90 protein-coding genes, 4 pseudogenes and 1 riboswitch (2 of these 95 cut by a window edge) are annotated in these 115,343 nt (G+C 38.6%); of the genes and pseudogenes, 33 read left to right on the top strand and 61 right to left on the bottom strand.

Annotation, left to right across the window (positions count from 1 at the left end):
• Together J7I96_RS00755 and J7I96_RS00760 are read right to left on the bottom strand one after the other, a co-directional pair.
• A protein-coding gene (locus tag J7I96_RS00755; RefSeq protein ID WP_214923275.1) for a DUF1700 domain-containing protein crosses the window boundary here: on the bottom strand, positions 1 to 429 show its 5' portion. 126 nt of this gene lie to the left of the window's left edge; 429 of the gene's 555 nt are visible here — the first part of the coding sequence; it begins with the start codon at positions 427 to 429; its stop codon lies beyond the left edge, outside the window.
• The gene (locus J7I96_RS00760; RefSeq protein ID WP_095392907.1) at positions 426 to 746 is read right to left on the bottom strand and encodes a PadR family transcriptional regulator; all 321 of its coding nucleotides are present in this window, start codon (positions 744 to 746) and stop codon (positions 426 to 428) included. Before J7I96_RS00760 ends, J7I96_RS00755 begins: the two co-directional genes overlap by 4 nt.
• 232 nt (positions 747 to 978) lie before the next feature.
• Here J7I96_RS00760 and J7I96_RS00765 point away from each other — a divergent pair, with 232 nt between their 5' ends.
• Both J7I96_RS00765 and J7I96_RS00770 read left to right on the top strand, forming a co-directional pair.
• Positions 979 to 2,037, top strand: coding sequence for a DUF2157 domain-containing protein (locus J7I96_RS00765; protein WP_214923273.1), 1,059 nt, complete (start codon positions 979 to 981; stop codon positions 2,035 to 2,037).
• Entirely contained in the window at positions 2,030 to 2,566 is a 537-nt protein-coding gene (locus J7I96_RS00770) for a GDYXXLXY domain-containing protein (protein WP_214923270.1), read from the top strand. Before J7I96_RS00765 ends, J7I96_RS00770 begins: the two co-directional genes overlap by 8 nt.
• Positions 2,567 to 2,654: 88 nt before the next feature.
• On the opposite strand, the gene J7I96_RS00775 is transcribed toward J7I96_RS00770, so the two are convergent.
• The 4 genes from J7I96_RS00775 to J7I96_RS00790 form a co-directional block, all read right to left on the bottom strand.
• Positions 2,655 to 3,134, bottom strand: coding sequence for a C40 family peptidase (locus tag J7I96_RS00775; RefSeq protein WP_214923267.1), 480 nt, complete (start codon positions 3,132 to 3,134; stop codon positions 2,655 to 2,657).
• A gap of 183 nt (positions 3,135 to 3,317) precedes the next feature.
• Positions 3,318 to 3,590, bottom strand: a complete 273-nt coding sequence (locus tag J7I96_RS00780; RefSeq protein WP_053533767.1) for a phage holin — start codon at positions 3,588 to 3,590, stop codon at positions 3,318 to 3,320.
• Positions 3,591 to 3,947: 357 nt separating this feature from the next.
• Positions 3,948 to 5,141: an LL-diaminopimelate aminotransferase gene (locus J7I96_RS00785; RefSeq protein WP_214923263.1), complete on the bottom strand. Its 1,194-nt coding sequence runs from the start codon at positions 5,139 to 5,141 to the stop codon at positions 3,948 to 3,950.
• Positions 5,142 to 5,203: 62 nt separating this feature from the next.
• Complete coding sequence (locus J7I96_RS00790; RefSeq protein ID WP_214923260.1) at positions 5,204 to 6,094, bottom strand: TIGR01777 family oxidoreductase; 891 nt, start codon at positions 6,092 to 6,094, stop codon at positions 5,204 to 5,206.
• A gap of 210 nt (positions 6,095 to 6,304) precedes the next feature.
• Between J7I96_RS00790 and J7I96_RS00795 the strand changes: the two genes are divergently transcribed.
• From J7I96_RS00795 to J7I96_RS00830, 8 genes are all read left to right on the top strand, one after another.
• On the top strand, positions 6,305 to 6,490 hold the full coding sequence (locus tag J7I96_RS00795; protein ID WP_127777322.1) for a hypothetical protein: 186 nt from the start codon (positions 6,305 to 6,307) through the stop codon (positions 6,488 to 6,490).
• 123 nt (positions 6,491 to 6,613) lie between these two features.
• Complete coding sequence (locus J7I96_RS00800; RefSeq protein ID WP_215048039.1) at positions 6,614 to 7,030, top strand: GNAT family N-acetyltransferase; 417 nt, start codon at positions 6,614 to 6,616, stop codon at positions 7,028 to 7,030.
• A gap of 540 nt (positions 7,031 to 7,570) precedes the next feature.
• Entirely contained in the window at positions 7,571 to 8,041 is a 471-nt protein-coding gene (locus tag J7I96_RS00805; protein WP_214923255.1) for a DinB family protein, read from the top strand.
• A 341-nt stretch (positions 8,042 to 8,382) separates the two neighbouring features.
• Complete coding sequence (locus J7I96_RS00810; RefSeq protein ID WP_214923253.1) at positions 8,383 to 8,967, top strand: YjgB family protein; 585 nt, start codon at positions 8,383 to 8,385, stop codon at positions 8,965 to 8,967.
• Positions 8,968 to 9,217: 250 nt separating this feature from the next.
• Positions 9,218 to 10,792 carry an S-layer protein gene (locus tag J7I96_RS00815; RefSeq protein ID WP_251029065.1) on the top strand — a complete coding sequence of 525 codons (1,575 nt, stop codon included), beginning with the start codon at positions 9,218 to 9,220 and terminating at the stop codon, positions 10,790 to 10,792.
• Positions 10,793 to 11,073: 281 nt separating this feature from the next.
• On the top strand, positions 11,074 to 11,898 hold the full coding sequence (locus tag J7I96_RS00820) for an amino acid ABC transporter substrate-binding protein (protein ID WP_214773603.1): 825 nt from the start codon (positions 11,074 to 11,076) through the stop codon (positions 11,896 to 11,898).
• Positions 11,882 to 12,586: an amino acid ABC transporter permease gene (locus tag J7I96_RS00825; protein WP_214773799.1), complete on the top strand. Its 705-nt coding sequence runs from the start codon at positions 11,882 to 11,884 to the stop codon at positions 12,584 to 12,586. The genes J7I96_RS00820 and J7I96_RS00825 overlap by 17 nt, the downstream gene beginning before the upstream one ends.
• A 29-nt stretch (positions 12,587 to 12,615) precedes the next feature.
• A complete protein-coding gene (locus tag J7I96_RS00830) occupies positions 12,616 to 13,353 on the top strand; it encodes an amino acid ABC transporter ATP-binding protein (RefSeq protein ID WP_063595123.1) in 738 nt (245 codons plus the stop codon).
• Between the two features lie 75 nt (positions 13,354 to 13,428).
• On the opposite strand, the gene J7I96_RS00835 is transcribed toward J7I96_RS00830, so the two are convergent.
• Positions 13,429 to 14,604, bottom strand: a complete 1,176-nt coding sequence (locus J7I96_RS00835) for an MFS transporter (protein ID WP_096338978.1) — start codon at positions 14,602 to 14,604, stop codon at positions 13,429 to 13,431.
• A gap of 337 nt (positions 14,605 to 14,941) precedes the next feature.
• Here J7I96_RS00835 and J7I96_RS00840 point away from each other — a divergent pair, with 337 nt between their 5' ends.
• Positions 14,942 to 15,652 carry a response regulator transcription factor gene (locus J7I96_RS00840; RefSeq protein ID WP_214923250.1) on the top strand — a complete coding sequence of 237 codons (711 nt, stop codon included), beginning with the start codon at positions 14,942 to 14,944 and terminating at the stop codon, positions 15,650 to 15,652.
• Complete coding sequence (locus J7I96_RS00845) at positions 15,649 to 17,037, top strand: sensor histidine kinase (protein ID WP_214773606.1); 1,389 nt, start codon at positions 15,649 to 15,651, stop codon at positions 17,035 to 17,037. The genes J7I96_RS00840 and J7I96_RS00845 overlap by 4 nt, the downstream gene beginning before the upstream one ends.
• A gap of 56 nt (positions 17,038 to 17,093) precedes the next feature.
• Here the strand turns inward: J7I96_RS00845 and J7I96_RS00850 are convergent, their stop codons facing one another.
• The 8 genes from J7I96_RS00850 to J7I96_RS00885 all read right to left on the bottom strand — a co-directional run bounded on the left by J7I96_RS00850 (position 17,094) and on the right by J7I96_RS00885 (position 27,036).
• Positions 17,094 to 17,450 carry a YxeA family protein gene (locus J7I96_RS00850; protein WP_251029066.1) on the bottom strand — a complete coding sequence of 119 codons (357 nt, stop codon included), beginning with the start codon at positions 17,448 to 17,450 and terminating at the stop codon, positions 17,094 to 17,096.
• Positions 17,451 to 17,452: 2 nt separating this feature from the next.
• The gene (locus tag J7I96_RS00855) at positions 17,453 to 19,372 is read right to left on the bottom strand and encodes an ABC transporter permease (protein WP_214923248.1); all 1,920 of its coding nucleotides are present in this window, start codon (positions 19,370 to 19,372) and stop codon (positions 17,453 to 17,455) included.
• Complete coding sequence (locus tag J7I96_RS00860) at positions 19,359 to 20,126, bottom strand: ABC transporter ATP-binding protein (protein ID WP_214923246.1); 768 nt, start codon at positions 20,124 to 20,126, stop codon at positions 19,359 to 19,361. Before J7I96_RS00860 ends, J7I96_RS00855 begins: the two co-directional genes overlap by 14 nt.
• 139 nt (positions 20,127 to 20,265) lie before the next feature.
• Positions 20,266 to 20,556: a DUF3817 domain-containing protein gene (locus tag J7I96_RS00865; protein ID WP_214923245.1), complete on the bottom strand. Its 291-nt coding sequence runs from the start codon at positions 20,554 to 20,556 to the stop codon at positions 20,266 to 20,268.
• A 205-nt stretch (positions 20,557 to 20,761) separates the two neighbouring features.
• Entirely contained in the window at positions 20,762 to 21,826 is a 1,065-nt protein-coding gene (locus J7I96_RS00870; protein ID WP_214773610.1) for a C45 family autoproteolytic acyltransferase/hydrolase, read from the bottom strand.
• A 455-nt stretch (positions 21,827 to 22,281) separates the two neighbouring features.
• Entirely contained in the window at positions 22,282 to 23,139 is an 858-nt protein-coding gene (locus tag J7I96_RS00875) for an MBL fold metallo-hydrolase (RefSeq protein WP_214923243.1), read from the bottom strand.
• A gap of 598 nt (positions 23,140 to 23,737) precedes the next feature.
• On the bottom strand, positions 23,738 to 26,428 hold the full coding sequence (locus J7I96_RS00880) for a DUF4084 domain-containing protein (protein WP_214923240.1): 2,691 nt from the start codon (positions 26,426 to 26,428) through the stop codon (positions 23,738 to 23,740).
• 422 nt (positions 26,429 to 26,850) lie between these two features.
• Entirely contained in the window at positions 26,851 to 27,036 is a 186-nt protein-coding gene (locus tag J7I96_RS00885; RefSeq protein WP_214773613.1) for a hypothetical protein, read from the bottom strand.
• Positions 27,037 to 28,056: 1,020 nt separating this feature from the next.
• On the opposite strand from J7I96_RS00885, the gene J7I96_RS27810 reads away from it, so the two are divergent.
• The 4 genes from J7I96_RS27810 (at position 28,057) to J7I96_RS00905 (ending at position 34,326) form a co-directional block, all read left to right on the top strand.
• Positions 28,057 to 28,200 carry a hypothetical protein gene (locus J7I96_RS27810; RefSeq protein WP_311380698.1) on the top strand — a complete coding sequence of 48 codons (144 nt, stop codon included), beginning with the start codon at positions 28,057 to 28,059 and terminating at the stop codon, positions 28,198 to 28,200.
• Positions 28,201 to 29,015: 815 nt separating this feature from the next.
• Positions 29,016 to 29,147 carry an anti-repressor SinI family protein gene (locus J7I96_RS00895; protein WP_214773614.1) on the top strand — a complete coding sequence of 44 codons (132 nt, stop codon included), beginning with the start codon at positions 29,016 to 29,018 and terminating at the stop codon, positions 29,145 to 29,147.
• Positions 29,148 to 30,034: 887 nt separating this feature from the next.
• Entirely contained in the window at positions 30,035 to 33,121 is a 3,087-nt protein-coding gene (locus tag J7I96_RS00900; protein WP_214923237.1) for an ATP-binding protein, read from the top strand.
• A gap of 89 nt (positions 33,122 to 33,210) precedes the next feature.
• Positions 33,211 to 34,326, top strand: a complete 1,116-nt coding sequence (locus J7I96_RS00905; RefSeq protein ID WP_214923234.1) for a response regulator — start codon at positions 33,211 to 33,213, stop codon at positions 34,324 to 34,326.
• 17 nt (positions 34,327 to 34,343) lie between these two features.
• Here J7I96_RS00905 and J7I96_RS00910 read toward each other — a convergent pair whose 3' ends face one another.
• On the bottom strand, positions 34,344 to 34,475 hold the full coding sequence (locus J7I96_RS00910; RefSeq protein ID WP_214773617.1) for an anti-repressor SinI family protein: 132 nt from the start codon (positions 34,473 to 34,475) through the stop codon (positions 34,344 to 34,346).
• Positions 34,476 to 35,817: 1,342 nt separating this feature from the next.
• Positions 35,818 to 36,066: pseudogene (locus tag J7I96_RS27815) on the bottom strand (AAA family ATPase); the annotation flags it as partial.
• A 238-nt stretch (positions 36,067 to 36,304) separates the two neighbouring features.
• On the opposite strand from J7I96_RS27815, the gene J7I96_RS27820 reads away from it, so the two are divergent.
• On the top strand, positions 36,305 to 36,430 hold the full coding sequence (locus J7I96_RS27820; RefSeq protein ID WP_311380699.1) for an aspartyl-phosphate phosphatase Spo0E family protein: 126 nt from the start codon (positions 36,305 to 36,307) through the stop codon (positions 36,428 to 36,430).
• A 55-nt stretch (positions 36,431 to 36,485) separates the two neighbouring features.
• Here J7I96_RS27820 and J7I96_RS28700 read toward each other — a convergent pair.
• Positions 36,486 to 36,698, bottom strand: a pseudogene (locus J7I96_RS28700) (host-nuclease inhibitor Gam family protein); the annotation flags it as partial.
• 105 nt (positions 36,699 to 36,803) lie between these two features.
• Here J7I96_RS28700 and J7I96_RS00920 point away from each other — a divergent pair.
• A pseudogene (locus J7I96_RS00920) lies at positions 36,804 to 37,049 on the top strand (transposase); the annotation flags it as partial.
• 128 nt (positions 37,050 to 37,177) lie between these two features.
• Here the strand turns inward: J7I96_RS00920 and J7I96_RS00925 are convergent.
• From J7I96_RS00925 to J7I96_RS00990, 14 genes are all read right to left on the bottom strand, one after another.
• Positions 37,178 to 37,909 (bottom strand): thioesterase II family protein, encoded by a 732-nt coding sequence (locus tag J7I96_RS00925; RefSeq protein ID WP_214923232.1) that lies wholly within the window; start codon positions 37,907 to 37,909, stop codon positions 37,178 to 37,180.
• A 20-nt stretch (positions 37,910 to 37,929) separates the two neighbouring features.
• Positions 37,930 to 40,833 (bottom strand): non-ribosomal peptide synthetase, encoded by a 2,904-nt coding sequence (locus J7I96_RS00930; RefSeq protein WP_214923230.1) that lies wholly within the window; start codon positions 40,831 to 40,833, stop codon positions 37,930 to 37,932.
• Positions 40,830 to 48,515: a non-ribosomal peptide synthetase gene (locus J7I96_RS00935; RefSeq protein ID WP_214923228.1), complete on the bottom strand. Its 7,686-nt coding sequence runs from the start codon at positions 48,513 to 48,515 to the stop codon at positions 40,830 to 40,832. The genes J7I96_RS00930 and J7I96_RS00935 overlap by 4 nt, the downstream gene beginning before the upstream one ends.
• Before the next feature lie 79 nt (positions 48,516 to 48,594).
• Complete coding sequence (locus J7I96_RS00940; protein WP_214923226.1) at positions 48,595 to 53,313, bottom strand: non-ribosomal peptide synthetase; 4,719 nt, start codon at positions 53,311 to 53,313, stop codon at positions 48,595 to 48,597.
• Positions 53,314 to 53,339: 26 nt separating this feature from the next.
• A complete protein-coding gene (locus tag J7I96_RS00945) occupies positions 53,340 to 53,606 on the bottom strand; it encodes a phosphopantetheine-binding protein (protein ID WP_214773623.1) in 267 nt (88 codons plus the stop codon).
• Between the two features lie 10 nt (positions 53,607 to 53,616).
• On the bottom strand, positions 53,617 to 61,149 hold the full coding sequence (locus J7I96_RS00950) for a non-ribosomal peptide synthetase (RefSeq protein WP_214923224.1): 7,533 nt from the start codon (positions 61,147 to 61,149) through the stop codon (positions 53,617 to 53,619).
• 12 nt (positions 61,150 to 61,161) lie between these two features.
• Positions 61,162 to 61,821 (bottom strand): hypothetical protein, encoded by a 660-nt coding sequence (locus tag J7I96_RS00955; RefSeq protein WP_214923222.1) that lies wholly within the window; start codon positions 61,819 to 61,821, stop codon positions 61,162 to 61,164.
• Complete coding sequence (locus J7I96_RS00960; RefSeq protein WP_214923220.1) at positions 61,812 to 62,522, bottom strand: 4'-phosphopantetheinyl transferase family protein; 711 nt, start codon at positions 62,520 to 62,522, stop codon at positions 61,812 to 61,814. The genes J7I96_RS00955 and J7I96_RS00960 overlap by 10 nt, the downstream gene beginning before the upstream one ends.
• Positions 62,523 to 62,880: 358 nt before the next feature.
• Positions 62,881 to 63,168: a transposase gene (locus J7I96_RS00965; protein WP_053533732.1), complete on the bottom strand. Its 288-nt coding sequence runs from the start codon at positions 63,166 to 63,168 to the stop codon at positions 62,881 to 62,883.
• Positions 63,169 to 63,256: 88 nt separating this feature from the next.
• The gene (locus tag J7I96_RS00970) at positions 63,257 to 64,849 is read right to left on the bottom strand and encodes a hypothetical protein (protein ID WP_214923217.1); all 1,593 of its coding nucleotides are present in this window, start codon (positions 64,847 to 64,849) and stop codon (positions 63,257 to 63,259) included.
• A complete protein-coding gene (locus J7I96_RS00975) occupies positions 64,824 to 65,540 on the bottom strand; it encodes an ABC transporter ATP-binding protein (RefSeq protein ID WP_214773628.1) in 717 nt (238 codons plus the stop codon). Before J7I96_RS00975 ends, J7I96_RS00970 begins: the two co-directional genes overlap by 26 nt.
• A 49-nt stretch (positions 65,541 to 65,589) precedes the next feature.
• Positions 65,590 to 66,378: an ABC transporter permease gene (locus J7I96_RS00980; protein ID WP_214923215.1), complete on the bottom strand. Its 789-nt coding sequence runs from the start codon at positions 66,376 to 66,378 to the stop codon at positions 65,590 to 65,592.
• A complete protein-coding gene (locus J7I96_RS00985; protein ID WP_214773630.1) occupies positions 66,375 to 67,280 on the bottom strand; it encodes an ABC transporter ATP-binding protein in 906 nt (301 codons plus the stop codon). Before J7I96_RS00985 ends, J7I96_RS00980 begins: the two co-directional genes overlap by 4 nt.
• Entirely contained in the window at positions 67,277 to 67,516 is a 240-nt protein-coding gene (locus J7I96_RS00990; protein WP_034305547.1) for a PLD nuclease N-terminal domain-containing protein, read from the bottom strand. The genes J7I96_RS00985 and J7I96_RS00990 overlap by 4 nt, the downstream gene beginning before the upstream one ends.
• Positions 67,517 to 67,921: 405 nt before the next feature.
• Here J7I96_RS00990 and J7I96_RS00995 point away from each other — a divergent pair, with 405 nt between their 5' ends.
• Positions 67,922 to 68,467 carry a helix-turn-helix domain-containing protein gene (locus J7I96_RS00995; RefSeq protein WP_034305549.1) on the top strand — a complete coding sequence of 182 codons (546 nt, stop codon included), beginning with the start codon at positions 67,922 to 67,924 and terminating at the stop codon, positions 68,465 to 68,467.
• Between the two features lie 186 nt (positions 68,468 to 68,653).
• Here the strand turns inward: J7I96_RS00995 and J7I96_RS01000 are convergent, their stop codons facing one another.
• Entirely contained in the window at positions 68,654 to 69,214 is a 561-nt protein-coding gene (locus tag J7I96_RS01000; protein ID WP_063595196.1) for a thioredoxin family protein, read from the bottom strand.
• Positions 69,215 to 69,424: 210 nt separating this feature from the next.
• Here J7I96_RS01000 and J7I96_RS01005 point away from each other — a divergent pair, with 210 nt between their 5' ends.
• From J7I96_RS01005 to J7I96_RS01020, 4 genes are all read left to right on the top strand, one after another.
• Complete coding sequence (locus J7I96_RS01005) at positions 69,425 to 70,276, top strand: GRP family sugar transporter (protein WP_214773632.1); 852 nt, start codon at positions 69,425 to 69,427, stop codon at positions 70,274 to 70,276.
• A gap of 18 nt (positions 70,277 to 70,294) precedes the next feature.
• Positions 70,295 to 71,080: a glucose-1-dehydrogenase gene (locus J7I96_RS01010; protein WP_214773633.1), complete on the top strand. Its 786-nt coding sequence runs from the start codon at positions 70,295 to 70,297 to the stop codon at positions 71,078 to 71,080.
• A 177-nt stretch (positions 71,081 to 71,257) separates the two neighbouring features.
• Positions 71,258 to 71,404 (top strand): hypothetical protein, encoded by a 147-nt coding sequence (locus tag J7I96_RS01015; RefSeq protein WP_214923213.1) that lies wholly within the window; start codon positions 71,258 to 71,260, stop codon positions 71,402 to 71,404.
• A 78-nt stretch (positions 71,405 to 71,482) separates the two neighbouring features.
• Positions 71,483 to 71,695, top strand: coding sequence for a hypothetical protein (locus J7I96_RS01020; RefSeq protein ID WP_214773635.1), 213 nt, complete (start codon positions 71,483 to 71,485; stop codon positions 71,693 to 71,695).
• Positions 71,696 to 71,803: 108 nt separating this feature from the next.
• Here J7I96_RS01020 and J7I96_RS01025 read toward each other — a convergent pair whose 3' ends face one another.
• Positions 71,804 to 73,153, bottom strand: coding sequence for an FAD-binding oxidoreductase (locus J7I96_RS01025; RefSeq protein ID WP_214923211.1), 1,350 nt, complete (start codon positions 73,151 to 73,153; stop codon positions 71,804 to 71,806).
• Between the two features lie 288 nt (positions 73,154 to 73,441).
• Positions 73,442 to 74,830 carry an amino acid permease gene (locus J7I96_RS01030; protein ID WP_214773638.1) on the bottom strand — a complete coding sequence of 463 codons (1,389 nt, stop codon included), beginning with the start codon at positions 74,828 to 74,830 and terminating at the stop codon, positions 73,442 to 73,444.
• A 512-nt stretch (positions 74,831 to 75,342) separates the two neighbouring features.
• Positions 75,343 to 75,421, top strand: a riboswitch (glycine riboswitch).
• Between the two features lie 193 nt (positions 75,422 to 75,614).
• Here J7I96_RS01030 and J7I96_RS01035 point away from each other — a divergent pair.
• From J7I96_RS01035 to J7I96_RS01045, 3 genes are all read left to right on the top strand, one after another.
• Positions 75,615 to 76,955, top strand: a complete 1,341-nt coding sequence (locus J7I96_RS01035) for an amino acid permease (RefSeq protein WP_214773801.1) — start codon at positions 75,615 to 75,617, stop codon at positions 76,953 to 76,955.
• A 274-nt stretch (positions 76,956 to 77,229) separates the two neighbouring features.
• Positions 77,230 to 77,430, top strand: a complete 201-nt coding sequence (locus J7I96_RS01040) for a DUF3311 domain-containing protein (protein ID WP_048685209.1) — start codon at positions 77,230 to 77,232, stop codon at positions 77,428 to 77,430.
• Positions 77,427 to 78,905, top strand: coding sequence for a sodium:solute symporter family protein (locus J7I96_RS01045; RefSeq protein ID WP_214773639.1), 1,479 nt, complete (start codon positions 77,427 to 77,429; stop codon positions 78,903 to 78,905). Before J7I96_RS01040 ends, J7I96_RS01045 begins: the two co-directional genes overlap by 4 nt.
• A gap of 130 nt (positions 78,906 to 79,035) precedes the next feature.
• Here the strand turns inward: J7I96_RS01045 and J7I96_RS01050 are convergent, their stop codons facing one another.
• The 6 genes from J7I96_RS01050 to J7I96_RS01075 form a co-directional block, all read right to left on the bottom strand.
• Positions 79,036 to 79,242: a hypothetical protein gene (locus tag J7I96_RS01050; RefSeq protein WP_251029067.1), complete on the bottom strand. Its 207-nt coding sequence runs from the start codon at positions 79,240 to 79,242 to the stop codon at positions 79,036 to 79,038.
• Positions 79,243 to 79,507: 265 nt separating this feature from the next.
• A complete protein-coding gene (gene argH, locus J7I96_RS01055; RefSeq protein ID WP_214773641.1) occupies positions 79,508 to 80,992 on the bottom strand; it encodes an argininosuccinate lyase in 1,485 nt (494 codons plus the stop codon).
• 15 nt (positions 80,993 to 81,007) lie between these two features.
• A complete protein-coding gene (locus J7I96_RS01060; RefSeq protein WP_214773642.1) occupies positions 81,008 to 82,696 on the bottom strand; it encodes an ABC transporter permease in 1,689 nt (562 codons plus the stop codon).
• Complete coding sequence (locus J7I96_RS01065; RefSeq protein ID WP_214773643.1) at positions 82,693 to 83,805, bottom strand: ABC transporter ATP-binding protein; 1,113 nt, start codon at positions 83,803 to 83,805, stop codon at positions 82,693 to 82,695. The genes J7I96_RS01060 and J7I96_RS01065 overlap by 4 nt, the downstream gene beginning before the upstream one ends.
• A gap of 15 nt (positions 83,806 to 83,820) precedes the next feature.
• A complete protein-coding gene (locus tag J7I96_RS01070; RefSeq protein ID WP_214773644.1) occupies positions 83,821 to 84,900 on the bottom strand; it encodes an extracellular solute-binding protein in 1,080 nt (359 codons plus the stop codon).
• Entirely contained in the window at positions 84,900 to 86,126 is a 1,227-nt protein-coding gene (locus J7I96_RS01075) for an ROK family transcriptional regulator (RefSeq protein ID WP_096338930.1), read from the bottom strand. The genes J7I96_RS01070 and J7I96_RS01075 overlap by 1 nt, the downstream gene beginning before the upstream one ends.
• Before the next feature lie 246 nt (positions 86,127 to 86,372).
• Between J7I96_RS01075 and J7I96_RS01080 the strand changes: the two genes are divergently transcribed.
• A complete protein-coding gene (locus J7I96_RS01080) occupies positions 86,373 to 88,880 on the top strand; it encodes an NEW3 domain-containing protein (RefSeq protein WP_214773645.1) in 2,508 nt (835 codons plus the stop codon).
• Positions 88,881 to 89,096: 216 nt separating this feature from the next.
• Here the strand turns inward: J7I96_RS01080 and J7I96_RS01085 are convergent, their stop codons facing one another.
• The 9 genes from J7I96_RS01085 to J7I96_RS01125 all read right to left on the bottom strand — a co-directional run bounded on the left by J7I96_RS01085 (position 89,097) and on the right by J7I96_RS01125 (position 99,399).
• The gene (locus J7I96_RS01085; RefSeq protein WP_251025402.1) at positions 89,097 to 89,831 is read right to left on the bottom strand and encodes an amino acid ABC transporter ATP-binding protein; all 735 of its coding nucleotides are present in this window, start codon (positions 89,829 to 89,831) and stop codon (positions 89,097 to 89,099) included.
• Positions 89,828 to 90,472, bottom strand: coding sequence for an amino acid ABC transporter permease (locus tag J7I96_RS01090; protein WP_214773646.1), 645 nt, complete (start codon positions 90,470 to 90,472; stop codon positions 89,828 to 89,830). The genes J7I96_RS01085 and J7I96_RS01090 overlap by 4 nt, the downstream gene beginning before the upstream one ends.
• A gap of 73 nt (positions 90,473 to 90,545) precedes the next feature.
• Entirely contained in the window at positions 90,546 to 91,322 is a 777-nt protein-coding gene (locus J7I96_RS01095) for a transporter substrate-binding domain-containing protein (RefSeq protein ID WP_214773647.1), read from the bottom strand.
• 587 nt (positions 91,323 to 91,909) lie between these two features.
• A complete protein-coding gene (locus J7I96_RS01100) occupies positions 91,910 to 93,415 on the bottom strand; it encodes a malate:quinone oxidoreductase (RefSeq protein WP_214773648.1) in 1,506 nt (501 codons plus the stop codon).
• 595 nt (positions 93,416 to 94,010) lie between these two features.
• Complete coding sequence (coaA, locus tag J7I96_RS01105) at positions 94,011 to 94,931, bottom strand: type I pantothenate kinase (RefSeq protein ID WP_214923208.1); 921 nt, start codon at positions 94,929 to 94,931, stop codon at positions 94,011 to 94,013.
• Between the two features lie 95 nt (positions 94,932 to 95,026).
• Positions 95,027 to 95,320, bottom strand: a complete 294-nt coding sequence (locus tag J7I96_RS01110) for an RNA polymerase alpha subunit C-terminal domain-containing protein (protein WP_214773650.1) — start codon at positions 95,318 to 95,320, stop codon at positions 95,027 to 95,029.
• A 152-nt stretch (positions 95,321 to 95,472) separates the two neighbouring features.
• Positions 95,473 to 96,870, bottom strand: coding sequence for an amino acid permease (locus J7I96_RS01115; RefSeq protein WP_214773651.1), 1,398 nt, complete (start codon positions 96,868 to 96,870; stop codon positions 95,473 to 95,475).
• Positions 96,871 to 97,203: 333 nt separating this feature from the next.
• On the bottom strand, positions 97,204 to 98,163 hold the full coding sequence (locus tag J7I96_RS01120) for an L-threonine 3-dehydrogenase (protein WP_053533708.1): 960 nt from the start codon (positions 98,161 to 98,163) through the stop codon (positions 97,204 to 97,206).
• Between the two features lie 45 nt (positions 98,164 to 98,208).
• The gene (locus J7I96_RS01125) at positions 98,209 to 99,399 is read right to left on the bottom strand and encodes a glycine C-acetyltransferase (RefSeq protein WP_214773652.1); all 1,191 of its coding nucleotides are present in this window, start codon (positions 99,397 to 99,399) and stop codon (positions 98,209 to 98,211) included.
• Positions 99,400 to 99,773: 374 nt separating this feature from the next.
• Here J7I96_RS01125 and J7I96_RS28320 point away from each other — a divergent pair, with 374 nt between their 5' ends.
• Positions 99,774 to 99,905 carry a hypothetical protein gene (locus tag J7I96_RS28320; protein ID WP_311315197.1) on the top strand — a complete coding sequence of 44 codons (132 nt, stop codon included), beginning with the start codon at positions 99,774 to 99,776 and terminating at the stop codon, positions 99,903 to 99,905.
• A 563-nt stretch (positions 99,906 to 100,468) separates the two neighbouring features.
• Here J7I96_RS28320 and J7I96_RS28570 read toward each other — a convergent pair.
• Positions 100,469 to 100,813: a Rossmann-fold NAD(P)-binding domain-containing protein gene (locus tag J7I96_RS28570; RefSeq protein WP_214773654.1), complete on the bottom strand. Its 345-nt coding sequence runs from the start codon at positions 100,811 to 100,813 to the stop codon at positions 100,469 to 100,471.
• Between the two features lie 11 nt (positions 100,814 to 100,824).
• Here J7I96_RS28570 and J7I96_RS01135 point away from each other — a divergent pair.
• Positions 100,825 to 101,053, top strand: a pseudogene (locus tag J7I96_RS01135) (3-hydroxyacyl-CoA dehydrogenase family protein); the annotation flags it as partial.
• Positions 101,054 to 101,203: 150 nt separating this feature from the next.
• Here the strand turns inward: J7I96_RS01135 and J7I96_RS01140 are convergent.
• The 5 genes from J7I96_RS01140 to J7I96_RS01160 all read right to left on the bottom strand — a co-directional run bounded on the left by J7I96_RS01140 (position 101,204) and on the right by J7I96_RS01160 (position 105,342).
• On the bottom strand, positions 101,204 to 101,728 hold the full coding sequence (locus tag J7I96_RS01140; RefSeq protein WP_214773655.1) for a YehS family protein: 525 nt from the start codon (positions 101,726 to 101,728) through the stop codon (positions 101,204 to 101,206).
• Between the two features lie 117 nt (positions 101,729 to 101,845).
• A complete protein-coding gene (gene rlmD / locus J7I96_RS01145) occupies positions 101,846 to 103,231 on the bottom strand; it encodes a 23S rRNA (uracil(1939)-C(5))-methyltransferase RlmD (RefSeq protein WP_214773656.1) in 1,386 nt (461 codons plus the stop codon).
• Positions 103,228 to 104,112: a DNA-3-methyladenine glycosylase family protein gene (locus J7I96_RS01150; RefSeq protein WP_214773657.1), complete on the bottom strand. Its 885-nt coding sequence runs from the start codon at positions 104,110 to 104,112 to the stop codon at positions 103,228 to 103,230. The genes rlmD and J7I96_RS01150 overlap by 4 nt, the downstream gene beginning before the upstream one ends.
• A gap of 122 nt (positions 104,113 to 104,234) precedes the next feature.
• Positions 104,235 to 105,020 carry a delta-lactam-biosynthetic de-N-acetylase gene (pdaA, locus tag J7I96_RS01155; protein ID WP_396020033.1) on the bottom strand — a complete coding sequence of 262 codons (786 nt, stop codon included), beginning with the start codon at positions 105,018 to 105,020 and terminating at the stop codon, positions 104,235 to 104,237.
• 136 nt (positions 105,021 to 105,156) lie between these two features.
• The gene (locus J7I96_RS01160; RefSeq protein WP_034306471.1) at positions 105,157 to 105,342 is read right to left on the bottom strand and encodes a hypothetical protein; all 186 of its coding nucleotides are present in this window, start codon (positions 105,340 to 105,342) and stop codon (positions 105,157 to 105,159) included.
• A 111-nt stretch (positions 105,343 to 105,453) separates the two neighbouring features.
• Here J7I96_RS01160 and J7I96_RS01165 point away from each other — a divergent pair, with 111 nt between their 5' ends.
• Complete coding sequence (locus tag J7I96_RS01165; protein ID WP_164468808.1) at positions 105,454 to 105,591, top strand: hypothetical protein; 138 nt, start codon at positions 105,454 to 105,456, stop codon at positions 105,589 to 105,591.
• A 51-nt stretch (positions 105,592 to 105,642) separates the two neighbouring features.
• Here J7I96_RS01165 and J7I96_RS01170 read toward each other — a convergent pair whose 3' ends face one another.
• Positions 105,643 to 107,211, bottom strand: a complete 1,569-nt coding sequence (locus J7I96_RS01170) for a fumarate hydratase (RefSeq protein ID WP_034305659.1) — start codon at positions 107,209 to 107,211, stop codon at positions 105,643 to 105,645.
• A gap of 292 nt (positions 107,212 to 107,503) precedes the next feature.
• Entirely contained in the window at positions 107,504 to 107,689 is a 186-nt protein-coding gene (locus tag J7I96_RS01175; RefSeq protein WP_034305661.1) for an SE1561 family protein, read from the bottom strand.
• 150 nt (positions 107,690 to 107,839) lie between these two features.
• Between J7I96_RS01175 and yfkAB the strand changes: the two genes are divergently transcribed.
• Positions 107,840 to 108,967, top strand: a complete 1,128-nt coding sequence (gene yfkAB, locus J7I96_RS01180) for a radical SAM/CxCxxxxC motif protein YfkAB (protein WP_214923205.1) — start codon at positions 107,840 to 107,842, stop codon at positions 108,965 to 108,967.
• A gap of 33 nt (positions 108,968 to 109,000) precedes the next feature.
• On the opposite strand, the gene J7I96_RS01185 is transcribed toward yfkAB, so the two are convergent.
• Together J7I96_RS01185 and cax are read right to left on the bottom strand one after the other, a co-directional pair.
• A complete protein-coding gene (locus J7I96_RS01185) occupies positions 109,001 to 109,813 on the bottom strand; it encodes a YfkD famly protein (protein ID WP_034305665.1) in 813 nt (270 codons plus the stop codon).
• A 461-nt stretch (positions 109,814 to 110,274) separates the two neighbouring features.
• Complete coding sequence (gene cax / locus J7I96_RS01190; protein WP_214773660.1) at positions 110,275 to 111,330, bottom strand: calcium/proton exchanger; 1,056 nt, start codon at positions 111,328 to 111,330, stop codon at positions 110,275 to 110,277.
• Between the two features lie 190 nt (positions 111,331 to 111,520).
• On the opposite strand from cax, the gene J7I96_RS01195 reads away from it, so the two are divergent.
• Entirely contained in the window at positions 111,521 to 112,687 is a 1,167-nt protein-coding gene (locus J7I96_RS01195; protein ID WP_214773661.1) for an MFS transporter, read from the top strand.
• Between the two features lie 332 nt (positions 112,688 to 113,019).
• Complete coding sequence (locus J7I96_RS01200) at positions 113,020 to 114,939, top strand: heavy metal translocating P-type ATPase (RefSeq protein WP_214773662.1); 1,920 nt, start codon at positions 113,020 to 113,022, stop codon at positions 114,937 to 114,939.
• A 230-nt stretch (positions 114,940 to 115,169) separates the two neighbouring features.
• Here J7I96_RS01200 and J7I96_RS01205 read toward each other — a convergent pair whose 3' ends face one another.
• Positions 115,170 to 115,343, bottom strand: the end of a protein-coding gene (locus tag J7I96_RS01205; protein WP_214773663.1) for a YihY/virulence factor BrkB family protein. 666 nt of this gene lie beyond the right edge of the window; the window shows 174 of its 840 coding nt (coding positions 667-840); its start codon lies off the right edge, out of view — the gene reads right to left on this strand; it ends in the stop codon at positions 115,170 to 115,172.

Here is a 115,343-nt window from a genome sequence, read left to right on the forward strand (position 1 = left end):
TCCCAATGCGAAGAAAAGATCGAATAATTGAAAGTTACCAATCGCTAGGTTAAAAAGAACGCCAAACGGAGCAAGAATGAATGCCATCGCCGAAGCCCATCCTGCAATGACAACCCCGATCAAGGCTATAAATGGTCCCAAAACGATTACTAAATTAAAGAACCCTAAACCAATGACTGCCCAAACTGCCCGCATAACATTACTTGCAGAAGTCGTTTGTTCGACCTGACCAAGATGATAGGTTGCCATCAGTTCCTTGGAAATCTGTTTAGGATTCCCAAGGGATTTTGAGATTTCCTGCTCTGACTTCCCTTCTTCCATTCCAATTTCGAAATACTCTTCGTAATCTTGAAGGATATCTTCCCGTTCCTCTAAGGAAAGTCTGGTTAAAGAGGCATTCAATTGTTTTAAAAATTGTTCTTTATTCATTGGTTCACACCTTCCTTGATTAATTGATTGACCCCATTGGAAAATTCATTCCATTCCGTCAGCAGTTCTTGAAGGTATCTCCGTCCTTTTTCGGTTAATGTATAATACTTGCGCGGAGGCCCTTCTGTTGATTCTTGCAAATATGTCGTAAAATACTCTTCCTTCGTCAATCGTCTTAAAAGTGGATATACCGACCCTTCCGATATTTCAATTTGATCCGAAATCTTCTGTACAAGTTCATACCCATAGCGATCCTGCTTATCCAATAACACCAGAACACACAGTTCCAGGACACCTTTCTTAAATTGTACATTCATAGCAGCATCACTCCTTCCAAAATTTCTTCAGTATAGTTCAATAAACAGTACTGAACAACGAACAATACATCTTATGTAAATAATTTACCACACGGTACTGTTCATTGCAAGGTACTATAAATATTTTTATGTCTTACAAGCATTCCAATAAGGGTAGAAGAAAATTAGCATTATATTCAAAGCTGGAAGAGAATACGATGTATAATAGTAAAATGTGGAAGGAGGAGTTACTTTGGCCAACAAAGCAATAACAAAGAAGCAATTCGATTTTCTTGAGCATGAATTTAATTACCTTGAAAAGGAAGGAGTCATCTCCCGGCAAGATAAAGTGAGGATGTTAGGTTCCTATGATGTAAAAGGCAATTTGAACTTCATCACGATTCTATTATCCATTGGGGCACTTCTTTTAGGTCTAGGCATATTGACCTTCGTAGCCAGCAACTGGATCTATTTAAGTAAAGCGGTTAAATTCCTGCTTATCATTGCATGCCTCATCGGAGTGAACATTGCTGGCGTGAAGGTGCAGGCACGCTTTCCCAAAACGTCACGAAGTCTGCATTATGCAGGTATCCTGATTTTTGGTGCAGGGATATTTCTAGTCGAGCAGATGTTTAACATCAGCATCAATTTCAACAGCTCCTTTTTATTATGGGCGATAGGAACGGTATTCATTGGATACTATTTGAAGGATGTTTTCATCCTCCTTTTTACATCATTCCTGCTTTTCATTTATTTGAACGGAAGTATATTCGTTGATGAAACATCTTATCCGCTTGCCATTGTTTTATTTCTACCGGCTTTATACATTCTGTTAAAGAAATTCGATTACCCTAATTATCTGACCTTTTTCATTAACGCTTTAGCCATCAATACAATTGCCTTATTTCTTATGGAATTCGTGCCGAAACTAGGGTTTGAAAATTCGAATACGATTGTCCTTTCCATCTTGTTTGTACTGGGTATCGTGCTTGCCTATATTCCGGTAAGAGCCAAATTACAAAACATCACACACATACAAGGGCATATCTTACATGGTATAAGTGCACTCTTCCTTACCTTTGATTTTTCAATCTGGTTTCCTATAGCTTATTTCGTTTTTCTGCTTTATCTGATCCTAAAAGGCAGTTTGACCAGCATCGTGATAATATGTGCACTGATTTTCAGATATTACATCTACTCCTTTGACTTCCTGCCAAAATCGCTTACATTCATCATCGGTGGAATCATGCTCATCGGTTTTGGCTTCTTCTTTGAAAACCAACGAAAAAAAGGAGGGGAACTCAATGAGTAATCCATCATTCCGGCCATTCATCGTATTTTCCATTCCAGTCTTGATTTTGTTAATCTTGGCGTTTCCCTCGGTCTGGACAACAATGACAGGAGATGTAATCAAAATCAAAACAGCCCCGGTCGACCCGACTGATTTGTTTAGGGGAAGCTATGTGGCTTTGAAATACGAAATTGAAGCAGTAAAGCCGTCGCAAGTCGATGACTCGATTAAAACCGAGTTCAATACAAGGAATATGGGTGATTATAAAAAGGTATATGTACGTTTAAAACAAAACGCTGATGGACTATATGCTGTTGATTACGTAACGAAAGAAAAACCCGGCGAAGGCGTGTACCTAAAAGGGGAATTGGAAGTCCCTTATGACCTGCAAAATGCTAAAACCATTCAGATCAGATACGGTCTGGACAATTATTTCGCATCCGAAGAAAAGGCAAAGGAAATGGAGAAGGAAGCATTGGCCAATCCTTCAGTGGCCGTCGTAAAGGTTCGAAATGGCCATGTTGTTTTAACCGATATCATCATTGAATGAATGGCCCCCGTATATGACTAGCAAAAAGAGCATCGGTTTTCCGATGCTCTTTTGTTTTCTGGACTATTATCATGTAAAATTCAGATTGTTACTTTATGACCCGTTTTGCCCCTATATATTTTTCTTTCCAATAATTATCACTCATTTTGACAACCTTGACCCCTTTGGTGGTGGTCCCGACAAATGTGCCATTTCCATAGTAGATTCCTACAAAAGAGACCTGCCCTTTTTTACCTGTCTCATAGAAGACCAAATCGCCCGCTTTTAAATCTTTTTGCTTCACTGCCTTTCCGGTTTTATACTGGTCCGCACTCGTTCTTGGAATCTTCATTTCTGTGGCGGCATTTTTATATACATATTGGGTAAGACCGCTAGCATCAAACCCTTTAGGGGTCGTCCCCCCATATTTATATTTGCTTCCCACCTGTTTCTTTGCCAAAGCGGCAACTTCATCACCATAATTGATAGAGGCTGAAGCATTTGCCGGACTGAATATGAATGCCGTCAATAATGCCCCGACTAAAACTATGGCTGCAAACCATTTTGAAACTGGTAAACGATAACTCATCCTTTTTCCTCCCCAAACTGAAAATGAACCACAATTTTAAATGTATGTTGCATTTCGGTTTTTAGACCAAATCCTTTTCGGCCATCATCCCTGCAAAAAAAATAACCAGATAACGCCGTTGTCTAGCTAATACGGTGTTATCTGGTATACCCTACTTTTCAATAGCTGAAAGAATGGTTTCCATTACTTAGGTTCCTCGTATTGTCGTGCATTTTCACTGTCACTTAAACCTTTAGTTGTATGATCGACCACACCGCCGATCCCAAAGAATGTAAGCGCTATGAAGTTAATGATGCCTAAAGCGCCGTTCAATGCATCATCAGTAATGGTAAAGCCTATAGGAGTAATGAAATTGTTTATGAACGCGGCAACCATCTGCGCCAATATTAAAAGCCCAGGAAGGAGTACAGTGAAAATAAACGTAGGGTTCTTAAGACGCACTTTCCAGTTGATCATTGCTTTTCCCCCTCTCTATCCTATTAAGTCCGCTTCATTGAAGATTGTCGCGGACCTGCTATATTTTATGCGGCTTGTCCTTTTTACGTTCAAAAATTCCATTATCATCTATTACTCTAGTATCCCATAAACATAAAAAAGCCCATCAGAGGATGGACCTTCGAAGTAGTTTTAAAAAACACTAGAGAGCGCCTCACTTTAACAAGTAAGTAACAGCTTCCTCAAGCTCTATATACCCCTCGGAGTGCCAGTTTATTCCTGCCTAATGATAGTTGTGCATTTCACCTTATATAAAAGCAAGAAAATAAAAAAAGAACGTCCGATCCGTGGATCGAGCGTTCTTAAAACCTGAATATATTAAATGCTAGATTTTTCACACTCCATTTTTTCCTGCAAAAACATTCTGATCCGTTCAGCAGCTTCTTTCAATCTATCGGCCGGCTGGACCAAGGCCATCCGGACATACCCTTCACCCTGCTTCCCAAAAGCATCGCCTGGAACGACCGTTACCCCTGCTTTTTCAATCAATGCATAGGCAAAATCCCGTGATTTCCAGCCAGCAGGAATTTGGGCCCAAATAAACATCGTAGCTGATGTATTCGGTACATGCCATCCCCCTTCCGCAAGACCTGAAATTAAGGCATCACGTCGGGACTGGTATTCCTTAACCTGTTCGGATAGCAGCGAAAGATTGGAAGTTAGCGCCATCTCCGCAGCTTTTTGAATAGGATAAAAAACCCCATAATCGATATGTGATTTCAGCGTTCCCAGGATGTTCAGCGCCTCTCGATTGCCCACTGCATACCCAATGCGGCAGCCGGCCATATTAAAAGTTTTGGAAAGTGAGTTAAATTCAATCCCCACTTCCTTGGCACCAGGAATGGACATAAAACTAATTTGCGGATGATCATCAAAAATCAATTCCGAATAAGCAAAATCGTGAACCACCATGATCTCGTTCTTTTTCGCAAACGATATAACGTCCGAAAAGAAAGTCTCATCAGCAAGGGCCGTGACAGGATTTCCAGGATAACTGATGATCATCATTTTCGTCTTTTTCAGTATTTCATCCGGAATTTCGTTGAGTTGCGGCAGGAATCCATTTTCCGCAGTAAGCGACATCGGATGAATGATTCCGCCGGCAAGTTCTACACTCGCTTCATAAATTGGATAGCCCGGATCTGGCACCAGGACATAATCTCCCGGGTTTATCATCGCCGTTGCCAAGTGTGCCAGGCCATCCTGTGACCCCATCAGTTGGAGGACTTCCCTTTCTGCATCCAGCTCCACTCCATAGCGCATCCGATAAAAATATCGGACTGCCTCATGGAATTCAGGCGTACCTTTTAACGTATACCCGTAGGAATTGCGATCCTGCGCATACTTCACAAGCGTGTCCACTACAAAATCAGGCGGTGGTAGATCCGGGCTTCCAACACTCAAATCGATAACATCCAGCCCCCGTTTCATTGCATCCTGCTTGCGGACAGCCAACTCTGAAAATATCCCTGTTGTGAATCTTCCGACTTTTTCTGATGGAGTCATATTCATTCTGCCATTCCCCTCTGTTAATGATTTTCTATCTATCATTATAGCAATCTTTCTCGAGTAAATTAAGAATTCATCAGTATCTGTTCGAGAGCATCATCAAGATGATTGAATTTAAATGTATACCCCGCCTTTTCCAATCTCTCAGGTATGACCCACCGGCTTTTTAATATCAATTCCGTTTCGGTCCCCATAAAGAAAGCCCCCATTTCAAGCATGGGAGTTGGACAGGGAAGTCCTATCCGAATATTCATGAGCTTTCTCAAATGAGACATCAATTCACGATTTGTAACTGGATGCGGTGATGAACAATTGAACACCCCGCTCAGCTCCTGTTTCTTTCTCAGAAAAAGGACAATGTTAAATAAATCTTCTATATGTATCCAACTGAATTTCTGATCTCCTGATCCTTGATGGCCTCCCAGTCCGAATTTAACCAAATTCCTATATGGGGTCATCACTCCCCCATCCCCCAATACAATGGCGATCCGTAAAGCGATTTGCCTCGTCTTCGGTAATCGGAAATCAAAAAATGAGCGCTCCCACGCTTTCGCGACATCTACGGAAAAGCCTGAACCGATTACACCATCCTCCTCCGTCATTGGTTTATCCTCAGCATGCCTGTATATCGTTGCCGTACTTGAGTTTATCCATAGTGAAGGGGGATTTTCACATTGTTCAATTGCCTTACCTAGCACTTCAGTTGTATCGGTTCGTGAATCCAATATTTCTTTCTTATTCTTGGCATTGTAGCGGCAATTGACCGTTTTTCCTGCTAGGTTGATTAACATATCCGAATTATCGATCATTTCCCTTATTCCTTCTTTATCTCCCCAGCCAATATGCGGGAATTGTCTGGAAATGATCCTTACCTCATACCCTAAATTCCTGAAATGCTTTTCAAAGTATTGACCGACAAAACCAGTCCCGCCAGCTAAAACCACTTTCTTCAGCATATAACCAACCCACTTTCGTTTATGAGTTAAGAATGAATAATAACGAGTGCCTTCTATGTGAAAGAATTCACATAGATTATACCATGTTATTACATTAAATGGTAGCAACTCCTGCCGCTGTGCAATAATTGGTGAACTTGTCCAAGCAAAAGGGAAAATTACACATAAATTAGTAATGTGGAAATTTATAAAACAAAGGGGATGACTTCAGTGTCAAACAAAAAGCTAAGAAGAGCTGTTAATTCTGGAACGGGTAATTCCGGAACTGGCAATAGCAGCCTTAGGTCTGCCTTGAGAAGAGTCTTACAAAATTTATTAAACAATAATAGAGGTACTTCAATTAAGGAACCTACTTCCATCAAGCAACCCACTTCTGTCAAAGAATTTGAAAATTAGAAGGTTGCTTTTTTGATATTAACATGGAATCCCTTTGGACTAATCTAAAGGGGTTCCGTGTTATGACCAGCTATATATGTCTAGTGAATAACTGTTATACCTAATAGAGATAAAGGAGAAGTTATGATGTATTTTTTTCGAGACTGGAAACCTAAAAAGGATATAAAGAAATTAACGGAGATCACCGTAAAAAATTTTCGGGTTTCTTCCGATAAAGTGAATGAAATTCTGCAAAAGTCACACAAGGTACTTGTGATTTGTAATGATAAAGGTAAAGTAGTGGGATTCATTTGTTATAATCTTTATTTATATAAAGTGGCTCATATTAATTATGTAGTCATTGACAAAAAATATAGAGGAAAGGGAATTCTGCAAGCCCTTTTACCCAAATTAGTAGAATATGTAAGAAATAAAGGAATCCTTGTTGTGTCCGGTTTCGTTAATAAAAATAACCATGAAGCATTGCAAAAGTTTAGAGCCCTTGGTTTTAGACCTATTTTTATTTATCATGATGACATTCTAATTCAATCACTGATTTAAGAAGGGTCTCTATAAGTTTATAGCGTAAATAAAAAGAAAGATCGATCAAAATACATTCCGTTTCACCCTCCTCGGACTAGGATTATGTTCCAAATTTTAATGCTAATTAGTGAGATTAGGATTATCGGGATATATGTTCCTCCATGCAATGAACAACCAGGGAAGGAAAGCCTGTAAATTCCACACGGATTCATAGGCATTTTCCCTGTAGTCCCTTCAACCTTTCTTTAAATTTCACTCCTCTCTCCGATGCTTCTTATTCATGCTATTTTCCATGTATTCAAGGCAATTGTATTGAACAAACAGTGTGCCAAGTTTGTCATTCCTTGGCTTGATAGTAGAGTCCCCAGTAAAAAGGCCAACCAGTAAAAACTAGATAACCATATCAAACGTTTATCTTCCATGAATAAACAGGAGCGTTCCTATATATATTGGAAGGAATTGCAATGAAACAACACCCCAACCATGATATTTTTCTATATTTTCAAAATAAACCCATTACTGTATAGTGATTGTATACCTGCTAAAAGGGGAGATATGATGAAATCGATAGAGCTAATCATCTTAAATCTGGAAGAGGTTAGAAGAAGAAACATTAAACTATGGAATTCAATACCTAAAGGCACACTCCATTGGAAACCGGACGACAAGGCAATGAGCTGTTTAGAAATGGTTAGACATGTCCTTGATAGTGAGCATTACTATCATTTATCCATTAAAAATCAAGGCAGCTTACAAGTTTATGAATCACCATATGAAAAACAGCCACTTATCTCCGTGGAAACGGAATTAAACTTTGCTGAACCTTACAGGCGCGACTTTCTGGAAACAATCATATCCTTCAGCGAAGACGATTTAACCAATATTAGAATCGATCGCTCTGATGTAGGATATATCAGGGATCTAGGAGACATGTTGCTAAGAATCGCTTATCATGAGTCAGTACATACTGGTCAATTATTGGACTATTTAAGAACTGCTGGAGTCCCTAGAATAAGCGTTTGGGATTAATCAATTTTTTTTCAAAGGTGTTTCCTCATGCTGAAGCACCCAGACTGTAGGCAACTCGATGAAAATCGTGTTTGTCTGCAGTTCTTTTTTTGCTTGTACGATTTGGATGTCCGCTTCAGGCACTCTTTAGTGTTATAAATAGAAATATTTAAACTTGTGGTGATGAGGATGCTTGCTAAACATGTTTCTAGAGATCAACTTGATATGTTTACTTAAAATCAACTGGTGCCGCAGATGCAGCTGAAATTCCCTTAAGTCCATGCTAATCCAATTCATCTTCAAGAAAAAAATGTTTCATGCAAGAAAATTGTGGAAAAGTAATGATATAGGAGGGATAAGAAATGTTATCTAAAAAACCAACGGCAAGAATGGTTAGCGCCTTCATTCTGACCGGTTCTCTTTTAGGGGCAGGTCCATCATTTTCAACAGAACCGGTTGAGGCTGCATCTACAATGGATTCCGCTTCTGCCATTGCCAAGGAAGACGCTCTTACCACCTTACATGAAATCTATAACAAAGCTTTTTCAGGAGAAATGCCTTATACTGCCATGGGTTTGAAGATTAATGAAAACACCCAAAAAGAAGTATATGAGACATTTGGTTCTCCACCTGAACCAGGTAACACAGATGAAACTTTTGACTATTACCATGCAGAAATGGGGCAACCAGGATTTGCATTTGCCTATAACGATGATAAGACCATCTCACAAATCCGGTATTTTGGGACAAATGTAGAACGGGATCATAACCTAGGAAGCATCACACCTAAAGTATTAGGAAATCAACTCGGCAGTGCTGACGAAATACGCCACATTTCCAGTACGAATGAAATCAACTACATTTACAAGACAGGAAATTATGAACTGCAATGCATCGTTGGGAAAAATCAAACTGTAGATCAGATCAATCTACTCAAAGCTAAATAATATGTACGGCATAATGGCTGTCGAAGGTTGCAGAGAATGAAAATTATCTCTGCAACCTTTTTTTGTTTCAAGCCCCTCCCCTTCTTTCCCTTTCAACTTCAAAGCCTTGTCACTGCCAAAATCAGATAATGGAAGCAAAACGGTCATTTCATTTACATAAACCATACTCACCCCAAACGGATTCTTAATATTTTTACAATAAAATTAGCTTGTTCAATATTATTTCAATATATGGAGGGTGTCAGTAAAAATGATTAATAAGTTCAGGGCTTTCACAGTATCGGTTCTAAGCCTGGCCATCCTTTTTCAGGGTCTTCCGGCCGCGGTTTCAGCAAATGATGCAGAAGACAATCAGACAAATCCAGGAGGCAGATGGATGAAGGGGGAATATCACGCCCATACCACTCAGTCCGATGATGCCGATGGATCACAGAGCCTTGAAAGCTTGCTGAATAACGCATTTGATAATTATGGCATGGATTGGATGGGGATTTCCGATCACTTGAGGATGTCTTCGAGGGATGATGAAGGTAATTTGATTCCAGGAGGGCCGATACCGCTGTCTCAGGGAATCATTCAATATCAAGCCCCCAAAATAAAACAACTGCAAAAAGAGGGCAAATTTAAAAATAAAGTCATCTTTTCAGGCTTCGAATGGGACATGCCCACATACGAGCATGTCGGCATAGGCATTTTGGGAGATCAGCCGGACTCACCTAAAAGTCTGAAAGCTGGCAATCAGTTCGAATATCTGTTCACCAACCAGGATGAAAAGATGTTTGATCCTAAGGATGTAGCCATTTGGAAGTCACAGGATCAAAGAGCCAATAAAACATCCGAGGATGCCCGAACGGCATTGGCATGGCTCGAAAAAAATTATAAGAATACAAGTTATGCGATATTGAACCATCCATCAAGAAAGAGGGTGTACAGCATATCTGATTTTCGCGACTTCAACAATATCGCCCCTGATGTCATGTTCGGATTTGAAGGTATGCCAGGTAACCAGATGGAGCCGGACAGAGGCGGTTTAAATCTGACGACACCCGAAAACCGGACATATGGCGGTTCCGATTACATGCTCGCTAAGGTAGGAGGTGCATGGGATGCGCTACTTGGGGAAGGTCGTAAGTTCTGGAATTTTTCCAATTCGGACTCCCATTTTGAAATCAGTGAAAACCGCCTATACTCCAGCGGTTACTGGCCAGGAGAATATTCCAAGAATTATACATGGGTAAATGGCTCATCAATAAAATCTGTCCTTGATGGCATGCGATCCGGGAAATCCTTTTCCGTCTTTGGTGATTTGATCGATGCCCTTGAATTTCAAGCTAAAAGTGGAAACAACACGGTGGATATGGGCGGGGACATTATAGTGAAGGAAGGACAGACGGTCAAGATCACCGTCAGATTTAAGAGCCCCGAAAAGAACAATAACGGTGACCCCGTCAAGGTAGATCACGTGGATTTAATTTCCGGTGAAGTAACCGGGAAAGCAGTTCCTGGAACACCTGCTTATAATAAAGCCACCAATGATACGACAAAAGTGGTTAAACGCTTTACAATTAAAGACTGGAAAACCGATCGCGATGGTTTTCATGCCATCACTTACAAAGTCAAGGCCGATAAGGATCAATATTTCCGTTTGCGTGGCACGAACCTAGGGGAAAATGTCTCTGGAGAAACGATGGACGGTGAACCGCTGATCGATAAAAAGACTGAAATCGAGGATAACGAAACGCGTTTTTCAGAAATAAACAAACGTAACTATAAAGACCTTTGGTTCTATTCAAATCCTATATTCGTCAGCGTAGAGGATAAATAATCATGGTAAACACTAAGTTAAAAAGAATACTGCAATAGTTCTGGACGGCTTCAAAAAGCCCCTCTTCCAATTAGCGGAAGAGGGGCTTTTTGACCCCTTAGAATCTTAATGCACACTTCCCTTCCCTTTCGTTTTATTTCACTTCGTTGCATGAAAAACCGTATAATTCACCAAGTTTCATTAACACTAATGATATAAGTTATTTTCATTGACTTTTTTCCTTTTCTTGTATAGTATCACAGAGTATCAATCCCTATCAGATTACTAGGAGGTTTACCCAAATGAAAAAAATGGTTGCACTTTTATCGCTATTGTTAGCTTTCACGGTTGTACTTACCGCTTGTGGTACCGATACAAAAAATGAGGCAAACGATAACGGCAATAAATCTTCTTCACAAGAAAGTCTATATGATAAAGTCAAAAAAGATGGCGTATTAACTGTTGGAACAGAAGGTACATATCCTCCTTTCACATTCCACGATGATTCAGATAAACTTACGGGGTTTGATGTTGAAATTGCTAAAGAAGTGGCAAAACGCCTTGGAGTGAAAGCTGAATTCAAGGAAACACAATGGGACGGCATGTTTGCAGGCTTGGATGCAAAACGATTCGATATGATCGCAAACCAAGTGGGCATCGATGAAGACCGTCAAAAGAAATATGATTTCTCTGACCCATATATTCAATCAGGAGCCGTATTGCTTGTACACAAAGATAATTCGGATATTAAATCCTTCGATGATTTGAAAGGCAAGACCTCTGCACAATCTTTAACGAGTAACTACAATGATCTAGCCAAATCACATGGTGCTAAAGTTACAGGTATTGAAGGATTTTCACAATCCGTACAGCTTATTGGTTCTAAACGTGTAGATGCGACGATCAATGACAAATTATCTTACCTTGATTACAAAAAGCAACATCCGGATGCACCTATCAAAGTGGCTGATGAGGAAGAAACCGGAGTCGCAAGTGGTTTAATGTTCAGAAAAGACAGCGGCAAATTAGTGGAAGAAGTAAATAAAGCACTTAAAGCAATGAAAGACGACGGCACGTACGCGAAGATCTCGGATAAATGGTTTGGTGAAGATGTTTCTCCTAAGTAATATTTTCACTGACCCCGAGCGTCTGGACCAGCTTGTTTCCATCGCTCAAACCTCCCTCTATCCCATGATAGAGGGAGCTATTCAATATACGATTCCACTAACGCTAATTTCATTTGTTCTCGGCCTTATTCTCGCTGTACTCACAGCATTGGCTAGATTATCTTCCATTAGAATTCTTCAAATAATTGCGCGTGTATATGTGTCAATCATCCGCGGGACACCTTTACTTGTGCAATTATTTATCATTTTCTATGGACTTCCAAATTTAGGTGTCACCATAAGTCCTTTTATATCGGCTATAATCGGATTCTCACTAAGTGTTGGAGCATACGCCTCGGAAATTATACGAGCAGCCATTTTATCGATACCAAAAGGGCAATGGGAAGCAGGCTATTCGATCGGGATGACATATACCCAAGCGTTAAAGCGCATCATTTTACCGCAAGCAGCACGGGTATCCGTTCCCCCATTATCCAACACGTTCATTAGCCTTTTAAAAGATACATCGCTTGCATCACTCATTCTTGTAACGGAATTATTCCGTAAAGCTCAAGAGATCGCAGCAAAAAACTATGAATTTCTGCTGCTTTACATGGAAGCGGCTGCTTTATATTGGATTTTTTGTACGATTCTATCTTTCATTCAAGGAAGTTTAGAGGAGAGACTTAATCGTTATGTAGCAAAATAAGAACCGAAGTAGTTAAAGGAGATTTTAAAATGATCAACATTAAGAATCTTCATAAATCGTTTGGTGACCTTGAAGTATTAAAGGGCATCGATTTGGAAGTGGAGCAAGGCAAAGTCATAGTATTGATCGGTCCTTCCGGTTCAGGTAAAACAACCTTTCTTCGGTGTTTGAATCTCCTTGAGGTGCCCACGGACGGGACGATTGAGATCGATGAAACGGTAATGGACTTCAAAAAACCCGTTAGAAAAAATTCGATTACATCTTTTCGCAGTTTAACAGGGATGGTTTTCCAAAGCTATAACCTCTTCCCCCACAAAACAGCATTGGAAAATGTAATGGAAGGCCCCATCATTGTAAAAAACATAGCCAAACAACAAGCGAAAGAAACGGCAGCTGCCCTGCTTACAAAGGTGGGCTTAGGTGAAAAAATCGATTTTTATCCGTTTCAATTGTCCGGCGGTCAGCAGCAACGGGTCGGAATTGCAAGGGCACTGGCCATGGAGCCTAAGGTCATGCTATTCGATGAACCCACTTCCGCTTTGGATCCCGAACTAGTGGGAGACGTCCTGCAGGTCATGAAAGACCTGGCGAAAGATGAAGGCATGACAATGATCGTGGTAACCCATGAAATGCGTTTCGCCCGTGAAGTCGCCGATGAAGTCATTTTCATGGATGAAGGAAAAATAATGGAGCGGGGAACACCCGAGCAGATTTTCACAAACCCTAAAGAAGCGCGCACACGAAAATTCCTCAATATGATTCAATAAAAAAACGGTGCTATTCAAGCACCGCTCGCAATTCCCCCCCATTTTTAGAAATGGGGGGTTTTGCCCATCATTATATCAATGAGATGCCTGGACCTGTTTGGTCTGTGTCCGTGCATGGTATAGCTGAAAAAGAATCAAAGCAAAAACGGAAAGGATGGCACCCGATATAAATGGTAAATCAATCGAAATCGAAAATAACCAACCGCCGATCGGAGGACCGGCAATCCTGCCGAACGAGTCGAAGGAAGATAGCAATCCCGTGACACTGCCATGGCCCGACATGGAACTTTTGGTAAGCAGTGCCGAAATGGCAGGCCGGATGAACCCATTACCCACTCCGAAAATCGTCAGGAAGACCGCCGATGTCCAGAAACCGGAAGAAAACAGGATGAGAATGAAACCGACTGCCGAGACGATGATTCCCATTCGGATGACCGCGCCTTCCCCATACTTCTTTGTCATCCTGCCCACTAATCCACCTTGAACGATTGCACTCCCAAACCCCATGATCATAAAGATATAGCCTAATTGCACAAGACTTATATCAGCCTTTTTGGCTGCAAAGTAGGCGAAAGTCGTTTCTAGTCCTGCCATTGAAAGTGTGACGATCATTTGCAGAAAGAACATGGTTTTAAGAGGCCCTCTAAAGGCTTTCCACATGGACTCTTTATTTTTTGACTGTTGGGCCCTCTTCTCTACCGTATGTGATTCCTTCAGTATCGCAATCACTAAGAATAAAGTAATCAAAGAGGATATTCCAGCAATGTAAAACGGCAGGTTCAAACTTGATTTGGAGAATACCCCGCCAATCGCCGGTCCAAAGATGAATCCAAGCCCTGTGGCGGCCCCGATGATTCCCATCCCTTTTCCACGATCTTCCGGCGTCGTGATGTCAGCCACATACGCCATTGCGGTTGGCATGTTTGCCGATGACAAAATCCCGCCAATGATTCTGGCTGCAAATAATACCCATAGGGAATCTGCCGAAGCCTGGATGAAAAACGAAAGGGCCAGTCCAGCAATCCCGATAATCATGACAGGCTTACGCCCTATCCGGTCAGATATACGTCCCCATATCGGGGCAAAAAATAATTGCATCAGTGAATAAACAGCCATTAAAAGGCCAAGCTCTGTAGGACTGCCACCAACCTTTTCAGCAAGGAACGGAATGACGGGAATGATGATCCCAAATCCGACCATGACTAAAAACATCACTAAAAAAAGAACGGGTAACACCTTTTTTGTTTCCATTATATATTTCTCCTTTTATTCTTCCACATTCGCTACGTACGTTGGAACGAATTCCTAAAATCCCATTACTTAGCATAATCCACCTGACAATTCTTTAAACAGTTTATCATACAACCTTTACCAAATCAGTATGAAGCACGACCTTCTTTCGGAAACTCCCTTAAATAAATAAGAACCAGGCATCAGAATCCTGATCCAAAGTAATGGTACTTTCGTTTTTTCATTCTTTTTCGTGAAATCAATGGCAAGAGTTCGTTAAAAATCTTTTCCTCCCCTTATTTTTTCTTAAGGGGTACTCTATACTGTAGGGTATGATTGATGTTTGGGAGGTAGAAGAATGTCTAATGATCAGTGGATTTTAATTATTGACGATGAAGAAGATTTGGCACGTCTCATGGAGACAGTTTTACATAAAGAAGGTATCCCGAATATTATTACGGCGGGGACGATTGCGGATGGGTGGGCAAAGTTTCAGAAGTTCGATCCATCACTAGTCCTGCTGGATATCATGCTGCCAGATGGTGAAGGCTATGACTTATGCAAGCAAATTCGTGAAGTGTCGAATGTGCCCATTTTATTTTTGTCGGCAAAGGATGAGGAAATTGATAAGCTTTTAGGGTTGGCGATTGGCGGGGATGATTATATTACCAAACCATTCAGTCCGAAAGAAGTTGCCTATCGAGTAAAGGCGCAGCTTAGGCGGGCGGGCTATACAGAGGATAAAACCTCACCGAAAAAATTGCAAATTGGTCCATTTGAGCTTAGTTCAAATGGAAATGAAGTGAAAAAGGATGGCAAAACGCTTGAGCTCACAGCTAAAGAAATCGGTCTGATGAGCTGTTTCATGCATCATACGAATCAGATCTTGAGCAAGGAAACTTTGTTTGAACATGTGTGGGGCGATGATTTCTTTGGCTCTGATAATACAGTGATGGTCCATATTCGCCGTTTACGCAAAAAAATCGAAGTAGATCCTTCAAAGCCTTCTTTTCTAATAACCGTAAAAGGGCTTGGTTATAAATTACAGACCAAGGGTGAAACAAGATGAAGTGGAAATTGACACGGCGCTTTTTAGGATCCGTTGTGACAATTGTTGTAATCGTGGGGATCGTAAATACAATTTTACTTTTATGCTTACTCTTTGTTCATTTCGATACGGAAGAGGAATCTGCGGAGAACTTTAGCCGATCTTTTTCACAATATGTAGAACTAATAGATGACAAACCAATGGTAAATGAAGAAGGACTGGAAAAACTGCGGAATACAAACGCCTGGATACAATTTTTGAATGATAAGGGTGAACAAGTAGCAGCCTATTACACACCTCAAAAATTGCAAACCGTATATTCTCCTGTTGAAATCGTCCAAATGTATAAGTATAAAGAAATTGATGCAGAGACGACTGTTTTTGCCGGCGAAGCTCATGATTTCAGCTATTTTATAGGGGTTAAGGATCGAGGAATAGGCCGATATGTACTGTCCTATAATTATTTTCACATTTTAAAGTACTTCAACATCATACTTTTACTGTTTTTAACTGTGGATATTATTATTGCCCTAGTCATTGGCCTATTATTTGGTAAAAGATTAACGACACCACTTAACACTTTAATAGAAGGAATTCAGCAGCTTCGTGAAAGACGTTTTAAAAAGATGAGTATACCAAAAGGCGTTTATGAAGATGTATTTCACAATATGAATGAACTATCGGTAAAGTTAGATCAGTATGAAAAAGAACGTGATCAACTTGACCAAATGCGTGAGGAATGGATTAGCAATGTTTCTCATGACATGAAGACACCACTTGCTTCGATCCATGGTTATACAGAATTGATGAAAGACAATGCCACTGAATTAACACCACAAGAATTGTATGAGTTTACATCCGTTATTAATAGACAGTCCGTATATATGAAAGATTTGTTGGATGACCTCAATTTAACGATGCGTTTACGCAACCATCGACTTCCTTTGCAATTTGAAGATGTTGATATCGTTGGGTTTATAAGAGAAATGACGATCGAGCTCTTAAATGATTCACAATTTGGTGATCGACAGGTCGAATTTGAGGCAAATGTGGATAAAGCAACACATAAAGTCGATAAAAATTTACTGAAACGGGCGATTTTTAACTTTATCTACAATGCGCTCGTACATAATGATGAAAATGTCGTCGTGAAAATTCAAATTGATGATATTCATCTACAATCAGAACATCATACCCAAATTACCATTGCCGATAATGGCCGTGGTATTCCCTCGAAAGATATGGGACAGGTTTTTGAACGATACTATCGAGGTACAAATACTGCCAGTACACATGGGACCGGCTTAGGAATGGCCATTGCAAGGGACATTATCCTGGCTCATAAAGGTAAACTGGATTTGACTAGCATTGAAAATAAGGGAACGACCATCACGATACTTTTATAATTTTTTTCTTACAGAGAAAGGGCTGTCCTACCTTACAGATAGCCCTTCTTTCCTATTTATTTTGGTTGTGCCTTTTTGGGAATATCCTCAAATTTCACTTCATCATATGACGAAACTTCATCATCATTTTTCACGTACATCTTTAAGTAAGCATCTTTTCGAAGATTTTTTTGTGCCGTGAATTCAAGCGGTATCATTTCACCATCTGCATTTTTGGCGTCAAGTTTATAAGAATAGTAAGTCATCACCGAACCATCATCGAGCTTGGTTTCATGTTGCACCCCATCCTCTGTAATTTGCAAATAATAATTATCGGCATTCATGCGATTAAAGTCAATTTTAGTAAGCGCGAATACTCCTGCCGCTCCGAGTATAAACAAAATGCCAACTACCATAAGAATTTTTTTCATCATATTCATCCTTCTGTTTTATTATTTTGTGTGATAATACGATTATAGGAAGCTACCGTTAAGATATAATACAGACCGTAAATAACCGTATAAGCGATCATCCAGATCAACACAGGTTTTGCCAAGTCCATCATCAATAAGCCCGAGAAGGCTTTTAAAGCGACCGCACTGTGTAATAACCCCACTGTCAGCGGAACGAAAAAGATTACAAACACTTGTGATGCAATGGATTTCCGCATTTCTTTTGCGTTAACGCCCATTTTATGAAGCATATTGTATTGTGATTTATCTGCCTCAGCCTCCGTTAGAACTTTAAAGTAAATGATACTGCCTGTTGCCGCTAAAAAAACCAGTCCGAGAAAACTTCCGATAAAGAGCAATGAGCCTAGACTTTCGATGCTTGCTTGAAAATCTTGAGGGGCACTGGAAAATAGCGCTTCTTCAGGTATTTGTTTTGATATTTTTTCAGATAAATCCACGGTAGCATGGTCAACACCGATAACACGATAGTTCAGGGCTTCCCCTTCTTTTTGCAATGATTTAAATTGATCATTCGATACAACCACTGCAATGCCTGTTGTTTTGGCATTTAAAACCGTTTGTGTTTTAAAGCTTTGGAATGTGATTGCCGTGTTGTTTTCTGTCATAATCGTCTTGTCCTTGTATTCAGGTGAGAATCTTTTGTCATATCCAATATCTAAAATGACTGCTTTGCCATGATTCACATGCAATGCTTCCTTACCTTGTACATCTGCCAATTTGTTATATGTTCTTTCATCGATTACTGTGTAAATCCTTTTATCCGAGTTATCGAATGCTGATTCCTCGCTAAGTTCTTTCGTATTAAATGTGATAGATAGTGCTTCGACATTTTCATCATACTTTGTATCTGGCAAAACGGCGGTGACTTGATGATCGCTTTTTACATCCATTTGCTGATACATGAAGGTATTCGGATCAACGGTCATAACTTGGTCATTCGCGTTGTAATAAAGACCATAAACCGCACCTCCTGCCGTTACCGTTGTAGCACTTAACACCGCAATTACGGTCAAAGTCCGGGCATTCCCCCTAATGCGATAAAGCAATTGCGAGACCGTCATCAGATGCAGGCCTTTCCATAGCCATTTTTCATTTTTCTTAATCACGGCTAACACAAAGCCTGTCACGCTATGAAACAATAAAAATGTACCGGCAATAACAGTTGTCAAAATAATGAGTGCCGTCATCAAAAAGCCAATCTTTTCCCACACTTTAGAAGTAAAAAGATCTTGCATCGCCAACCAATATCCGATGACAATCAGGAAAATTCCCAGAAAGGCTACAATCATAGATGGCTTCGGAGCCGCTTCCCCCTTTTTCGATGCATGGAAAAGATCAATTAGTTTAAATTGATAAATCAACCGATAGCCCTGGAATGATGTCACCAAGAAAATAATAAGAAATACAATAGAGGTGTTCAAAGCTGCAGATCCCGAAAATGTAAAAGGAGCGATGACATCATAGCCCATTAAATAGATCAAGATCGTCATGAACCCTTTTGAACAAAGAAATCCAAGTAATATCCCCACAACTAATGAAACCAAGCCTAGCAATAGGTTTTCAAAGAAGAGCATGAAGCCAATCTGACGATTACGTACGCCAAGCAATGCATATAATGCCACTTCTTTTTTACGTTTTTTCATGAAAAATGAATTGGAATAGGCAATAAAAATGGCAACGAAAAAAATCAGGATGACGGCCGCACCACTCATTAATGAACCTAATTTCTGTGATGAAGCCGTCTGTTCTGCAACTGCATCACTATATTTCAATGTTACAAATGTGAAGTAGATGATAATGCTAAATACCATGGATGCGATATATAAAAAATATTGGGAAAGGTTCCGGGCAATATTTTTTCTCGCCAGACTAAATAACGTCATCTACCTCACCTCCAATTGTTGCAAGGACATCCATGATTTCTTGGAAGAAAGCTTTACGTGATTTGCCACGACGATAAATTTCTGTTGAAAGCGTACCATCCTTGATAAAAATGATCCGCCGGCAGAAGCTTGCGGCATATGCATCATGTGTCACCAACATGATGGTGGAATTATTTTTTTCATTTAGTTCACTTAAGCTTTCCAGCAGACCTGTTGCCGATTTTGAATCAAGTGCACCTGTTGGCTCATCTGCCAGGATCAATGCAGGCTCTGTCACAAGCGCTCTGGCTGCCGCTGTTCTTTGCTTTTGCCCGCCGGAGATTTGGTATGGATATTTAGCTAATAAATCCTCAATCCCAAATACTTTAGCAATACGATTCACCAATGCAGTAATTTCTTTCGCTGGAATTTTCGCAATCGCCAGTGGCAATAATATATTTTCCTTCACAGTCAATGAGTCTAGCAAATTGTAGTCCTGGAAGATGAAACCAAGATTTTTACGTCTGAAATCCGTTAAGTCCGCCCCTTTCATATCGTGAATGCTCGTATCATTCATATAAATTTTCCCCTCAGTCGGCGAGTCGATAGTTGCCAACATATTGAGCAATGTCGATTTCCCCGCTCCAGAAGGTCCCATGATTCCTACAAACTCCCCTGCATGAATGTCAAAAGATATATTTTCCAACGCTGTATAGGCAGCGCTTGATTTACCATACGTTTTTTTTATATTTTCCACTTTTAATAATGGCTCCATTTGTTTCACCTCTTCAGTATTGTTGATACATTTATCTTACATGCTCATTCTTACAGCATCTTTGTGCCAACCTTACAGGAAGCTTAAATCCATAAAAAAACACCTTCCATTTATATGGAAGACGTTAAAGTAAAAGTATTTAACTTTGCTTCAGAAGCCTGCGGTCGATAACAAAATTACCAAATGGAATGAATGAAACGATGAAAATCATCGCCATTTTTAAAAAGGACCATTTTGATATGATGCTCACATAAAGTAATAAAAGCCCAAACACGACAAACAAGAAACCATGGATGCTGCCTAAAATGAGTGTTGCTTCCCCAATATCCAATATGTACTTTACGGGCATACCAATGGCAAGCAATAGAACATATGAGATTCCCTCAATTATTGTAATAAACCGAAACCATCCAATAGCTGTCGAAAACATTCTCTCATCCCCTTATTCATTGTACAAGTACGGCACACAAATCCAGCTTCCTGTCCCCCATCCTAATTCTTTTACTCTATCCTATTATATTACGGTAACACCCACTAATAAATAGTACCAGGTTTTCCTAAAAGTAGAACAACAAAAGCCCAATCAAAGGATTGGGCCAGTTAATAACGTACCGTTGAAATTCACTTAAAAACGTTCAATTCCGAAACCAATTCGCTCCCTCATCCATGTGCACGAAGGGAATATCCGTATCAATTACACCGTTGATTCGTTCTAATTTAACATCTTCCCCTTCGAGCCACTTCGCAAAATCTAAGGAAGTCGGCTCCTGGTTCCCTCCCAATGCAATCCAAGCTTTCATCTCCTTAGGTAAATAAGCGGAGGTATGAATCGTTCCCGCCCAGCTGCTATATAAATCCGAAAAGACTCCTTGGTTTGTATCATTAAACAACCGATAAGCATCGTAGGCAGATGCAAGCTTCCCTTCATGATCTTGGATGATACCCAATCGGCGTTTCGAATCGATAAGATGGTTACGGTTTTCATTTTTCATGATTTCAAAGTGATTGGTACAGGCATTTGACGTGCGCACCTCTACATTTCTCGGAGAGGTTTCCACAATATAGGTACTTCCGCTTTTATCATAGACGACGTAAGTGAAAGAATGACGATGCGGGATTTCCTTCAACATCGCGACCGCTTCCTGTACGTCCGCACAAGATTCAACAATCAGCCTGCCAATCATGCAGCAAATGAAACCATCACCAGGGTTCTTGCGATTCATGAAGTTATAGCCTATCACCAACCCTTTTTCATTCATTCCATCCATCCGGCCAGTCCCTCGCTGACTCGGGCCGATGCTTGAATACCCTTGATCGGTTGGCTGGAATAAGACATAGCGTCCTTCATAAGTCTTCGGGTGGTAATCATAATTGCGAATGAGATAATCATCGCCTGTCATGATGGAGCATCCCGACCGGACATAATCCAATCGGTATCCACCGAACTCTTGCAGCACGCGGTCCATTGGCCATTTCAGTGCTTCTTGCAACCCCAGTAATTCTTCCCAAACTCCAGGGGCGAATCGTGTAATGGCTCTCTTGACCTCTTCTTCTTCAACCGTAAACCTCGGCTGCCTGATCTTCCACTGATCTTCACGGTTCTTTACCGTTAGTGATTCTTTTAATTCCTCCCCTTGCATGTATCCAAACTCATAATGTGTACCCCGAAATTGTATGACATCACTATATATTTGCTTCACGGCTTATCCCTCATTTACAGTAGTTGCTATTCAAATTAAGGATACTTGAAGTATTGTTGAAAATAAAGAAGATAAGCCTTAAATCATGTCATTAGTTGAGATTTCAAGGAAATATTTTCCTGAAATCTTACTATTTATGGAGACACGAATAAAGGCAGTGTAACGGATAAAAAGCATCTTCATAAATGTGCTATATTAGTTATAATTTTAATTTTTGAATTAAAGGAGGGTCTTACTTTGAAAATACTCATTGGATCAATAATTTTATCAATCAGCCTTTTATTTTGGTCTTTTTCCAAATTTGACTTGGTTCACTTCATTGTAAGTCTTCTTTTATGATCTTTGGAACGAAAGCACCAATTAGTTCACCAAGAAAGGCATCGTGTACAATTTTATAATATACCACCGTTAACTAAGATAGGAATCTTATAAGCCTCGAGGACTGATCTCTTAAGCTAACTATTTATTTCAAATCCGTTCACAAAGTATCCAATTGTTTCAAGCTCTTCTTCATTTAGCTCTCTATTTAGCTTGAGTTGATAAGATTTCTTTATATCTTCAATGCGTCCCTCATATTTATCTGTCAAGGTGGCTACAGTCCTTAATAGTATTGCTTCTTTCTGATATTCCTCCTTCGAAATTGGCTTCCAATGGGAGAGGACATAGACTTCAGCATCAAATTGATCGATTTTGTCTAATAATTCAATCGTAGTTTGAGTCGTATAATTCCTTTTTTTTGAATAGATATCTGCATAAATAGAATCGCCAAGGAATAGTATTTTTTCTTCTTTGATATAGACAATGATAGAGTCTGGGGAATGATTGCCACCTACATGCTGCAAAAGACAAGATACTCCTCCTAGATCAAGCTCCATTCTCTGTTCAAAAGCTAAATCTGGTAATGAAATGTTAATATTTCTTTCACTTCCAAATTCTTTTTTGATTGCATTGGCACAAAACTCAATTTCTAATCCCGATTTCACACGTTCTTCTAAAGCAGAATCTGTCCATTCGTACGAGACAAGTTTCTTAATTTTAGCTTTCGTTTGAATAGACGCAACAGACAGCATATTCAAAGCAGACAAACCAAAAATATGATCCCAGTGCCAATGTGTAAGTACAATGATGCTTGGAAGTGGAATACCTTGTTCTTTAAGCTCTTTAAGAAAACAATTCGCATGTGCTTCTGAATTTCCTGCATCAATCATTAATGACCTGTTATCTCCAACTACTACACCTAGAATAGGTCTATCCGTTTCTGAAACAGGTGTTTGATACCAACATCGATCGCTGATTTTTTCCAAGGTTTGCATATACTTTCCCCCTTACGATACTATGTTTTAATAATTCCATAAGTATCTTGATAAACCCTTTACAAAAGTACCCAGGCCTTTATGTGGATCTAGAGATTGGCCAGAAGATTCAATATAATGATTAAAACGATCTCCCCAATTCGAAAAAAAGCTTCAGTACAATTAATTACGATTTTCAACAACTACCGTGAATTCCTTGTTTTAGCACCCCTTCGAGGATGGTGGCTTCTTAACCTAGTTAAAATTTTCTAGACCTATTTATAAAAAAACTTAATTTGCATTAAAAAAGACAAAGTCTCTGAACTGGAAGAACAAAGACTTTGTATCGTTATTATTCATTGACATACGAATCATCATTTCAAGCCCTCGTTGATTGGAGTTACATTGGAGTGTTTTCAGATCATTACCTTCTATTTCGGAGCGAGGTATCTGTTAGATTTATAAGAAAGTTAATACTCTAATATGATTATAACCACCATTTTTCATTCTTCTAAAGAACTTAATATAAATGCCACTGAACTTTTATGCAATGTCCCCTTTAATAAGAGCCATTAGGATTTCACAGTAGAATTTATGTAGTGTTATAGTTGTAACCATTTTACCTATTAAGGATTGTGCTAGATGTATCTTTTTTTAGGTACGTCTTCTCTATTTCCTCAGGAGACGAAGGTCTACCGAACAAATACCCTTGTATTTCATTGCAATTGATCCCTTTTAAAAAATCTGCTTGATTTCTTGTCTCAACACCCTCTGCAATAACATTTAAATTTAATTTCTTAGCTAACTCAATAATTGATATCATTATCTCATGATTCATATCATCATTTCCGATTCGACTTGTAAATTCCCGTGCAATTTTTAAAGTATCAATTGGAAACCTCGTTAGGTACGATAGTGAGGAATAACCAGTTCCAAAATCATCAATTGAGATTTTCACACCCAGTTGTTTCAGAGCAGTTAGCTTAGGAATAATATTAATTATGTTATTCATGGTTGCTGCCTCTGTTACTTCAAGGTCAATATAATTTGGATTAATCTTCGTTTCATTTAAAATATCCTCAATTTTTTTTGTAATATTTTCTTGTTGTAATTGACGGGGTGAAAGATTTACCCCCACTTTTATATGGTAACCCATTTCGTCCCATATTTTCACTTGATTACAAACTTCCTTGAGTACCCATTCCCCAATTTGGAGAATGACTCCTGTTTCTTCAGCAATTGGAATAAACTCTCCTGGATAAATGACACCAAATTGGGGATGGTTCCATCTGAGTAGCGCTTCAACACCAGTCATTTTCCCTTCTTTAGCTTCTACTTGTGGTTGGTATTGTAGAAAGAGTTGATTTTTGAAGAGAGTATCATTAATATCTTTTTCCAATATTAATTTTTTAGAAAAATCTTTGTTAGTATCATCGAATAGTTTAAAATCGCCCCTACCATTTTCCTTTACGAAATACATAGCGATATCTGATTTTTTCATTAGTATTTTGGGATCTTCATCATCTAATGGATAAATTGCCATACCGATACTTGGGGTAGCTATGATTTCATGTCCATATACAATAAGTGGCTCCTTAAACGCTTGAATAATACTCTGTGCATTTAGTTCTGCTTCCGTTCTACTGGAAATTTCTTTAATTAGTATAGTAAATTCATCTCCACCTTGCCTTGCAACCGTATCCTTATCCCGAAGATTATCTCTTAATCGGTCTGCTACAGCAACAAGTAATTGGTCGCCAATTTCATGTCCTAGCGTATCATTGATTACTTTGAAACGATCAAGGTCCATATACACTAACGCAAACATTTCATTCTTTTCTTTGGCTTCTGTTACAGCTTTTGTTAATACATCCTCAAATAATGACCTATTTGGTAAACCTGTAAGAGAATCATGATAAGCCATAAACTTAATTCTTTCTTCATTTTTTTTATTTTCCGATATATCCTTAAATATACCAAAAAAACCAACTATCCTATTTTTCACCATAATTGGAATATTGGTTATGATCACGTAGTAGGGGTTACCATCTCTATTACGAATGGTGACCTCATAGGTTTGAGGTGTTCCTTCCTTTACTTTTGAAAGATGTTCGGCTGTAATTGTCTGATACTCTTTGCTTATAAATTTCTGGCATAAAACTCCGATTAAATCTAACTTTTCATAACCCAGTAATTTGGAGCAAGTTGCATTTACACTTTCAAATTTCCCTTTCAAGTCTAAGGCGAATACAGCATCTGGATGGTATTCAAAAAGAGATTTATAACGTTGCTCACTTATCTCTAACTCCTCTGTTTTTTTATAATACTGAATCAATAGATGTTGGTTTTCTAATATTACTAGAATTTGACGGATTATGACTAAAATAATGGATACACCTAAGCCGATGATAAAAGCATCGTTTCCATTTTCTTTTAACATAATGAATATTAATAGGATAAATATATTTAAATAAGGAATTAAAAGACGTGTTAACGTATATCTTTGGACATTTACTATTTCTATATTATTTGTATTGGTGGTCTCCCTATTCTTTTCTTTCGTAATAGTAGCAGACAATCCAACCAACATAAGTCCTATGATGAATAACGGATCTATTAAACATCCAGAAGTATAGCTATCAATGGAGATTAGATATAAATAATAGGAATCAGAAAAAAATTGAATCGATAAACCTAATAACAATACAAATATTTCTTCATTAGAAAAAGCTTTGCGTAGACCAAAAAAAATACTTAGACATCCAAAATAAAGGACTAAATCTCCAATTGGATATGCTAGAGAAATAAGTAAAGAGAATGTTGGAACATCTGGATTTAGTATCGGAATAATAATAAAATGCCAACTGAAGGTGGATGCAACTGTCAAAACAATGGCAACATCAAAAAGGAATTTAACAAGTTGATGCTTGCGCTTTTCTTTTGAAATTTTGTATATAAATGACGCAAGAAAAAAGAAGGTCTGTAAGGTATAGAATATGTCGGGAGACCCTGGAAAAGGTACCTCCTTTTTTATTACATTTTCATAAACAAACCATATACATTCAGCAATTAAATAGCTTAGCAACCCAAGTGACAGTAAAAACCAAAATGTTCTTTTCACACCCCCACTCACCTTAAAAGCCTTAACTAACCATAAATAGGATAAAAGGCAACCGAAGATAGATAAAAGATTCCCACCAAAAGTCAGGATTTCTGTTTCGTTTTTCCAAATTATTATCCAAGAATAATATAAACATATATATATAAATATGACAATTAAGCTATCATATGAGTTTTTTTGCCCGTTCATTTATTTTACTCCTTCGTTTATGTATATCTTATTATCAATATCATTTACTTAATTTGATAGTAAATTTTTTGTTGGACAAAATACTTTTGATGATGGATTCACCTGTAAAGAGTTAAAATAAATAATAAGCCAATGAAATATTCTTATTGAGTTCGTTGCACTTTCCGTTCCCAACAAAAAGCACCCCTTCTACCGAAGTTACAGGGTCATTTTATTTGTAGCAATGTACATAATGACCATAACTTTTATAGTATGACAAATAATAAGATAAATAGTTTCTAAAAATCGTTTATCGTTTTAAAACATACCCCAAAACCTAATCGCTTCAAGGCATTTTTCTTAGTTAAGCCTTGAAACGGGATATCATCCCTTGCAATTCCTCGGCCAATCTGCTCAAGGAACTCGTTGCATTCGAAACCTCCTCAATCGAGGCCACCTGCCAGGCGATATTGAATTCCAATTACATTCTTTTGAATTTCCATCTTATCCTGAAGTATTGAATTTCTTTCAGATGATGCATCTATCACATAAACAGCAAAACTCCCCAGTATTAGAATGGTTCCAATAAGAATGGATACTGTAGTTATTAACCTCGTTTTAATTTTCACTTCTTTACATCTCCTAAACCATAGATTCCCCTAACATTTTACTCACCAATCATTTATCGGAATCTCGGCTCATTTATGAAGTTGAAAGCTAATATTTCGATACCCTGAAAATAACCCTGAATTCAAGCTACCTTCATAGTCGTAGTTTATTGAGTTAATTCGGAATTTAGTTGAACTAATCTGCCTTCGAATTATAATGTCAACCAGATAATATTTCTGGCTGACCTTTTTATATCGATATATGATAACCGTAGCCGTGATAGAACGTCAGCACCATAACATCCCCTATGAAGTAGTCCTTTTGAAGGCTTCAAAATAGATAAGACATTAACTCGGAAATGCTAAATGCATTTTATCAAGGGAAAAGGAACTATCAATCAATTTTTTATAAAACCCCGCTTGATTCGGTATACAAATTGGCTCCATGCCCTTAAAACTTCCATTGTCTCACACAACTATTTAATTCTTTATTCATTGAGAATGAAAATGTTTTTAAAAACCAATTGCAACTCTGAATAACTGTGTATATAATCTTAAAGCACTAGTGCTTTTGAATGATATCTTTAATATAGGTGGTTGTCTTAGTATCTAAGACCTTGTTCTGTTGAAGATATTTAACTTTTAAAAGATGTGCTATGTTCAATCAGTTTACATTGAAGTCTATATAACACTACTATCTCGAAAACTTTTAACTTAGAAAGGTTCCTGAATATGAAGCCTATATTAAGACCAATTAATCCAGAATTAAAATCCGGAAGAAATAATCTGTACATTACGGTAAACGGTAAGTTTTGGATAAGTCACTGTTTTGCTCTTCTATGGTTGTGCTTTTCTATTTACCTTGCACTTCCTTGGTTAAAGGATTTAGCCAATATCGTATCTTTGCCTCTTGCTTTACTTATAATTGGAGGTATTTCATACATCCCTGGATATTTGAATTCTTTTTTAATAAGCAGCCTTATCTTAGATAGACAACCTCCCTTTAAAACTTAATCTCCCAATGAAGAGATCACAATCCTTATTGCCGCACATAATGAAGAAAGCAAAATCTCTCAAACTCTACAGTATATAGATAGGCAAGACTATCTAGGGAATATCAAGGTATTTGTAATAAATAATTGTTCCAATGATCAGACTGTTAGTGAAATTTATATAATAGAATAAAGTCGTCAAACCCTGAGTAGTTTTTGATGATTTCTAAACCAATTGAATGGCACGTCCTTTAAAAGATCCGTTTCGAAAATGGTTGAAAGAATTGAAGATAAAAAATGCCGAGATTTAATTAAAGATACTTCCATACCTTGCAAGCAGCATTATTCTAAGGTTTTCATACCCGAGTTCCAGGTTAATAATTTTAAAAATTATCAGGAAAAGTATATAACGCCTTATCCAACTTTCTTTGACCCAAAAAATAATGTCTAAAGTTATTGGTATTACTTAGCTTCTATTAAAAACAGAAAATAAGAAGGAGGAACAAGTCATCCAGTTGACTTGTTCCTCTTTTTTTGAATAATCACATATAGTATTCCGATGCCAGCAAGAGTTTGTGCTTATCATCATCTTTGTAGCTCCAATGTTATAAATCAACCTTCAGTAAAGATTCAATTGACTATTTCTTTAAAGCCTTGATGTTCTCTATGATGGATGATGAGATAGCTTTGAAACCATACTTATCGTTGAATCAATCTATAACAAAACCCTGTTCTAACAGTATGGAATAATGGTGAATAGTAGTTGTATACCTGTAAATTGAATGGCAGATGTATATTAAATAAAGATACCCTCAAAAGAATAAACTATTAAACGTAAAGTTTTAAGGGTGAGTGTGACAAAGCAAGGCGAATTGTTTAGCTATAATATACTTTAGCTATTGAAGAGATTGTTAAAAATTCCAACATGATACATTTGACATTGGTCAATTATTAGATAATACCTATAAACGGTAAAAAAAGCATACTCTAAAAAAAGGGGGGATAAGCATGACAAAAAAAGTAAATAAGGATCAAGATCTTTCTGAAGAATGGATTGAACTAGTAAAGGAAGCGATGAAATCAAATATATCTAAAGAGGAATTCAAGATATTTTTGAAAAAAAAGAAAAAATCAATTTAAATTAACGTTTCTTGCAGCATTCGAATAATATAAACCGTGTTTTCAGTGCCATAGTACTTGTAAAAAGGAATCTGAATCTTTGGGTAGCTCTGGTATGATCTCGTACAGAAAACAAATGTTCCACGCCCCGTCATTATTGTGGGTAATAAGAAATCCCATAATAAAATTGGTGCTACCAATAATAACTCCGAAGAGCTCTAAGTTAGTTTATTAGCATCATTCAATTTATTTCACGGAATCAATTTCCATGCTCCCGTACGTCCTCCCCTGGCTACTGGTATAATAGATTCTATTAAAAAAGGTGAGCCAACAATTTTAAATGACCCAATAAAGTTATAACAGGATATTTCATTAGGCGGCATGTTGGGCATGAGACCGGTATTGTACCGGGTTCATACCTTTTTATTTTGCCTTGATTCGTTTGTTCATTATATTTATATTTCTATTTCCTTAAGTGTTCCACAATTTTTAATCCTTTTAGGAGTTCCATTTTAAGATACCAAAGTTCTCGCAACAATTCCCTTGCGAGATATCCTTTGCGTAATGCCTTGATTTGGAATAAGGGAGTATCATCTTCTGTTATCCGTTCAATGCTTGGTCTAACTCGCTGATATAAGTGAGTAGGTAGTTTGGTCATAGCACCCAGCCTCAAAACTACTCAATAATGAAAATTTTAAAAGAGAGTACTTAACTTAACTAAACTGCCCCGTTCATAGGTCAACTACCCTATTGATAAAATTAAGGATTACAGCCCATTAACTAAAATATTTATTAATCCTGTATTATTATTGCGAATTTTTTCCTATTATGGCAACCTATATAAGGAAGAATTATATTTCATAACTAGTAATCAAATAATTTGGTTAAATATTCTAGGGAGAAAGCCTATGTCTGTTCGAAAAATACTACCAATCGTTTTTGTTTTTATACTACTTCTTACAAGCCTCAGAGTCATTTGGTTCATCAAACTATTACCACTCAATCAACCGTTTGTTGAGGAAGGCGTCTTTGACTTAGTCCATTATCCATTACCTGATAAATCCACCGTTGCCCTTGATGGCGAATGGTCATTTTATCCAAATGCATTTGCTGTTCCTAAAGAACTACCAACGCTGGACGAACAAAGCTTCATTCAAGTCCCGCGCGGGTGGAATGAGCTTTCCACTTTAACAAACGATACTAAGCAAGTTGGAACTTACGAATTGCGGATTCATGTACAAGATGACAAAAAAAAGTACGGTTTAAGATTACACCGAATTTCAGACTCATTTATTCTTTACTTAAATGGAGATAAGATAGAACAACGAACTGCTTCCATTGACCCAACGATTCAGTCCTCTTTGGTTCCGACCATTATTACGGTGACACCTGATGAAACGGGGTGGATTCATCTTGTAATTGCTGTTTCTTCTAGTGATGAAATCTTTGATGGCGGGTTATTAAAATCGATACGTTTCGGAACAGAAAGAGCTATTATCAGAGAACATTGGACATCAGTGGCAATGCAGCTGATGGTGGCTTCAATCATGCTGGTCCACGGAATATATGCCTGTATCCTTTATTTTATTCGTCCAAAAAAAATCGAGCTTTTGTACTTTATGGTGGCCATGTTACTATCCTCCCTATCCATTTTGGTTAGTGACGATCGCCTCATTCTTCAATGGGTACCATTAAATTATGAAATGTTTGTTAAGCTTGCATATCTGTCATACACAGGGCTCTCCCTTTTCTTCTTATTGTTTGTGAGGTACCTATTCACTAATTACAAAGGAAATCCAATGGTTCGATGGATTTCAGTTCTTTGCGGGGTGTATGGGCTTTTTATTATTATGGCCCCGACTACACTGATACGGGAATGGTCAATCTTACTACTATTTGTACTAGCAATGCCGTTTACTGCCATTATATTGCTTGTGTTTCAGGTAATAGTAAATAAAGTGAGGGATTCCCTCTTTTTACTGCTAGCCGCTATTAGCGTGGCTTCAAGCATCCTTTGGTCATCCTTTGTCGGAAGAGTACACTCGCTCAACTTAGGTATTATTAGTATGATTGATCCTCACTTTTATCCAGTTGATTTAACCCTTGCAATTTTGTTATTCTCCACATTTTGGTTCATACGATTCTTTCGTGCAAATGACAAAAATCATGAACTCGTGGATAAGCTACAAAAGGAGTATACTACAAAGGATCAATTTTTAACCAATACTTCCCAAGAGCTTCGTAATCCTTTGCATGGGATGATCAATATGGCTCAAAGTATTATTGACCAAGATAGGTCACGACTTACTCCTCAAAGCAAACAAAACCTTGAGCTTCTCATGGTCATCGGTCGGCGAATGTCCTATTTATTAAACGATTTAATTAACGTGACGAAAATTCAACAAAACAAAATCAACTTGAATAAACAAGCGTTTGCCCTTCTACCTGCCATCAGAACTGTTGTTAATGTTCAAAGCATTATGATGGACTCGAAAAATCTTCACTTTCAACTAGTCATTCCTAAAGATTTCCCACGGGTTTATGCAGATGAAGCCCACCTCAGACAAATCATTTTCAATTTACTGAATATTTCGGTGAAATATTCAGAGAATGGTGTAATTATTATTGAAGCCGAGGTGAAAAACAATGAGGCGGTTATCCAAATAAAGGATTTTGGAATCGGAATGGATGGTGAAAAACTGAAGCGTGCTTTCCTTTCGTATGAGCCAGGGCCAAAGGAGCGTTGCGATGACCTAAGTGGACTCGGGTTAGGGCTGAGTATTTGCCACAAATTAGTCTCTATGAATAACGGAACGCTAACCGTTAAATCCAACCTTTCAAAAGGATCTATATTCACATTTACCTTGCCGCTCACACAGGATGATGAGAGCAAACATGAAGAAACCGGTCTTGCTTCATCCACCAGCCAAGATGACATGTTTAATCAAGAGTTAGCAAGATCTGAAGCTCAAATATCTATAAGGAATAAGCAAGGTTATATCAAACCAAAAATTTTGGCTGTTGACGATGACCCAATTAATCTTCACGTTTTAAAAAACATTCTCTCAGGTGAAGAGTATTCAATTGAAATCGTAACAAGTGGTGAAGAAGTTTTAAATCGGTTGGACGAAGGTTGGGATCTCATTATTGCCGATGTTATGATGCCAAAAATGTCAGGCTACGAATTAACAAGAAAGATACGAAAGCACTTTTCTATTTCTGAACTTCCAGTTTTATTGCTAACAACTCAAAATAACCCTGAGGAAGTTTATACAGGGTTTCTAGTAGGAGCAAACGATTATCTAGTAAAACCAATAGATTCGCTAGAATTAAGGGTACGGATTGGCGTTGTTATCGACCTAAAGCATTCGATACAGGAGCGATTAAGATTGGAAGGTGCTTGGTTGCAATCACAAATTCAGCCACATTTTCTTTTTAATACACTAAATTCAATTGCTGCACTAGGAGTTACTGATTCCTCTAGAATGCTTACTTTACTCGATGAATTCAGTAATTATTTACGCTTAAGTTTTGATTTTAATAATGCTGAACCGCTTGTTCCGTTATCGCATGAACTTTCGCTGGTCCAATCTTATTTATATATTGAAAAGGTAAGGTTTAATGAGCGTCTTACAATTAATTGGGAGCTAAACTACAGCGGTGAATGGATGATTCCACCTCTAACGATTCAACCGCTTGTCGAAAATGCAGTTAACCATGGTATTTTATCGAAGCCAGGAGGGGGTACTATCTCGATAAAACTATCAAAAGAAGCCCATGATTTAAAAGTTGAAATTTGTGATGATGGTAAAGGTATAAGTCCAGATATACAAAAAAATCTGTTTACATATGTAAAGTCTGAACATAAAAAAGGAATAGGACTAATCAATGTCAATCGTCGTCTTGAGCAAATGTACAGGCACGGATTAACAATTCAAAGTAAATTAAATCAAGGAACAACGATTACGTTTTTCATCCGAAAAGATAAGGGATAGTCAATTTACTTATCTTTCGGTTTTTCCAAATTTCGTTTCTGATTATTTAAGCATTATGAAATAAATGACTAAAGGAGTTAGGATATAGAATGATTAAGGCTATATTAGTTGATGACGAGATTCTAGCACTAGATTATTTAACAAATTTACTTCGAGCATTTCCTATAATTCATATTATTAATACATATACAGATAAAACTAGTATCTTAGAGGATATTCTGAGCCAAACCGTTGACGTTGTATTTTTAGATATTGAAATGGCTGATGGAAACGGATTAGATTTTGCAGAAACTATTTATTCTTTATCTCCTTCTATTCAAATTGTTTTCGTAACTGCGTATGCTGAATATGCGATAAAAGCTTTTGAAATAAATTCAATCGATTATTTATTAAAACCTGTTATGCCCAATCGATTAGCTAAGACCATACAGCGATTATCAGACAAAATCAATGACAATAAAGTTGATCGAAAGTTGGAGAATCAGTCATTATATATTCAGTGCTTTTATGAATTCCAGGTGTTAAAGGATGGTGAACTACTCCATTTTAAAACTGCAAAGGTCAAGGAGTTATTTGCATATTTTGTAACTTTTATGAATACATACATTCCTCGTGACCGTATTATCGATAGCCTATGGCCAAATTATGATAGTAAAAAAGCAAAGGTTAATCTCCATACCACCCTATCCTATTTACGAAAATTTTTGAGTGCAATTGGATGTACAAATTGCATTAAATTTTCAAATCAGAGTTATATTTTATCAATGGATTCGATTCACTGCGATTTAACTATAATCAACGAGGCTGTTTTAAATATAGAAAAGGTTGACCAATCAAATATACTTCACATCGAGGAAGTACTGAAACTCTATTCCGGTTCATATATGGAATGGAACCGCTATGAATGGGCAAATGAAGTGGCACAAAAAATAGAAAATGACATTATTATTCTTTTGGAAAAAGTAATAGATTATTATAGTGACAATGACCCTTATAGAGCACTACATTATCTACATATTCAAAGAAGGTTATCACCATACTTGGATAGGAATATTGAGCAATCAATGCAACTTCTCATTCAAAAAGGAAATCATGTTGAAGCAATGAAAATATATAATGATTATGAACAATTGCTCTCGGAAGATCTAGGAATTGGTCCCGGAGAACGTCTAGCTAGACTTTATCAGTCCTTACTAATAGGATAACCGTTTCCATAGTTTTTTTATCTTTCCGCATTATTAAATGATTGTATAAATTCCCTAATTTCATCTATACTCACACCTAATTCCTTTGCTTCAATTATTAAAGAAATCCATTCTTCATCTAATTGATTTTTTTTACAGGTATCATTCATATTCTACATTCCCCCTAATTATGTTATTCATTTTATCGTTTACCTCTTAAAAATCTCTTAAATGAAGAAAGACAAATCCACAATGGAATGCTGTTAATCAATATAGTAATAGTTTTTAGCTAAGTTCATGCTCTCGATTCCCTTCAGTTAATTAATCTTAAGGGTTTTTGTTTTGTTATTGTATAATTCAACATTTTCTACCTTTATGGTTTAGATTCCCGCTAAATTGAAAAGCAATATTCATGGTATATAGATCTAACTTAGAATGATAAACAGGAATTATTTACTTATGTGACTTACATGCTTTTTAGTTTTTTATATCATATTCCATTAAACGGCCCTTGAACAAGTAGGGAAGAGGGCAGCGTATTTCCTATATTGTTAATGTACATTCCGAAAGAGTTTTAAAGGTATATAGCAAGAGATTAGTTAGGTCTACCTTTAGATGTTGGAGCCAATCCCCTCCAACTTTATGTCATATACCACTTGCTGACCATGTATCTATCCATTTAATATTTTTTTGTCAAATTCTCGGCAAATTACATTAAACACCAGACTCGCTACCTAGAGATATTCCTTTTGGTGAAATTTTAGTTATTCACTTGAATATGAATGTCTGATAAATGTAAGAATCGCACGTTTAAAAGGCCGCCATTTGGCGACCTTCTCATGGCGCTAAACCAGCTAATAGGATGACAAATGCCCCCCCCAAAACCCTTTTGGCCGAAGTTTTTTATCGTTTATAAACTGCTTAATTCTACAGGCAGTGGACTCCTATGGGCATTAGCTGTTTATGGAGAACAATTCTTATTTTTACGTTTGCTTTTTTTTGTCTTTAATTAGACTTCATAATTTATTCGAAATGGATTTAGGTAATGGATATATATTCCTGTTGTGGGTTAATCCGTTAAGATGTTAGAATTAGCCTTTATTCTTAACATTCAGAAGTGAGGTAATTATTTGCATTTTCCAACCATCCAAATAGAATCTAATGAGATCCATATTGTAAAAAATCAAAGTCAATCCGAATGTAATATTAAATATTATTCGTTTAATAATTTTTCAAGAAATACTTTAAGACAGATTAAATTTAGAGACTTGTCAAAAGTAACTTGCACTACTTGCAAATCCATTCTGTATTTTAAGGACAAGATCTAAATAAAATAAAGTAGAATTCGTAACTATTCTTGTTCAAGGATAGTTTTTTTTTGACTTATAACTGCTCATCAATTAATTCGACAATGCTCAGCTTCCTTCTTCCTTTGGCGCCGTATTATAACCGGTTGAACCCTCTTAACCATTAATTTCACCCTTCGCTTTTTCAGATTTGTATATACTCTCCAATTGTTCCCCATTTTTGAAATGAGTTACCGGACATTTGCCCATGAGTTTCGACTATGCCGCCCTCACCATCCAATTGTGTAAATGGAATCGACTATAACTACCTCAGCACCTGCTTTCTTAATTGTTTGAACAGCCATTTGATATCGTTTGTGAAGGGCGGGACTTACTGTCTTACCTGAACCCTGCAACCTATAAAGCCAACGACTGCTTTTTCTTTTTCACGTTCAGCTTCTATAACTTGGAACACGTAATCACCTTCTTCACACTATTTCTTATAGTTACCTCAGGGTTTGTTCAGATTAAAAATTCATAGTAAATAAGGACTGATAAAATACAATAAATGTCGATATATCACTTTTTTTGACAAAACTATTTCAAAAATCAATAATTCGTAATACTATAGACTTAGTTATTCATATAAGAATTCATAAGGAGCCACTACTATCTGTAATTTCAAATCCCAAACGGAATTATTAGATTTAAAAATAAAGTTTCTAAGAAAAAAACTTGTACAATGTGGTGTTAACAATGGTTTTACTCATTGGGAAACTCTAAAATATAGCCAAAGGCTAGACAAGTTAATTTTTAAGTCTTTATTGAAATCTAAATAACCTTTAACTATTGACACTCCCCTCTAGCCTTTGAAACTTTTAGTTTTCCACTGAGTCATACTTCTACAACATAAGAAGTTGACTCAGGATTAACAATAACTCCAGGTAAAATCTGTCCATTCTCATCCACCACAATCTTTTCACCATTAATTTCCACAAACTTTAATGACTTTTTTAAGTCGGCCCACAATCACACTGTTCTTGATGAATTCATCCATTCCGTTTTCAATTTGCCATAAGGTGTGCTGATAGTCTTTGCCTTTGGATCCCATTAGCTAACAGCAAAGCTATTGAAACTATCACTGCACACCTCGATGAAAAGAAATAACTGAAGATAAAATGAAAGACATCTTAAAATACATAGACTTTATATTTAAAAAAACATAACATTACACAAAGCATGTCCCGCAAAGGAAATTGTCTCGATAATGCGGTCATTGAAAACTTCTTTGGGTTATTAAAATCCGAATTACTCTACCTTCAAGAATTTGAAAGTATGGAGCAATTCAAACAAGAACTAGAGAAATATATCCATTACTATAATCACCAGCGAATCAAGGTAAAATTAAAAGGCATGAGCCCGGTAGATTACCGGGTTCATGCCCTCAAGGCTGCCTAAATAAATAAAGTGTCTAACTTTTTGGGTTCACTTCATTAATCAGTCCTTTTTTATGAAGATTGTGTTTCATCGGTATCCAAGCGGACGCTTACATTAGAGCAAGTTTTGGTGCAGGTCAGTCCGCTATCTTAAATCGGAACTCCACAACTACTTTTTAGTACATACTCTTGAATGATTTTTAAAACGATATCCTGGTTTTGCTTTATATAGAAATGATCACCCTGTAATATATGCAATCCTTCAATACGTTCAATGTATTCATTCCAGTTTTCGATACTTTCCTTCGTCACGGTATCATTCGAACCCAATAGCAAAACGGCTTTGTTCCCCACCTTTTTCTCGCGTTTTTTTTCATGGTGATAGTTGGCTAATACATTCAAGTCCGACTGGATTATCGGAAGGAATATATTCATGAAATCTTCCGTTTCCAGGAGTTCCTTGTTTGTTCCCCCGATTTTTTCAAGCGATTGTTTTAAATGTTTTGTATTAGAGCAATCGATATGATCTACTTTATATTTTGGGGACGACTTACTTGAAATGAATAGATGTTCAACTTTATTATCATCCCTCTCTTCTAATTTTGCCGCAATTTCATAGGCTACGATCGCACCCATGCTATGTCCAAACAAAGAGATGTTTTCCAGTGAATTCATTTGATGTTTCGTTTCCATTTCTTTCAATAATATATCCGTCAAATCCGCCATATGTTCACATAATGGTTCACTATATTTACTGCCATGTCCAGGGTATTCCAGCGGGACTACCTCCATCACATCATCATCAAATTTCCATTCTCTATAAAAAGATGCACTTCCCCCAGCATAAGGGAAACAAAAAAGTGTCTTCTTCAGCCCTTTCATCCCCCTTCTCTTACGATTAATTATTTCAACATGTACTTCATAAAGCTTTCAACGTACCTTGAATCGATTTCCGGCATTTTCATTGATAGCCTTTCCATTTCCTTCTTGGTTTTGGATTGCAGGATTTCCGACTCTTTTAATTTAGTTGATTCATCTATTAACTGGGACAAAGCACTTAATGAATGAATTTCGTTAGATTGGGTCTTTTCTTTTAAAGATTGTAACCATTCTTCCAACCCCATATTGGTGTAAGGTATTTCATTTTTTTCGAAGAAGGAGGTCACGAATTCACTTGAAACTCTCTGATCATTGAACATATGATAAACCCCGAGCTTCTGATTCTCTTTCAATCTTGATATTTTGTAAATAAACTCACTTACAAAATCGACTGGCATCAATTCAAAATGAATTTCCTCTTTAAATGGCAATATCCTTTGTTCAATAAATGATTCAAAAACCTTGTACAACATATCCTTTTCGTTCCAAACCCCGTTTAAATTAGATGAAATCCTGCCTAATCGGAAAATATCGATTGTCAGTCCGAGTTCCCTTGCTTGAAGAAGCAATTTCTCTGCAACCCATTTGGACTGGCTGTACCCGATCATTAAATCGGGGGAGTAAACCAATTCGTCTTCCTCGTCCCATTTCCTTTCTCCGGTCAAGACAGAAAGCGTTGATGCATAATAAATGCTTTTACGATTGCATGATGAAGCAAACTTAATGACTTCCACTACACCATCCACATTCGATATTTTTGATTTGCTATACGGCTCGAAGAAATTCGTTTCTGCACCGACATGATACACATGAGAAACATCATTGCTTAATTTCTCATATGTCACATCATCCAGACCGAATTGATGCTTACTAAGATCCCCTTCAATTACAACGATTCGACTTACGAATTCATCCTGCCAAAGACCATATTTCATTAAAGTATCTTTCAATCTATTTCTTGAAGGAAATCTAACCAAACAATAGATTTTGACATCTTCCAATTCCAGTAACAATTTGTTTAATAGGTGTGCTCCCAAAAAACCTGTTCCACCTGTAATCATCATATTTTTTTCAATTTGAACTGGTTTAGCGGATATTCCCCTTATTTTCTCCACCAACTCTCGATCGAGCATGGAATCCTTCACCATCATTGCTTCGATGCTGCCAGATGTATCGACTTCAAGTGTCTCAACAAATTTATTCACTGTATTATTTTCCAATAAAATTTGTAAGGTGGCTTCAGGAAGTACAGTTTCCTTCATTACATAGACCAGTTTGGTAGCTAAAATGGAATGGCCTCCATGTTCAAAGAAGTTGTCGTCCAATCCTAGGCTTTGATTTCCCAATACATTTCTCCAAATCTCCAATACTTCTTTTTTCTTACCAGTTCCTTGATGTGTTAAGGAATTTTTATTTTGCACGATATCCATTTCCATTAATTTCTCTTTATCCACTTTACCGTTGGCATTAAGCGGGAAATCATCCACTCTGACAAAAAAGTGGGGAATCATATATTTCGGCAATTCATTATTCAGATAATCTTTAATATCCTTTTCAGCGTTTTCCGCTTTTTCATCTTTATGTTTGTAATAAGCGATAACATAGTTTTCATCATTGATGTTTTTAACAGCAACTACTGAACTTTCAACCTTCATGTATTTATCAAGCTTGTCTTGAATTTCATTCAGTTCAATTCTAAAACCGCGAATTTTCACTTGACTATCTTTTCGACCTTTATACAGGATCTCACCATTTTGTAACCGGATGCCATGATCACCTGTTTTATACCACTTCGTATGATTCAAATCATCCATGATCAAAGCTTGTTCCGTTAATTGCGGCTGATTTAAATAGCCTCTCATGACCCCTTGACCGCCAATGTAGATTTCGCCTATTTCCCCATCTGCTACCTCGACTAGTCCTTCAGAAAGAATCCTGATTTCTACATTGCTCAATGGCTTTCCAATGGGAATGACATCTGCATCTTTGTCTTCGACCTCATGACAAATGGCAAAAGTCGTGCATTCAGTTGGTCCATACCCATTAATCAAGGAGAAGTGACCGATTGTTTGCTTCAACCTTCTCACATGGGAAACCGAGATTTTATCTCCGCCAACCACAATTTTCTTTAATCCTTCAAAAATTAATGGATCCTCATCTACCATTGCATTGAAAAGACCTGTCGTAAAAAATGCTACATCCACCTTTCCAATCGATATCGCTTCTTTCCAGTCATCAAAAGAAGTGAACTCATTCGGCATCAAGAATAAAGTTGCCCCATTCAATAAAGCCCCCCATATCTCAAAGGTTGCGGCGTCAAAGCAAGGGTTGGAAAATTGGGCCACTCTATTATTTTCGTTTATTTCAAGTATTTCAGAGTTCAGTACTAAATTGACTACACTTTTATGCTCTATCATTACACCTTTTGGCTGCCCGGTCGTACCTGATGTATAGATAACATATGCGAGACCATCCTCCGAGGAACGGTTCACGGGAATATGCCCGTCCCTGCTAAGTTCATTCATCTCAAATGGAATTGGTTCAATATCCAATTCTCTGAGCTTCCCTTCTTGACCATCAAACGATAAGAAAAACTTCATATCCGTATCTGCAAGCATATATTCCAATCTTTTTAATGGGTACTTTTCGTCGATTGGAACATAGCAACAGCCTGACTTTATTATGGCAAGCATCCCTATGATCAGTTCAAAGGACCTTTTGCTTGGAATACCGATCATTGTTTCTTCTTGGATCCCCAAATCAATGATCCTTTTGGCAAGCTTATCTGAAAGAATGTCTAATTCTTTATAAGTAATTTGACGTTCATTTTCGCAAAGTGCCGCTTTTGATTGATTATCTTCCGCGATTTTTTTAAAAGCTTCAGGTATTGACATCAATTTATTCGTTGTCATCGATTTACTTATCATCGGGCCCCAACTTTCAAGTGATTTATTAAATTTCCAATAAATGGAACTGTTTTATCTTCTGTTAGTTTTAAGAATATTTCCTGCATGGAATCCATAAAACGTAAAATTTCATTTTCGGAGTATTTACTGTCTTTATAAATGATTTTATAATGCAGCTTGGATTGCACTACAGCCGCAGAGAATGTAAGATCAAAATTGGTCGATTCACTTCCGACTGAATTTTCGATCATGATTTGCGAATCCTCTGCCAGTTCTGTGCTCGGATAATTTTCGAATACAAATATATGTTGGAACATTTCCTTATCCCATGGAATTTGAGCGTATCGCTTTATATCCGTAAGTGAACTAAACTCATACTCTCTCATTCGTAATTGCTTGTTTTGAATCGCAGTAAGATAGGATTGCAAATCATCTTCCCAATCGATTTTCAACGAGAATGGCAGAGTATTGATCAATAAGCCTACAGCTGTTTCAATATGCGGAATGCTGAGGTTCCTTCCTGAGCTTGTCACCCCATAGCATACTGAGTCGCTCTCACTGAGGCACGATAGAACGATGTTCCAAACTCCTTGAACAACGGTATTAATCGTCTTTCTATACCGCTTGGATAATTCTATTAATCTTTCGGTAAGCTCTTCAGGCAGGCTATATTCAAAAACTTTATCCGATATAAAAGCTTCCTTATCCGTTTTCTTACCTACTAGTGCTTTTACTTGTTCGAAATCCCTCAATTCTTCATTCCAAAAAGCTGCTTCATCCTGTTTATTAATATTCCTGACATGATTCATGACTTGCTTATAGGCAATCTTATGTTCATCACTGTCTTTTGCCATATTCGATGGGTTTCGATAATTATCCAAAAAATGATTAATGACGATTTGCAGGCTCCAGCCATCCATTAAAGCATGATGATGTGTCCATATGAATTTATAACGATGATCCGATAGCTGGATCAAGGTGATGTTCATGAGCGGACCATACTCTAAATCCATTTGCCTGTTTTTGCTATGCTCTAAAAGATTTTCTATCTTGGATGCTGATTCGTCTTCACTACACATCGTTAGATCCACATGATTAAACACATAATAAATGTCATTAAGGATTATTTGGTAACGGTCCCCCAATTGATTGCGCCTGAAAACCGATCTAAGAACGTCGTATTTTCTACAGGTTTCATTCCAGGCTTCTTCCAATTTGTCCAAGTCCAGATCACCTATTAAATCAATGGATAGCTGTGAAATATATTCAGGACTTTGAGTTACTTCACTATGGAATAGCATCCCTTCTTGAAGTGAGGTCACTGGGTAAATCTCTTCAATGTTATTAAACTTATTAATGAAATGGGTGATCGTACTTCCATCTACTATTTTCTCAGCTTGAAAATCCGTTTCGACAATTGAGTCATTCAAATCTGCGCTTCCACTTAAAATTTTGTATAAGTGCACTTCAACTTCTTTACATACCCTTTGGTAGTTTTCATTGTTGCTATCGCCAATAATATTCAGCATGAGTCTATTGTTTACGATGCTGGCGACAAAATTGAGCTTATATGGAAATGTATAGTTCGAATCGATATTGCTGCTATGGGTTTGTTCCATATCACCAGTGTTATTAAATTGACCTAGATAGTTGTAACTCACAAGACTATCTGGATAGTTATGATTCCGAGTGGAAATATACTTTAGGATTCCAAAGTCAAACCCTTTGTTTGGCACATTTCTTAATCTGTTTTTTGTATTTCTCAAGGTTGAGCCCAAAGACGGCATTCCTTTAATCCTTACTGGATAAATGGAGGTGAACCATCCTACTGTCCTTGATAAATCAATATCATCTTCAATATCCTCTCTGCCATGACCTTCTAAATCGAGCCAAAATTCATCAGTTCCCATTATATTGGAAACTGAATGGGCAATGACGGATAATAAAACCTCATCAATCGTCGTTTTATGTTTTCTTAAAGTGTTTTTAATGAGGTTTTGTGTTTGGTCCTCATCGACTTGTATTTTGTACATGTTTTCATAATCACATGTTTCTCCCAAGCTATCCGTCAGCGGAGAAACTGGAACTGGGATATTCATTTCCTTTTCCCAATATTGAACGGCATCTTCCGGTAGGTCAGTGTTCTTGTATTCATTCAGCTTCTCGGACCATTGTTTATAAGAAGTCGTTTTTAAAGGCAGTGATGGTTCTTGTCCATTCTTAATCTGTTGATAGCATCTTTCGAAATGATCTAAAAGTATCCTCCACGACACACCATCAACCACAAGGTGATGAATCACCCAAAAAATCCTTACGTCCCTTTGATCCCTGAATAGAAGGAACTTCATCATCGGACCATTGTGTATGTTTAAACTTTGTTGGGCGTTTTCTTCCAGTTCCTTTATTACTTTCAGACTATTTTTATCTGTAAAATTCGGGACATGATACTCATGAAAACCGCATGCCGTATCAGCATTGGAAATATTGCCAATATATGAATCACCATGTTTTTCAAATAATGTCCTTAATACGTCGTGCTGATCAATTATTTTCATGATGATTTGTTTATATTGTTCAGTCGTCAATGCATGATCTTTCATCAAAACGACTGACTGATTCCAATGATGGATATTGTCATGATTTTCATAAAAAAACCAAGATTGAATAGGCGTCAACGGTACATAACCTGATATTTTTTCTTGGTCCACTTGTTTTTGTTCCAGTTCATTTACAATATTCCCTAGCTCACGGACCGTTTGGTATTCAAATAAATCTTTAGGCGTAATAAATATATTTTTTTCTTTTGCGGCAGAGCATATTTGAATGCTGATGATTGAATCACCGCCACATTCAAAGAAGTTATCTTCCGGTCCTATAGCGGGATCGTTTAAAACATCTCTCCATATTGTCAGAAGTTCTGTTTCAGTTTTGGACAGTTCTTGCACATCCGGCACTTTTTCTTTCCTCTCATCCAACTGTTCCGTCCATTTCGGCAGGGTTTTCCAATCAACTTTTCCATTCGGCGTCAAAGGGAATTTATCCAGTTGCATAAAATGAGCAGGTATCATGAAAGCAGGCAGTGTTTCTTTCAGTCTCCTTCTGATTGAATCTACCGAAACCTCATCATTCACCGTATAATAAGCAATTAACCTTTTATTCTCAAATCCATCTTCCATTACCGTTACATAGCTATCTTTGATTTCTGCTAGTTTTCGTAATGAAACATTAACCTCCGATAGTTCAACACGGTATCCTCTTATTTTCACTTGGTCGTCCGCTCTGCCTATATAAACTAATTCCCCAGCTTTGTCATGCTTAACTAAATCCCCCGTTCTGTATACTTTTTCATTAGGGTTGAATGGATTGGATATGAATCTTTCATTTGTCAGGCTCTCATTATTCAGATATCCCCTCGCTAACCCAATTCCTCCGACATAAAGTTCACCAACCGCTCCAGCCGGCACTAGTTTCCGGTTTTCATCCAACACAAGTGCAACCGTGTTAGTCAGTGGCTTCCCAATTGAAACAACGAATTCATCCGTAGCATCCTCATTCGGGGGAAACATTTTAAAACTTGTACACACCGAATATTCAGTAGGGCCGTAGCCATTGAAAAACGATATATGCTTAAACTTTGAAACGAGCTCGACTGGACATTCAGAACCTGCAGATCCCAACACTTTAATCGTGCTCAATTCTTCGATTGGCAGTTCCTTTAACACAGCAGGCGGTAAAATGATATGAGAAATTTCCTCACGCTTAATTTGTTCAACAAGTTTACTCATGTCAAATAGATTTTCTTTATCTACGCTTATATGCAGCTCGGCACCGAACAATAGTGTGCTGAAAATCTCTATGACGGATGAATCAAAATTAAACGTAGCGAATTGCAGCACTTTAGCTGATGTATCTAAACACATCATTTCATTTTGGTTATAAACTAAGTTAATGATTCCTCTATGTTCCAACATGACTCCTTTTGGCCTGCCTGTCGTTCCCGAGGTATAAATGACATATGCTAAGTCCCGCTGATCCGGAATATGAAGATTCGCTTCCATTGACACATCCGATTCTTTTTCAATATCTTCAAAATATATTATTTTGGATGAGTCTATCAAACCATTCTTTCCGAGTTCTTTGTGACTCAAGCAATAGGAAATGGATGAATCTTCTACCATGTAGCTTAATCGTTCATTAGGATAATGAGGATCCAATGGAACGTACGCAGCACCTGCTTTAATTACTGCCAACATCCCCATCACCATATCAATTGATCGATTCACATAAATTCCGATTCTTTCCTCTTTAGAAATCCCTTTGCTTAGTAAATAGTGTGAAATTCGATTGCTCTTTTCATTCAATTCGCGATATGTAATGGTTCTGGGACCATCTACAATGGCTATCTTTTCAGGAAATCGCTCAACAATTTTATGGAAGGCTTCCGGGATTGTGTCATTGATACCCTCAAAGGCAATGGTTTCTCCCTGCCATTCTTCCAATAATACTTTCTCCTGCTTCTTACTGACGACGGATACCTTGTCGATGGATTGTCCAGGCTGATTGGCAATTTCCCTGATCCACTCCAGGAAATTCTCAGCCAAAGATTGAATGGTTTGTTCATTGAAGATCCCTGAATTATACTCAAAGGCGAATAATAGCTTATCTTCAAATTCTTCTGCAGCTAAACTCAAATCGAATTTTGCTGCCTTTGATTTTATTACTTCAGGCGTTATCTTTATGTATTCACTTTCCAATGCAGCTTTGGCATTATTTTGTAAAATGAAGACGGTTTGAAATAAAGAAGTGCTTGCTAAATTTCTTTCTGGGTTAATGACTTCAACGATTTTCTCCAAAGTCATTTGCTGATGATCATAGATGTCGATGATATGGCCTGTATTTCTTTGAAGTATCTCTTCAAATGTTTCCTTATGTCCCAGCTTTAATCTAAAGGGCAGTGTGTTGACAAAATAACCTATCGATTTTTCTGTACCTTCAATCATTCTATTCGCCAAAGGACTTCCAACGATGATATCGTTTTGACCTGTATATTTTGCTAGGAAAGACTGGTACATCGTAAGCAGTGTCATGAATAATGTCGAGTTTTTTTCCAGGGACATCCGCTTTACACCCTGCAGCTCTTCCCTTGATAGTTCCACTATAAAACTGCTGCCATCGTTGCGATTTTCTTTTGTACGAACCGTATCTAAAGGAAGATCCAATTTAGGTAATTCCCCGGATAAGTTTGTTTCCCAAAATTGCGATTCTTCTTTCATGTTATTTTCCAACCAGTTTTTCTGCTCTAGTGCAAAATCCTTATATTGTTTAAAGTCATTTCCAAGGATAAGTTCCTTTTCATTCACTTCACTGTCATAAAACGATAACCATTCATCTAAAAATATACTCACTGACCATCCGTCAAAAACGAAATGGTGGAGATTCACAAATAAAACAAAATCCTTTTCACTCAATTTAACAAGTTTCACTATCAGGAGAGGACCTTTTTCAATTTCAAAGATTTCCGATTGGACATCGTCTTCAATTTGCAGCATACGACTCGTTTGCTGTTCGGGCTTTAACGCAGAGAGATCGATTTCATCTATTTTAATGTATAAATCCTCCCTGATTTCCTGATAGCCTTTACCAGCGTTTTCACGGACGGTGGTCCTCAAAATCTCATGTCTATTAACGACATGATTTAAGGCTTTTTCCAGCATTGAAGTATCCACTCTTCCAGTAATTTTATATTTCTGAGGGATATTATAATTGGCTGTCTTACCTTTGAGTTTTTCGTTGAACCATAAAGCCTCTTGGTTACTGGATAAAACATGATTTTCTTGTTGCGCTTCCATGTGCTCCATGTCATGATCTGAAATTTCATTAATGATGAAGTCGGTCAACGAATCGATTGTTGAATTTTGAAAAATATTTTTCAATGTTAGTATTTGATTGTATTCTTTGTTTAATTTGTTCAATAACTTCATGGCTAAAATCGAGTGTCCGCCCATTTCAAAAAAATCGGCATCTTTATCGATTTGATTTGTTGATAGGACTTCCAAAAATGTCTTTTCCACAAAAGATGAAACGACCTGTGCTTCATCTTTCGGAGGTATACTCATTTCCGGAAAGATCTTATGATTTAGCAATTTCAATGTAGGATTTTCAAACAAATCAGCTAATTTCATATTCACATCAAGTCTTTTATTTATTTTAGATACCAATTTCATGGCTGTTATCGAATGACCGCCCAATTGAAAGAAATCGGAATCCGCATTAATATCGCTGTTCAAGAAAAACTCTTGCCATATTTCTTTAAGTTCATGATTAACCGATGGGGAGGAAATAGCATGGTCATTTGTTGCTTGATAGTTCTTGCTCACATCATTTTTTAGTTTTGAAAAATCAACATCGACATATATTCCGTCAATTTGCTGAGCTTTTGTAATTTGATCGGTAATCTGCATGAAGGCAGTTTGAATATCATTTACTAGAGAACGCTGTAAGAAGCAGGTATTAAAATACAATTTGCATGTAATCGTTTCTTTATTATCCTGGGCCTGTAATGATAACGGAAAGCTATGTGATTCTTTTCCGCCTTCAACTTCCCAGTTAATGCTTAGTCCTTCATCTTTCGCTTCCGGATAATTTTCATAAACAAATAAAGTTTCGAAAATCGGATCTTCCTTCTTTAATTTCGTATGCCTTTTGATATCCACTAAAGAAATTTGGGAATAATCCAGCATATTGTTCAATGTTTCCTGGAATCGTTTCAGTAAATCGGTAACGCTGTCTGTATCGTTTATTTCAGCTATCATCGGAATTGTATTAATGAGCATCCCAACGATTTCTTCCGATTTGAATAAGTTGTTCGACCTGCCAGAGCTAACGATTCCAAAGACGATTCGATTTTGATTGGACATTTCCTTTAGGACGATTGACCAAATTAACTGCAGTAATACATTAAGCGTTACATGGTTTTTAGCGGCAAATTCTCTTAAAAGCTTACTTTGTGTTTTATCCAGCTCCCAGAAGAGATCATTGTCTTGGTGGTTTTCATGCTTCATGACGGGAAATGTGATTGTCGGCTGGTCAATATCCTTTGCAAGCTCTTTCCAAAAACGATTTAAATCTTCCGCATCTGTTTTATTCATATACCTAATAAAATCTCCAAATTGCTTTGGCTTTTCAATAAGCCCTTTGGAGTCTTTTCCTACAATTTGGCTGTAAATAACAAAGAGTTCATCGATGACTATGCTGGTACTCCAACCATCCAAAATTATATGGTGATGAGTCCAAATCAAGATAAACTGATTTTCTTCAATTTTCACTAACTGGAGTTTCATCAAATTGGAGTTATTGACATCCATCTCCTGGGATTCGGAAGTCACTCTCTGAATTCCCTTTAATTGTTCATGTTCACTCAACTCTGTCATATCGATCATTTCCGGCTGATAATCCATTGTATTGAATACAACCTGAACATTATTTTCAATATTTTTAGAGATGACCTTCATTCTTAATGCTTCATGTCGTTCTACAACCTGACTCCACGCCTCGAATAATGCCTTCACTTCAAGAGCGCCCGTTATCCTGATTCGCATTTGAGAAATGTAAAGGTTCTCTATGGTATTGTTCATTTCCAGTTCATAAAGGATTCCTTCTTGAAGCGGAGTTAATGAGTAGATATTCTGAATAGATTTCTCCAATTTTGCGCCTCCCGATTCCATTATCTTCGTGTCATCCATACCCGCTGGCTACAATCATTCCATTAAACCAGTAATCACCTTATTTATTAGAATTCAATATATGAAACAAATCTTCCTCAGTGAGCATCGCATCCGGGAAATCACTTTCTATTAAAGAACCTTGGTCAAACTCAGTTCCCTTGATTTCCTTGACGACTTCACCAATAGCTTCTATTATTAAGTTCATTTTTTCTTCAGCTAATTTTGAAATGATTTTTATGATTAGTTTTCCATCCTGGATAAATGACAGGAAATGCAGTTTTGGTTTATTTTCAAACTCACCAAAGTCCCTGCTATTGGATGATTCAAATTGAGAATCCAATCTTCCTAAGTAATTAAAAGTCACGTGGATATCCGGATCCTGAATGACCCCTGGTCGTAAATACTTGATGACGCCATAATCAAAACCTTTATTTGGGATTTCCCTTATAGCATTCTTTGTGTTTTTTAAAGTGTCGTCAAACGTCTCATCTGAATGCAGCAATATTGGATACATCGCAGTAAACCAGCCAACGGTCCTAGTAACATCGATTGTCTCGTCAACCATTTCCCTGCCATGCCCTTCTACTTCCATCCAGAAGTTCTTTACATCAAAAGATTGGTTCAAGCCCTTTGCGATTAATGACAACAATATTTCTTCTACAGTCGCTTTTGATTCCCTTGATAATTCCTGGATCAAGAATTCAGTTTCTTCCTCACTGAATGATTTCTCCATCGTTCTTTCTTCTTTAGCTATAAAATCTTCCGCTATCTTAAAATCCGTTATTTCACTTTTTATTTTTTGTTCCCAATAGCGTAGGGTTTCAGGGTCCAGCAACGATTCATTGTATTTCTTCAAGAAGTTTGACCAGTCTTTAAATGATGACGTTTTATGAGCAAGCCTTCCTGTTTGATTGTTTAATGCCTGATCATGGAGAGTATTGAAATCCTCAAGTAAAATCCTCCAGGAAACGGCATCAATCAATAAATGATGGATTACCCAAAAGAAGCGATACTTGTTCGGTTGTTCTTTTAAAACAAGCATTTTCATGATCGGCCCATTACTTATATCCAATGAACCTTGAGCCTTACTGTCCCATTCATCTCTCACCCTTATTCGCGTTTCCTCATCCAAATGATGTATATCCTTATAGACTAACTCCCATGTTTTGTGTTCGGAGTCTATATTCCCGATATATTTATTGTCACGTTTTTCAAATAGGGTTAACAATCCATCATGATGTTCCACGAGTTGTGATAGAATTTTTTCAATGTCCTCCATTTGAGCACAGGAATCTTTACTAAAAACAATGGACTGGTTCCAATGATTGATGGAAGCAGTGTGCTCCGCAAAGAACCACTCTTGGATGGGGGTCAGTTCCACATTCCCTCTAGTGGCTATAGGTTGAATCATGACCTTATTTTCGGTTTTCGCGATCGCTGCCAGCTCTGCTACCGTTTGATTTTCAAAAATTGATTTAGGACTGATGATTATACTTTCCTGCCTTGCTAGTGAACATATTTGAATGCTCTGAATGGAATCGCCGCCAAGTTCAAAAAAGTTATCCCGGATACTGATATCATCCAACCCTAAGACACTTTTAAAAATTCGAAGAAGCACTTTCTCATTGAACGTTTCAGGTTTTTCCAATGTATTGCTTCTGGTTACTGGTATCGGAAGAAGTGCTGAATCAATTTTCCCATTTGCATTTAATGGGAATTTATCTACTTGCATAAAGAATGAAGGAATCATGTAACTTGGTAATCTCTCTTTTAAAAATGCTTTTAAGTGATCGTAATCAACTTGTTGGCTGGATGTGAAATAAGCGATTATTTGTTTATTTAGGTTTGGCTGATCCTGAACCTTAATGAATGAGTCACTTACTTGCGGATACGTATTGAGGTTGACCGAAATCTCATCCACTTCCACACGGAAACCTCTGATTTTCACTTGATTATCTTTACGCCCCAGAAAAATCAACTCACCATCGCTCGTGAATTTTGCAAGGTCACCGCTGCGATACAAACGCTTTCCAGCTTTAAAAGGATGTTCAATGAACTTTTCTTTTGTTAAATCATCATTATTCACATATCCAACAGCTAACCCTTCACCACCAATATATATTTCCCCTGCAGCACCGATTGGTACGAGTCTTTGCTCAGGACTTAATAAATAGACGTCAGTATTCAGGATGGGTTTGCCTATCGGGACTTTATTATTGGTAGTCCCATTGTTTTCATACGCTTTAAACATCTCGATCGTGGTCCATACTGAATATTCCGTTGGACCGTAGGCATTATAAAAATTTATATTTTGATAGAGATCCAGCAAGGTTAATGGACATTCAGACCCGGCTGAACCGACGAATTTCACATGGGAGCCCTCTATATTGAGCTCTTGTAATACTGCAGGCGGCAATACTAGATGCGTTAACTTTTCGCTTTTGATTTGATTTTCCAATGCGAATAAATCAAACATTTTCTCCTTATTATTCCCGATATGCAGCTCTGCACCATTTAATAAGCTTCCAAAAATCTCATATATAGAAGCGTCAAAATTAAAAGTGGCAAATTGTAATACCTTTGAGGTCTCATCAAGTTGTAAGTACTTGTTTTGACTTATTATTAAATTCACTACGCCTCTATGGGATAACATGACACCTTTTGGTTTTCCTGTCGTTCCAGAAGTATAGATTATGTAAGCCAGATCGGAAGGTGCAATAGATTCGTTACAGCACTTGGTAGCCACGTAATGTACGGATTCAAGATCAATCACCTTAGCTATTTTTTTAATGGCAGGAGCCACAACTTGATTCGTAATGCATATATCCATTTTCGAATCATTGACGATATATTCCAATCTTTCAGCTGGCAGCATGGGGTCAAGCGGAACGTATGCACACCCGGCTTTAATGATTCCCAGCATGCCGATTACCATATCAATCGATCTGTTTACATGCAGGCCTACCTTATTAGAACCGTTTTCGGTATGATTTCTGACCAGTTTCGCAATCACATTCGACCTTTGATCCAATTCCGCATAAGTAATGGCCTGACCATTATCAGCAACGGCTAATTTGTTTGAATGCTTCTTGACGATTCTTTTGAATATGGAGGTGATCGTCTCATTTTGATGTGCATCCGAAACCTCACCTTGCCACTCAAATAACAATTGATTCATTTGTTTGTCATCTAAATACTCCAAATGACAGATAGGCATATCCGCATTTCTGCAAATTTGGAATAACCATTTTTCGAAACTCAGCATGAGTCTTTCAATTGTTTCCCGTCTGAAAAGTTCGTCGGAATACTCGAATTCCAGGATTAACTCATGAGAACCCTTCACCTTTATAGTCAGGTCATAATTTGAATAAGGAATATCGAATTTGTCTTGTTCAAGAGTGAAGAATGCATTGCTAAAGTTCCCATCAAAGCTTTCTTCCATTGCCAAAGCTGTTTGGAACAATGGGGAATGACTGAGATCCCTGTCTGGATTAATGATTTCAACGATTTTTTCAAATGGAAAAGCCTGATGTTCCAATACATCCAGTATCACTTTACGATTCCGGTTCAATATTTCCTGAAATGATTCTGATGGATCAACGGTCAGCTTCAATGGCAGCGTATTGACAAAGCATCCAACTGTCCGGGCAAATTCTTCTTGGCCACGGTTTGCCACGGTACTCCCGACAATGATTGTATTCTTCCCGGTATACCGACTTAAAAACACTTGATATGCGGTCATCATAAAAGCATATAAAGTCGTACCATTCTCCTTTAAAACCCTGTCAATACATGCACGAAGTTCATTCGTTATGACCATTTCCAGTCTTTCTCCTGAGTAAGAAGGTGATTTTGGACGTTGAAAGTCAAATGGAAGGTCTAATGCTTCTTCCTCTTGATCTAAATAACTTTCCCAAAACCTCCTTTGGCTTGGCGTACTTTCCTTGACCCACTCCTTATGCCAGACAGCATAATCCAAATATTGCATGTCCAGAGGGGGAATATCCCCACCCCTGCCTGTTTGAATTCTTTCATAAATCTCCAATAATTCTTCGAAAAAGGTGACAAACGATACCCCATCAAAAATGATATGGTGAAAATTGCATACCAAATAATGTTTTTCCTCATCAACTCGAAATAGTTTCATATTAAATAAATGATCATTTTCCAGGTCGAAGCATCTTTCCATTTCTTCAGTAAGATGGGAAGTGACCATTAAATCGCTGACTTCGGGATTTAATCCCCGGCAGTCTTCATAGGCAATCATGTTTCGGCTTTTTTTTGATATGAATTGAAGGATTTGATGTTTTTCACCTCTTAAATTAGTTCGCAAAGTTTCATGGCGTTCAATCATGAAATCTAATGCCTGCTGCAGGTCATCAATGTCCACAACGCCATTTAAAATGAATTTAAATGGCATATTATAGAGCATTTTCCTTTCATCCAGACTGTCGAACAGATACATTCTATCTTGATTATGAGAAAGCATTCCTTCACTTTTCCCACGTTTATAAGGCTTATTTACCTCGTCTTCCCTCATGTCGAGGAGCATGTCCAGAAAACTTGCCAGTTTTTCTATATTCCATTGACTTGAAATGATTTCCGGTGTTAATTGAATACCAAACTCCTGTTTTATCGAAGACAAAAACTCATCTTTTTTTTCATTTGTGCTTAGTGATTCATTCATGTCCTCTACTAGTGATAGTTTAAAAGGTTCAATAACAATTGAAATCAAGTGTAATAGCCTATCTTCCGTTTCACTGATCATCCTGTTCATAGAAAAACACCTCAATTCTTTTCCATTCAACTTAACTTTTGCATATCGTCCAATTGTTTGATGAGTACAGATAGTTCCTTGATGGTGGATTGTTCGAACATCACTTTGATTGGTAATCTCACTCCCAGGTTATTCTTCACCATTTGAATAAATTGCATGGCTAAAAGGGAATTCCCACCTAAGTCAAAGAAGTTGGAATCTGTATCTATTGTCTCTTGTTCTAAAATTTCGTTCCAAAATCCAATAAGCTTTTCCTCAATTAATCTTTCCTTCACCGCAATAGTTGTCTCCATATATTTCCCCTCATTTCACTTTCGATTTTTCCAGCATGTCACTTAAGATTTGATTAAATATAGAAAGTACGGATGACCTTAACTGTGGATTGACCGCTGCCTCATTAAATTTAATTTGAACACTTGAACCAGGGGTGATGATGATGACGATTGGATAATGGGTCGTTTCCCGTCCTTCTTTCAAACTCACATGGATTTCATCATTATTAGCTAGTTTCATCGGATAGTTTTCAAAAGCATACAATGATTCAAATAATTGGCTTTCCAAATTAGCCCACTCATAAATCTCTGATAATGGTGTATTCTCATAGGCACTTAATTCCAAAAATTCATTTTGAACTTCATCCAGTATTTCCATGTAGTTCTTTTCGTGGCTGATATGCTTGATGAACGGCACAGTATTGATAAATGGACCAACCATTGCCTCAATATTTTGGATAGGAATATTCCTTCCGGATGTCACTACGCCGCAGCATACATTTTCCGTACCTTTTATTTCTTTCAAAGTGGTTAGCCAAACGGTTAGAAAGAAAGTATTCATGGTAATCTTGTATTCCTGACAGAATCGTTGAATGGAATCACTTAATTCCTCATCCAATACTTTCAAGTAGCTGTTCTCAATGTACCCCTCGCCTTCCAACACTCCCATTAAACGAGATCCGGAACTTCGAGCACCTTCCAATTTCCCTGCCCAATAGTCCCGCAGCTCCTTATTACTTGTATAATCTTTCATATATTCAACATACTTTTTAAATGAAGGACTCACGGATGATGATGGTGTTATTGAATGATAAGCAGCAAAAATGTCATTAATCACCATCGAGTAACTCCAACCATCCATAATAATATGATGGAATGTCCATACTAATTGGTATTGATTTTCCGCAAGCTTAACGATCATGAAGCGATTCAACTTATTATTCTCGATATCTATGATCTTATATTGATCTGCTAACAACTCTTCCAACTTCTCTTGATGATCGATTATTTCTTCATAGTCAATCTCGGTATCCATGGAACTCATTAACAGTTGGTAGAATACCCCTTTTCTGCTTGAATATAATTTGGTTTTTAAAATGTCATGTTTCCCTGTAGTTGTCACAATGGCATTGATTAATTTTTCGACGTCCAGATAACCTTTAATATCAAAAATGAGCTGCACTTTATACTGGCTGCTTTCACTATCAAACAAGCTATGGTACAACATCCCTTTTTGCAAAGCCGTCAATTCATAAATATCAACAACTCCTGTTTCTTTGTGCAATAGTTGGTTAAGTTCCTCCTCAGGCATATCCACCAATGGAAAGTCTTCCGGACGGTACATCTGTTTTCCCGATGTTTCTTCTTCCAATGTCCGTAACGATTCCAGCAAATTGTGTTGCATATATTGCTCAAAATCTTCTCTTACGAAATGTCTGTTATAGTTTATTTTTATAGTTTGCTCCTCATTCACTACAAGCAATTCGATATCGACTTCATGTTCGGTATAGGAATTATGTTGAATATCTTGTTCACTAAAAAAGGTGACCTCTTTTGCAGCCCATTCATTGTTTTGGTGAAATCTACCTAGATTATTGAAACTGATGATCGGCCTATTTTGTTTCATATGTGTCTCGCCGCATAATTCGGTTATGATCCCATACTCAATCCCTTTATTGGGCAGGGTCCTCAACTTTTTCTTTGTACCTTGAATCGTGTTCGAAATGGATTCTTTATTTTCTATATAAACCGGGCACATGGTCGTAAACCAGCCTACTGTCCTGGACAGATCGATACCTGGAAATAACTCTTCGCGACCATGTCCCTCTAAAGTAAAATGAATATCTTTTTTATTAAAATATTTCCCGATCAGCGCTGCGAAAATGGATAAGTATATTTCATCGATAGATGCTTTATACGCTTTTGTCATATCATTATAGATTTTGTTTGTAATCTCTTTATTCAGTTTCATTTCAAATGATTTTCCATCGTAAACATTTCCTGTTTTGACCAGGGCGTTTTCATATACCGTTTCATGTTCATTCAGCCAGTACTCTTTAATGCCTAAAGGAATGCTATTTTTATATTCATTGAGGTTATTCGCCCATTCCTTATATGATGTCGTTTTATTATCCAGTTTTAATTCCTGATTGTTTATATCTTGAATATATAGCCGATCAAAATCTTCGATCAAGATTCTCCAGGAAACCCCATCAACAAGTAAATGATGAATGATCCAAATGATTACATGCTCGTTTTGCCCAGTATTGATGCATACCATTTTCATTAGTGGTCCGTTTGTGATGTTGATGCCCTGTTGTGCACCGATTCCGAGTCTAGCAATTTCCCGTTCCTGTTTGTCCTTATTCATGTCTGATAGATTTACGTAATTCAAAGTCCAATATTCAGAAGTGTCGATATGCTTATCCACTTGCGAAAATGATTCTTCTCTATTGAACCTTGATCTGAGCCCATTATGATGTCTGACGATATGGGCCATGATTCTTTGCAGCCGTTTTTCATTCAATTGCGGGTAGCCCTTTAACGTTACAGATTGATTCCAATGATTATAATTATTTATTTGTTGAGTGAAAAACCAACTTTGAATAGGTGTAAATGGTGCCTTTCCAAAAACATCAGACTGATTTATCGTTAAATCTCCCGTCAATTTAACAACCTTTGCCAACTCTTCAATACTTTGTTTTTCAAAGATGTTTTTGGAAGTGATGAGAAGATTTTCTTTCTTGGCAAGTGAACAAATTTGAATGCTGAGGATGGAGTCTCCACCACATTCGAAAAAGTTATCAAAGATGGTTATTTCCTGATTATTCAGCACCTCTTTCCATATCTTTAACAATTTTTGTTCCGTTCCATTCATGACACTTTCACTGTTATTTCCTTCCGGGTTCGTTTTTGTATCCGGCAACCTCTTCGCATCCACTTTGCCGTTAACGGTTAGCGGAAAGGACTCCATTTTAATGAAATAAGAAGGAATCATATAATGGGGAAGATGATTCTTCATATAATCCCGGATATAATTTTCCTCAAGGTCATTTTCGGAGATATAATAGGCCATGATGAATTTCTTCGATTTAGATTCATCTTTTATCGCTATAAAGCAATCCTTTATACCAGGGCATTTATTTAGAACTGCACTGACCTCCCCAAGTTCGATGCGATATCCGCGTATTTTCACTTGGTCATCAGCCCTGCCTGCAAAGAGTAGATTTCCATCCTCGGCATACTTAACCAAATCTCCAGTTTTATATAGTTTCCCTGAGGTGAACGGGTTTTTAATGAAGCTTTCATCGTTTTTCCCCGGATTATTTATATATCCCCTTGCAATGCCTTTCCCACCGATATACAGCTCGCCTATTTGACCTTTAGGAACAGGCTTCATCCTGGAATTGAACACGTATGCTTCTGCATTCAAAATTGGCTTTCCGATCGGAATCACAGTATCATCACTTGGAAGTACCTTATATGCTGTCGCAACGACCGTACCCTCCGTTGGACCGTAATTATTATATAAATCAAAACTCAAACGATCGGGTATCGTTTTTAAACGATCTCCCCCTGTCAAAATAGCTCTGATTGATTCTGGAAATTTCATATCGTTAATAAATAATTGCTCGAGCAGTCCCGTTGAAAAAAACGCGAGTGTTACCTTCTCCTTTTCCATCTTCTCCGAAAGGATCTCTACATCCAATAAATCATAGTAATCCAATATCAGGAGTTTATTCCCATTCGTCAGATAAGGGAATATCTCCCAAACGGAAGCGTCAAATGATGTATTCGAAGCCAGTACTGCTGCATCCTTTCCATCTACTGAATAATAATTGATATGCCAATTACAGAGGTTGGCCAACCCTCCATGTTCAATCATGACCCCTTTAGGTTTTCCCGTTGTTCCTGAAGTGTAGATGATATAGGCCAGATCACTTTCCGATATCTTTCTTGATTTGAATTCTGAACACTCCATTTCCCGTTCTTTTAGTATGTCTTCGATACATAAAAGTTTTCCTTCATCACCGGGATACTTTGGAAGTCCTTCTTCATTACTTAAACAATATGTGATTTGAGAATCCTCAATCATATGTTTCAGCCGTGACACTGGCTGTGAAGGGTCCAAAGGCACGTATGCCGCCCCAACTTTCATAATGGCTAAAATGGCCGTAACCATATTTATCGATCGATCCATAAAAATCCCGATTCTATCCTCTACACCTACATGATTTAGGAATAAGCGTTGTGCCACCTGATTTACCCGGGCATTTAACTCGCCATACTTCACCTGATCATCACCATGAACAATGGCAACATCATTGAAATTTGTACTCACTTTATTCTCAAACGTGGTTATTACATCTTCAAAACGATGATCTTTCACTTTTTGAGTTACATTGCCTGTCCCCATTTCGATTAATGATCGCAACTGTGCAGGCTCTAAGTAGGTAATGTCCTTTATCCGCTTGTTTTCCTTGGTTGTAATCTCTTGCAGCCAATGCTTAAAATTACTAGCCATTCTTTGAATCGTCGTTTTATTGAATAATGATTTGTTGAATTCAAACGAAATGACTAATTCATCCTCATCCATTTCTTCTGCCTGAACAACCAAATCAAATTTAGCTTTAAAGGTATTGATTTTTTTCGGTTTCAACTTGAAATTCCTATATGCCAGCTTTTCTTTTTGGTTATTTTGCAGGACGAATACTGTATCGAACAATGGCGTATTTCCCATGGTTCTTTCTGCCGATAAATATTTCAAAATCTCCTTAGTAGGTAAATTTTGATGGTCAAAAACACCTGCAATATTTTTTATGTTTTTTCGCAAAATCCCTTCAAATGAATCTTCCTGGGATACATGTAATTTAAAGGGCAAGGTGTTGACGAAATATCCTATCAATTGTTCAGTATCCACATGGTTTCTCTTCGCCAAAGGGCTGCCGACGACAACTTGCTCTTCATCAAAGTAAGCCGATAAAAAGGTTTGATAGGCGGTAAGTAAACTCATGAACAAAGTCGATTTCGTTTTTTTATGAAGACTTTCCAGGTTGTCTTGAATTTCTTTAGGTAACAAAAAGCTGATAATATCGGACGTGCTTTTACCCTCTCCGGTTTTTTGATGATCATATTGTAAAAAGGACTTTTGCCGTAATGCCGTTATTTCATTACACCAGAACTCATTATCCTTACCTGTTACATAATTTGGTGAGTTTTTTTGCCATAAAGCATAATCTCCATATTGGAGTGATTGGTTATCTGTATCATTTCGGTCACCATTCTCGATTTCCTCATAAATGGCAAACCAATCATTGATCATTACTGGAATCGACCAACCATCAAATATAATATGGTGGATGTTACATAATAATTCATATTCACTTTCATTCGTCTTCACTAACGTAATGGATAGGAGGGGACCATTTCCTAAATCAAATTGCCGTTCCGTTTCTTCCTTCACAAAGTGATTCATTTTTTCTTCCTGCATGTCTAAAGGAAGGTCCGAAACATCGATATAATTAATATCATGATGAATCGAATCATCAAAAACCAAGATGCCCACTCCGGCTTCTTCCCTAATGACACTCTTTAAAATTTGATGTTTATTGCTTAGCTTATCTAACGATAATTCCAGGTTTCCCTCATTAACTTCACCTGCTATTTCATACGAAAAAACGATGTTATATAATGATTTGTCTACAATGGTTTGATGAATGAACCACAAATTTTCTTGCTCATATGTTAAGGGGTATGTATTTCTGGCATTGATATGGATAGGTGTATAATCTTGCTTTACCTCTTCTTTTTGACGAGCTTCTATGACTTCGGATAATTTCATAATCGTATCATTTTCCAATAAAACGGAAGGAGCAATTTCAATATGAAATTGATTTTTAATATTGACAATCAATCTCATTATCGATAATGAGTTCATTCCGCTTTCAAGTAGTGACTGATTATTTTTTATAACCCCATTGCCTATGATGCCAACCACTAATTCCCTTACTTTTTCACTTATTGTTTCATCTACAGGATTCTTGATATTTGGTGGAGATTCAAAGTCTTTTATTAAGAATTTTGGTAATAATGATTTATCCAGTTTTCCATTTACAGTTAGGGGGATGTTGTCCACCTTGATAAAAAAGCTTGGTATCATATACGCTGGCAATGAGCTTTTTACACTTTCCCTCAAATAATCAGCAGCTAATTCTTCATCAGCAACATAATATAACAATAAATGCATATCATCATTGAACGCTTTATCCATCGTAACAACTGCATTCTTGATATTTTGCAAACCATTATACGCGCTCTCTATTTCCCCTAATTCAATCCTGAAACCTCTTAGCTGCACTTGCTCATCATTCCTGGAGATATATTGCAGATCACCATCATCCAACAGTTTCACTACATCCCCTGACTTATAGTAGCGGACATTATCAATATCCTTAAATTTCATCTCATTCATCATCGGATTTTTATAGTAGCCAAGCGATACACCTTTTCCCGAAACGTATAACTCGCCCTCTTCCTCTCCAGCTACTTCTTCTCCATTTTGATTCATCACTTTGAATCCAAGATGAGGCAAGACTTTTCCGATATTGGTCATTCCTTTTTCAACATCACTATTGGTGATTTCTTTATATGTTACATGAACGGTCGTTTCAGTTATTCCATACATATTTATCAGCTTTGGCAGCCTGCCATTTTCGGGAGAAAACCACTGCGTCAATTTCTTGAAGTTTAATGCTTCCCCTCCAAAAATAATGTATTTTAAACTTAATTCATTTTGACGATTCAGGAGCTCACCACTCACTTCGAAGAAAGCGCTTGGCGTACAATTAAAAACGGTTGCTTGTGTATTTATCAATAATTCAACAAAGGATATTGGATTTCTGCTTTCTTCAAATGAAACCACTACAACTTCTCCGCCATATATCCAAGCCCCCCACATCTCCCAGACGGAGAAATCAAATGCGTAGGAATGGAAAAATGTCCATTTATCTTTATTAGTAAACTCGAACAAATCGTCGCAGCCATAAAATAAGTTCATGACATTTCCATGTGAAACGCAAACTCCTTTAGGTTTTCCTGTAGAGCCCGATGTGAAAATGATATAGGCTGGATCCTCCGGGTCAATTAGTGTATGTAGATTCTCACCTGTCATTTCTTTTGAATTCTCAATCACTTCATCAATGGATACATAATTACAATCCATGTCGCCATTCCGGCTTTTATCCCCAATTAATAACTTCAATTCTGAATTCTTTATTATATGCTTTACTCTTTCACCAGGACTTTTGGGATCGATAGGTACATAAGTAACACCCAATTTAAGTAAGGCTATGATCAAAAATAAAACATGCTCGGATTTTTCAATATAGATTCCGACATTGTCTCCTTTATTTATCCCTTTGTCCTTTATGTACATTGCCATTTTATTTGCCAAGATATTCGTTTCTTTATATGTAAATTGCATATCCTTATTTCTTACTGCTACATTGTCTCCATATTGCCTAACACTTTCTTCAAATAAATTCGCTAAAGAATTCATATTCATCATTTTCCCCCATTATTTTAAATATGTGCCTGATGCAACTGTCAACATATGAAAAACCAAAGAAATCAAAGCGATTACAATCGTTATGATCCATGCATTTCTTCTCTTAATGAGCGCCAATTTTTCCAGACTATAGCTGAATAGAATTAAACTGACAATGTAAAACAACTCAAACTCGGCCATGAATGTGTGAAGGATGGAATTTTTATCATGCACCAGTAAGGATAAACTAGTGAATGTCGTTTCCTTGCTCTTAACCAATAATGCGATGATTGCATTAACACCAGATCCAATCACGATGCATACCCCTGCATTTATGACAGCTTGGCAAATCCCTTTAATATTTACCGGCCTTTCTTTTAAAACTAAAAATAATAGGCACACAATTAATATTTGTATGATGAATGTAACCAATAATCCAAGAGCCCCCATTACAATTGTGTTAATGGCAAAACTCATGGCTCCAATCTCTGAAATGGACATGCCATTTAATACGTCCATCCCTTTTTGATCTGCAGAATATAACAAAAGCGTCGTTTCGATACCTGCTATTAAACTGAGTATCAATAACGAAATGATTAACTTGTGAACTCTATCCTCTTTTTTAAAAAGATATTGTACTAATTTGTTATTGTTTTTTAATTCAGCATTCGCTTCCATTTTTAATTCCATTGGTATTCCCCCTCAATTATTTTCGTAGAATTTATCGGAAAGGTAACACTCCTTATTTCATCATTCACAAGTTCAACCGTTGATTTATATTGGGAAAAATTTTTATAGAAAAGTGAGATGTTATCTTGATCCATATCAACCTTGGAAATCTCATAGATTTCAAGTGGAGAGGTCAATCCTGTTTTTAGTATCTTTGATAGACTTTCTTTTGCACTAAAGAAAATTTCTTTACTTAAAACACCCTCGCTTTCCTTAATCATTTTTTTCTCAGATTCCGTTAAATAGGTTTCTAAAAATTCGGAATCCGTATTCGTTTTATTCTCAATATCGATTCCCATTGGATGCAATTGATCAAAAAGCAATATTCCGAATGTTTTATCCGTATGTGTGATGGATATACCCACGTTCATTAATAAGAACAAATTTGCAACAATGACCGGCTGTCCAAAGACTCCTTTCAACAGTGATACATTCTTTATTTCATCCATGCCTATACCTAAAAACTCCATAATTGCTTTTTTTCCACAGTACAAACTTTTCTTTGCTTCGATGAATCTTTTGGGACCATTTTGCAAATTTAGATAATTCCATTCTTTTTCGTTGAAAATATCATCAATATAGTCCAAATTGACTGAATCCGCTTCATAAAACTTGATATAAGATTTATAAATTTTTTTCTTATTCATAAAATATTCAATCAATTATAATTTTCCTCCCCTCTTTTTTCTAGAAATCTCGCATTTATTCTCCATTTTTCCCCTATTAAATTTCTTTTTTTATACAATTATTTCATTTTCTAGGTTAAATATTACCTATTATCATTATCGATAACACTTTATCACAACAATTTTGCCGAGTCCATTAAAAATTTGTAAATTATCTACATTACATAATAACTTTACCAATTTTTATTATTTTTCTTCTTTAGTAATATTTTCATAGGACTTATCGTGGGAATTTGAATGAAAAAATCAACTTGAAATTTTCTAATTAAAAAAGCCATATTTTATTTTCCACTATAATTTGTGAAAAATAAAATATGGCTTTGATACTGTTCAATCATTTTGGTTGTTTAATAAAAATGTGCATGGCCTTTTTTAATATCTCATTCTCTTCCTGTAGATCTTTGATTATTTTATCCTTTTCCTCTTTCAGACTGAGTCCTGAAAAACCATTACTGGAGTCCGCCGAGCCAACTTCATTTGTTTCTTTATAGATATTGATCCAATTTCTTAATGTAGGTATGGATATATTAAGTTCTTCGGCCAATTCCCTAGGTTTTCTGCCTTCTTCCAATACTAATCGAGCAGCATAAATTTTAAAATCTTTATCATGGTGCTTCCCCATAATAAGACACTCCTTTTTTAAATTTATTTAGTGCCGATTTTCTATACTTCCTTTATCAAACGAAAATGTTTTTCTAATATAAAGACTTTCATAAGTTTAATTTCAATCTATTAATCAAAATGGAATTGATCGCTATTGAGATCACTAAAATCATTAGCGCTCCAATCAGGGGTTGGACACTGAACCAAACCAAGCCAAAATGAATCGCTGTTACCAAGATCAATAATGGCAATCCATAAAGCAGGCTTATTAATACATTGGGGTTGGATTTAATTGCAGCAGATGGGTTCTCCCATTCTATACTAGGATTTTTCATATCATATAATGGTGTTAGAAGATTATAGCAAACCACTAAACAAGAAGTGATTAATAACATGACTGCATTTTCCATTTCCCAATACCCAAATAGGGCAAATATCAAAAAGCTGATCACCACGGCTATAATACTGATTATTGATGAAAGTATCACCTTAGAAAAATAAACATATTTTTCATCAAACGGGACGCTTTTCAGTAAATAATGGTATTTACCTTCTCTTGAATATGGGGTTCCGCTTATATTATTTATACAACACAGGAATAGGACCGAATAGGAAAAGTATTTATCAAAAACTCCCTCTTTCGTTATATTCAAATAATTCGGGAACACTTCATTCTGAATCAGCAATAACATGACAAGTGAAAAGGTCGGAGGCAAAAGAAGACCTAAAGCGATTTGCATCTTAAAATATGCTTCAGACTTAATGATCCATATCTCTCTTTGTAAATAATTACTCCATTGATTTTTTGATATATTTACCTTTGAGTTTTTCATATTCGCTTTGTTGTTTCCCAATATCCCGTTTTTAAAGTAATGAACAGAAATGTTCTCTATAATCATTGAATACAAAAGGAAACCTATTACCATTATCGAAATATAAATAATGAAAAATTGAACGGTTATTTCATTTGATACAAAAGCACCCACTATCCATTTGATCACTGGAATCATATTTGCGGTTTCAAATATATGTCTCATCAACAATTCCAACGAGTTTTTGAGCCCTTCAAAAGAATTCAAATCTATTTCCGAGATGACCTTTGAAATGGCAACTGATGATTTTCCTGCAAAATATACAATGGAAATAATCATAAGCGTTAGAATGATAGCCATGTTAACCATTAAGTATGCTACTTTACTTTTGAATCTATAATAATGCCTATTCATGCACGATAGGATAAAAAGCAGGAACAAAGCCGTTAAACCATTGACAATTGGTAAAAATGTGATTAACTTAATTGCTTCGATAAACTTTAGATCGACTATCAAGAAGCCTAATGTTGGCACTTGGATCATCATTGATAAGATGATCGGGACCCATAAGCTACTTAACACTTTGGCCCTTGATATTTCCTTATAGGTGAGTGGCAGAGGTGCCAATACTTTAAATTCATCATAAGAAAATATTTGTGATGTGGACAAATAGCAAACCAATGCAAAGACGAGAATGCTGGAAATCGTTAAATTATAAAACAGGAAGACCTGGGTATCTCCAAGAAAATAAACAAAGGCGTTAACGACAGTCAGCTGCAAAAACATATAAAAAACGGCTATTATCAGGACAGCCTGCAACATTGTCTGCTTGGGCATTTTATAGAAGGAAGAAACGAAAAATCTAGTTAACTGAAGTTTTTCCTTCATATACCTGAGCCTCCATAAAGGTAGATTCTAATGAACTTTCACCTATTATATTTTTTATCTCATCATGCAGGATGATTTTTCCCTCTTTTAAAATAGCCACTGTATTACAAATTTTCTCTGCCACATCGAGCAGATGCGTCGAGAAAAACACTGTACCACCCATTTCAACATATTGTTTGATTGACCCCTTAAAAACTAAAACGGCGTTTGGATCTAATCCGTTCAATGGTTCATCCATAATGATGATCGGGGGATTAATGGTAAAAGCCGCTATCAGGGATACCTTATGCATCATTCCATAAGAATAACTTCCCATTGGCTTTTTAATGGACTCCTGCATCCCAAACCGATTGATATATTTCCCCAACCGTTCTTTGTCATCATTTCCATATAGGTTCATCAAGAAACGAATCCAATCAAATCCCGAAACATTGTTAAACACATTGATAGTATCAGGAATGAAGAAAAATTGTTTTTTATATTCTATGCCGTCTTCTTTGGTCAGGCCATTTATTTCAACCTTTCCATTTTCTGAATCTAAAATGCCTGTAATGATGTTCAGCGTCGTGGTTTTCCCTGCACCATTCGCTCCTATAAAACCTAAGGTTTCCCCTTTTTTGATTTCTAGATTTACACCATTCAAAATCTTCTTGGCCGAGTAGCTTTTCTCCAAATCTGTGATGCTTAACAAAGTTATCATCCTTCCATCACTTCATGATTAATACATTTCCATCCTCAACTTATTCATTATTGAATTTCTTTTTAGAAATCCATATGTTCGTTATCAATATCGTTACTGCCGTCCATGCAAGTGCAGCTAATGCACCCCAAACCGCCTGTGAATTGACTGTGCCTAAAATCAGTACTTCCATGGCATGCTTACTCATGCTTGCCGGATTCACATTGTCTATTACCGGACTTAATCCAACTATGATTCTGCAGCCGAGGAGAAATACTATCGAAATTAATGCAATGATACCCTGGCTATTAAAAATGGTACTGATCATCGTCGTGAATGAAACGATAACTAGGATCCACAGCAGATAGAACAGTAAAGCAACTATTAAATCCCCAAAATCAACACTCGTAAACAAAAAAACTACATACAGATATGAAACCAAATATCCCAATGCCACACTGCAGGCAACAAACAGGTAATTGGAAATGATTTTCCCGCTTAAATAAGATCCAACCGTCACAGGCCTTGTAAGTATGAAAGCAAGCATCCCATTTGCTTTATCGGATTGAACGACTCCCATCATGGAAACGATGATGATCATGACCCCTAACTGATCAAATTGAGACCCTAAAGTACTGGCAAGAACTTCGCCGCCTTTTTGGGCAGCCATGCTTGGATCAATGGTGATCCCTTGGCCCCCGCCCAGTGCCTCTAATATTGAAGGTAAATAATAGCTTACAACTGGTTGAGTTATTCCTAAAAATATAAATACAAGCGGCAGCCAAATCACTTTAAATTCACGTACCATCTGAACAAATTCCTTTTTAGCTAAAACGGCAAAGTTATTCATTTTTCCACCACCAATTTTAAGAATATCTCTTCCAATGTATCGTTATCTATTTCGAACCTGACAAGATCAACATTATGCTCCAAAGCATTCGCCAGTAACATATTCTTGTTTGACTCAATATCTTCCACTTCTATCTTCAATTTGTTCCCCATTACCTCTACACCTTTGACGAAGTTCAAGCTTTTAACGTTTTCAATCCATTTTTGACTTTTAGAGGTTATGTCGACATTGATTTTATTTCCGCTATTCCTGTTCAATAATTCTGACATCGTTGTGTCCTCAATTTTTTTACCGCTTTTTATAATGACAAACCTCTCACATATTTCTTCTGCATCGCTTAATATATGCGTCGATAATAAAATTGTCGTATCTTTCTTTATCTCTTTGATGATATTCAACACTTCTCTCCGGCCGATGGGATCTAATGCCGAAACCGGTTCATCCATGACAATCAATGCCGGTTTATGTAACAGCGCCTGTGCAATACCAAGCCTTTGTTTCATTCCGCCCGAAAAAGTCCGCACCTTTGAATTCTCTTCCCCGCTCAACCCCACTTTCGACAATATCTCTGGGATTCCGTTTAATAATTCTTCTTTCTTGATACCCGAAAGCTGCCCCATGAAAGTAAGGGTTTCTTTGGCGGTCATCCATTGAAAGAAGTTAGGGTATTGTGGTAAGTAGCCTATTTCCTTTTTCATTTTTGAAATTTTCTTACCATCAAGCAATACTTCTCCCATACTTGGATCTATAATATCTGCAATCACTTTTATCAGTGTCGATTTACCAGCCCCATTTGGCCCAATCAATCCAACACATTCACCTGATTGCAATTCCATTGAAAAATTATTGACCGCTGTTTTTTCTTTGAATTTTTTTGTAACATTTTTAATTTCTAATTTCATATTCTTTCACTGTCCTTTCTACCGATAACGAAGTACAGAATTGGACCGATAGTATTTGCAAAAATAATGATGAGTGTCCACAATAAAACATTTTTCCTCGTCTTTCGATTTCTGTATAAATCAATTAATGCTATAAGCACTAAAATCATTCCAATTGCAATTACCGGTAAAATGATCGGCAGAATAGACATGAAATCAATATCTTTCAATTCGTTCCATCCATAATGCAATTCCATATATACCACTCCTTTGGTAACGAAATATTATTATCATTATCGATAATGATAACATCTAATTTGGAATTTTGCACCTATTTTTTTCTTAATAAAATATTGTTTTAGTTTTTATTGTTATTTATAATGATAATATTATCATAATGAATAATAATAAAAATATAGCGATATTTATTAATTTTCACTAAAATGTAGACATTTTTTTAAAAATTAAAATAATTAAAAAATACTTATTATTTACTTAGAAAAAATATTTCGGTACTATTATTTTTCGAACCGTGTCATTTTTATGTAAATGACAATGATTCAAACATTACAATATATGAAGAAGTAAACTTAATATTCATGAACAACAGGAAAGTTCACTAAAAATTATCCAGTTATAATTTCCAATGTGAGGAGAATAAGATGATTAATAAAGCTGAAATTTTAATGCACCCAGTAAGAATAAAGATTACCCAAGCTTTAATGAGAAATAGGGAAAATGGTTTAACACCATTAGAAATGTTAAAAATCATTAAAGATGTACCCCAAGCAACATTATATAGACATATACAGGTTCTTTTGGATTCAGGGGTCATTCGCATAGTAAAAGAGAAAAAAGTGAGATCCGTTTCCGAAAAATACTACGTTTTAAATGAAGAAGAAGCACGACTTAGCGGGGAAGAATGGAAAAAATCCTCTAATGAAAAAAAGGTGAACTATTTTTCTTATTATCAATTATCCCTTATGACCCAATATCAAAACTATCTTACTAAATTGGAAGAAAGAGACTGCGCAGAAGATGGTTCAACCTTTTCCCTTTTAGAACTAAAGCTTGATGATGAAAGCTTCCTTAACTTCCAAAATGAATTGAACGATTTAATGTTAAAATACTACAAAGCAACGAATCAAAGTGCCAAACAAGACTCTCCTATTCGAACAATCGGCGTTACAATTATTCCAGAATCATAAAAAAATGAAAAGGCTGTTCCAAATCCTTGGACTCAAAAACGAATATTATAGAAAAAACCGTTAGGAAACATATCTAAATATTCACCAACCAATCAGGTTGCAGTCCATGTTTTGAAACAGCCCAATAAATTCCATAATGGGCTTACCACCCGTTATGGGACATGACTAAAAGTGATGCACCCGCAATCAGCAACTCCCCAATGTTTCCTTGATACTGCTATATACTTCGTCCCACAGGTGTTTTTCTTCAGCAAAAGCCGCAGTTATCTTTTTAATAACTGCTTTTTGCTCTGCCTCGAAACGTTCATCATCCTTGGCAGGCAGGTCAGACCTTAACTCCATTACGAACTCTTGTACCTTTGGTGCACGAGGTCCCCAAACGGCTTTTTCTTCACCATCCTTATCAATGAATATAAAAATGGGAATCGAACGCGCTGTTCCATTCGTTAAATATTGATCCATCAGTTCAAGATTTTGATCTCGTAAAATCATGCGAGTTTCGATATTTGCCGCTTCAGATATATTCAGGAGTATAGGAATATTCATCATCGCGTCTCCGCACCAGTCTTCAGTAATGACAATAACTCGAAGTTCTTTCTTCTTTAATGCATCAAAAAAATCTTGGTCCTCTGCAGAAGTGGAAAAACCTTGCTGGATCGATTGTAAGTTTTCTTTATGAACTTTCATCGAAGATACAAATTCTTGAGCAGGAATCCCCTTTTCAAACCATTCATTCAGTGTCGTCATCGTATTTCTCCTAACTATTTTTTAAATTAAAAGTACCATAAACCACTTATTATTTCATTGTTTCCACCCCGAAAAATAAAATGACAAATTGGTAAATTAAATCCATGTTTTCTTTCCCGTGTAAAGGGAAAACTATACATACATTCAATAGCTTACTAACTATTTTATATTGATAAAAACATTGTTTTCTAGTTTAGGAGATGAAATTTTGTGGAAGGCTTTCTCTTTGCGCTACTCCCTGCATTGACATGGGGCAGCTTAGTGCTTGTTTCCGAAAAACTCGGAGGCAACTCTTATAATCAAACACTTGGCATTACAATCGGTTCATTACTGTTCGCCATCATGATGTCTTTCATCAATCCGCCGGAATGGAGCAGTCTAGTGTGGATTGTGGGCATCATTTCCGGGATAGGCTGGGCATTCGGGCAGTTATTTCAATTCAATAGCGTCAAGGAAATCGGGGTATCGAAAACCGTTCCAATCTCAACAGGACTGCAAATTCTAGGGAATACATTTTTTGCGGTCATCATTTTCAGGGAATGGAATGACAAGATGACAATCATCATCGGCATTGTTGCGATCATCTGTTTGATTACAGGTGTCTTGCTGACAAGCTATGGCGATGCTGATAACAAAAAAGAAGGAAGCATGAAAAAAGGGGTTTTTTACCTTGCCATTTCTACTGTGGGTTATGTTACATATGTCATCGTCGTCAGATGGAATGAGGTGGACGGATGGTCGGCGATCCTGCCGCAAGCAATTGGCATGTTCCTGGCTGCCCTGCTCCTTTCCATCAAACATAAACCGTTTAATAAGTATGCCGGACGGAATATCCTTACCGGAATGATGTGGGCTGTCGGTAATATCGGTCTCCTGCTCGCCAATCCAAAAGTGGGCGTTGCCATCGCATTCTCATTTTCCCAATTGGGAATCGTCATTTCCACTTTAGGCGGCATCTTTCTTTTAGGTGAGAAAAAATCCAAAAAGCAAATGGCCTTCGTCATCATCGGGTGTGTACTCGTAATTGCTGGCGGAATCATGATTGGCTTTACAAAAGAATAATCAAAGGAGAGCTGAATGATGTATGAAGATTTAGAGAAAAAAGTGGTCGTGATCACGGGCGCGGCAAAAGGATTAGGAAAAGCCATGGCCGAAAGGTTTGGTAAAGAAAAAGCATATGTCGTATTAAATTATCACACTGAAAATGGCGACCATAAGGAAATCATCAAAACGATTGAAGCTGCAGGCGGGAAAGCCGCAGCCATTCAAGGTGATGTTTCAAAGGAAGCGGATGTGAAGAAATTGCTTTCTTTCGCTGTGGACACCTTTGGTACAATCGACATCATGATCAACAATGCTGGTATTGAAAATGAAGTGCCCAGCGAAAAATTGACTCTTGAAGAATGGCAAAAAGTCATCGATGTAAATCTAACGGGGATGTTCCTGGCAAGCAGGGAAGCAATCAGTTATATGCTCGATCATGGCATTAAGGGCAATATCATTAACATGTCTTCCGTTCATGACAGGATACCTTGGCCTCATTTTGTCCACTATGCAGCAAGTAAGGGCGGAGTCAAGATGATGACAGAAACCCTTGCACTTGAATATGCTCCTAAAGGGATTCGCATTAATAATATTTCACCTGGTGCAATCGACACACCCATCAATGCCGAAAAATTCAATGACCCGAAAGCTAAACAGGAAGTAATAAACCTGATACCGATGGGATACATCGGAAAACCGGAACAAATTGCCGCTTGTGCCGCTTGGCTCGCTTCTGCCGAATCGAGCTATGTAACGGGAATGACCTTATATGCTGATGGTGGGATGACCAAATATCCAGGTTTCCAAGCAGGAAAAGGCTGAACTGAACTAATGAAAAGAACCACTCCCATCACAAACTTGGGGTGGTTCTTTTCATGACCCTGGACAAGGATGCTGCACAAGCTAGAAGCTTGCGGTCTTTTTCTCGGATTGGTTGTCCCTTTCGGATCGATTTCTGCATTGGAACCAACAAATCCTAAGTTATAATGATGTCAGTGAATGGCAAGGAGAAGATCATCTGGAATAGATGCTGTTTATATTCGTTCAAGAGAAGGAAGTGACCTTGTGGATCCTTATTTTCATACAAGTGAAAGCAAAAAAAGGGTCATCCGTGATTCACTATATACAAATAAACCCGTAGAATGAATTTTACTCCTTATAAAATAGAAAAGAACGGTCATCCTAATGGAGTAATTTCAATAATGACATAAGGAGAGAAACTACATGCCTCAACAACAAATTGATATCAATCAATTAAATCAAGCAAAAGCTAACGTTACCCTTACGCAAACCTTACTTTCACAAGCAATTGAAAAATCTTCCTCGGATCCAATTTTGGCACAAGAAGCCATTAAACAAGCGGCTCAAGAAATTGCCCAAGCCCAATCTTCCGTAAATCAGGTTTATAGTACAGTACAAGCTCAGCAAGCGGAATGATCCTGGGGATTATCGATTAATTGATTCAAAACAAGAATAAAGAGGCCTATATCCAAATTCAGGAATAGGCCTTTATATAACGAATGTATTGGGTGAATCCAAGCTTTTTCACACCCACTTATTTAATGGCGGTATGCTTTGTGGGAACTTAAACGCATAGTATGGATCATACCTCGTTTTCACTTCCCTAAGCCGTTTGAAGTTTTCTCCATAATACGCAGTTGGCCAATCTTTGATTAGAGTATCCGGCCAATTCACATAGTCACCGGTAGTAAAAGGTGACAAGGCATGCTTCAGCTCCTTGATCCAACGAATGTTTAGCCGCTCTTCTTCTGGATTGGTCCATGTAGCCTGATACTCCTGGGCGATGATGGCATCTCGATAATAAAAAGCTGTCTCCTTTGGATCTTTAAGGCCCGCCACTCCTCCTAGGGATTGGTGCCAAATGGCTGCATTTTCATTTGGGGCATTTCCCAAAAAATGTTTCATAGTTGCGATTGCTTGCTGTGGAAGAGCTTTTTCAATGAAAGATCCTGACCTCTTTCGATGCGCCGGTTGATTTCCAGCTGGATAATCAAAGAATCTTACGGCTTCAATATATGGGACTTCCTTTATCATGACATTTATTGGTGAACCGATTTTTGTCAAAGGCTTTAATAGCTGCTTCAATCTATGTGACGTTCCAACAAATTCACCTTTAGCAAAAATTTCGTTTGCTTCCTTTGCCTTGAATTCTATTTCTGAAGTTAAGCCTTCATCAGCTTTAGTGGCCCAATCCTGCCAGGCTTCAAACACCGCTTCGAAATCTTCCCACCCCCATGTGACGGAGAAAACGGAAACCCTTGATACGGGGGTTACCCTGAAAGTAAGAGAAGTGACTATGCCAAAGTTTCCCCCTCCTCCCCCGCAGCATGCCCAAAATAAATCACTATTGATTTTCCTATTCGCTTTAATGAGTTTGGCTCCCCTCTTTCCACAAGCCCTTACCATTTCTATTTCAAGTAGATTGTCACAAGTAAGTCCAAAGCGCCTCGTTAACATACCTATTCCACCGCCGAGCGTAAGACCTACAACACCAACACTGCTTTCGGTCCCTGCCGGAATCGTCGTGCCATAATTCCATAACGTATTATATACTTGCCCTAAATCAGCTCCGGCTTCAATTTTTGCGATCATTTTTTCACGATTGACCTTGATATTGTACATTTCACTAATATCAATGACTAGACCGCCATTCACTAATGAAAAATTTTCATAACTATGCCTGCCGCTCCTAACCCGGAAAGGTGCATGATTTTCCCGGGCCCACTTCAATGAATTCAACACATCATCGGAATTTTGACAAAACACAATGACCTTTGGGAATTTAGAAAAACTTAAGTTATTATTTATCCTGGCGCGCTCATACTCAGCATCATTAGGTGTAACGATACGCCCGGTAAGCTTTGTTCTTTCCAAAAGATAACCCCTTTCTCGGGTAAATATGTAACATCCTATGAAAAAAACTGGCATGAAGATACATTCCCCCTGCTGCGCCCCCTTGTTATGGGGTCAAATTAGCTACACTCGTGAGTTTTGCTGTTTTACTCGTGAATTCAACAACTTTACTCGCGAATTCCGCTGTTTTACTCGTGAATTTGACGACTTTACTCGTGAGTTTTGCTGTTTTACTCGTGAATTCCACCATTGGTCTGCAAGGACAAAAAAAGGCCCTTCTCGAATTAGAGAAGGGCTTTCTAATATTTCTTATCCTGAAATCTCATCATCGGATTCAACGTCCAATGGTGTTCGTTTATCCATTTTCAGCATGAAATAACTTGCTATTACCAAGGCTAGGAAAACGATCCCGACAACCAAGGAAATCCTTGTACTAGGATTGATCCACATACCTACCAGCACCATCAGTAAAAAGGCTATTGTCGCATAGTTACTGTAAGGGGCCAACGGCATTTTGAACGGATGTTTCTCCATTTCAGCGGCATTTACCTTTCTAAATTTAAGCTCACTGATAAGTAAGACAAACCATGGAATCATTCCTGGCAAAACACTCGCACTGTACACATAAAGGAATACTTGCGGCGGTGCAAGGTAATTCAGGATAACCCCGATGCCCAATCCTAATAGTACAGCGATCGTGCAATATGCCGGAACTCCATTTTTAGATACTTTAGCAAAGACTTTCGGAGCTTGGCCATTCAATGCCAATGTGTACAGCATACGACCTGCACTGAAAATCCCACTGTTGCATCCAGACATTGCCGCAGTAATTACGACAAAATTAATGATGCCTGCCGCTGCAGTGATACCTATTTTGGCAAAGGTCGAAACAAACGGACTGCCTAAGTCATCCAGTTGATCCCAAGGGAATACTGTCACGATGACGAAAATGGCACCAATGTAGAAAATTAAAATGCGCCATATGATTGATTGGATCGCTTTTGTTACGGTCTTCGTTGGGTTTTTCGCTTCTCCGGCTGTGATGCCGATAAGCTCAACACCTTGATAGGAAGCCACGACAAGTGAAAGCGCAAAGAAGAATCCTGTCCAGCCTCCCGTAAAGAAGCCGCCATTTGCCCATAGGTTCGATAATCCAAGCGCATCCCCGCCATTGCCTATTCCAAAGAAGATAAGGCCCAGGCCGGCAACGATCATCAATATAATCGTTATGATTTTTATAAGTGCAAACCAGAATTCAAATTCCCCGAATGATTTAACGGAAATGAGGTTGGCCGCCCCCAAGATGATCATGGCCACCACACCTGGTATCCATGCCGGTAGCTCCGGGAACCAATATTGCATATACAACCCAACCGCGATGATTTCGGACATTCCGACGATCACCCATTGAAACCAATTGCTCCAAGCAGTCATATAACCTGCCAAAGGATGTATATAGCTGCTCGCAAAGGTTGCAAAAGAACCTGTAGTCGGTTCTAAATATAACATCTCACCCATGGAACGCATGATGAAAAATATAAAAATACCTGCGATGGCATAAGCAAGCATTACAGAGGGCCCGGTCCATTTGATCGTGCTCGCAGATCCCATGAATAACCCGACCCCGATGGTTCCGCCCAAAGCTATCATTTGAATATGTCGTGATTCCAGCCCTCTCTTTAATTCCTTGTTCGACATGATTAACTCCTCCAGATGCAATATCGGTAATGCTTTTCTATCCTTACCAAGAACGACTCTCTATTAATTATTGCAGGTAGAAATGATTTATCGTGATCAATATTACATAACACTTCAATTACGTTTTCTTATCTTATAATAGTAAATATTCTGTAAAAATACAATTGTATTTTTGAAATAAACAGTTGCCAATAATATCTTGTTGAATTTTCTAATCTGAAAATATCATTTTAAAAAAATGATGTTCAGTATTTTATTATAGTGATCGTTCATAAAGAGTAGAAATAAATCACTTCTGCTTAAACCTTAGGTTAAATACAGACCACTATTAAACTACAGATAATGCCTGTTTCATTTCAAAAAATTTATTGACCTACCGAAAAATAGATGATAGAATTCCAATATTATTTTATGAGCATAATGAATGATCAAGCATTGGAAAATATCACTGACTGACATTCTTCACAACCGCATAAAAGCAAGCGATGAATGCTATGGATGACACTATAGCAGGAGCAGCTTCTGGAGAGACTGTACAAGATGCAGCGCCGAAGGATTCACAATCTCAGGCAAAAGGACAGAAGAGTAACGAATGATATATTGTTATTCTGAACCCTTTAAGAGATTGGTATTTTACCCAATCTCTTTTTTTATTGTCCATTTTGTGATTGGACTAAAGACAACAAATGGGAAAGGCAAGCAGGACGACAATCACGTCCCTCTCTCCAAGACCATGCAGGTAAACTCATTCACTACCAAGACTATAAAAACGGGGGCGTATGAATTGGCTAAACAAGAATTAAAAAGAGATTTAAAAAATAGGCATGTACAACTGATTGCAATAGGAGGAACCATTGGCACCGGTTTATTTTTAGGTTCCGGAAAAGCTATACAATTGGCAGGGCCTTCCATATTATTCTCTTATCTGATAATAGGGATTGCCTTGTTTTTTGTGATGAGGGCCCTGGGGGAATTGCTCTTATCCAATGCAGGGTATGTATCATTCACTGAATTCGCAACTGAATATGTCGGTCCATGGGCCGGCTTCGTGACAGGTTGGACATATTGGTTTTGTTGGATCATGACCGCAATGGCCGATATCATAGCTGTCGGTGTTTATATACAATATTGGTTTGATGTCCCTCAATGGATTCCGGCTCTAATATGCCTGGTCATTCTCTTAGGATTGAACCTATTGACCGTTAAGATATTTGGCGAATTGGAATTCTGGTTTGCCATCATTAAAGTAATCACGATCATCGCCTTGATCATCGTAGGGATCTTCCTTCTGATCATCGGCTTCAATACCAATACCGGAACGGTTTCCCTAACGAACCTTTGGAATCATGGCGGCATGTTTCCGAATGGCATTTCCGGATTCCTGCTATCTTTACAGTTGGTCGTCTTCTCATTTGTCGGGGTCGAATTGGTCGGGGTTTCCGCAGCAGAAACGGCGAACCCACGAAAGAACATTCCATCTGCCATCAATAAAATCCCTGTCCGGATTTTGCTTTTCTATGTTGGTGCCATATTCGTCATTCTCTGCGTCAACCCATGGACACAATTGGATGCCACGAGCAGTCCATTTGTAGAGGTCTTTGCGTTAATTGGCATTCCAGTCGCTGCAGGGATCATCAACTTCGTCGTTTTGACATCCGCCGCTTCTGCATGCAACAGCGGCTTATTTTCAACAAGCCGAATACTCTATACGTTAAGCAGGAATGGCGAAGCCCCTGCTAAACTGGAAAAATTAAATAAACAGGCTGTTCCGAGCAATGCCTTATTCACTTCCACAATCGTTGTATCAATAGGGGCATTATTAAGCAAGCTGATACCGGAACAGGCATTTACTGTCGTGACTACCATCAGTGCCATCTGTTTCATATGGGTATGGAGCATTATCTTGATCTCCCATATCAAATATTCGAAAACAAGGCCTGACCTAAGAGCCGAATCGGCTTTCAAGGCTCCTTTTACACCTTTTGTCAATTACGCCATTTTAGGCTTATTCCTGTTCATCCTTATTGTTATGCTATTCGCTGAAGCTACACGGCTATCACTGCTCTTGACCCCAATCTGGTTCATCCTCTTGGTGATACTATATAACTATCGGAAAAAAAGATAGCTAAAGGAATTAAAGCCTCGAACTCAATATGAATTCAAGGCTTTATCTGCTTATGAACATATTAGGCCTTCGGCTTGTTGCGCACTGTTGCTAAAATATATCAGGCAACTGCATTAAATTTTATATCAAAATAGTGTAAGCTAATATATATTATCGGACCTTTTCGGTCAGGTATGAATTTTCCATCCGGTTCGGTTCACACATCCATCAGTGGCATTGAATAAACCCCCATTGGTGGGCGTTTCACTTTATTTAAAACGGAGGGGGTTGTTTAATGAAGATTATATATATTCTTACACTAGTTCCTTTTATAGGCATACTGGGATTTCTACCTTTTGTTAATAAAATAGAACCATATGTATTAGGGATGCCTTTCAATATGTTCTGGATGGCTATGTGGGTGGTCCTTACCTCTGCCATACTCGGCATCATGTATAAGCTGGATCCCAGGAATCGGGAAGGTGATCAGGAATGAATATCGCTATCTTAATCATTTTAGCATTTTTACTTCTATCGATATTTTTAGGAATACGCTCTTCAAAAGGAAAAGATATGGACTTGGAACAATGGACGGTGGGCGGACGCGGTTTTGGTGCGATATTCGTCTTTCTGCTGATGGCTGGGGAAATCTATACGACCTTCTCCTTCCTTGGCGGCAGCGGCTGGGCTTATGGCAAGGGCGCCCCCGCTCTATATGTTCTAATTTACATTACTTTGTCTTACGTATTATCCTATTGGCTCCTGCCGGAAATATGGAGATATGCCAAAGAAAATAAACTGATGTCTCAATCCGATTTCTTTGTAAGCAAGTATAAGAGTCCCAGTTTAGGAATTTTGGCTGCGCTTGTCGGTGTGGTGTCGATGATTCCAGTGATCGTCGTGCAGCTGAAAGGATTGGGAATCATTGTCTCAGAAGCATCTTATGGTGCCATCTCAATGTCTGAGGCAGTTTGGATGGGGGCGATCAGCCTTACCATTTATGTGATGATCTCCGGTATCCACGGTTCAGTTTGGACCGCGGTCATTAAAGATATCATGATGGTCGCCATAATAGGATTTTTGGGGATTTATCTGCCAATCCATTACTTTGGCGGATTTCAGCCGATGTTTGAAGCGGTTGATGCGGCCAAGCCTGGTTTTCTAAAGTTCCCTGATCAGGGACTTAGCGTATCATGGTTCATCTCCACAGTAATATTGCTCGTATTCGGTTTCTATATGTGGCCACAAGTTTTCAGCGCTGTTTATTCGGCACGCAACGGCAAGGTATTTCGAAAAAACGCCATCATCAGCCCTTTATATACACTCATGCTGTTATTCGTCTTTTTCGTTGGGTTTACAGCTATATTGAAAGTCCCCGGACTCGTTGGGGCAGATGCAGACCTCTCATTGCTGCGCCTTTCGATCGAGACCTTTGATCCATGGTTTATAGGCATAATCGGCGGCGCTGGATTGTTGACCGCATTGGTGCCGGGATCCATGCTTTTGATGAGCGTCGCTACACTGCTCGCGAAAAACGTTTATAAGGAATTTGCACCTGCCGTATCCGATCGCCACATTGTACGATTGGCAAAGTTCCTTGTTCCAGTCATTGCCCTTATAGCCGTCTACTTCACCTTAAACGGCGGCGAAACGATGTCGGCATTAATTCTTATGGGATACAGTCTCATCACACAGCTCTTCCCGTCCCTTCTCTTTAGTCTGAAAGGGAATAATCCGATCAATAAATTTGGCGCTATCGCCGGCATCATAACAGGATTGGCCATCGTAATCTGCATTACACTCAGTCAATCGACAATAGGGACCCTGTTTCCATCCTTGCCGCAAGCAGCGAAAGATTTGAATGTGGGAATCATCGCATTGGCAGTCAATTTCATTGTGATGATCACTGTAAGTCTTGCTTTCAGAAAGCACGCGGTTCAGTTGGAACCTAAATCCGTTAACGATATATGAAGCAATTTGAAACTGGTTATGGATCAATAAACATTGGAGGCTCAGTCAAAAGACTGAGCCTTCCTTATTATCGGCATCCAATTTTAGTGTTTTTTTTCAATATTGTTTATAGGAACCTCATTTTAGACTATTAATCTTTTCTGTTTATAAACAAATCCCCTATTTTAACTAATAAATACAACGAAAAAATAATCATCAAGGTCCTGGATACTACAAGACCATCAATAGCTAAATCATATCCGCCTCTTAATAAGGCTTCCGGATTCAAACTAAAAGCAATCGATATTATGAAAGCTATTAAGATCAGGATAACACCGAACTGAGATCTATTTGACATTGACATTCCGCCTCATATTGTATATTTTACAAATAACAGCATCGTTTTTGGAAATAATCTACATTCATTGTCATTGATAAGCATCCAAAATAAATAGCCACCCTAATAAAGAATGACTATATATCATGAATTAACGGATAAAATGCATCGTATTGCCTCCGAGCCAACAAAAAATACTCTCTTCAGAATGTCCGGCTTTTACTCGTGACTTTGGAGCAAATACTCGTGAATTTCATGCACGTTAAAACTCATTTACCTCGTACCTTCAGTAATCCACTAAAGCCTTCCTGCCATCATTCAATTCTTTGACCACTTCCTTATATTCCTGCAAATCTTGTTCCAGTTTTTGTTTTCTATTTACAATCATTCTCGTAACCTCTTTCGGGGATGGTCCGCCTTGAATGGTTCTGATTTCCACAAAATATTCGGGAGAGATTATTTTTTTCCATTCATCTTCTGCTATGTTCACTGAAACGAATTCATTGATGATCTTGTTGATTTCTTGTGTGTCCCAATCATATAGCTCTTTCCCTTCACTAATCGACTTTTTAGCAATATGACTGGCTATGGAATGGGCTTTTCTAAAGGATATGTCGTAATCTCTTGATAGGGTATCTGCTAATTCAGTAATCGTTATACTGGATTTTGCGGCCATTTTCTTTGTATGTTCTTCATTTACTTTCAAAGTCGATATGACGGCATACATTAGTTTCATGACACGGCCTGCATTCGAAAAAGCCCGATATAAATGCGGCTGTAAATCATCTTCGGTATCGACGATATCACCAAATGGTGTATTGTGAATCATATTCATTGCAGCAAGTGCATCACCAAACGCACTGCTTGCAATCGAACGGGAATGTTCGATGGAGACCGGATTCCTTTTTTGCGGCATGATACTGCTCACTTGAACATAAGGGTCCGCCACGTGAAATGTACCAAACTCTCTTGTCACATGCTGCAGGAAATCTTGAATCCACCTTCCAGTATTGACCATACACGTCATGATGGCAGTTGCGGTTTCCAATAAATAATCTGCCCCGCCTATCGAGTCATAGGAATTTTCAATCACCGAATCAAACCCAAGCAGTTCAGCCGTTCGGTTCCGACTGATTGGAAAACCGGTGGTCGTTAACGCGGCTGCACCCAAAGGGGATTGGTTAACCGTTTCATAGGCTGCCCATAACCGGCCAATATCCCTTTGAAGCACATCATAAATGGCTAAAAAGTAATGTCCTATTGTAGTCGGCTGAGCCGGTTGGGTATGCGTATAACCTGTAATATAGGTTTCTTTATGTTTTTCAGCCTGCACCAAGAATGCTTCACTCAATTGGTTAGCATAGCCAATCAATTGGAGCAGATGACCTCTCAAAACAAGCCGGTACATCGCAACTCCCATATCATTACGACTGCGGCCGATATGAATCTTCCCTGCAAGTTCATGGCCGATTTCCTCACCGATCTTAGCCTCCATCATGAAGAATAAGTCCTCGAATTGGGACTGATAGGTCAACTGCACGAGATCTGTTTGGGCCACTTTCCGAATCCCATCAAGCATGGTTTTCGCCTCTTCATCTTTAATGATCTTTTGTTCCGAAAGCATGATGACATGTGCCCGATGAATATCGAACATTGCATCAAATAAGTAATCTCTTTGATCATTAAAAACAGGCATCAAAAGCTCTCTAGCATAGGTTTTTCCTGGAAAGACACTACCTTCATTTTTTATAAATTCTTCAAGCCTGCTCATCTTTGAACCTCCGATTTATAAAGCTTTTTCCGCTTTGATTCCAAAAAACTTGTTCGAAATAAAGAGAACGATTACAATCAGCGTGATTTGAATCATCCCATATGCGGCTGCCTGCCCCATATTGAACATCCTAAGCTGATTCATGATTTCAATGGATATGGGCCTGTTTGAAATCGTGTACAACAGGACCGAGGTCGGGAATTCCCCCACAGATTCGATAAATGCCAATAATGTCCCTGATAAAACACCAGGCATAATAATCGGAAATATGACCCTTCTGAAGGTATAAAACCACTTAGCCCCCAAGTTTCTGGCTGCTTCCTCAATTGAATCATCCAGCTGCTCCAGAACGGCATTAGTCGACCGGACAACGAGTGGAATATGCCTGATGAAATAGGCTAGCGGCAAAATCCAAAATGTTCCTACCAAAATTTGACCGAAAGAAAAAACGCTAGGTTCATTGAATGCAAATATCAAGTTCATCCCTATGACCGTTGCAGGCAACGCCCAAGGAATCATGACTAGAATATCGACAAAGCTTTTCCCGACGAATTTCCGTTTGACAAGCACGTAGGACGCTATGACGCCAAACACCAGATTTGCCAACGTTGCAATAACCGCCATCAGTAAACTATTTCGTAACGGTTTGAAGATATTAGGGTCTTCAAACAAAAGCCTGTAATTTTCCACATTAAATACTGTGGGATACGTTTGAAATGTCCAGGTTCCATCCGGCACAAGTGAAAGCAAAAGAATCGTAAAATGCGGTAAAAGCAGAATCATTACGCCGATGACCCCCGTTACAACCATCACCCATTTCATAACTGGGTTCTTCACTTCACTCCTGTGTGCCCCAATCCCTTTCGAGACCATTCGATAATCTTTCCTATTCTGATACCAACGCATGAATAATAGAAATGAAATTGAAACGATGGATAGAATGACCGATTGAGTCGCGGCAATTTCCATATCACCATTGATTTTCGAAAAATAAATTTGCAGGCTCAACACCCTGTATCCGCCAGCTAATAAAAACGGGGCACTGAAAGAAGCCATCGATATCATGAAAACAAGTAAAGAGGCGGCAACGATGGCAGGTGTCAATAATGGAAATGTCACCCTCCAAAAAACCTTTAATTTATTTGCGCCTAAGTTATAAGCGGCTTCTTCAAGTGATGGATCTATTTTATTGATTGCTGCGGATACGGTCATATAAAAATAAACATACATCGTATAGGCATGCACGATAAGAATTCCCGATACCCCGCCAATCTTGAATGGAACCTTATCGAGACCAAACAGGTCCTTGATGGCATTTGGAATCAATCCCGATTCTCCATATAAAAACATAAAGGCCATGACCCCTACCAATGATGGAAGGACAATCGGCAAAATCGCTGCTGATGAAAAGAAGCTTCTGCCAGGAAAATCGTAACGGTTAAAAATGAATGCGAGCGGAATGCCAATCAAGGCACTGACCAATACACTCAATAAGGATATATATACAGAATTCCAAAGAGCCTCTAAGTTCGTTTTCGATTCCTGTACGAAGAAGTCCTGATAATTTCCAAGGGATATCGTTCCTTCTTTTTGCAGACTTTCAATAAAGGTCCTCAATGACGGGTAGAGTACATATGCTATGAGCACCAATACAACTGGTATAAGGAGCCAAACCGTCAATCTCGTATCACGATTTTTAATCATGGCGCATCACCGCTTATGACAGGGATAAGACGCAGCTGTTTCTCGGGAAGCTGGACATTCACTTCCTTTCCTTGATAAAAGTATCCGAAATCATGGGTGTTAAATACGTCGACCCTTAGTGACACGTCTTGAACATCCACCATGACATTCACAACAGATCCAAGGAATTGGACGGAATTTATTTTACCTTTAAAGATATTCATGCCTTCTTCGATCACATCCAGAATCCTGATTGCTTCAGGACGAATCGAAACAGCAAGGTCAGCACCACTCTGTATGATTGAAATTCCGTCCCTAGCTTGATTTTCCACCTTTAATTTAATCGGTTTTTCATTATTCTTAAGGGCAACCTCTATATTATCTTGTTGAACTTTTTCAACTTGAACGGGTAAAAGATTAATCTCACCTATAAAACTCGCCACAAAATCATTGGCCGGCCGATTATAAATTTCTGTTGGCGTCCCGACCTGGTGACATACACCATGATTGAACACGGCGATTCGATCACTCATGGATAAAGCCTCAGCCTGATCATGTGTAACATAAATGGTGGTAATCTTATAATCACGCTGCAGCCTTAAGATTTCCACTCTCATTTCATCACGAAGCTTGGCATCCAGATTACTTAATGGTTCATCCAGCAGTAATATTTCCGGTTCAATGACCAGTGCTCTCGCAAGGGCCACCCGCTGCTGCTGTCCTCCGCTTAACTGGCTCACTTGACGATCCGAGTAGCTCTCCAGCCTGACCTTTTGGAGGGCATCCAGCACTCTCTTCTTTAAGTCAGCAGAAGAAACCTTTCTCACACGCAAACCAAACGCTACATTTTCAAAAACAGTCATATGGGGAAAGAGGGCATAGTTTTGAAAAACCATGCCTGTATTTCTTTTCTCCGGAGGTACACGCGTCATATCTTTGTCGCCAAATCGGACGACACCTTTAGTTGGATAATAAAAACCGGCAATCATCCGAAGTGTTGTCGTTTTACCGCAGCCGCTTGGACCAAGAAAGGTAAAAAACTCACCTTCTTTGATGTCCAGATTTAACTGGTCAACAGCTTTCGTTTTCCCGAAGGCTTTTTGGACATTCTCTATTTTTATGGACGCCATCCCAAAGACACTTCCTTATTCTTTAATTTCTTTATCTCCACTTTTAATATTTTCGTCCCAGTATTTCATCCACTCGTCACCTTTTTCCTGGAATGCATTCCAATCAATATCCATCGCTTTAATTTCCGTTTCCGTGATCCATTCAGGTAAACCCTTCACATCACTTCTGGTCGGAATCCTGTAAAATTCTTCTGCCAAAGTTTTTGCGGCTTCTGGTGTATTCACGAACTCATAAAAGGCTTCAGCCGCTTTTGGATGTTTGGCGCCTTCAACGATGGCGATACCTTCTGTCAATACTGGCGTTCCGCTCTTCGGAATAACGAACTCAAATGGATAATTTTTATTTTCTTTCAGCATGACGACATCCGGCATTGCCCAAACGGAAAGTGAGCCCTCTCCTTTGGCTACCTTGTTATACATCATTTCAGGATTCGCTGAATATTCCTTCGTGTTTTGATCGAGCTTCTTTAACCAGTCATACCCTTCTTTTGGATCATTTGTATCCTTATACGTACGATAGATCATCGCAGAAAAAATTGTCCTCATCGTTCCTGAGGCTAACGGATAGCGGATGATGATTTCGTCTTTCCATTTCGGATCAAGCAGCTCATCCCAATCTTTCGGTACCTCGTCTTTTGATAATTCTTTGCTGTTATACATGATGACTTCCGGTGTCTGGCTCGTTCCTGTCCAATACCAATCCGGATCGCGGAATCCTTCATCGAGATTATCGGAATAGCTAGGCTTATAAGCGGCCAGCAGCTCATCATCCTTTGCTTGATTGAAGTTCGTGGAAGGTGCACCCCACCAAACGTCTGCCTGCGGATTACTTTTCTCTGAACGGACACGGTCAAGGATTTCCTGAGACCCCATATCAAGCCACTCAACATCAATCCCATACTTATCTTCGAACTGCTTTTCGAATTTTGATAAAATATCTTTGCCATGCGGTGAATAAACAACGATTTTATCTTCCAGCTCACCCTTTTCGCCAGCAGCCGAATTCGTTTTCGTATCTGTACCGTTACATCCCGAAATTAATAGTGCTGCCGATAAGGTCAGTACGGAAACAAGCGACTTTTTCCTATTTTTCATTAATATTCCCCCTCATCACGAAAATTCAAAATCCCATCATGTTCCCTTAAAAATAGGGAAACCGCTCCAAGCACCCCTGCGTTTTCTCCAAGTTGTGAAGTTTTCATTTCTACTAAACTTGGAAGATATCGATCAACGACCTCCCGAATTCTAGGTAAAATGTATTCAGCAGAATTTAATACACCACCTCCTAAAATGATCACTTCCGGATTTAGCAAACTAGCCGCATTGACAATTCCGCAGGCTAAATGTTCGATGGCTTCATTTATGATGGCCATAGCTGCAGTGTCTCCTTTTTTTGCTGCCAAAAAAGCATCTTCCCCCGATAGTTCGGAAGATTTGGCCCGTTCGAATAAAAAATGGTGAGGATCCTTGAGGACCTCCCTGGTGAAATGACCGCCAATCGACTTGCCTCCTGCGACACTTTCCAAATAGCCGTATCTATGGAAAATCGGCTTGAATTCACGTTTTATATCCTCTTTGTCCGTCACCATATATCCCATTTCCCCAGCGGCACTGGAAGCTCCTCTGTATAACTGGTTATTCAAGATGATGCCGCTTCCGATTCCCGTGCCAACCGCAATGAACAGTAAATTCCGCTTATTTTGTGCATTACCCAGCCACTGTTCACCTAGTGCAGCCGCATTTACATCATTGTCCAGAAAGATGGGGAAATCAAAATAACGCTTCGCTTCTGCTATAAATGGATATTGTACCCAGCCTAAACTCGGTGCCTCTATTACTAATCCGCTTGCCGTTTGCGTAATGCCAGGGATCCCGACTCCCATCCCCAATATCCTTTCCTTCGCAATCTGATTCTTTGCAATTAACCGCTCCGTTTCAATCGCCATTTGTTTAAGAAGCCCTGAATGTAAATAAGTGTTTGTTGAAAAACTAGTGTCAGCAAGGATGTTGCCGCTTAAATCACTTAAAACGATTTTCACTTTCGTCCCACCTATATCGACACCGATGATATAGGCAGCCTTTTCATTAAAAAAGAGCTGGATGGGCCTCCTCCCGCCTTGAGCTGAGGATACTCCTATTCCTTTTTCGAATACCCATTTCTCCTGTATAAGTTCATCCACAGCCTGAGAAACAGTTGGTTTGCTTAGCTGAAGCTTAACGGCGATTTCAGCTCTTGAAATGGGTGAACATTCTTGGATGCATTGAATGATTCTTTTTTTATTTACATATTTTTGATGACTGGGTGTTCTTTTAAAACTCATCACATCACGGCCTTACATCATTTAGTTAGTAAATCTTCCTAATTAAGTAAAAATATAACTTAAATAATTTCAGTGCACAAGATGTTTTTCTGAACATTTCAAATGTACAATTTTTAATAGTTACTTCGAATTATTTACATTTATAACCATTAGTGCTATTTATTAGATAGGTTTTTTTGTCTGGTTAGTTAGAAAACATTACTAACCTACTTTTTTTTATAAAAGTTGAAGGGGGTTTAAAGAAGAATGAAAAAAGCTTTGTTATCGTTGCTTTCCCTTTTGTTGGTTCTTGCATCATTGCCGCTTGGAGTCAGCGCTGCAAATCCTGATGAAACCAACGTCGAATTATGGAATGCGGTCAAGCCGCTCGAAACGACTGTGACATTCTTGAACAGCGGTGCCCATCCCGATGATGAACGCAGTGACTTTCTCGCTTATCTATCGAGAGGGTTAGGGGTGAAAACATCCAGCCTGATTGCAAACCGTGGTGAGGGAGGACAAAATGAAATTGGGGATGAACTGGACAACGCTCTTGGAATCATCCGTTCGAGGGAAATGATAGAAGCTGCAAAAATCACCGAGGTTAAAGCCTATCACCTAAGTGAAACTACCTCTGATCCCATTTATGATTTCGGTTTCTCTAAAACACCCGAGGAAACATTACAAAAATGGGGAGAGGAACTCACATATGAACGGCTTATCCGCTTTATTCGGAAGTATCAGCCAGATATATTGATGCCATCCTTTCAAAATGATGATACCCAGCATGGACATCATCGAACAATGACAATCTTAAGTGAACGTGCCTTTAAGGATGCCGCCGACCCGACTGTTTTTCCACAACAATTGAAACAAGGTCTATCGGTATGGCAAGTGAAAAAGTTATATTTGCCCGTTTCCTCGGCAGATCAAGCAACCACTTCGATTGAAATCGGTAAATATGACCCAATATACAATATGACTTACCCACAGCTTGGAGAACAATCCCGCTATCTGCATAAAAGCCAAGGCATGGGTTCTGATATCCCGGCAGCACCTCGCCAGATCCATCTGGATTTGAAGCAAAGCGCGGTTGATACAAAAAGCGATTCGGACCTTTTTGCAGGTATACCTTACAATTTTACTGAATGGGCTGAAAAACTCCCCCGCTCAGCTTCAAAATTAATAGGTGAATTTAAATACTTGCAACGGAATTTGGACGCTGTTATTGCGGCTTATCCAAATGAAAAACGTGTTTTTTCAATATCCCAAAATGCTCTCTCCAATGTTCGGTCAATTACTGCGCAAGTCAAAAAGGCAAAGCTAAGCCCTGCCATCAAAAATGACTTGCTTCATAAGCTCTCATTAAAAGAAGAGCAATTACAAAACGTCAGTTATGTCTCCTCAGGACTCGAAGTTCAAGCTAAGGCAGCTTCAAAGATTCTTACGAAAGGTCAAAATACGTACGTAACCGTAACCATGAAGAATAACGGAAAACAAACATTGAAAAAAGTCGCTGCTGCATTGAACGTGCCTAAAGGATGGAAGACAAAAACAAAATCTAAAGATGTCAATCTGGCTCCAAATAAATCAGCGACAATGACCTATCTGGTTGAAGTCCCTGAAGATGCATCCTACTTCCACGCCTATGATGAATCAACCATTACGACCAGCATTTCTTATAAATCCGGCAGCACAAAAACTTCCATCCTGGAGGAAGTGGATGGAACGATCGCTGTCCTTCCCGACATTGGCCTTACCCTATCTCCTGAAGATATCGTCGTAAATACGGCAGATGTAAAAGAGGAAGTCCCAGTGACGGTGACCCTGAAAAACTATACAGAAGGAAAAGCATCGGCAAAGGTCGCTTTAAAAGTCCCTGAAAATTGGGGAGTTCATCCGAAAAATGCCAATGTATCATTTAAAGAAAAATCAGAAGAAAAACAAGTGAAGTTCACCCTCAGACCACCGAAGGCAGTACAAAATGGGGAATATCAGGTGAAGGCAGCTGCTACTGTCAATGGGAAAACCTTTGATTCGACCATTCAGGAAATTTCCTATGACCATATCGGAACATTCTATTACCAATACCCAGCAGCTATCAATACCGTTGCGTTTGAGCTATTGAAGCCAGCTTCATTAAAAGTGGGGTACATTGAAAGCGGATTCGATAAAGTGGCAGATTACTTAAGCAATGCAGGGCTGAACATTACGAAGTTAACTGCAGCTGATTTAGCAGAAGGTGATTTAAGTCAATATGACACGATCGTTACAGGCATCCGTGCCTATCTATCGAGGGAAGATTTAAAGGCAAATAACGCGCGCTTACTTGAATATGTGGAAAACGGCGGCCATCTCGTCGTTCAATACCATAAACCGGGTGATGGATGGGATGCCCTGAAGACGGCTCCCTATCCTCTTACCCTTGGGAATCCTTCGATTCGCTGGCGGGTAACCGATGAAAAAGCCACAGTAAACGTGTCGAAACCAGAATCGGCGCTTTTTAACTATCCAAATAAAATAACAAATGATGACTGGAGCAATTGGGTCCAAGAAAGAGGATTGTATTTCCCAATGAAATGGGATGAACGGTTTGAAACATTCATTTCCATGGCTGATCCTAATGAAGAACCATTTGATGGCGGTATCCTTATGGCTAAATACGGTAATGGCACCTACCTCTACACCAACCTTGTGCTATACAGGCAAATTCAAGGCCAGGTTCCAGGCGGATATCGAATCATGACGAACTTGATTAGTTACGGTGCCAAGTAAATAAAGAAGAAACCTATGCATGTGTTGAATGCATAGGTTTTTCTTTTTTTGACGATTGCCAATTGAAGCCATCGCCTGACCGATTCCTGCTCTAAAAACAAAAAAAGTTATGCACAAAGATGAGGGAAAGGCTCATGCGTTTGGGTTCCCCGCATTCCTTTGTCCACACTTCATGCACAACCTTCATTCATGATTTACGATCTTAAAAACATCCCGTTAAAGCACTTTGCTCAAGAATGCTTTGGTTCTTTCGTGCTGAGGGTTACCGAATAATTCATTCGGCTCATTTTCTTCCACGATATATCCTCCATCCATGAATATCACCCGGTCCCCGACTTCCCGGGCAAAGCCCATTTCATGCGTAACAACGACCATTGTCATGCCTTCTTTAGCCAGTTGTTTCATTACCTCCAAAACATCGCCGACCATTTCAGGGTCAAGGGCAGAAGTAGGTTCATCAAATAGCATGATCTTCGGATTCATCGCCAATGCCCTTGCGATGGCGACCCGCTGTTTTTGTCCGCCGGAAAGTTCCCCTGGATAGCTATTTGCTTTTTCCTTTAAACCAACCTTATCCAATAACTCAAGCGCTAATCTTCCTGCTTCCGCTTTATCGGTGGCACGAATTTTAATGGGGCCCAAGGTTATGTTCTCCAAAACGGTCTTATGAGGAAATAGATTGAAATGTTGAAAAACCATTCCAACTTCTTGCCGGACTTTGTTTATATTGATTTTCCTTTTAGGATCGGTAATATCGTGTCCGTTAATGACCACCTCGCCGCCCGTAACTTCCTCAAGGAGGTTCAGGCAACGCAGGAATGTACTCTTTCCAGATCCAGAAGGGCCTATTACGCAAATTACTTCCTTTTCCTGCACTTCTGCATTTATATCTTTTAAAACCTCGATAGTTCCAAATGATTTTCTCAGGTTTTTTACTGTAATGATGCTCATCGAACTTGTACCCTCCTTTCTATGAAATTAGCAATTAGGGTTAACAAATAGATGATGATAAAGTAAATTACACCCACGGCCAACCAAACTTTGAATGCTTCAAAGGTTGCCGAAGCTTGAATCTGACCTTGCTGGGTTAAATCGGCTATACCAATGACGGATAATAGAGAAGTGTCCTTCAAGCTGATGATCGATTGATTCGTAATGGTCGGGAGCATCCTTCTAAAGGCTTGCGGAAGCACGACATATCTCATTGTTTGAGCTCCAGTGAACCCGATGGATCTTGCCGCCTCCGTTTGCCCTTTTTCGATGGATTGTATCCCTGCCCTTATTATTTCAGCAAAATATGCCCCTGCATTGATTGCAACGGTAATTATTCCAGCTGTTGTACTGTCCAAAGAAACCAAATTCAGTGAATTCACACCAAAATAGATAAAAAATAACTGAACGATGAAAGGTGTCCCTCGTATCGCATCCACATAAACCTTTGCAATCCAATTCAAGATTTTGATGGGGGCAAGTCGCAGCAATGCGACAAGTAAACCTATCAAAAAACCTAGGATAATGGCAATCACAAAGATATAAAGTGTGACCTGAAGTCCTTTTAATAAAAGTGGCAACGCCGCAACAATTATATCCATTTCTTTCACCCCTTTGAAAAAGAAAGCGCGCCATAAGCGCGCCTAATGAGCTTTAATCCATTGTTTATTAACCTTATTCACCAAGATACGTTTTTATAATTTCATCGTACTTGCCGTCTTTTTTAAGATTGGCAAGACCATCATTTATTTTTTTCAATAAATCCTCGTTTTGCCCTTTCAATACAGCAATTCCATATTGGTCACCATTCAAACGTTCACCTACGATTTTCAATCCAAGGTCTTTTTGGGCGATTGCATATGAGATGACAGGATAATCTTCTATAAGTGCATCCGCATTACCGTTGGCCACTTCCTGGAACATTGCCGGACTATCATTGAATTGAACAACTTTGATTCCTAGTTTCGTAGCATTATCCTGTGCATATTTAGCACCTGTCGTTCCTTTTTTCACTGCTATGGTTTTTCCTTTAAGGTCCTTAACGGTTTTAGTGCTTGTATTATCTTTCTTAACAACTATTGTTAACCCTGCATCAAAATACGGTGTTGAGAAATCCACTACCTTTTTTCTTTCCTCTGTAATGCTCATTCCCGCAATGGCCACATCAAGCTGATTGGCTTGCATAGCCGGAATGATTCCACCGAAATCCATTGGAGACAATTTGATTTTGAAATCCTGGTCTTTCGCGATTGCATTGATCAATTCGATATCTATACCTTTATAGTCGTTCCCCTCTTTAAATTCAAAAGGAGGATAAGTCGTATCCACACCAACTTTATATACCTTTTCAGGTTTCTTTTCCTCACCTGCATTTTTCCCTTCATTGGTTCCACAAGCCGAGATAAAGATAGTTAAAATCAAAAACATACTCAATAAACCAAGTTTCTTCATTCAAATCACTCCAATTCTTAAATTATACGTGATAATAAATAATTCTCCCTATAATATAGCATAAGTATAAAGTATTATAATATGAATTTTTAGAATAAATAATATTTTCTTTAAATAATTTTTATGGATGTTTTTCCTAATATTGTTCATGTGATGGAAAACACAAAAAGGCTATGGGATCCTTCTCGATAAAAGTAGCCGTTCATGTCATCAATACCTCTAGAACAATACCCTTGGAGGGTGGTATTCACCAGGGTCCTTTAGTCATCCCTAATAGGAGATACCCCATTAGTTGGATAGGGAAAAAACTAAATCAATTAACTTTTTGGATGCTTTTAAACTAGAATATAGGAAATGTTTTTCCGCCTCCACTCTCCCTGCTTCAAATGTCCCGCGCAACTGTGAGTCCTACCATGTCTGCTTCTATCAAAAAAAAGGCCAACCAGTAATTATTACTGGTCGACAAGTTTGCCTGCAAATATGCATCCTTAATTGAATAAGCTTTAAAACAAAAAAAGAACCTTCAATCAAAGATCGATTAAAGGTTCTGTTGTTTTTAATTTCAATGATGCTTCGATATCCAAAAATTAACTATAAACTAGCTCTTTTTTTTTGCTCAGACCAAGCGTCTCTGATGTTGAAGTTTGAATTTCGTGCAAAAGCTCTGTATTTTCCATTAGTGACTCCCCATAAGAAGGAATCATTTCTTTAATTTTCGGTTCCCACTCTTTCATGCGTTGCGGGAAGCATTTATTAATTACCTCAAGCATAACGTGAACAGCAGTAGAAGCCCCTGGTGAAGCACCTAGCAATGCTGCAATAGAGCCATCGGATGCACTTACAACTTCCGTACCAAATTGAAGTGTACCTTTGCCGCCTTCAACAGTATCTTTGATAACTTGAACACGTTGGCCTGCTACTACTAAATCCCAATCCTCGCTCTTAGCGTTCGGGATGAACTCCCGTAGCTCTTCCATGCGCTGTTCTTTCGATAACATAACTTGCTGGATCAAGTATTTTGTCAATGGCATCTCTTTTGCACCTGCCGCCAACATAGTTAAGACATTATTCGGTTTTACGGAAGTTATTAAATCGAACATTGAACCTGTTTTTAAGAACTTCGGTGAGAAGCCCGCAAATGGTCCAAATAGCAACGATTTTTTATTGTCGATAAAACGTGTATCAAGATGCGGAACAGACATTGGTGGTGCACCAACTTTAGCTTTTCCGTATACTTTCCCATGATGCTGTGCAACAACTTCCGGATTATTACATACCATGAAGTATCCACTTACCGGGAATCCTCCGATATGTTTCCCTTCAGGAATGCCGGATTTTTGCAGTAAATGCAAGCTTCCGCCCCCGCCTCCGATAAAGACGAATTTAGCATTATGACGTTCTACGCTACCGGTATCGACATTACGCACTTTTAATTCCCATGAGCCATCACTGGCACGTTTAACATTATCAACACTATGTTTATATTTGATATCGACGTTTTGAGCCTTTAAGTGGTCAAACAACATGCGTGTCAGAGCACCGAAGTTAACGTCTGTACCGTAATCAATTTTTGTTGCCGCTATAGATTCATTCGATGGACGGTCTTGCATAATAAGTGGAATCCATTCCATCAGTTTTGCTGGGTCATCGGAATACTCCATACCTTGGAACAGAGGATTTTTGGACAGCGCTTCAAAACGTTTCTTTAAGAACGCTACATTGTTATCCCCTTGCACCATACTCATATGAGGCAATGGCATGATAAAGTCTTGCGGATTATCAATCAGCTTACAGTTTACAAGATACGACCAAAACTGCAATGAAACTTGGAACTGTTCATTTATTTTAATTGCTTTGCTAATATCTATAGATCCGTCAGCTTTTTCGGATGTATAGTTAAGCTCGCACAGCGCAGAATGTCCCGTACCCGCATTATTCCATTCGTTAGAGCTTTCTTCTCCTGCGTTTGCAAGCTTCTCAAATACTTTGATTTCCCATTCCGGTGCTAACTCTTTCAGTAATGATCCCAAAGTCGCGCTCATGACTCCGCCGCCAATTAAGATAACGTCTGTTTGTTTCTGTATGTTGCTCATTATAACCTTCCTTATCCCCTATATTTGCAAAAAAGATGTAGGCGCTCCTGCTTAGGTGTCAAAAAAAGCCCGGCACGAACTAGGAACACACCTTTTCTGTCTCCTTATAACTATATCATAATCTATTATTATTATTTCATAGATTAAAATATTCTACTATTACTTTTTTTGTTAAAATGTTGATTTTGAAAAGAAATTAGCTTAAACTTATCCGCCCCGATAGTCACATTCAAAGATTTCCTCAGCAACTTCCCAACATTGAAGGAAGAAACTGTTAGTGAAATAATATTGACAGATTCGAAAAAACCAGGAAAATACACATTTATTGACAAAAACAGAAGGAAAATTAGAACTTTCTGTAACCATTTCCCTAAAAAACAAAGGCCTTCCTGAAATTGCTAAACTCTTAACTTTTTAACTAGTATCATAAATTCCACCCAATTATTAGATATTATAACAATACCAATAATTACTGAAAACTAAACCAATATAAGGTAATGTCACCGATAATATTCTTAATTTTAAGACTTATCTCATAGTCCCTCATTAATATAATTTCTCAACTTATTGCTATTACAAAAAAACATTATTTCTCTTATTTTCGCAAAAAGATATTTTCAACTTTATGTTCCGGCCCTTTTTTCAAGATGAGTTTTGCCCGTCCTTTTGTCGGCATTATATTTTCATGTAGATTTTTCAAATTAATTTCTTCCCAAATTTGAGTCGCTTTTTTTATGGCCTGTTCTTTAGAAAAGTCAATATAACGATGGAAATAGGATTCGGGACTTTGAAATGCAGTCTTTTGAAGTAAAAGGAACCTTTCGACATACCATCGCTCTATGTCGTTAACATCTGCATCTACATAGAGTGAGAAATCAAAAAAGTCACTGACGAATACTTGATTTTCCTTGTCAACTTGAAGAACATTAACACCTTCCACTATTAAAATATCCGGATTACAGATCGTCTGCACTTCATTTGGCAAAATGTCATACTTCAAATGTGAGTAGATTGGAACTTCCACTTTATTTTTTCCCGCTTTTACATCTCCGATAAGATTGATTAACTTTTGGGTATCATAACTTTCAGGAAACCCTTTTCTTTTCATCAATCCTTTATCTTCTAATAGATCATTTGGGTACAAAAAACCGTCGGTAGTGACAAGACCTACGTTTCTGTGATTATCCCATCTGGATAATAAAGTCTGAAGCAACCTTGCAGTCGTACTCTTTCCTACAGCAACACTCCCTGCAATCCCAATGATATAAGGTACTTTTTTAGCATCAGTTTTTAGAAATGAAGAAGTGGCTGTGTTAAGCTGCTGAGATGCCTCAACATGTAAATTGATCAAACGAGTCAAGGGCAAATAAACCTCTTCCACTTCCTGAATGGATATTTCTTCATTTATTCCTTTTAATTTATCCAATTCTTTTTCAGTTAAAGGAAGAGGGGTATGGTTTCGCAAAGATGCCCACTTTTTTCGATTGAATTCAAAATAGGGAGTATAGGAACTCATGATTTTTCGTTACCTCACTTTTTAGAGTTACTATCAGTTTAACAAGGATGATGTCCATAAAAAAGATGTTCCTGATCCCTAATTCACTAAATTGATTAAGCTTTGAATGATAACCCACCTGTCTCCAAAGCTTCCCTAAGTTTCGGTAAAGAAGCTGGTCCCATACCGTGGAATTTCAAAATCTCTTTTTCACTATATGCTGATAGCTGTTGTAAAGAGGTTACCCCATTGCTTTCCAATGCACGTCTGGCAGGTGCCGAGAGCACTGAAAGGAATCCTGTATCAGGTTTTCGTTCCTGCTCACATACAGGGCAGGTCGGACAGTCGCTGGATTTATGGTATTTGTGTCCCTTTTCGCAAGTCCTCAAATTCTGCTTTGAAGTGGTCATTGTCAATTTCTCCTTTTCTTCTGGCTTTTAAGTCCAAACATAAAAAGTTCACCCTTCACAATGAAGCAATCATTTTAATCCATTTTATCATTAATTTCATTGGAAAAGGGCTGCCGCAGCAACCCTTTGCAAAACGCAAAGTGAATGATGGATTAACCCACTTTGTCCTCCTTCTTAGCCTCTATTTGAGCATTTGCTTGTACACGCTTGTCTATTCCAAAAGCGAAATAACTGATTGCTACGATAGCCAGAAAACCTATTCCAACCATAAGAGATATACGTGTGTCATCATTAAACCACATACCGACCAATACCATGATCAAGAAAGCGATGGTCAGGTAGTTTGTAACAGGTGCAAACGGCATCTTGAATGGATGATTGTGCATTTCAGCTTTTTTGACCTTCCTGAATTTAATTTGACTGATCAGAATGACAAACCATGGAATCATCCCAGGAAGTACACTCGCACTGTATACATGCACAAATAAATTTTCTGGTGCAATATAACTTAAAACAACTCCAATCGCCAAACCGACGATCACTCCGAACGTACCGAATAAAGGGACACCGCTATTAGATACTTTTGCAAAGAACTTTGGCGCTTGTCCATTCATCCCTAATGTGTAAAGCATGCGTCCTGCACTGTAAATACCACTATTGCAGCCAGACATTGCAGCCGTGATTACGACAAAATTAATGATTCCAGCTGCTGCAGTGATACCAACCTTCGCAAAGGTCGCAACAAATGGACTGCCAATCGAACTTAATTGATCCCAAGGGTAAACGGTTACAATAATGAAGATCGCACCGATATAGAAGATTAAAATACGCCAAATGGTACTTTGAATCGCTTTGGTTATCGTTTTTTGCGGATCTTTTGCTTCACCAGCCGTAATCCCGATTAATTCTACACCTTGATAAGCGGCAACCACCAGTGAGAGAGCAAAGAAGAAGCCCTTCCAGCCGCCTGTAAATAAACCGCCATGTTCCCAAAGATTCGATAACCCTAAGGCTTCCCCACCGTTACCGATCCCAAAGAAAATCAGTCCTAAACCTGCAACGATCATTAAAATAATCGTTACGATTTTAATCAGTGCAAACCAAAATTCAATTTCCCCAAAGGACTTAACGGAAATTAAGTTCGCTGCTCCAAGAATCACCATTGCAATTAAACCTGGAATCCAAGCAGGGAGATCAGGGTACCAATACTGCATGTACGTCCCCACTGCAATAATTTCTGCCATCCCGACGATAACCCACTGGAACCAGTTACTCCAAGCTGTCAAATACCCTGCCAATGGATGAATGTACTTATAACCAAATGTTGCAAATGAACCTGTACTTGGCTCTAAGTACAGCATTTCCCCCATTGCGCGCATGATCAAGAATATAAATAAACCAGAGATCGCATAAGCTAACATTACAGACGGACCTGTCCATTGAATCGTGCTGGCTGAACCCATAAATAAACCGACACCAATCGTTCCGCCCAAAGCGATCATCTGAATATGACGGCCTTTCAAGTCCCTATTCAAATCTTTGTTTGCCATTCCATTTCCCCCTACACTACTAATAGTCGAAATTTTATGCAAGATGCTTTTTACACTCCCTATTTAGTATAGAAATGATATAGCAGGCACCACTTTATTTAATCCTTCTTAAAGCCGCCTCATAAAATCACTCTTCACTTTTAAGCATTCCTGACAGTTAGAAAGATTACTATCCATTTTCATGTTAATTCTTTATTCTGTCCGAGGTGCCATAGAAAGCGCTTACTTTTTACCGGTTATAACAAGTTCACCCCTTAAACGTAAAAATTCCCCTGTATAAAATAACTCGAATAAAAGAGTTTTGCAACTCTTTTATTCGGCTGGCAGGTTTTATTACGCTGTTACCAAAAGGGACTTTAATCTCAACTTTAACAACATATCATTGGTCATTTTCTCCAAATCATATTCCGCCTTGAATCCCCACTCTTCCTTTGCACATGTTGAATCAATTGTATTTGGCCAACTGTCTGCAATGGATTGTCTTACAGGATCGACTTCATAATTCATGACAAATTCCGGTATATGCTTTTTAATTTCGGCTGCAATTTGCTCCGGATCAAAGCTCATGGCAGAAACATTGAAAGAATTCCGATGTTTCAATTTTGAAGCATCTGCCTCCATTAAAGCAATGATGGCAGCTAAAGCGTCCGGCATATACATCATGTCCATATACGTTCCCTTATCAATGTAAGAAGTATAACGCTTGTTTTTAATCGCTTCATAGTAAATTTCAACTGCATAGTCGGTAGTTCCGCCACCAGGAGGCGTGACATACGAAATCAGTCCCGGGAATCGAAGCCCCCTCGTATCAACCCCAAATTTATGATGATAATAATCACATAATAACTCTCCGGATACTTTATTCACGCCGTACATCGTATTCGGCCGTTGAATGATGTCTTGCGGTGTCCAATCTTTAGGAGTGGTTGGACCAAACGCACCAATGGAACTAGGTGTAAATAATTGGCAATCTAGTTCCCGTGCCGTTTCCAAAGCATTGACCAACCCGCCCATGTTTAAATGCCAAGCTAACAGCGGCTTCTTTTCAGCTGTTGCCGACAGTAAAGCGGCCAAATGTATAATCGTATCCACTTCATGTTTTTTTGCCATGTTAAACATCGCTTTTTCATCCGTAACATCCAAAACTTCAAATGGACCTGATTGAGCAACATCGCTGTCCGTTTTTCGGATATCTGTCGCAATGATATTATCAGCTCCATAAACCTCTCTCATTTTTAGCGTCAGTTCTGAACCAATTTGACCTAAAGCTCCCGTTACCAAGACCTTTTTCATCAAAAATCCCTCCCCATGTTTTAAACTCTGAAACAAGCAATCTACTTATATGATCGACATCTCTTTTCCTACTTTTTCATAAATGGCCAATGCGCTATCCAACATCTCTTTTGTATGAGCCGCAGTAGGCATATTCCTCACTCTTCCTGTACCTTTTGGAACGGTAGGGAACACGATGGATTTAGCATACACACCTTCTTCATTCAGCCTCTTGCTGAATTGCTGCGTTTTTGCTTCATCACCTATAATGCAAGGCGTAATCGGTGTTTCGCTCTCCCCGATTTCAAACCCTAATTCTTTTAGGCCTTTTTTCAAGTAATCGCTATTTTCCCAAAGCTTATTTTGAAGTTCTGAGCTATTCATCAAAATATTTATGGCTTCTATGCTAGCTGCAACTGCTCCCGGTGTGGCAGCCGTTGAAAATAAAAATGGACGGCTTCTCACCTTTAACCAATCAATCAAATCTTTCTTTCCTGCTACATAGCCCCCAACAACACCAATGGCTTTGGATAATGTTCCAATTTGGAAATCCACTTTATCCGATAACCCAAAATGCTTAACCGTTCCTGCACCATTACCTAATACACCCGAACCATGTGCATCATCAACATACGTAATTAAGTCGAACTCTTCGGCAATCTTCACAATTTCAGGAAGTTTGGCTATATCCCCATCCATCGAGAACACTCCGTCGGTAATGAGCATGATCTTGTTATACAATCCGGACTCCTTTGCTTGACGTGCTTTTGTCCGTAAATCGTCCATGTCGGAATGGATAAAGGGAATGATTTTCGCCTTGGATAGTCGGCATCCATCAATGATTGAAGCGTGATTCAGTTCATCTGAAAGAATGGCATCATTTTTATCCATCACTCCTGAAATCGCTGCCATATTACAGTTAAATCCAGATTGATAAGCAATGGCTGCTTCTGTATGTTTAAACTCGGCGAGCTTTTCTTCCAATTTGACATGAATATCTAACGTTCCGTTGATCGTACGAACGGCACCTGCACCGACACCATATGTTTTCGTCGCTTCGATGCAAGCCTCTATTAATCGCCTATCTGTTGCTAAACCTAAATAATTATTGGATGATAAATTAATTAGCTCCCTGCCCGCAATCGTGATAACCGGACCATTAGCACCTTCCACTGGATCAATAACGTTGTAAAGTCCCTTTTCTTTTAAATCTTCCAAATTTTCTTTCAAAAATTCATTTAATATTTCACTTGACATCTAATATACCCCCTCATTGATGGTTGGAATACATGCAGGATTTTTATATGTTTTACACCTATTTTAAAAATATTGTATTTTTTCCCTTTTTTCCAAAAATACACGCGTCTTCCCCAGAAACACACAGAGAATTAGTGTAAATCCCTTTATACTAAGTGTTATAACAATCATAATAATGGATAATTTTAATGTTGTCCATATTGTGTGGACAAAAAAATTTGAATTTTTGCAGTTCTTACAATCAACATCCGCCTAAAATGCGTTTAAATCAATGAAAATACGAAGAGAATTTCATCAATTTTCCAAGGCAACCGATGTTATATCTACTGGTTTTTTGGAGACCTTAACCATTAACCTAATTAAGGAGGGGTATAGTGAAAACGGAAGATGAAAAAACTTCAGAAGGCCTAAATGAGATTTTTGAAATTATCAATGCAAAAGGTGACATTGGGGAATTAAAAGAAATCGTCCAAAAACCTGATGAACAATCAAATGAAGACAAGTAAACCAAGGGGAATATCCTCTTTCAGTTTGTTGACAAAAGGAAGTTCAGAATGGTTCATTTCTAATCATGAATTGTTTTTGGGGCTTATTACCTCCCAGGCAATCGCTTTCCTCGGACGGTCTTTGCGCCTGAGGGGTCTCCCTTGGACATGCTTTTTTAAGCAGGAGTCCCGAACACCCGCTCCAATCAATTGGATTGTTTTTTAAAAGATAAAAACTGCAGGCAAACCCGAGTTCTTCCAATTTGTCCATAGTCAGCAAGGGGATTAATTATCCTCTTTTTTGTCTGTTTTACATTGTACTTATGTACGCTTAAGTCCATTACAACAATAAAAAATGAGCTGCTGATCAGCTCGGATATTGAATTGAATCTCATGTACAAAAAACAAAAAAGTCATGCAAATAAAAGGGATAAAGGGGCTAAGAATAAGGATTTTCCCTATTTCTCTTCCTTGTCCACAATCCATGCACAACTAACAAAATTACTCCTCTACTTCACTAATCCTATGACAATAATGCTCCATAAATCAGACTTCGATGTCCCACCGGTCCTTTTCGGTCTCCTTCATCTTTCCATTTTCTCGGGATGGATAGTACGGAATTCATAGTGGTCAACCGGATGATTTCGATCATCTTTTCTATCATACTTTTCGGATCGAATTGGTTTTTTAATCCCTTTTCTTGCTTTTTCATAGCCTCTGCTCTTGTAAAATTCTTTTCTCCACGTACCATTTCCATTTTTCCTCAGCTGCCCTGTCGTTAAAACCGGTATTGTAGGCACCCGGATTGATGGTCGCAACCTGCCCCCAAACTCCTCCAGATCAGCCTTTAAGGTTAATGCCATTCCCTCGATGGCATGTTTGGTTGCTGCATACGGACCGCCGTATGGTGTCGTTATGATCCCAGCCATTGAACTTAAGAACAGGAGCACCTCTTGGACCTTCGCCATTTTAGATGTGGTGGGAATCAATACCGCTTATAATATTTCACTTGCAAAAGCGAAAGCGACAGGTGATCCAGAAGTTGAAAAGCTGGCTAACTTATTGAAAACAGAGTATATCGTAAAGGGAAAATCGGAAGAGAAGCGGGAGAAGGCTTCTATAAATATCCCAACCCCAATTTCGCAAAACCAGACTTTTTAAGAGGCTAATGTTTGAGAAGGTGCCTTGAGGGTCCCTTGTGTTTTTTTACTATTTCGCACTTTCTATCCCTTCAATAACATCATAAAAAAAGACCATGAAATCGTAAAAAGTATTTTTCACGATTTCATGGTCTGATTCATAATGGACATGTTACAGTGTTATCCTCTATATCTCAAAGTTAATCCTTTTAAGAAATTCCTGGCGTATCGATCTCCGCACTCTTTATAATTCCTATGACCCACTTTTCTTAATATAGCGCTTAATTCACCTTTGGTTATCATGACTCCTGCTTCTTCCAAAATATCAATCATATCCTCACTGGTTAATGATAGTGCTATTTTTAGTTTCTTCAGAAGGATATTATTCACACTTTCCTTATGCTTTACAGCCGGTGCCTGACTTTGAGGCTGACCAGGTTTTGGCTCTTGTCTCCCTCTTTTAAAAATGATCAAACCATTTAAAAAGGACTCTAGCATCAAGTTATTGCAGTTTACCCCATCATCAGCTTCATCCATATCATATTCTTCATATTCTTCATAATAATCATCTTTTGGTTTTGTGAGCATCTGCATGACTTCTTCCATTGTCACTTCGATCTCCCCAAGTTTAAATATCTCAACCATATCTTTATTTTTAATATCCAGCGCATATCTTAATCGAATTAATATATCATGATTATGCATCCAAAACCCTCCTATGTATTTCTCGATTTTCACAGTACTTTCATTATTTCACAAATGGTTGGAAATAAACGCAGATTAAAATCCGAGAACCTTTTACAGATTCCCGGATCACTCTGCTTATTCTTTAATCAGCTTCAATGAGGTTACTACTTCCACATGGCTTGTTTGCGGGAACATGTCCACGGGCTGCATGGCCTCCACGCGATATGAAGAGCCCAGTTCTTGTAAGTCCTTCGCCAATGTGGACGGGTTGCATGATACGTACACTATGGTTTCCGGTTTAACTTTCAAGATTGTCTGCAGTAAGGATTGGTCACAGCCGGATCTTGGCGGGTCGACGACCAGTACGTCCGGTTTCCAGCCTTCTTTGGTCCAGCGTGGAAGGATATTCTCGGCTTTGCCTGTTTCATAGTATACATTGTTGCGTTTATGTTTTTTGGCATTTTTCTTGGCGTCCTCAATGGATTCTTTGATGACGTCCATTCCTCTGACTTCCTTGGCGTTTTCAGATAGCCATAGCCCAATGGTTCCAACACCGCAATAAGCGTCAACCACTTTTTCCGTGCCGGTTAAGGCTGCCGCTTTTTTCACTTCATCATATAAGCGGACAGTTTGAACCGGGTTAAGCTGGAAGAATGTACGGGCCGATAGTTCGTATGATAGGTCACCCAATGTTTCGTTGATGACTTTTTCGCCTGCCAGGTGAATCGTTTTTTCGCCAAAAATCAATGATGTATCCCGGTTGTTGATGTTTTGTACGACCGATTTCACTTCTGGCAATTGGTCACGAATTTGTTTTAGCAACTGATCTTTTTGTGGAATTTCCTCCGCTCCCGTAACAAGGACAACCTGCACTTCACCTGTTTCAAATCCTACCCGTGTAATGACAGTACGGATGACACCTTTTCTTTTTCTTTCATTATAAATCGAGATGTTCAGGTTCTTCAGTATCTTTTTCACTGTACGTGTCACCTTATTCGTTGCCTTATGCTGTACAAGGCAATTCGGGATATCGATCAGTGTATGGGAGTTCATGCCGTAAAGGCCAGCAATCAACTTGCCATCTTTTTGGCCGACTTGGTACTGACTTTTATTGCGATAATTCCAAGGATCTTCCATGCCGATCGTTTCTTTTACATTTAATGAAGAAACTGGGAACCCCGAATGACGTTCCATCGCTTGAATGACGATATCTCGTTTTTCAATAAGCTGCTGGTCATAGCTCAAATGCTGCAACTGACAACCGCCGCATTCAGCGTAAACCGGACATGGCGCTGCAATGCGATGCGGTGATTCTTTACGGATGGTTTTTATTTTCGCCTCGGTGAAGTTTGGCTGAACCTTTGTAACCAAAGCTACAATTTCCTCACCAGGTAATGCTCCAGGGACGAAGACGACTTTCTTTTTGAAATAACCGACTCCCTCTCCGTTAATTCCCAGCCGTTTAATCGTAAGGGGAAGGGTTTGATTCACTTCTAGTTTTGTATCTTGAATGTTTGTCATTTCTTTTCACTCCGTTTTTCAATGCTTCTCCACAAATAGAGGGAAGCGTAGCTTAGATATGGAGCCCATTTCACACTATAGGACTCCATTTCTTCTTGGGTTGGCTTTTGCGGTAAGCCATATAATATTTTCAAGGCATTTTGAATGCCAATGTCGGCTTTAGGAAATAGGTTCGGCCGGCCAAGTCCAAAAAGCAGGAAGTTTTCAGCCGTCCATCTACCGATACCGCGTATTTTTATTAGTGTATCCATAACCTCTTGATCGGATAGCTTTTCCATTATATCAAGGTTGAGATGGCCCTGAATGATTTGCTCGGAAAGTCCGATGACGTATTCCGCTTTCCGGCCACTGAATTGAATGGCTCTTAATTGCTCGATTTGTAGTTGGGCTATTGTTTCCGGTGTCGGATAAAACCAGGCGCCTTCCATCTGGAAGCCGAAGGTTTTGACGAATCGTTCCGTGAGCGTATGGGCAAAAGATAAGTTCAATTGCTGATGTATGATGCATTTCACGAGGCAACTGTAGTAATCGAAGTCCAAGACGATGGCAGTACCGCGGTGCTCTTCGAAGATTTCCCGCAAATCGGATTCCCGGAAGTGCCGGGAAACGCCTTCCAATGGCTGATGCCAATGAAAAACCTTTTTTAACCGTTCGATTGCTTTTGACTTGTACACCTCTGATTGACCTTTGATGATAAAAGATGGTTCATCGATATTTCCTATTGCCTGAACCTGCAAAACGATTGGTTCTTTTTCTATATATAGCGGAACTTTTACCGTCCTGTTAGTAAAATCAACTACCTGAAGTGGGTCTAACGATAATCGTTCGAGAACAAGATCGAAATTATAGGGTCCTTGAACCTGTAACTTTTCTGTCCACACAAGCGATCCATCCTTTAGCAGTTTTCCACGTATTATAGCATGTTTCCTGAAATATTACTTGAAATCGAGAAGAATGGATAAAAGCGGGACCTGAAATATCACGACAGGACCCGCTTCTCATTTTAATAAAGCATTCGGTTCGGCAACTGTTTCTCAATCATTAATTCATCAAGGCTACCAAAAGTGTACCCCTGTTTTTCAAGATCCGTCAGAATCGAGTCCAATGCTTCCGCATTATCCTTCGATACGGTATGCAATAATAAAATCGCGCCGGGATGAATCTGCTTAAGCACTTCATCATGTGCAAAAGCGGCACCCTTTTGTTGATCTACAATCCAGTCCCTATATGCCAGTGACCAGAAGATGTGGTAATACCCTTCCTTTTTTGCGACCCTCATTGTTCTCTCATTAAATACGCCACGAGGCGGCCTTAAATAGTTCATTCCCTTTTGCCCTGTTAATTTTTCCGTTGCTTCTTTTACCCGCTCAAGCTCGGTGCGGATCACATCGTCCGTCACGCTGGTCATATCCGGATGGTTCCATGAATGGTTTCCTACGATATGCCCCTCATTGGCCATACGGACAACAAGCTCAGGTGCTGTTTTTAAGTAATGACCCGTGACAAAAAAAGCTCCAGGAGCACCATGTTTCTTCAGAACATCTAAAATCTGGGCCGTATAGCCATTTTCATAACCGTTATCAAAGGTTAAATAAACGACTTTTTTCTTTGTATCCCCCTTATAAATCGCTTCATATTCAGGCAGCATATCATTGAATTTTTTTCCGGCATCGGCAGGTGTACCATTTTTACCTTTATTGAATCCCCAATTATAGGATTCTGCAAAAGCTGGACTGGCCAAAGAGCATATCAAGCATATAAAAGCGGATAAGATCATCATTTTTTTCATTGAAACATCCCCCATGTCTTTTTTCTTATTGTTTGGAACATGGAGATTTATATGCATGATATTGTGAAGGTCGAATTCCTTCCGCAAAACAAAAAAAAGGCCCTTCCTCCGAAAAGGCTAGGCCTCCATGTTCTGTTTATCCTTTAAATAACGCTTGTGCCGCCTTCCAAATAATGGCGATAGCGAAAATGAGAACGATTACAATTCCGACTACGTCAAGGAATGTTTCAAGACCGGAGAAAATCGTGTTTGCCACAGGAAGTTGGATGAAAGCAAAACCGGTTATCATGGCGAAAAAGAATAAGATGTAGTTATTCTGCATGAAAATCCCTCCTTTCTCTTCTAATGTATGTGCGACCATTCCAAAAGATTGTACTTTTTTGAGGTAATTTTCGCCTTTTTTTTCATATACATGTACCAAGGGGGGAATGTAATGCTGGAATGGGTTATCACTCTTGGCTTTGTTGGTTGTCTTGGTTTAAGTGGTGGAGTGTTTGTTCATTTTGTGAAAAGCGGATTGAATTTAGAGGATTCATCAAGGATCGATCCACTGCCGGAAATCAAAGAGTAAGATATGCAAAAGACGCTCAACCTTTTGGTGAGCGTCTTTTGCGCCAAACATTTATTTAAATACCGGTTCTTTGAATTGTGCCAATTTTTCCAATGAAGATTGCTGGACGTCTTTATGCAGGCTGTTACCATGTGAATCCATGGTAACTACTGCAGTGAATCCTTCAACATTCAGATGCCACATTGCTTCTGGAATACCAAATTCAGTGAAGTTCACACCTTCGACGGATTTGATGCAGTCTGCATAATATTGAGCAGCCCCGCCGATTGCATTTAGATAAACGCCGCCGTGTTCACTTAATGCTTCTAGTGTTTTTGGTCCCATTCCGCCTTTACCGATAACTGCACGGATGCCGAATCGCTTCATGATATCGCCTTGGTATGGTTCTTCACGAATACTTGTTGTTGGTCCGGCGGCCTTCACATGCCATTTGCCCTCTTCATCCTTCAGCATAACCGGTCCACAGTGATAGATGATTTGTCCATCCAGGTCGATTGGTGCAGGATTTTCAGATAAGTGCTTGTGGATGGCGTCACGGCCTGTATACATTCTGCCGTTAATATGAACTACGTCACCCACTTTTAATTCACGGATTTGTTCTTCCGTGATTGGTGCTTGCAGGGTGATTTCACGAGAAGCTTCAACGTCCGATTCTGCAGCGGCTGCCACTTCATCCTTCGCTGCTTTTTCTGCTTCCAGAGCAAAGTCGATTTTCTCGCCTTCTTGATACAACCACTCATTGATTTCGCCTGTTTCAGGATTGACTTTCACTCCTAAACGGCGGAACGCCCAGCAGTTGTAAGCAACGGATACGAAAAAGCTTGCCGGAATACGGTGCATGACACCGATTTTACATCCAAGCAGTGTAGTTTCGCCGCCAAAGCCCATTGTGCCGATGCCCAATTCATTAGCAGTCTTCATGATGTAATCTTCAAGTTGACGAAGATCTTCATTCGGATTAACATCTTCATTACTGCGGAAAAGTTGAGCCTTAGCCAGATCATATCCGGATGAACGGTCCCCTCCGATACCCACGCCGATGAAGCCTGCACTGCAGCCTTGTCCTTGTGCTTGGTAGACAGAGTGAAGGATACATTTACGGATTCCGTCCAAATCACGGCCCGCTTTTCCCAATCCTTCAAGTTCCATTGGCAGACTGTATTGGATGTTTTTATTTTCACAGCCGCCGCCTTTTAAGATGAGACGAACATCAATATAGTCTTTTTCCCATTGATCGAATTTAATGACAGGAAGACCTTCCCCAAGGTTATCCCCGCTATTTTCACCCGATAAAGAATCAACTGCGTTTGGACGAAGTTTTCCGCCTTTTGTCGCTAAAATGATGGCATTTCGAATTGCTTTTTTTATTTCAAGTTGGTTCACGCCAACTGGAGTTTTTATTTTGAAAGTCGGCAGACCAGTATCCTGGCAAATCGGTGATACATTGTCGTCAGCCATTGTAATATTATTCGTGATGGTGGTCAGGCTCAATGCAGAACGAGTACCTGCATTTTCACGTTGTTTTGCACTTTTGACCGCACGACGAACATCCTTTGGAAGATTCGTTGAAGTTTCAACGATAAGACTGTACATACTTTCTTGGAATTTTTGAATATCCAAATTTCTCTTCCCCCTCTTATTTCCCCTAGATTAGATTTAATCATTTCCCTGCTTCTCTATAAATAGTGAATGATTCACACCCGTTTTATTATACATCTAACATAATCTTTCGAAAACAAGTAATTATTTTTCTTAATGAACAGCAATTTAGAGAGAAATGAGTAAAGCGCCAGAAATAGCCCATATGTTAAATTTCATCACCAAACATTTCCATCAAAAAAGGGATGACGAAGTTTCTCGTCATCCCTTCCTGAATATTAACATTTAAAAAATCATACTATCGAAACAGATATTAGTCTTCGCGGGTTTTGAATTGTTCCACTTTGCCTTCCAAATCATCTATCATGCCGATTAAACGGTCTATATCTTCCAACTCCGTATTTTCCGGTTCGATATGATCAAGAACCTCCATGAACATCGTGAGGCGTTCCTTTAAGTATGTTAATTGTTCGTTTTTACCTGTAATGGATTTTCCCATGAGGCACTCTCCTTCCGTTCTTCTTTCATCGTAACGAAATCTGCTTGAAAGTGCAATGGCAAGCTATAAATGCAGCTCTCCGCCATTTGACAATTTTTGTCCCCATTGTTCATAATGGGTTAGTGCATTATTACGTAAGGAGTTTTAAATATGTCAATAATCAAGCAAGATCTTTTAACACCAATTACACCCAAGTATGATCCTTGGGAAGCATATATGGACGTTGAACAATATGGAAAACTCAGCCTTACCAATGTGGAATTCACCACCACCACCCTTTGCAATATGAGATGTGAGCATTGTGCCGTCGGTTACACACTCCAGCCCAAGGACCCGGATGCACTGCCTCTGGAATTACTGATCCAGCGCCTTGATGAGATCCCTTTGCTTCGCTCGCTCAGCATTACTGGCGGGGAACCGATGCTTTCAAGAAAACAAGTGAAGAATTATGTTTTGCCTCTATTGAAATATGCCCGTAGTCGCGGGGTCCGGACACAAATCAATTCCAATTTGACCCTTGACTTGGAACGGTATGAGGAAATCATTCCTTATTTGGATGTTCTCCACATTTCCCATAATTGGGGAACGATCGATGAATTCATTGATATCGGCTTTGCCATGATGGATCGAAAACCATCCCGGGAACAGCGAAAGAAATTATTTGATAAAATGATCGAAAATTCCCGTGCCCTGACAAAGGCTGGTGTACTGGTATCTGCGGAAACGATGCTTAATAAACGGACATTGCCTCATCTTGAGCATATTCACAGGCAGATTGTCGATGAAATGGGATGTCAAAGACATGAAATTCATCCGATGTATCCAAGCGATTTCGCTTCGGCACTTGAAACTTTATCACTGGACAAAATGCGTGAAGCGATTCATCATTTGCTTGATATCCGAGATGAAAATGTTTGGATGCTTTTCGGTACCCTGCCATTTTATCCTTGCAATAACAGTTTAGAGGATATTAAGCTGCTTCAACGCCTTTATGGTTCGCATAAAGTGACTGTGCGAAATGATCCTGATGGACGATCACGGTTGAACATCAATATTTTTACCGGGGAAGTGATCGTGACCGATTTCGGGGACGCGCCTGCATTAGGGAATATCAAAGATCAGCCTTTGACCGAATCCTATGAAACCTGGATGAATTCGAAACTGGCCAATGAATTGAATTGCCACTGCCCGGCAGTCAAATGTCTAGGCCCGAATGTACTCGTCAAAAATGCATACTACCCGAAAGAGGACTTCAGGATCAGGAAGTCAACAATATGAAGAAAAACTCGCCAATCCGGCGAGTTTTTCAATTTACCTGGGTTGCTGTGAGACTGTAAAACTGAAGGAAACATGGTCCTGAACCGGTATCCATGCACCGATGCCTTGCGAAGTGATGTTCTTTATCGTAATGGTTCTTTTATTTCCTTTTAGGTTCAAATACACTTCGCCATATGTGACCTTGCCTTTTTCATTTACGGCGGAAGCAAAACTGGATAAGTAACCAATCCTATTTGACGCAACATTGTATACTTGATCTTTTTTCGTACCAGCTCCAATGATCGTTTCAAAAGCCAAAGGCAAATTCGTTTTCTCGGTGGCCTTTAACAGCATCATCTTTTGAACATCCTCAGCCTTTGGAATTTTCGCCGTCAGACCGCCACTCACTGCCTTCTGACTTTCCTGGACATAACGGATCTTATATGGAACTTCACCGCCGCGATTATCATAATAATTCGTATTGATTTTTTGGTATTCCCAGTTTGGTGCTGTTTCCGAAGACTCATAATTCAAGGCCCAATGACCAAGGTAAATGGTCGCCCTGTATCCAAAAGCAAGCGGGGCCTTTGCAATTGCGGATTCATTCAACATTTGGATGAGTTCTGGATTTTCAATCTTGATATCCGACGATTCGATCAATTGTTCGGCAAGATTACTTGGCTGCAGCATCGGAAGATCCTGGGTCGGGTTCGGATACGTATTCTCCTTTGCAATATTCAATACGGAAGGAGGGATATTCACCTTATTCGGATTTGCTTTGACTTCTGGTATATCTGCTGCAAAACTTACATTCGCCTGTATGAAGGCAATTAGGGCAATCATCGTAATAAGAATAGTTCTTCTCATGCTGTCGCACTCCTTTTGAGGGGTTCAATCATTTGTTTATAGATTTTGTTTTTAGCCCACATTCTATACATTTCATTAAGATTTCAACTTTGTAATGAATTTGTAAAGTTCAGAATATTTACTTTTCTTTTTAAATCGGTTATACTTAATTTACATTACAAAAAGGAGGCGAAATCGTTCATACCTATTAAACCTTCAGGAGGTATGCTTATCGAACAATCCATGACACCCTTTTAAAGGATGACAGAAAACGAATTCGCCAATACTTAAATCTGATGTAAAAGGATGGTGTGACACTCTAGAATATTTTCTCAACTTTTACAAAAGCATGATGAAAAATTTTGGAATAACTTATGAATGGTAATTTACTAATATAGAAATGACTCTGCTAAATCTAACCTGAGCAGAGTCATTTCTATTTTATTAAAAGAAAGACCTCCCACATCGGAAGGCCTGCATTCTTATAATAAATAAAATCCAATTCCCATAATGAAGTAAGCGGCCAATAAGGTAAGTCCTTCAAACCAGTTCGTTTCCCCGTCATTGGAAATCATGATCACCAGAAAGACTGCTGAAACCATTGATATCAGTTCTGGCATTGTGAAAACAAGCGGCATACGGGTTGGATACATTAACGAAATCAATACGAGTACAGGAGCGACGAACATCGCTACTTGTAGCGTGGAACCGACGGCTATCTCCACTGCGACATCCATTTTGTTTTTATAGGCCATTATGACGGCGGAAGCATGCTCTGCCGCGTTACCGACGATCGCAACGATAATGACACCGATAAATAACTCCGACCATCCGAAGGCTTCCCCCACCTCGCTAAACGTATGGACAAGCTTTTCCGATACGTACGCAACGGCCAATGTAGCGGCAGCAAGTATTATAATTGCCTTTTTCCTGCTCCACTCCGGTACTTCCTCTTCATGTTCCTCGTGTTTCTCCGTATGCTGATATACCCCGCGGTGAGTAACCAATTTAAAGAATAATGCAGCAAGATATAATAAGATCAATATAATGGAAATTCCTACACTTAACGACATCGTGCTTGATTCACCCATGTTTTGTGTGAATATTTCCGGTATGACGAAGGCTACAATAACCGCAAAAATCAATAGACCGGCATTATGTCTCGCATCGAATACATTAAACTTCTGCCGTTTGTATTTAGTCCCTCCGACAAAGAATGAAAGGCCTGCCACCAACAATAAGTTCCCTAATACGGAACCAGTCAAAGAAGCCAACACGACCCCCACAAGCCCCGCCTTTAATGAAAAGATGGATATGATCAATTCCACCGCATTCCCAAAGGTTGCATTCAAAAGACCGCCAATCCTTGGTCCCATGACGATCGCTAAGCTTTCAGTCGCCCGGCCCATGAAGCCTGCAAGCGCGACGATTGTTAAGCAATATACGATGAACATGATCACACTCGGCCAATGCAATAATGACCCGATGACTGATATAGGGACGCCCAGCAGGACAAGTCCCAAAAATATTTTATTCACGATACTTCTCCTCACAATCTATAGTTCTTTTTATGTAACAAAAACTATCATACAAAATCTTCGGGCGATGACAAAGGAAAATTTATCATCTTCTCTCTTCTTGTCAATATTTACCCAAATTTCTATTGCTTAATCCTCTTCCTAAGATGTAACATCAAGAAGGTATACATTTCTTAGGAGACATGATTTTATGAATAACAAATTGCTTTTTAGCGTTTTAATCTTAATTGTCGGCATATCGGGGTTTTCTCAAGGGATGCTTCTGCCGATCATTGCCATCATTTTTGAAAATGACGGAATTAGCTCATCACTGAACGGGTTTCATGCAGCCTCGCTTTATATTGGAATTCTGTTGATTTCTCCTTTTATGGAAGCACCCCTCCGTAAATACGGCTATAAGCCATTGATAGTATTTGGCGGGATAACGGTCATTCTATCGCTTGCCTTATTTCCTGTTTGGAAATCATTCTGGTTTTGGTTTGTCCTTCGTTTCTTCATTGGAATCGGCGATCATACACTTCACTTTGCTACCCAGACCTGGATCACTGCCATTTCACCTAAAACGAAGCGCGGAAGGAATCTTGCCATTTATGGACTTTTCTTCAGTCTCGGCTTCATGGTAGGCCCGCTGATGACAAAGTTTCTCGAGATTAATCAGTCTTTGCCTTTCATCATCACATCCATACTTAGCCTTCTCGCTTGGTCTGCTGTTTTCCTTATTAGAAATGAACTTCCTGAACAGGATGATTCCGAGAGCACCTCATTCCTGGGCACGCTCCAAAGGTTTACGAAAGTGAGCCGCATAGCTTGGGTCGCATTTTTGCTTCCGTTCACATTTGGCGTGCTTGAGTCATCATTGAATAGCAATTTTCCTGTATTCGCCCTGCGCTCCGGAATCGATATAACGGCAGTTTCCATCATCATTCCGGCATTTTCCGCGGGGACACTGCTTACCCAGATTCCCTTGGGGATGATAAGTGACCGTTTTGGACGGCGAAAGACCTTGCTGACGATTCTTGTTTCAGGGTTTGCCATATTCACGCTAGCAGGGATATATTCCTATTCAGTGCTTGGTCTATTCATCTGCTTTATGTTTGGCGGAATGATGGTTGGTTCGACTTTCTCGCTGGGAATCAGTTATATGGCAGATCTTTTGCCTAGAAACCTATTACCTGCAGGAAATTTACTATGCAGTATTTTCTTTAGTCTCGGCAGCATCGGCGGTCCATTTTTTGGCGGCCTGGTCATTGAACATATCCAAGGCGGGAATTTTTTCTACATGATCAGCATCATGCTTTTCCTTGTCTTCATTTCATTGGCCTTGTTTAAGGAGAAAATGCCTGCTTCAGTTATGTAATATAGTTTATTATCTTGACTACTTCTTTTATTATTCAATTTGAACGTTATTTATCAAGAGTGCCTGTATATTAGTGATTCGATACTTTATATTTTTTACTAGATTAGAATCATTCTTCTTTATTTTTGAATAGGATATGTGGTAATATAATATTAACAAAAGGGACATCACCTTTATAAACCTTTAAAAACATTGCTGTCATCGCAATCACGGTGGCAGCTTTCATATTTTATCCAGAGAAATGACGTTGATTATCTTTCTCAATTAGATACGAATCAAATGATAATCTATATCATTTACACAAAATAGAGAAGAATGTGGGAGGGAATCTTATGACTACAGATACTAAACATTTAACCCAACCGGCTACATGCAAAAACACTTGGTTGGAAAAAGCAAAACCTCATTTAGAACTTATTGCCGCATTATTCAGCGGTTTATTAATAGTTTTGGGCTGGGCCCTTTCTAAGAACGGAATGGAGTCCGCTTCCATCGTCATATACTTAGCCTCTTTCCTGATTGGCGGATATGCCAAGGCAAAAGAAGGCATAGAAGATACGATTGCCGACCGGGAGTTGAATGTTGAGATGCTGATGATTTTTGCGGCCATCGGTTCTGCTGTCATCGGATACTGGACGGAAGGTGCCATATTGATTTTCATCTTCGCTTTAAGCGGCGCCCTTGAGACATACACGATGAATAAGAGCCATAAAGAAATTTCGGCACTTATGGACTTGCAGCCTGAAGAAGCACTGCGCATCACTAACGGATATGAAGAAACCGTGTCCGTTTCCCAGTTGCATGTCGGGGATCTGATTTTAGTGAAACCAGGAGAGAGAGTTCCTTCAGATGGAAAAATCACGGACGGACGTACCAATATCGATGAAGCCGCCATTACTGGCGAATCCATACCAGTCAGTAAATCATTGGATGATGAAGTTTTCGCTGGAACGGTTAATCTCCGTGGTACAATTACCGTGGAAATCACCAAACCGGCAAGTGAAACATTATTTCAAAAAATAATCACTCTCGTTCAATCCGCCCAAAGTGAAAAGTCCCCTTCCCAGCTGTTCATTGAACGGTTTGAAGGGACTTATGTAAAAGTGGTATTGACGGTTGTCGGTTTGATGATGTTCGTACCCCATTTCCTATTGGAGTGGAGCTGGACCGAAACATTCTACAGAGCGATGATCCTGCTCGTTGTCGCTTCTCCTTGCGCCCTTGTGGCCTCTATCATGCCAGCTACACTTTCAGCCATTTCAAATGGTGCTCGTCATGGCATTTTGTTTAAAGGCGGCATCCATCTTGAGAATCTAGGTAACCTGCAGGCAATTGCTTTAGATAAGACCGGTACATTGACAAAAGGAAAACCAGAGGTAACGGATGTCATTATCCGCGAAGATTTAAACGAAGTAGATTTCTTATTTCACATTGCATCTGTTGAAAATTATTCGAACCACCCTTTGGCAACATCCATCGTTCGTTATGCCAAAACGAAATTGCAAAAAGATATCATTAAACCTGATAACATGGAAGATATCTCAGGTAATGGGGTTCAAGCATACATCAATGGCGTGCTTTGGCAAGTCGGAAAAGCTGATTTCGTCGGTCGCAGTGAAGCAGAACGATTCCAAAATGGCATTGCGCTGACATTGGCTGAACAAGGTAAGACAATCGTGTATGCTAAAGATGATCACGGAATTGCCGGTATACTCACTTTGAAAGATGTCCTGCGTGATGAAACCGTTACAGCCATCGAAGCTTTGAGGAATGAGGGCATCCATACCGTCATGCTGACAGGCGATGGTGAAAAAACGGCTAAAGCGATTGCCTCGGAGAGCCATATTGATGCATATATTGCCGAATGCCTGCCAGAAACGAAAGTGACTGAAGTGAAAAAGCTAAAAGAACATTTTGGCACTGTAGCGATGGTTGGGGATGGCATCAATGATGCACCTGCTCTGGCAACAGCGTCTGTCGGAATTGCAATGGGTGAAGGAACGGATGTTGCCTTGGAAACAGCGGATGTCGTTCTGATGAAGAATGACCTGCCGCGCATCGCGGAAGCAGTCAAATTATCCAAGAAGATGAATCGGATCATCAAACAAAACGTCATCTTTTCCATTTCGGTCATCATGATCCTGATAGCATCCAATTTCCTTCAATTCCTGGACCTCCCATATGGCGTCATTGGCCATGAAGGAAGCACAATCCTCGTTATATTGAACAGCTTAAGACTTTTGAGAAACTAAACCATGAAAAAGGGAGCCATCCAAGGCTCCCTTTTTTATGTTGATTTAGTGATATCCGTTCTTACCGTTTGCAGAACCTGATGTTTTATGGTTCGAACCTTTATTTTTTCCTTTTTGTTTTGTGCCGCCATCCTTTTTACTCATGAAAGAACTCCTCCTCTTTAAAAGTTGTCATTTCTCGAATAGTATCCGCAGCATGATAGTCCGCTATTACGGAAACTCCAGGAATCTCATGCACATTCTGGCTTTTTCCTTTCACTAATGAGCGCATTTATTTCCCCGCCCAGTATGATGATGAGCCCCGATAAATAAAACCAGACCATTAATACGATTATCCCTCCAAGACTTCCATATGTTGCGGAATAATTAGCGAATTTCTCCACATAAAATGAAAACAAAAAAGA

It is taken from the genome of Bacillus sp. ISL-78 (assembly GCF_018613455.1).
Lineage (GTDB): Bacteria > Bacillota > Bacilli > Bacillales > DSM-1321 > Peribacillus > Peribacillus frigoritolerans.

Bases quoted from the DNA above. Each gene is read 5' to 3' on its own strand.
- J7I96_RS00760 (WP_095392907.1), bottom strand. From the start codon at position 746: ATGAATGTACAATTTAAGAAAGGTGTCCTGGAACTGTGTGTTCTGGTG.
- J7I96_RS00770 (WP_214923270.1), top strand. From the start codon at position 2,030: ATGAGTAATCCATCATTCCGGCCATTCATCGTATTTTCCATTCCAGTC.
- J7I96_RS00775 (WP_214923267.1), bottom strand. From the start codon at position 3,134: ATGAGTTATCGTTTACCAGTTTCAAAATGGTTTGCAGCCATAGTTTTA.
- J7I96_RS00780 (WP_053533767.1), bottom strand. From the start codon at position 3,590: ATGATCAACTGGAAAGTGCGTCTTAAGAACCCTACGTTTATTTTCACT.
- J7I96_RS00785 (WP_214923263.1), bottom strand. From the start codon at position 5,141: ATGAATATGACTCCATCAGAAAAAGTCGGAAGATTCACAACAGGGATA.
- J7I96_RS00790 (WP_214923260.1), bottom strand. From the start codon at position 6,094: ATGCTGAAGAAAGTGGTTTTAGCTGGCGGGACTGGTTTTGTCGGTCAA.
- J7I96_RS00800 (WP_215048039.1), top strand. From the start codon at position 6,614: ATGATGTATTTTTTTCGAGACTGGAAACCTAAAAAGGATATAAAGAAA.
- J7I96_RS00805 (WP_214923255.1), top strand. From the start codon at position 7,571: ATGAAATCGATAGAGCTAATCATCTTAAATCTGGAAGAGGTTAGAAGA.
- J7I96_RS00810 (WP_214923253.1), top strand. From the start codon at position 8,383: ATGTTATCTAAAAAACCAACGGCAAGAATGGTTAGCGCCTTCATTCTG.
- J7I96_RS00815 (WP_251029065.1), top strand. From the start codon at position 9,218: ATGATTAATAAGTTCAGGGCTTTCACAGTATCGGTTCTAAGCCTGGCC.
- J7I96_RS00820 (WP_214773603.1), top strand. From the start codon at position 11,074: ATGAAAAAAATGGTTGCACTTTTATCGCTATTGTTAGCTTTCACGGTT.
- J7I96_RS00825 (WP_214773799.1), top strand. From the start codon at position 11,882: ATGTTTCTCCTAAGTAATATTTTCACTGACCCCGAGCGTCTGGACCAG.
- J7I96_RS00830 (WP_063595123.1), top strand. From the start codon at position 12,616: ATGATCAACATTAAGAATCTTCATAAATCGTTTGGTGACCTTGAAGTA.
- J7I96_RS00835 (WP_096338978.1), bottom strand. From the start codon at position 14,604: ATGGAAACAAAAAAGGTGTTACCCGTTCTTTTTTTAGTGATGTTTTTA.
- J7I96_RS00840 (WP_214923250.1), top strand. From the start codon at position 14,942: ATGTCTAATGATCAGTGGATTTTAATTATTGACGATGAAGAAGATTTG.
- J7I96_RS00845 (WP_214773606.1), top strand. From the start codon at position 15,649: ATGAAGTGGAAATTGACACGGCGCTTTTTAGGATCCGTTGTGACAATT.
- J7I96_RS00850 (WP_251029066.1), bottom strand. From the start codon at position 17,450: ATGATGAAAAAAATTCTTATGGTAGTTGGCATTTTGTTTATACTCGGA.
- J7I96_RS00855 (WP_214923248.1), bottom strand. From the start codon at position 19,372: ATGACGTTATTTAGTCTGGCGAGAAAAAATATTGCCCGGAACCTTTCC.
- J7I96_RS00860 (WP_214923246.1), bottom strand. From the start codon at position 20,126: ATGGAGCCATTATTAAAAGTGGAAAATATAAAAAAAACGTATGGTAAA.
- J7I96_RS00865 (WP_214923245.1), bottom strand. From the start codon at position 20,556: ATGTTTTCGACAGCTATTGGATGGTTTCGGTTTATTACAATAATTGAG.
- J7I96_RS00875 (WP_214923243.1), bottom strand. From the start codon at position 23,139: ATGCAAACCTTGGAAAAAATCAGCGATCGATGTTGGTATCAAACACCT.
- J7I96_RS00880 (WP_214923240.1), bottom strand. From the start codon at position 26,428: ATGAACGGGCAAAAAAACTCATATGATAGCTTAATTGTCATATTTATA.
- J7I96_RS00895 (WP_214773614.1), top strand. From the start codon at position 29,016: ATGACAAAAAAAGTAAATAAGGATCAAGATCTTTCTGAAGAATGGATT.
- J7I96_RS00900 (WP_214923237.1), top strand. From the start codon at position 30,035: ATGTCTGTTCGAAAAATACTACCAATCGTTTTTGTTTTTATACTACTT.
- J7I96_RS00905 (WP_214923234.1), top strand. From the start codon at position 33,211: ATGATTAAGGCTATATTAGTTGATGACGAGATTCTAGCACTAGATTAT.
- J7I96_RS00910 (WP_214773617.1), bottom strand. From the start codon at position 34,475: ATGAATGATACCTGTAAAAAAAATCAATTAGATGAAGAATGGATTTCT.
- J7I96_RS00925 (WP_214923232.1), bottom strand. From the start codon at position 37,909: ATGAAAGGGCTGAAGAAGACACTTTTTTGTTTCCCTTATGCTGGGGGA.
- J7I96_RS00930 (WP_214923230.1), bottom strand. From the start codon at position 40,833: ATGATAAGTAAATCGATGACAACGAATAAATTGATGTCAATACCTGAA.
- J7I96_RS00940 (WP_214923226.1), bottom strand. From the start codon at position 53,313: ATGAACAGGATGATCAGTGAAACGGAAGATAGGCTATTACACTTGATT.
- J7I96_RS00945 (WP_214773623.1), bottom strand. From the start codon at position 53,606: ATGGAGACAACTATTGCGGTGAAGGAAAGATTAATTGAGGAAAAGCTT.
- J7I96_RS00950 (WP_214923224.1), bottom strand. From the start codon at position 61,149: ATGAATATGAATTCTTTAGCGAATTTATTTGAAGAAAGTGTTAGGCAA.
- J7I96_RS00955 (WP_214923222.1), bottom strand. From the start codon at position 61,821: ATGGAATTAAAAATGGAAGCGAATGCTGAATTAAAAAACAATAACAAA.
- J7I96_RS00965 (WP_053533732.1), bottom strand. From the start codon at position 63,168: ATGGGGAAGCACCATGATAAAGATTTTAAAATTTATGCTGCTCGATTA.
- J7I96_RS00970 (WP_214923217.1), bottom strand. From the start codon at position 64,849: ATGAAGGAAAAACTTCAGTTAACTAGATTTTTCGTTTCTTCCTTCTAT.
- J7I96_RS00980 (WP_214923215.1), bottom strand. From the start codon at position 66,378: ATGAATAACTTTGCCGTTTTAGCTAAAAAGGAATTTGTTCAGATGGTA.
- J7I96_RS00985 (WP_214773630.1), bottom strand. From the start codon at position 67,280: ATGAAATTAGAAATTAAAAATGTTACAAAAAAATTCAAAGAAAAAACA.
- J7I96_RS00990 (WP_034305547.1), bottom strand. From the start codon at position 67,516: ATGGAATTGCATTATGGATGGAACGAATTGAAAGATATTGATTTCATG.
- J7I96_RS00995 (WP_034305549.1), top strand. From the start codon at position 67,922: ATGATTAATAAAGCTGAAATTTTAATGCACCCAGTAAGAATAAAGATT.
- J7I96_RS01000 (WP_063595196.1), bottom strand. From the start codon at position 69,214: ATGACGACACTGAATGAATGGTTTGAAAAGGGGATTCCTGCTCAAGAA.
- J7I96_RS01010 (WP_214773633.1), top strand. From the start codon at position 70,295: ATGTATGAAGATTTAGAGAAAAAAGTGGTCGTGATCACGGGCGCGGCA.
- J7I96_RS01015 (WP_214923213.1), top strand. From the start codon at position 71,258: ATGGCAAGGAGAAGATCATCTGGAATAGATGCTGTTTATATTCGTTCA.
- J7I96_RS01020 (WP_214773635.1), top strand. From the start codon at position 71,483: ATGCCTCAACAACAAATTGATATCAATCAATTAAATCAAGCAAAAGCT.
- J7I96_RS01030 (WP_214773638.1), bottom strand. From the start codon at position 74,830: ATGTCGAACAAGGAATTAAAGAGAGGGCTGGAATCACGACATATTCAA.
- J7I96_RS01040 (WP_048685209.1), top strand. From the start codon at position 77,230: ATGAAGATTATATATATTCTTACACTAGTTCCTTTTATAGGCATACTG.
- J7I96_RS01045 (WP_214773639.1), top strand. From the start codon at position 77,427: ATGAATATCGCTATCTTAATCATTTTAGCATTTTTACTTCTATCGATA.
- J7I96_RS01050 (WP_251029067.1), bottom strand. From the start codon at position 79,242: ATGTCAAATAGATCTCAGTTCGGTGTTATCCTGATCTTAATAGCTTTC.
- argH (WP_214773641.1), bottom strand. From the start codon at position 80,992: ATGAGCAGGCTTGAAGAATTTATAAAAAATGAAGGTAGTGTCTTTCCA.
- J7I96_RS01060 (WP_214773642.1), bottom strand. From the start codon at position 82,696: ATGATTAAAAATCGTGATACGAGATTGACGGTTTGGCTCCTTATACCA.
- J7I96_RS01065 (WP_214773643.1), bottom strand. From the start codon at position 83,805: ATGGCGTCCATAAAAATAGAGAATGTCCAAAAAGCCTTCGGGAAAACG.
- J7I96_RS01070 (WP_214773644.1), bottom strand. From the start codon at position 84,900: ATGAAAAATAGGAAAAAGTCGCTTGTTTCCGTACTGACCTTATCGGCA.
- J7I96_RS01075 (WP_096338930.1), bottom strand. From the start codon at position 86,126: ATGAGTTTTAAAAGAACACCCAGTCATCAAAAATATGTAAATAAAAAA.
- J7I96_RS01080 (WP_214773645.1), top strand. From the start codon at position 86,373: ATGAAAAAAGCTTTGTTATCGTTGCTTTCCCTTTTGTTGGTTCTTGCA.
- J7I96_RS01085 (WP_251025402.1), bottom strand. From the start codon at position 89,831: ATGAGCATCATTACAGTAAAAAACCTGAGAAAATCATTTGGAACTATC.
- J7I96_RS01090 (WP_214773646.1), bottom strand. From the start codon at position 90,472: ATGGATATAATTGTTGCGGCGTTGCCACTTTTATTAAAAGGACTTCAG.
- J7I96_RS01095 (WP_214773647.1), bottom strand. From the start codon at position 91,322: ATGAAGAAACTTGGTTTATTGAGTATGTTTTTGATTTTAACTATCTTT.
- J7I96_RS01100 (WP_214773648.1), bottom strand. From the start codon at position 93,415: ATGAGCAACATACAGAAACAAACAGACGTTATCTTAATTGGCGGCGGA.
- coaA (WP_214923208.1), bottom strand. From the start codon at position 94,931: ATGAGTTCCTATACTCCCTATTTTGAATTCAATCGAAAAAAGTGGGCA.
- J7I96_RS01110 (WP_214773650.1), bottom strand. From the start codon at position 95,320: ATGACCACTTCAAAGCAGAATTTGAGGACTTGCGAAAAGGGACACAAA.
- J7I96_RS01115 (WP_214773651.1), bottom strand. From the start codon at position 96,870: ATGGCAAACAAAGATTTGAATAGGGACTTGAAAGGCCGTCATATTCAG.
- J7I96_RS01120 (WP_053533708.1), bottom strand. From the start codon at position 98,163: ATGAAAAAGGTCTTGGTAACGGGAGCTTTAGGTCAAATTGGTTCAGAA.
- J7I96_RS01125 (WP_214773652.1), bottom strand. From the start codon at position 99,399: ATGTCAAGTGAAATATTAAATGAATTTTTGAAAGAAAATTTGGAAGAT.
- J7I96_RS28570 (WP_214773654.1), bottom strand. From the start codon at position 100,813: ATGGCTGGGATCATAACGACACCATACGGCGGTCCGTATGCAGCAACC.
- J7I96_RS01140 (WP_214773655.1), bottom strand. From the start codon at position 101,728: ATGCATAATCATGATATATTAATTCGATTAAGATATGCGCTGGATATT.
- rlmD (WP_214773656.1), bottom strand. From the start codon at position 103,231: ATGACAAACATTCAAGATACAAAACTAGAAGTGAATCAAACCCTTCCC.
- pdaA (WP_396020033.1), bottom strand. From the start codon at position 105,020: ATGAAAAAAATGATGATCTTATCCGCTTTTATATGCTTGATATGCTCT.
- J7I96_RS01160 (WP_034306471.1), bottom strand. From the start codon at position 105,342: ATGCAGAATAACTACATCTTATTCTTTTTCGCCATGATAACCGGTTTT.
- J7I96_RS01165 (WP_164468808.1), top strand. From the start codon at position 105,454: ATGCTGGAATGGGTTATCACTCTTGGCTTTGTTGGTTGTCTTGGTTTA.
- J7I96_RS01175 (WP_034305661.1), bottom strand. From the start codon at position 107,689: ATGGGAAAATCCATTACAGGTAAAAACGAACAATTAACATACTTAAAG.
- yfkAB (WP_214923205.1), top strand. From the start codon at position 107,840: ATGTCAATAATCAAGCAAGATCTTTTAACACCAATTACACCCAAGTAT.
- J7I96_RS01185 (WP_034305665.1), bottom strand. From the start codon at position 109,813: ATGAGAAGAACTATTCTTATTACGATGATTGCCCTAATTGCCTTCATA.
- J7I96_RS01195 (WP_214773661.1), top strand. From the start codon at position 111,521: ATGAATAACAAATTGCTTTTTAGCGTTTTAATCTTAATTGTCGGCATA.
- J7I96_RS01200 (WP_214773662.1), top strand. From the start codon at position 113,020: ATGACTACAGATACTAAACATTTAACCCAACCGGCTACATGCAAAAAC.